The organism is Halococcoides cellulosivorans (assembly GCF_003058365.1).
Taxonomy (GTDB): Archaea; Halobacteriota; Halobacteria; order Halobacteriales; family Haloarculaceae; genus Halococcoides; species Halococcoides cellulosivorans.
Genome location: NZ_CP028858.1, coordinates 2,062,753 through 2,176,248 on the forward strand (window position 1 = coordinate 2,062,753; position 113,496 = coordinate 2,176,248).

At 67.0% G+C, this 113,496-nt stretch carries 108 protein-coding genes and 1 tRNA gene (2 of these 109 cut by a window edge); 54 read left to right on the forward strand and 55 right to left on the reverse strand.

The genetic code is table 11. The annotated features are described in order from the left end of the window. The 5 genes from HARCEL1_RS13400 to HARCEL1_RS10335 all read right to left on the reverse strand — a co-directional run. Positions 1-1,145: the start of a hypothetical protein gene (locus HARCEL1_RS13400; RefSeq protein WP_159077090.1), read on the reverse strand. Its footprint begins 1,573 nt before the window's first position; 1,145 of the gene's 2,718 nt are visible here — the first part of the coding sequence; the start codon lies at positions 1,143-1,145; its stop codon lies off the left edge, out of view. Between the two features lie 38 nt (positions 1,146-1,183). After that, positions 1,184-3,193, reverse strand: a complete 2,010-nt coding sequence (locus tag HARCEL1_RS10320) for a twin-arginine translocation signal domain-containing protein (protein ID WP_108383187.1) — start codon at positions 3,191-3,193, stop codon at positions 1,184-1,186. Positions 3,194-3,468: 275 nt separating this feature from the next. Beyond that, positions 3,469-4,758, reverse strand: coding sequence for a hypothetical protein (locus HARCEL1_RS10325; protein ID WP_108383190.1), 1,290 nt, complete (start codon positions 4,756-4,758; stop codon positions 3,469-3,471). Continuing rightward, positions 4,751-5,719 carry a DUF7345 domain-containing protein gene (locus HARCEL1_RS10330; protein WP_108383193.1) on the reverse strand — a complete coding sequence of 323 codons (969 nt, stop codon included), beginning with the start codon at positions 5,717-5,719 and terminating at the stop codon, positions 4,751-4,753. The genes HARCEL1_RS10325 and HARCEL1_RS10330 overlap by 8 nt, the downstream gene beginning before the upstream one ends. Before the next feature lie 260 nt (positions 5,720-5,979). Then, entirely contained in the window at positions 5,980-7,095 is a 1,116-nt protein-coding gene (locus tag HARCEL1_RS10335) for a putative sodium/potassium/calcium exchanger (RefSeq protein ID WP_108383195.1), read from the reverse strand. Between the two features lie 207 nt (positions 7,096-7,302). Here HARCEL1_RS10335 and HARCEL1_RS10340 point away from each other — a divergent pair, with 207 nt between their 5' ends. Continuing rightward, a complete protein-coding gene (locus HARCEL1_RS10340; RefSeq protein ID WP_108383197.1) occupies positions 7,303-7,908 on the forward strand; it encodes an MBL fold metallo-hydrolase in 606 nt (201 codons plus the stop codon). Positions 7,909-7,957: 49 nt separating this feature from the next. Here the strand turns inward: HARCEL1_RS10340 and HARCEL1_RS10345 are convergent, their stop codons facing one another. From HARCEL1_RS10345 to HARCEL1_RS10355, 3 genes are read right to left on the reverse strand one after another with little or no spacing between them, the layout of a single operon-like run. Continuing rightward, positions 7,958-8,107: a 50S ribosomal protein L40e gene (locus tag HARCEL1_RS10345; protein ID WP_108383199.1), complete on the reverse strand. Its 150-nt coding sequence runs from the start codon at positions 8,105-8,107 to the stop codon at positions 7,958-7,960. Between the two features lie 39 nt (positions 8,108-8,146). After that, positions 8,147-9,583 (reverse strand): MATE family efflux transporter, encoded by a 1,437-nt coding sequence (locus tag HARCEL1_RS10350; RefSeq protein ID WP_108383201.1) that lies wholly within the window; start codon positions 9,581-9,583, stop codon positions 8,147-8,149. Between the two features lie 40 nt (positions 9,584-9,623). Continuing rightward, a complete protein-coding gene (locus tag HARCEL1_RS10355; RefSeq protein ID WP_108383203.1) occupies positions 9,624-11,174 on the reverse strand; it encodes a tryptophan--tRNA ligase in 1,551 nt (516 codons plus the stop codon). Between the two features lie 51 nt (positions 11,175-11,225). Between HARCEL1_RS10355 and HARCEL1_RS10360 the strand changes: the two genes are divergently transcribed. Next, a complete protein-coding gene (locus HARCEL1_RS10360) occupies positions 11,226-11,684 on the forward strand; it encodes a cyclophilin-like family protein (RefSeq protein ID WP_233357329.1) in 459 nt (152 codons plus the stop codon). Here the strand turns inward: HARCEL1_RS10360 and endA are convergent. Continuing rightward, a complete protein-coding gene (gene endA / locus HARCEL1_RS10365) occupies positions 11,674-12,681 on the reverse strand; it encodes a tRNA-intron lyase (RefSeq protein ID WP_108383205.1) in 1,008 nt (335 codons plus the stop codon). The genes HARCEL1_RS10360 and endA overlap by 11 nt on opposite strands. A 122-nt stretch (positions 12,682-12,803) precedes the next feature. Here endA and HARCEL1_RS10370 point away from each other — a divergent pair, with 122 nt between their 5' ends. Then, positions 12,804-13,172 carry a hypothetical protein gene (locus HARCEL1_RS10370; RefSeq protein WP_108383206.1) on the forward strand — a complete coding sequence of 123 codons (369 nt, stop codon included), beginning with the start codon at positions 12,804-12,806 and terminating at the stop codon, positions 13,170-13,172. On the opposite strand, the gene HARCEL1_RS10375 is transcribed toward HARCEL1_RS10370, so the two are convergent. Next, the gene (locus HARCEL1_RS10375) at positions 13,157-13,648 is read right to left on the reverse strand and encodes a DUF367 family protein (RefSeq protein ID WP_108383208.1); all 492 of its coding nucleotides are present in this window, start codon (positions 13,646-13,648) and stop codon (positions 13,157-13,159) included. The genes HARCEL1_RS10370 and HARCEL1_RS10375 overlap by 16 nt on opposite strands. 80 nt (positions 13,649-13,728) lie before the next feature. Here HARCEL1_RS10375 and HARCEL1_RS10380 point away from each other — a divergent pair, with 80 nt between their 5' ends. The 3 genes from HARCEL1_RS10380 to HARCEL1_RS10390 all read left to right on the forward strand — a co-directional run bounded on the left by HARCEL1_RS10380 (position 13,729) and on the right by HARCEL1_RS10390 (position 15,541). Next, positions 13,729-14,058: a nuclear transport factor 2 family protein gene (locus tag HARCEL1_RS10380; protein ID WP_108383210.1), complete on the forward strand. Its 330-nt coding sequence runs from the start codon at positions 13,729-13,731 to the stop codon at positions 14,056-14,058. Positions 14,059-14,138: 80 nt separating this feature from the next. Next, positions 14,139-14,942, forward strand: coding sequence for a 3-hydroxyacyl-CoA dehydrogenase family protein (locus HARCEL1_RS10385; RefSeq protein WP_108383213.1), 804 nt, complete (start codon positions 14,139-14,141; stop codon positions 14,940-14,942). Continuing rightward, positions 14,939-15,541, forward strand: coding sequence for a DUF2391 domain-containing protein (locus HARCEL1_RS10390; protein ID WP_233357330.1), 603 nt, complete (start codon positions 14,939-14,941; stop codon positions 15,539-15,541). The genes HARCEL1_RS10385 and HARCEL1_RS10390 overlap by 4 nt, the downstream gene beginning before the upstream one ends. A 186-nt stretch (positions 15,542-15,727) precedes the next feature. Here the strand turns inward: HARCEL1_RS10390 and HARCEL1_RS10395 are convergent, their stop codons facing one another. From HARCEL1_RS10395 to prf1, 5 genes are all read right to left on the reverse strand, one after another. After that, a complete protein-coding gene (locus tag HARCEL1_RS10395; protein ID WP_159077091.1) occupies positions 15,728-19,693 on the reverse strand; it encodes a DUF7827 domain-containing protein in 3,966 nt (1,321 codons plus the stop codon). 188 nt (positions 19,694-19,881) lie between these two features. Next, the gene (locus tag HARCEL1_RS10400; RefSeq protein ID WP_108383218.1) at positions 19,882-22,554 is read right to left on the reverse strand and encodes a DUF7827 domain-containing protein; all 2,673 of its coding nucleotides are present in this window, start codon (positions 22,552-22,554) and stop codon (positions 19,882-19,884) included. Positions 22,555-22,743: 189 nt separating this feature from the next. Next, positions 22,744-25,485 (reverse strand): DUF7827 domain-containing protein, encoded by a 2,742-nt coding sequence (locus HARCEL1_RS10405; RefSeq protein ID WP_108383221.1) that lies wholly within the window; start codon positions 25,483-25,485, stop codon positions 22,744-22,746. Positions 25,486-25,617: 132 nt separating this feature from the next. Further along, on the reverse strand, positions 25,618-30,204 hold the full coding sequence (locus HARCEL1_RS10410) for a DUF7827 domain-containing protein (protein WP_108383224.1): 4,587 nt from the start codon (positions 30,202-30,204) through the stop codon (positions 25,618-25,620). Between the two features lie 161 nt (positions 30,205-30,365). Beyond that, positions 30,366-31,616 (reverse strand): peptide chain release factor aRF-1, encoded by a 1,251-nt coding sequence (prf1, locus tag HARCEL1_RS10415; RefSeq protein WP_108383226.1) that lies wholly within the window; start codon positions 31,614-31,616, stop codon positions 30,366-30,368. Positions 31,617-31,748: 132 nt separating this feature from the next. Between prf1 and HARCEL1_RS10420 the strand changes: the two genes are divergently transcribed. Beyond that, positions 31,749-32,564 (forward strand): MinD/ParA family ATP-binding protein, encoded by an 816-nt coding sequence (locus HARCEL1_RS10420; protein WP_108383229.1) that lies wholly within the window; start codon positions 31,749-31,751, stop codon positions 32,562-32,564. 21 nt (positions 32,565-32,585) lie between these two features. Here HARCEL1_RS10420 and argS read toward each other — a convergent pair whose 3' ends face one another. Both argS and HARCEL1_RS10430 read right to left on the reverse strand, forming a co-directional pair. Further along, positions 32,586-34,331 (reverse strand): arginine--tRNA ligase, encoded by a 1,746-nt coding sequence (gene argS, locus HARCEL1_RS10425; protein WP_108383231.1) that lies wholly within the window; start codon positions 34,329-34,331, stop codon positions 32,586-32,588. 111 nt (positions 34,332-34,442) lie between these two features. Further along, on the reverse strand, positions 34,443-34,934 hold the full coding sequence (locus tag HARCEL1_RS10430) for an HTH domain-containing protein (RefSeq protein WP_108383233.1): 492 nt from the start codon (positions 34,932-34,934) through the stop codon (positions 34,443-34,445). Positions 34,935-35,100: 166 nt separating this feature from the next. Here HARCEL1_RS10430 and twy1 point away from each other — a divergent pair, with 166 nt between their 5' ends. The 4 genes from twy1 (at position 35,101) to HARCEL1_RS10450 (ending at position 38,633) form a co-directional block, all read left to right on the forward strand. Then, on the forward strand, positions 35,101-36,015 hold the full coding sequence (gene twy1 / locus HARCEL1_RS10435) for a 4-demethylwyosine synthase TYW1 (RefSeq protein ID WP_108383236.1): 915 nt from the start codon (positions 35,101-35,103) through the stop codon (positions 36,013-36,015). A 125-nt stretch (positions 36,016-36,140) separates the two neighbouring features. Further along, a complete protein-coding gene (locus tag HARCEL1_RS10440) occupies positions 36,141-36,416 on the forward strand; it encodes a MarR family transcriptional regulator (protein WP_108383238.1) in 276 nt (91 codons plus the stop codon). Positions 36,417-36,483: 67 nt separating this feature from the next. After that, the gene (locus HARCEL1_RS10445) at positions 36,484-36,786 is read left to right on the forward strand and encodes an EMC6-like membrane protein (RefSeq protein WP_108383241.1); all 303 of its coding nucleotides are present in this window, start codon (positions 36,484-36,486) and stop codon (positions 36,784-36,786) included. 2 nt (positions 36,787-36,788) lie between these two features. After that, positions 36,789-38,633: a ribosome biogenesis/translation initiation ATPase RLI gene (locus HARCEL1_RS10450; protein WP_108383243.1), complete on the forward strand. Its 1,845-nt coding sequence runs from the start codon at positions 36,789-36,791 to the stop codon at positions 38,631-38,633. 26 nt (positions 38,634-38,659) lie between these two features. Here the strand turns inward: HARCEL1_RS10450 and HARCEL1_RS10455 are convergent, their stop codons facing one another. From HARCEL1_RS10455 to HARCEL1_RS10465, 4 genes are all read right to left on the reverse strand, one after another. After that, positions 38,660-39,031, reverse strand: a complete 372-nt coding sequence (locus tag HARCEL1_RS10455) for a hypothetical protein (RefSeq protein WP_108383246.1) — start codon at positions 39,029-39,031, stop codon at positions 38,660-38,662. A gap of 317 nt (positions 39,032-39,348) precedes the next feature. Then, positions 39,349-40,560 (reverse strand): RNA-guided endonuclease InsQ/TnpB family protein, encoded by a 1,212-nt coding sequence (locus tag HARCEL1_RS10460; protein WP_108383249.1) that lies wholly within the window; start codon positions 40,558-40,560, stop codon positions 39,349-39,351. A gap of 344 nt (positions 40,561-40,904) precedes the next feature. Beyond that, positions 40,905-41,156: a hypothetical protein gene (locus HARCEL1_RS13405; RefSeq protein ID WP_159077092.1), complete on the reverse strand. Its 252-nt coding sequence runs from the start codon at positions 41,154-41,156 to the stop codon at positions 40,905-40,907. A gap of 397 nt (positions 41,157-41,553) precedes the next feature. Then, positions 41,554-42,819, reverse strand: a complete 1,266-nt coding sequence (locus HARCEL1_RS10465; RefSeq protein WP_108384243.1) for an MFS transporter — start codon at positions 42,817-42,819, stop codon at positions 41,554-41,556. Here HARCEL1_RS10465 and HARCEL1_RS13410 point away from each other — a divergent pair. The 8 genes from HARCEL1_RS13410 (at position 42,818) to HARCEL1_RS10495 (ending at position 49,660) form a co-directional block, all read left to right on the forward strand. Then, positions 42,818-43,042 (forward strand): hypothetical protein, encoded by a 225-nt coding sequence (locus tag HARCEL1_RS13410; protein WP_159077093.1) that lies wholly within the window; start codon positions 42,818-42,820, stop codon positions 43,040-43,042. The genes HARCEL1_RS10465 and HARCEL1_RS13410 overlap by 2 nt on opposite strands. A 113-nt stretch (positions 43,043-43,155) precedes the next feature. Next, a complete protein-coding gene (locus HARCEL1_RS10470) occupies positions 43,156-44,934 on the forward strand; it encodes an L-lactate permease (protein WP_108383251.1) in 1,779 nt (592 codons plus the stop codon). Between the two features lie 79 nt (positions 44,935-45,013). Next, positions 45,014-45,595, forward strand: a complete 582-nt coding sequence (locus HARCEL1_RS10475) for a hypothetical protein (protein WP_108383254.1) — start codon at positions 45,014-45,016, stop codon at positions 45,593-45,595. A gap of 25 nt (positions 45,596-45,620) precedes the next feature. After that, positions 45,621-47,342 (forward strand): excinuclease ABC subunit C, encoded by a 1,722-nt coding sequence (locus HARCEL1_RS10480; protein ID WP_108383257.1) that lies wholly within the window; start codon positions 45,621-45,623, stop codon positions 47,340-47,342. Positions 47,343-47,385: 43 nt separating this feature from the next. Beyond that, positions 47,386-48,162, forward strand: a complete 777-nt coding sequence (locus HARCEL1_RS10485) for a hypothetical protein (RefSeq protein ID WP_108383259.1) — start codon at positions 47,386-47,388, stop codon at positions 48,160-48,162. Between the two features lie 224 nt (positions 48,163-48,386). Continuing rightward, on the forward strand, positions 48,387-48,557 hold the full coding sequence (locus tag HARCEL1_RS13635; protein WP_174182930.1) for a DUF7331 family protein: 171 nt from the start codon (positions 48,387-48,389) through the stop codon (positions 48,555-48,557). 30 nt (positions 48,558-48,587) lie between these two features. Further along, positions 48,588-49,085 carry a CinA family protein gene (locus tag HARCEL1_RS10490; protein ID WP_108383262.1) on the forward strand — a complete coding sequence of 166 codons (498 nt, stop codon included), beginning with the start codon at positions 48,588-48,590 and terminating at the stop codon, positions 49,083-49,085. An 86-nt stretch (positions 49,086-49,171) separates the two neighbouring features. Further along, complete coding sequence (locus HARCEL1_RS10495; RefSeq protein ID WP_108383265.1) at positions 49,172-49,660, forward strand: metal-dependent hydrolase; 489 nt, start codon at positions 49,172-49,174, stop codon at positions 49,658-49,660. Here the strand turns inward: HARCEL1_RS10495 and purL are convergent, their stop codons facing one another. The 4 genes from purL to HARCEL1_RS10515 all read right to left on the reverse strand — a co-directional run bounded on the left by purL (position 49,661) and on the right by HARCEL1_RS10515 (position 52,977). Then, positions 49,661-51,829: a phosphoribosylformylglycinamidine synthase subunit PurL gene (gene purL, locus HARCEL1_RS10500; RefSeq protein WP_108383268.1), complete on the reverse strand. Its 2,169-nt coding sequence runs from the start codon at positions 51,827-51,829 to the stop codon at positions 49,661-49,663. Positions 51,830-51,906: 77 nt separating this feature from the next. Then, positions 51,907-52,200: a DUF7521 family protein gene (locus HARCEL1_RS10505; protein ID WP_108383271.1), complete on the reverse strand. Its 294-nt coding sequence runs from the start codon at positions 52,198-52,200 to the stop codon at positions 51,907-51,909. A 124-nt stretch (positions 52,201-52,324) separates the two neighbouring features. Then, positions 52,325-52,603 (reverse strand): DUF7521 family protein, encoded by a 279-nt coding sequence (locus tag HARCEL1_RS10510; RefSeq protein WP_108383273.1) that lies wholly within the window; start codon positions 52,601-52,603, stop codon positions 52,325-52,327. After that, positions 52,600-52,977, reverse strand: coding sequence for a winged helix-turn-helix domain-containing protein (locus HARCEL1_RS10515; protein ID WP_108383276.1), 378 nt, complete (start codon positions 52,975-52,977; stop codon positions 52,600-52,602). Before HARCEL1_RS10515 ends, HARCEL1_RS10510 begins: the two co-directional genes overlap by 4 nt. Before the next feature lie 143 nt (positions 52,978-53,120). On the opposite strand from HARCEL1_RS10515, the gene HARCEL1_RS10520 reads away from it, so the two are divergent. Then, entirely contained in the window at positions 53,121-53,489 is a 369-nt protein-coding gene (locus tag HARCEL1_RS10520) for a NifU family protein (protein WP_108383279.1), read from the forward strand. Between the two features lie 23 nt (positions 53,490-53,512). Here HARCEL1_RS10520 and HARCEL1_RS10525 read toward each other — a convergent pair whose 3' ends face one another. The 5 genes from HARCEL1_RS10525 to sdhC form a co-directional block, all read right to left on the reverse strand. Beyond that, entirely contained in the window at positions 53,513-53,806 is a 294-nt protein-coding gene (locus tag HARCEL1_RS10525; protein ID WP_108383282.1) for a DUF7130 family rubredoxin-like protein, read from the reverse strand. 78 nt (positions 53,807-53,884) lie between these two features. Then, positions 53,885-55,105, reverse strand: a complete 1,221-nt coding sequence (locus tag HARCEL1_RS10530; protein WP_108383285.1) for a mandelate racemase/muconate lactonizing enzyme family protein — start codon at positions 55,103-55,105, stop codon at positions 53,885-53,887. Between the two features lie 163 nt (positions 55,106-55,268). After that, positions 55,269-56,132, reverse strand: a complete 864-nt coding sequence (locus HARCEL1_RS10535; RefSeq protein WP_108383288.1) for a succinate dehydrogenase/fumarate reductase iron-sulfur subunit — start codon at positions 56,130-56,132, stop codon at positions 55,269-55,271. Beyond that, on the reverse strand, positions 56,129-56,518 hold the full coding sequence (locus tag HARCEL1_RS10540) for a succinate dehydrogenase (protein ID WP_108383291.1): 390 nt from the start codon (positions 56,516-56,518) through the stop codon (positions 56,129-56,131). Before HARCEL1_RS10540 ends, HARCEL1_RS10535 begins: the two co-directional genes overlap by 4 nt. Continuing rightward, positions 56,515-56,910: a succinate dehydrogenase, cytochrome b556 subunit gene (sdhC, locus tag HARCEL1_RS10545; RefSeq protein ID WP_108383294.1), complete on the reverse strand. Its 396-nt coding sequence runs from the start codon at positions 56,908-56,910 to the stop codon at positions 56,515-56,517. The genes HARCEL1_RS10540 and sdhC overlap by 4 nt, the downstream gene beginning before the upstream one ends. 180 nt (positions 56,911-57,090) lie before the next feature. Between sdhC and HARCEL1_RS10550 the strand changes: the two genes are divergently transcribed. From HARCEL1_RS10550 to HARCEL1_RS10570, 5 genes are all read left to right on the forward strand, one after another. Next, positions 57,091-58,005, forward strand: coding sequence for a hypothetical protein (locus tag HARCEL1_RS10550; protein ID WP_108383297.1), 915 nt, complete (start codon positions 57,091-57,093; stop codon positions 58,003-58,005). Positions 58,006-58,281: 276 nt separating this feature from the next. After that, the gene (locus HARCEL1_RS10555) at positions 58,282-60,105 is read left to right on the forward strand and encodes an ABC transporter substrate-binding protein (protein ID WP_108383299.1); all 1,824 of its coding nucleotides are present in this window, start codon (positions 58,282-58,284) and stop codon (positions 60,103-60,105) included. Positions 60,106-60,165: 60 nt separating this feature from the next. After that, complete coding sequence (locus tag HARCEL1_RS10560; RefSeq protein ID WP_108383301.1) at positions 60,166-61,209, forward strand: ABC transporter permease; 1,044 nt, start codon at positions 60,166-60,168, stop codon at positions 61,207-61,209. Beyond that, positions 61,199-62,308 carry an ABC transporter permease gene (locus HARCEL1_RS10565; RefSeq protein ID WP_108383304.1) on the forward strand — a complete coding sequence of 370 codons (1,110 nt, stop codon included), beginning with the start codon at positions 61,199-61,201 and terminating at the stop codon, positions 62,306-62,308. The genes HARCEL1_RS10560 and HARCEL1_RS10565 overlap by 11 nt, the downstream gene beginning before the upstream one ends. Continuing rightward, positions 62,305-64,545 (forward strand): ABC transporter ATP-binding protein, encoded by a 2,241-nt coding sequence (locus tag HARCEL1_RS10570; protein ID WP_108383307.1) that lies wholly within the window; start codon positions 62,305-62,307, stop codon positions 64,543-64,545. Before HARCEL1_RS10565 ends, HARCEL1_RS10570 begins: the two co-directional genes overlap by 4 nt. On the opposite strand, the gene HARCEL1_RS10575 is transcribed toward HARCEL1_RS10570, so the two are convergent. Both HARCEL1_RS10575 and HARCEL1_RS10580 read right to left on the reverse strand, forming a co-directional pair. Beyond that, a complete protein-coding gene (locus HARCEL1_RS10575; protein WP_108383309.1) occupies positions 64,546-64,791 on the reverse strand; it encodes a hypothetical protein in 246 nt (81 codons plus the stop codon). It lies immediately after the preceding gene. A gap of 65 nt (positions 64,792-64,856) precedes the next feature. Further along, positions 64,857-65,807 (reverse strand): L-lactate dehydrogenase, encoded by a 951-nt coding sequence (locus HARCEL1_RS10580; RefSeq protein ID WP_108384245.1) that lies wholly within the window; start codon positions 65,805-65,807, stop codon positions 64,857-64,859. A 134-nt stretch (positions 65,808-65,941) separates the two neighbouring features. Here HARCEL1_RS10580 and HARCEL1_RS13415 point away from each other — a divergent pair, with 134 nt between their 5' ends. The 3 genes from HARCEL1_RS13415 to HARCEL1_RS10600 all read left to right on the forward strand — a co-directional run bounded on the left by HARCEL1_RS13415 (position 65,942) and on the right by HARCEL1_RS10600 (position 75,161). Further along, positions 65,942-69,766, forward strand: a complete 3,825-nt coding sequence (locus HARCEL1_RS13415) for a fibronectin type III domain-containing protein (RefSeq protein ID WP_159077094.1) — start codon at positions 65,942-65,944, stop codon at positions 69,764-69,766. Between the two features lie 195 nt (positions 69,767-69,961). Further along, complete coding sequence (locus HARCEL1_RS10595) at positions 69,962-72,475, forward strand: beta-mannosidase (protein ID WP_108383311.1); 2,514 nt, start codon at positions 69,962-69,964, stop codon at positions 72,473-72,475. Between the two features lie 103 nt (positions 72,476-72,578). Then, positions 72,579-75,161: a cellulase family glycosylhydrolase gene (locus tag HARCEL1_RS10600; protein WP_108383313.1), complete on the forward strand. Its 2,583-nt coding sequence runs from the start codon at positions 72,579-72,581 to the stop codon at positions 75,159-75,161. A gap of 13 nt (positions 75,162-75,174) precedes the next feature. Here HARCEL1_RS10600 and HARCEL1_RS10605 read toward each other — a convergent pair whose 3' ends face one another. From HARCEL1_RS10605 to HARCEL1_RS10620, 4 genes are all read right to left on the reverse strand, one after another. Then, positions 75,175-75,603 (reverse strand): hypothetical protein, encoded by a 429-nt coding sequence (locus HARCEL1_RS10605; protein ID WP_159077095.1) that lies wholly within the window; start codon positions 75,601-75,603, stop codon positions 75,175-75,177. A gap of 77 nt (positions 75,604-75,680) precedes the next feature. After that, entirely contained in the window at positions 75,681-76,436 is a 756-nt protein-coding gene (locus HARCEL1_RS10610; protein WP_108383317.1) for a DICT sensory domain-containing protein, read from the reverse strand. Between the two features lie 91 nt (positions 76,437-76,527). Continuing rightward, positions 76,528-76,779: a type II toxin-antitoxin system HicA family toxin gene (locus HARCEL1_RS10615; RefSeq protein ID WP_108383319.1), complete on the reverse strand. Its 252-nt coding sequence runs from the start codon at positions 76,777-76,779 to the stop codon at positions 76,528-76,530. Positions 76,780-76,782: 3 nt separating this feature from the next. Next, on the reverse strand, positions 76,783-77,052 hold the full coding sequence (locus HARCEL1_RS10620; protein ID WP_108384248.1) for a type II toxin-antitoxin system HicB family antitoxin: 270 nt from the start codon (positions 77,050-77,052) through the stop codon (positions 76,783-76,785). Positions 77,053-77,190: 138 nt separating this feature from the next. On the opposite strand from HARCEL1_RS10620, the gene HARCEL1_RS13420 reads away from it, so the two are divergent. Then, a complete protein-coding gene (locus HARCEL1_RS13420) occupies positions 77,191-77,361 on the forward strand; it encodes a hypothetical protein (RefSeq protein ID WP_159077096.1) in 171 nt (56 codons plus the stop codon). 90 nt (positions 77,362-77,451) lie between these two features. Here HARCEL1_RS13420 and HARCEL1_RS10625 read toward each other — a convergent pair. The 3 genes from HARCEL1_RS10625 to amrB all read right to left on the reverse strand — a co-directional run bounded on the left by HARCEL1_RS10625 (position 77,452) and on the right by amrB (position 79,005). After that, positions 77,452-77,631, reverse strand: a tRNA-Trp gene (locus HARCEL1_RS10625). A 49-nt stretch (positions 77,632-77,680) separates the two neighbouring features. Then, the gene (locus tag HARCEL1_RS10630; protein WP_108383321.1) at positions 77,681-78,127 is read right to left on the reverse strand and encodes a metal-dependent transcriptional regulator; all 447 of its coding nucleotides are present in this window, start codon (positions 78,125-78,127) and stop codon (positions 77,681-77,683) included. 59 nt (positions 78,128-78,186) lie between these two features. Further along, positions 78,187-79,005, reverse strand: a complete 819-nt coding sequence (gene amrB, locus HARCEL1_RS10635) for an AmmeMemoRadiSam system protein B (protein ID WP_108384250.1) — start codon at positions 79,003-79,005, stop codon at positions 78,187-78,189. A 147-nt stretch (positions 79,006-79,152) separates the two neighbouring features. Here amrB and HARCEL1_RS10640 point away from each other — a divergent pair, with 147 nt between their 5' ends. From HARCEL1_RS10640 to HARCEL1_RS10655, 4 genes are all read left to right on the forward strand, one after another. Next, on the forward strand, positions 79,153-79,332 hold the full coding sequence (locus HARCEL1_RS10640) for an HVO_2753 family zinc finger protein (protein WP_108383323.1): 180 nt from the start codon (positions 79,153-79,155) through the stop codon (positions 79,330-79,332). A gap of 1 nt (position 79,333) precedes the next feature. Beyond that, on the forward strand, positions 79,334-79,600 hold the full coding sequence (locus HARCEL1_RS10645; protein WP_108383325.1) for an elongation factor 1-beta: 267 nt from the start codon (positions 79,334-79,336) through the stop codon (positions 79,598-79,600). A gap of 166 nt (positions 79,601-79,766) precedes the next feature. Next, the gene (locus tag HARCEL1_RS10650; RefSeq protein ID WP_108383328.1) at positions 79,767-79,949 is read left to right on the forward strand and encodes an HEWD family protein; all 183 of its coding nucleotides are present in this window, start codon (positions 79,767-79,769) and stop codon (positions 79,947-79,949) included. Between the two features lie 293 nt (positions 79,950-80,242). Beyond that, positions 80,243-81,295 carry a glycosyltransferase family 4 protein gene (locus tag HARCEL1_RS10655; protein ID WP_108383330.1) on the forward strand — a complete coding sequence of 351 codons (1,053 nt, stop codon included), beginning with the start codon at positions 80,243-80,245 and terminating at the stop codon, positions 81,293-81,295. Here the strand turns inward: HARCEL1_RS10655 and HARCEL1_RS10660 are convergent. From HARCEL1_RS10660 to HARCEL1_RS10675, 4 genes are all read right to left on the reverse strand, one after another. Then, entirely contained in the window at positions 81,292-84,342 is a 3,051-nt protein-coding gene (locus tag HARCEL1_RS10660) for an oligosaccharyl transferase, archaeosortase A system-associated (protein WP_159077097.1), read from the reverse strand. The genes HARCEL1_RS10655 and HARCEL1_RS10660 overlap by 4 nt on opposite strands. 145 nt (positions 84,343-84,487) lie before the next feature. Then, a complete protein-coding gene (gene rpiA, locus HARCEL1_RS10665) occupies positions 84,488-85,165 on the reverse strand; it encodes a ribose-5-phosphate isomerase RpiA (protein ID WP_108383334.1) in 678 nt (225 codons plus the stop codon). Between the two features lie 24 nt (positions 85,166-85,189). After that, positions 85,190-87,589 carry a hypothetical protein gene (locus tag HARCEL1_RS10670; protein WP_108383336.1) on the reverse strand — a complete coding sequence of 800 codons (2,400 nt, stop codon included), beginning with the start codon at positions 87,587-87,589 and terminating at the stop codon, positions 85,190-85,192. A 42-nt stretch (positions 87,590-87,631) separates the two neighbouring features. Next, positions 87,632-89,410: an ATP-dependent DNA helicase gene (locus tag HARCEL1_RS10675; RefSeq protein WP_108383338.1), complete on the reverse strand. Its 1,779-nt coding sequence runs from the start codon at positions 89,408-89,410 to the stop codon at positions 87,632-87,634. 177 nt (positions 89,411-89,587) lie between these two features. On the opposite strand from HARCEL1_RS10675, the gene HARCEL1_RS10680 reads away from it, so the two are divergent. Then, complete coding sequence (locus HARCEL1_RS10680) at positions 89,588-90,547, forward strand: PD-(D/E)XK nuclease family protein (RefSeq protein WP_159077098.1); 960 nt, start codon at positions 89,588-89,590, stop codon at positions 90,545-90,547. A 43-nt stretch (positions 90,548-90,590) separates the two neighbouring features. On the opposite strand, the gene HARCEL1_RS13640 is transcribed toward HARCEL1_RS10680, so the two are convergent. The 6 genes from HARCEL1_RS13640 to HARCEL1_RS10705 all read right to left on the reverse strand — a co-directional run bounded on the left by HARCEL1_RS13640 (position 90,591) and on the right by HARCEL1_RS10705 (position 97,083). Continuing rightward, a complete protein-coding gene (locus tag HARCEL1_RS13640) occupies positions 90,591-90,761 on the reverse strand; it encodes a DUF5786 family protein (RefSeq protein ID WP_174182931.1) in 171 nt (56 codons plus the stop codon). Between the two features lie 84 nt (positions 90,762-90,845). Further along, on the reverse strand, positions 90,846-92,078 hold the full coding sequence (locus tag HARCEL1_RS10685) for an AAA family ATPase (RefSeq protein WP_108383343.1): 1,233 nt from the start codon (positions 92,076-92,078) through the stop codon (positions 90,846-90,848). Positions 92,079-92,115: 37 nt separating this feature from the next. Beyond that, entirely contained in the window at positions 92,116-93,624 is a 1,509-nt protein-coding gene (locus HARCEL1_RS10690) for a hypothetical protein (protein ID WP_108383346.1), read from the reverse strand. Continuing rightward, a complete protein-coding gene (locus HARCEL1_RS10695; RefSeq protein WP_108383349.1) occupies positions 93,624-94,898 on the reverse strand; it encodes a DUF58 domain-containing protein in 1,275 nt (424 codons plus the stop codon). Before HARCEL1_RS10695 ends, HARCEL1_RS10690 begins: the two co-directional genes overlap by 1 nt. Beyond that, complete coding sequence (locus tag HARCEL1_RS10700) at positions 94,895-95,602, reverse strand: DUF7269 family protein (RefSeq protein WP_108383351.1); 708 nt, start codon at positions 95,600-95,602, stop codon at positions 94,895-94,897. The genes HARCEL1_RS10695 and HARCEL1_RS10700 overlap by 4 nt, the downstream gene beginning before the upstream one ends. Then, positions 95,599-97,083 carry a DUF4129 domain-containing protein gene (locus tag HARCEL1_RS10705; RefSeq protein ID WP_108383354.1) on the reverse strand — a complete coding sequence of 495 codons (1,485 nt, stop codon included), beginning with the start codon at positions 97,081-97,083 and terminating at the stop codon, positions 95,599-95,601. Before HARCEL1_RS10705 ends, HARCEL1_RS10700 begins: the two co-directional genes overlap by 4 nt. Positions 97,084-97,183: 100 nt before the next feature. Here HARCEL1_RS10705 and hisC point away from each other — a divergent pair, with 100 nt between their 5' ends. From hisC to HARCEL1_RS10720, 3 genes are read left to right on the forward strand one after another with little or no spacing between them, the layout of a single operon-like run. Beyond that, on the forward strand, positions 97,184-98,272 hold the full coding sequence (hisC, locus tag HARCEL1_RS10710; RefSeq protein WP_108383356.1) for a histidinol-phosphate transaminase: 1,089 nt from the start codon (positions 97,184-97,186) through the stop codon (positions 98,270-98,272). Position 98,273: 1 nt separating this feature from the next. Then, complete coding sequence (locus HARCEL1_RS10715) at positions 98,274-98,780, forward strand: adenylate kinase family protein (protein ID WP_108383359.1); 507 nt, start codon at positions 98,274-98,276, stop codon at positions 98,778-98,780. Beyond that, entirely contained in the window at positions 98,777-99,388 is a 612-nt protein-coding gene (locus tag HARCEL1_RS10720) for a CDP-alcohol phosphatidyltransferase family protein (protein WP_108383362.1), read from the forward strand. The genes HARCEL1_RS10715 and HARCEL1_RS10720 overlap by 4 nt, the downstream gene beginning before the upstream one ends. On the opposite strand, the gene HARCEL1_RS10725 is transcribed toward HARCEL1_RS10720, so the two are convergent. Beyond that, positions 99,364-100,350: a DUF5787 family protein gene (locus tag HARCEL1_RS10725; protein ID WP_108383365.1), complete on the reverse strand. Its 987-nt coding sequence runs from the start codon at positions 100,348-100,350 to the stop codon at positions 99,364-99,366. The genes HARCEL1_RS10720 and HARCEL1_RS10725 overlap by 25 nt on opposite strands. Positions 100,351-100,428: 78 nt before the next feature. Between HARCEL1_RS10725 and HARCEL1_RS10730 the strand changes: the two genes are divergently transcribed. The 3 genes from HARCEL1_RS10730 to HARCEL1_RS10735 all read left to right on the forward strand — a co-directional run bounded on the left by HARCEL1_RS10730 (position 100,429) and on the right by HARCEL1_RS10735 (position 101,759). Then, a complete protein-coding gene (locus HARCEL1_RS10730; RefSeq protein WP_108383367.1) occupies positions 100,429-100,635 on the forward strand; it encodes a zinc ribbon domain-containing protein in 207 nt (68 codons plus the stop codon). Next, positions 100,632-100,796, forward strand: a complete 165-nt coding sequence (locus tag HARCEL1_RS13425) for a hypothetical protein (protein WP_159077099.1) — start codon at positions 100,632-100,634, stop codon at positions 100,794-100,796. Before HARCEL1_RS10730 ends, HARCEL1_RS13425 begins: the two co-directional genes overlap by 4 nt. An 81-nt stretch (positions 100,797-100,877) precedes the next feature. Then, positions 100,878-101,759: a DMT family transporter gene (locus tag HARCEL1_RS10735; RefSeq protein WP_108383370.1), complete on the forward strand. Its 882-nt coding sequence runs from the start codon at positions 100,878-100,880 to the stop codon at positions 101,757-101,759. A 30-nt stretch (positions 101,760-101,789) separates the two neighbouring features. On the opposite strand, the gene HARCEL1_RS10740 is transcribed toward HARCEL1_RS10735, so the two are convergent. Further along, the gene (locus tag HARCEL1_RS10740; protein WP_108383372.1) at positions 101,790-102,515 is read right to left on the reverse strand and encodes a dockerin type I domain-containing protein; all 726 of its coding nucleotides are present in this window, start codon (positions 102,513-102,515) and stop codon (positions 101,790-101,792) included. A gap of 262 nt (positions 102,516-102,777) precedes the next feature. Here HARCEL1_RS10740 and HARCEL1_RS10745 point away from each other — a divergent pair, with 262 nt between their 5' ends. Further along, the gene (locus HARCEL1_RS10745) at positions 102,778-104,007 is read left to right on the forward strand and encodes a translation initiation factor IF-2 subunit gamma (protein WP_108383374.1); all 1,230 of its coding nucleotides are present in this window, start codon (positions 102,778-102,780) and stop codon (positions 104,005-104,007) included. A 72-nt stretch (positions 104,008-104,079) separates the two neighbouring features. On the opposite strand, the gene HARCEL1_RS10750 is transcribed toward HARCEL1_RS10745, so the two are convergent. Next, entirely contained in the window at positions 104,080-104,382 is a 303-nt protein-coding gene (locus tag HARCEL1_RS10750) for a hypothetical protein (RefSeq protein ID WP_108383376.1), read from the reverse strand. Between the two features lie 134 nt (positions 104,383-104,516). Continuing rightward, a complete protein-coding gene (locus tag HARCEL1_RS10755) occupies positions 104,517-104,861 on the reverse strand; it encodes a winged helix-turn-helix domain-containing protein (RefSeq protein WP_108383379.1) in 345 nt (114 codons plus the stop codon). A 169-nt stretch (positions 104,862-105,030) separates the two neighbouring features. Between HARCEL1_RS10755 and HARCEL1_RS10760 the strand changes: the two genes are divergently transcribed. The 7 genes from HARCEL1_RS10760 to HARCEL1_RS10790 all read left to right on the forward strand — a co-directional run bounded on the left by HARCEL1_RS10760 (position 105,031) and on the right by HARCEL1_RS10790 (position 109,651). After that, positions 105,031-105,558, forward strand: a complete 528-nt coding sequence (locus HARCEL1_RS10760; protein WP_233357331.1) for a cupredoxin domain-containing protein — start codon at positions 105,031-105,033, stop codon at positions 105,556-105,558. Positions 105,559-105,615: 57 nt separating this feature from the next. Next, the gene (locus tag HARCEL1_RS10765; protein ID WP_108383382.1) at positions 105,616-105,999 is read left to right on the forward strand and encodes a PIN domain-containing protein; all 384 of its coding nucleotides are present in this window, start codon (positions 105,616-105,618) and stop codon (positions 105,997-105,999) included. Position 106,000: 1 nt separating this feature from the next. Continuing rightward, positions 106,001-106,579, forward strand: a complete 579-nt coding sequence (locus HARCEL1_RS10770; RefSeq protein ID WP_108383385.1) for a DNA-directed RNA polymerase — start codon at positions 106,001-106,003, stop codon at positions 106,577-106,579. Further along, positions 106,572-106,775: a transcription elongation factor subunit Spt4 gene (gene spt4 / locus HARCEL1_RS10775; protein WP_108383388.1), complete on the forward strand. Its 204-nt coding sequence runs from the start codon at positions 106,572-106,574 to the stop codon at positions 106,773-106,775. Before HARCEL1_RS10770 ends, spt4 begins: the two co-directional genes overlap by 8 nt. 2 nt (positions 106,776-106,777) lie before the next feature. Next, positions 106,778-107,371 carry a GTP-dependent dephospho-CoA kinase family protein gene (locus HARCEL1_RS10780; protein WP_108383391.1) on the forward strand — a complete coding sequence of 198 codons (594 nt, stop codon included), beginning with the start codon at positions 106,778-106,780 and terminating at the stop codon, positions 107,369-107,371. 81 nt (positions 107,372-107,452) lie between these two features. Continuing rightward, on the forward strand, positions 107,453-107,755 hold the full coding sequence (locus HARCEL1_RS10785) for a DUF7521 family protein (RefSeq protein ID WP_108383394.1): 303 nt from the start codon (positions 107,453-107,455) through the stop codon (positions 107,753-107,755). A gap of 60 nt (positions 107,756-107,815) precedes the next feature. Further along, positions 107,816-109,651 (forward strand): UvrD-helicase domain-containing protein, encoded by a 1,836-nt coding sequence (locus HARCEL1_RS10790; RefSeq protein ID WP_108383396.1) that lies wholly within the window; start codon positions 107,816-107,818, stop codon positions 109,649-109,651. A 107-nt stretch (positions 109,652-109,758) separates the two neighbouring features. Here the strand turns inward: HARCEL1_RS10790 and HARCEL1_RS10795 are convergent, their stop codons facing one another. Further along, positions 109,759-110,124 carry a DUF555 domain-containing protein gene (locus HARCEL1_RS10795; protein WP_108383399.1) on the reverse strand — a complete coding sequence of 122 codons (366 nt, stop codon included), beginning with the start codon at positions 110,122-110,124 and terminating at the stop codon, positions 109,759-109,761. A gap of 256 nt (positions 110,125-110,380) precedes the next feature. On the opposite strand from HARCEL1_RS10795, the gene HARCEL1_RS13645 reads away from it, so the two are divergent. The 6 genes from HARCEL1_RS13645 to HARCEL1_RS10820 are packed head-to-tail and all read left to right on the forward strand — an operon-like array spanning position 110,381 to position 113,176. Then, positions 110,381-110,551: a hypothetical protein gene (locus HARCEL1_RS13645; protein WP_174182906.1), complete on the forward strand. Its 171-nt coding sequence runs from the start codon at positions 110,381-110,383 to the stop codon at positions 110,549-110,551. A 53-nt stretch (positions 110,552-110,604) separates the two neighbouring features. Continuing rightward, positions 110,605-111,108, forward strand: a complete 504-nt coding sequence (locus tag HARCEL1_RS10800) for a hypothetical protein (protein ID WP_108383402.1) — start codon at positions 110,605-110,607, stop codon at positions 111,106-111,108. A 27-nt stretch (positions 111,109-111,135) separates the two neighbouring features. After that, positions 111,136-111,432, forward strand: a complete 297-nt coding sequence (locus HARCEL1_RS10805; protein ID WP_108383405.1) for a PqqD family peptide modification chaperone — start codon at positions 111,136-111,138, stop codon at positions 111,430-111,432. Then, complete coding sequence (locus HARCEL1_RS10810) at positions 111,429-111,818, forward strand: lasso peptide biosynthesis B2 protein (protein ID WP_159077100.1); 390 nt, start codon at positions 111,429-111,431, stop codon at positions 111,816-111,818. Before HARCEL1_RS10805 ends, HARCEL1_RS10810 begins: the two co-directional genes overlap by 4 nt. Beyond that, entirely contained in the window at positions 111,815-112,879 is a 1,065-nt protein-coding gene (locus HARCEL1_RS10815; RefSeq protein ID WP_159077101.1) for a nucleotidyltransferase domain-containing protein, read from the forward strand. Before HARCEL1_RS10810 ends, HARCEL1_RS10815 begins: the two co-directional genes overlap by 4 nt. Before the next feature lie 45 nt (positions 112,880-112,924). Next, positions 112,925-113,176, forward strand: coding sequence for a hypothetical protein (locus HARCEL1_RS10820; RefSeq protein WP_108383413.1), 252 nt, complete (start codon positions 112,925-112,927; stop codon positions 113,174-113,176). A 146-nt stretch (positions 113,177-113,322) separates the two neighbouring features. On the opposite strand, the gene HARCEL1_RS10825 is transcribed toward HARCEL1_RS10820, so the two are convergent. Continuing rightward, on the reverse strand, positions 113,323-113,496 hold the final stretch of the coding sequence (locus HARCEL1_RS10825; RefSeq protein WP_108383416.1) for a CPBP family intramembrane glutamic endopeptidase. It continues 609 nt past the right edge of the window; only the last 174 of its 783 coding nucleotides appear in the window; its start codon lies beyond the right edge, outside the window — the gene reads right to left on this strand; its stop codon occupies positions 113,323-113,325.

Below are 113,496 nucleotides of genomic sequence, written 5' to 3' on the forward strand. Positions count from 1 at the left end.
ACGCTCAGAGTCGCATTGCTGCCGTCGGAAGCGACCGATTTGCTGACGAACTGCGGATCGACCTCGCCCACCGCGTGATTCACGTCGGTGATCGTCGCGAGCGAGGTATCAGAGGTGTCGACGGTGAAGCCGAACCCGGAGACCCCCATGGGCGCGCTGTCCATGACGATCTGTGCCGTCGTGGTCTCACCCGCGGTGACGTTCCCAGCGACGACCCGAAGCGGAACCTGCTCGCCCGGTTCCGGCGTGGTCGTCGTCGATTCGGTGACCGCGACCGTCCCGGTGGCAGTCACCGTCTCGTCGTCCAAACTGCTCGCTTCTCCGGTGAGGTCCGTCTCACCGGGTGCCGCGTCGTCGGGGATCGACAGCGTGACCGAGACCGATCGGTCGTCGTCCTGATCCCACGTCCAGCCGATCTTCTGGGCGCCGTCGACCGTCCCGTCTTGCGGCGTCCCGCCCGCCGTGTCGTAGGAGTCGATCTCCCACGCGGTCGGGATACCCGACAGCGAGAGTACGCCAGCGTTCTCGGCGGTCACGTCGACCGTCACCGTCTCGCCCGGTGCGACCGATCCGTCCGTCACGCTCACGCTCGGCGCGTCGGGCGCAGCAGTCGTCGGTTCCGGTTCGATCGTCGACTCCGGCGGCGTCTCCGTCGGGTCCGGCGTCGGCGTCGTCTCCGGTTCAGTCGTCGGTTCCGTCCCCTCGACGCTGACCGACACCGTCGAAGAGATCATCCCACCCTTGTATCGTTCGAGTTCGAGTGGGAACTCGTACGTCCCGCCCGCGTCCGCGGGCACGTCGAAGACGACCCAGTCCGTCCCGGTGTTATTGGAGGCCCGGACCCAGCCGACGCTCTGATAGCTCTCGCCATCGGGCGATTTCGTCACGACACCGCCCGAGTCGTCCGCGACCGTCCAGGAGTTGGGCACCTCCCTGATGTTCACACCCGACGCGTTCTCGTAGGTGACCGATACGTTCACTTGTCCGCCCGGTTCGACCGATAGCTGGTCGGTGTGATCGACGAGTGTCGGTGTCTCTTCGGCAGCCACGAGGCCGACGCCCGCAGAGGCTCCGACCGCGACGAGGACGACCGCAAGTGCAACGAGTCCCGTCCGTAATCGCCTGTTCGGTGAATTAGAAATCATGTGTGGAGGGTGATTAATTGGCTTTCACAGCGGTGAGATCAGAAGAAGTACGCCCTCATCACAGTGACAGCGTCTTCGAGCGAGATGTCACCAATCAGGTAGTCACCCTTGGCCTCCATGACTTCGGAGGGCTGGAGCTCGTCTTTGGGCTCTTTGATCTGCATGTACTGCTCGACGATGCCAGGTTCCGGATCGGTCGGCGTCGGTTCCGGATCGGTCGGCGTCGGTTCCGGATCGGTCGGCGTCGGGTCGGTGCCCTCGACCGTGAGCTGACCGTCCTCGGTCCCGGAGATAGCCGACTCACCGGTCCGACGGTCGCTCGTGACCATCGCGTCGGACAGCGACAGCGTCACGGTACCGTCGGCGTCGGCGGCCTGCAGGTCGACGGTCGCGAGGACGACCTGCGATTCGGACTCACCGACCACTTTGTTGGTGTCTCCGACTTTCAGGAAGGCACTGCTGCCGTCGGAGGCGACCGTTTTGTCGACGAAGTCCGGATCGGTCTCGCTCAGAGCGGGACTCACGTCGGAGATCGTCGCGAGCGAGGTGTCGGAGACCTCGACGGTGAAGTCGAACCCGGAGACACCCATGGGCGCGCTGTCCATGACGACCTCCGCGGTCGTGGTCTCGCCAGCGGACACGCTGCCGGCGACGACCCGCAGCGGAACCTGATCGAGCGGGGTCTCCGTCGTGGTCTCTTCGGGCGTGGGCTCCTCGGTCGTCGTCTCTTCGGGCGTGCCGTCGGAGATCGTCGCCGTCCCGAAGCCGGGCGCGAGGTCGATCTCGTCACCGTCGCTGTTCTGCAGTGTGCCGATCTCGGTCGAGAGCGAGGCCGTCCCGCTGCCCGTGCTCACGAGGTTGACCGTCGCCAGTTCGACGTCGGTCGCACCCGCACCGAACTCGCCGGCCGAGTCGCTCGCCTTGATCGTGACCGCCGACGCGTCCGATGAGACACTCGTGGAGCTGACAGTGGAGAACGCCGACGGGTACGTCGCGGAGTCCGTTCCGCGCCCGGTGGCGACCTCGACGACGCTCGTGTCGCTGAGCGAGACAGTCATCTCGTACCCCGAGAGCCCGTTCGGCGCTTCGGTCAGCGTCAGGGTCGCGCCGTAGCCCGAGTCGGTCTCGGCCAGGTCGACGTCGATCGTCGGCATGTCGACGGACCCGTCTGTCGTCGTCTCCGTCTCCGTCGGCGTTTCAGTATCCGTCGGCGTTTCAGTATCCGTCGGCGTTTCAGTATCCGTCGGCGTTTCAGTATCCGTCGGCGTTTCAGTATCCGTCGGCGTTTCAGTATCCGTCGGCGTTTCAGTATCCGTCGGCGTCTGGTCAGGGCCGATGACCTCGGTGGACGTGGACCCGGACTCGTTCGTCAGCATCATCGACTCGACGGTGTACGTGCTCTCGTCGTACCCACCCTTGTAGGCGTCGTCGAGGTCGGCCGGATACTCCCAACTCGTCTTCGTGGACCCATCGGGCGCCGAGGAGAGGTTGTTGACCTCGACACCGATGTTGGCGGTCCCCGTTCCCGCGTGGTTGACCGTGAACTCCACCATCTCGATGCCCGTGTCGCCGGGCCAGATCTCGTAGCCGAAGTCGAGCGTTCGACCGGACACACTCCCCGGCCCGTCGATCGTCACGAACGGCGACGATGTGTCGTCAGTGTTGTATTCTCCCCAGAGCTTGCCGAGGTCGATCGGATCGGAGTCCTCGTTGATCGTGACCGACGAGAAGACGAACTCCTCGTCGATGGTCGCCACGTCGGTGTCGTCCGACGTGAAGGTGAGGTTGAAACCGGCGAGGCCAGCGGGCGCGTGCGAGAGTTCGACCTGCACCGTCGTCGAACCCCCGGTACCCTCCTGAACGACCGTCGGAGTCAGTTCGACGGTCGGTTTCTCGGCGCCGCTGACGGTCGAGACAGCTGCCGTGCCCCCAATGGTCAGCAGTGCCCCCGCACCGGCTGTCGTCTTCAAGAACTCGCGACGGTTCTGTCGCGAGCCGCGTTCGGGTGTCTGTTCCACAGAATCGATCGACTGAGTTTGTTCTGTCATGGTCCGTGTTTCACCGCGTGAGCCAGATGACGGCGTGTCACCAACCCACGTGATCGGTTTTCCCCTGTGACCCCCACGATTAGACCGACGGTGGGGTATACTTTCGATTAAGGGGCCGGAACAAAAAATTTTTTCGCATGATTCCTCCGACTATCACGTTGACCAACTTGATTCCTCCCACTGGGGAGATATATTCAGCCATTGTATCGGAAGAATTTTTCCGAAATGCAGTCGCCAGCAACTGAAACGAAGTCGGGGTCCTCACGCGAGTGCGATCAGGCCGTGTCGCTCGACACCGTTTCGTTCGACACGGGGTCCGCGAGCTCCGGGTGAAGCTCCTCGACACCGGGATCGCCGCTGAACCCGGTTTCGCCCTGCTCGGAAGCGGAGTCCTCGTCATCCGGATCGACGCCAGAGTCGCCCTCCTCGTCCGGATCGGCGGTTGAGTCGTCGTCCTCGGCGTCCGGATCGGCACGAGAGTCGCCCTCGTCGGCGTCGTCTCCGAACGCGGGGTCAGGACCGGCGCCCGGTGGGCCAGCGCCGTCCGCGGAGTCGTCGGCGTCCCAATCATCGTCGAAATCGTCTCGGGTGTCCTCACTCGACGGATCGGCAGGCGCGTCGGAGTCGTCGCCGTCCCGATCATCGTCGAAATCGTCTCGGGCGTCCTCACTCGACGGATCGGCGGGCGCGTCGGAGTCGGCGGGGTCGGCCGGAACCACGTTCGAGTCGGGCCCGTCCGGGTCGTCCCGATCGCCGGTCTCCCAGCCGTCTGCGGGCGGTGATCCACGGTGCTCGTGTCCGCGATCCGCCGACTCCGCGTCGTCCGATTCGTCGTCGCGGTCGTCGCTTCCCGCCGACCGGTTCGTTCCGGGCCGATCGTCGGACTCGTCGGCCCACGGGTCGGGCCACTCGTCACTCCAGGGCGCGTCCGAAACCGTCTCGACGCCGCGGTCGGGGCCGGTCGCTGTCGACTGACGCGCGGGCGTCGATCGTCCGGACTGATCGCTCCAGTCCCTGTCGGCGGCCGACCCGCTCCCGGGCAATTCGCGCACGATGCGATCGGACTCCGTTTCGTCGACCGCCGACCGCTCGACGAGATGGCGGAGTGCGTTCGCGCGGGCCGCACTGGCGGTCATCTTGACTCTGTAGACCGACGCAGGGACCGACCCCGAGGCGTACCCATCACGGGTTCGGTTCCAGTCTGCGGACAGATTTCTGGCGTCCCGTTCGAGCGCGGCCAGGTGGGCCCGGCGGACGCGCTCGCGAGCGGCCGGCGAGTCCGCCCGGTCGAGGTCCTCTTCGAGCAGCGCTTCCTGATAGGATTGGGACGTTCGAGCCTCCTGAACGGCGATCGCTGACGACACGAACGCACCGGGCGGAGCGGCCTCCGTGGCCGACGCGTTCGACGCTGCAGTCGCGTTCGGCGCGGGAGACGACGCCGACGGGTCGGCTGCCGACACCCCACCGATCGCGCCCACTGTCGCGACGATCACCACGGCGACGACGGCCCACGTGCTCAGCGCGGCGATCGACGGACGGCGTTCGATTGCGTCGGTCTCAATCATCGGTGTGCTCCTGGGCGGTGATAACGTTCTCGCGGCCGAGTCTGAACACCTCGATCGTCCCCGCCTCGGCCAGTCGGCGGACGACTTTGCTGGTCTTCGAATCGCCCCAGCCACACTCCTCCGCGAGCACCTGCTGTTTCACGCGGCCGTCGTGGCGCTCCAGGACCCACTGCACGTGTTCTTCGTTGCTCAGCGGCGTCGGCGGCTGATCGGCCGGATCCTCGGTGGTCGTCGCGGCGGACGACTCGCTATCCTCGGCCCCAGCCTCGCGATTCCGGCGGCGGCGCACGACCGTGATCGATCCCACGCCGACGCTGACGGCGACCAGGCCCGCGACGCTCGGAAGAGGGGGTGGGCCGCCTTCGCTCGCGGTGAAGACGATCTGCGGTTCGGAGGCATCGAACCGACCGCCGGTCCAGACCAGCGCACCGTCCTCGCGGTCATCGGGCGCTGGGTCGACACGCTCGATTTCGTAGCCCGCCGGCGCCTCGACGGTCAGTTGCGTCCGTGGGCCGATGTAGAATCCGCGCAGCGGTTCACCCGCGTGGACGGTCGAATCGTCGACGACCGCGAAGCCCGACCACTCGAAGCGGTGGACCACCAGCCCCGCCTCCCGGGGCACCGACTGGCGGCGTGCATCGACGGAGACGGACTCGACGGCCATCGATCGGCCAGTCGCGTTCTCGACCGCCCCGACAGTCCGTTCGACGTCCGACCGGACGGATCCGACGTAGTTCGACCGGTCCGCAACGAGGCGATCCTGCAGGCGATCGAACGCCGCCGATCGGTTCTCCGTCCCGAGGCGATAGTGATACTCGACCGTCCAGATCGCAGTGCCGTTGGGCTGGACCTCGACGGTGATCCGAACCTCGTCCGCCGAGAGGGCGTCCGAACCGCCGGCCTGGCCGGCCGCGATGCTCGCAGACCCACCAGCGACGACGATCAGCGTAACCAGAGCCATCACTCTGGCCCGGTGCCAGCCCCCCACGATACACCTATATTCGGTCTCTATCGATGAAAAATTCATTGGTACTCTGTAGAATATTGACGGCTTCGCGCCCGACCCGCGCCGGACAGATCGCGCAGATCGGCCTCGCCAGAACCGGGCCGCACCGTTCGTGTCTGAAATGGCGTCATTCTGTGTACGGAAAGGGGAATCCACCGGGACCGGCCGTGGTCCCGGAGAGGGTGACCGGTGGGTGCCGCTCAACCTGTGGATCCTTACGCGAGCGTCGCGTTCACGCCGTCCGGCAGGTCGGACTCGTTGCCACCGAGGTCCGTCTCGTTGCCGTCAGGCATCTCGATTTCTTCGTCGGACTCGTCGTCCTCGGGCGTCTCGACCTCAGGCGTCTCCTCGGACTCGTCGTCTTCGGGCGTCTCGACCTCAGGCGTCTCCTCGGACTCGTTGTCGTCGGGCGTCTCGACCTCAGGCGTCTCCTCGGACTCGTTGTCGTCGGGCGTCTCGACCTCAGGCGTCTCCTCGGACTCGTTGTCGTCGGGCGTCTCGACCTCAGGTGCGTCCTCGGAGGGGTTGTCCGCCCAGGGCTCCTCGTCGTCGGAGTCGTTGTCTTCCCAGGGGTTCTCGGGAGCCTCGTCGTTTTCGTCCTCGTCTTCAGCGTCCTCGGACTCGTTTTCGTCGTCCCAGGGCGCTTCGGGAGCCTCGTCGGACTCGTTCTCGTCGTCGTCGAACTCAGGCGCCTCGCCGTCGTCAGCCCACGGCGGTGCGCTGTCGTCTTCGGACTCGTTCGCGTCCTCGGAGTCGTTCTCCTCGCCCGCCCACGGCGGGGCGTGGCTGTCGTCGGTGTCGTCGTCCTCGACGTCGAATCGGTCGCTCCAGGTCCAGTCGGGGCCCGCGTCGTCAGACTCGTTCTCGTCGGACTCGTTCGCCTCGTCAGCCTTCTCCTGGGCCCAGGCGCGACGGTCCTCGGCGTCCTCGGACCAGTTCATCTCGTCGGGTTTCTCCGCGGACCAGTTGTGAGCGAACTCGGGCTTCTCGCTCTCCGAGTCCTCGTCGGCGGATTCGTTCTCCTCAGCGTCCGGCGCGTCGTCGTCCGGTGCCTCGACGTCTGGCGTCTCGACGTCCTCGGGGTCCGGTGTCTCCGCGTCTTCCTCGGACTCGTTGTCCTCGTCCGTCTCAGCCTCGTCAGGGACCTCGGTCTCGTCGTCCCAGAAGTCGAAGCCCGCGTCCGTCGCGTTCGCGTCGGCGTTCGTTGCGTTCTCGGCCCAGATGCCGTCGGGGTCGGCTGCCGTGACACCCGCCCCCGCAGCGGCCACGAGCAAGAGCGTGACCAGTGCGACCGCCCGTCCGAACCGTTTCGTCGTTTGTTTCGCAGACATTGCATCCGATTTTACACGGTCGTACCCCATATAAAATGGAGTCCGTCGCAGTGGGTCCACGCCAGTTTCGGACCGTTCAAAACCCAAAATTATGCCCGTTAGAGCGGATTTTACTCTGTCGCACCGTGAACTATCCCCAACTTTTAAGTGTAGTTCTCGCAGGGTCGGCGACCCAAACGCCAAGGACACACGGCATCGACACGACCTATGGCCGTCACGAACCTCACTGCCGACGCGGACGTGTTCACCTCGAACGCCTTTCTGGTGACCGGCGCGGAGACCACCCTCGTCGATCCGGGCGCCGACCCAGCGATCGTCGACGCGCTCCGCGCGCGAGTCGACACGCTCGATCGGATCGTCGTGACCCACCAGGACAGCGATCACGTCGACCAACTCGGTGCGGTCGTCGAGGCGTTCGATCCCGCGGTGTACACCGCCGCCGAGCACCCCCACCGGACGCACACACTCGCAAGCGGTGACGAACTCCTCGTCGGTGACGAGACGGTGCGCGTCGTCGAAACACCGGGCCACGCCGACGATCACGTCTCGCTGGTCGGTTCGGACGCGCTGTACAGCGGCGACGTGGTGGTGTACGCCGACGGCGCGTTCGACGACGGCAGTTTCGGCCGGACCGACCGCCCGTATCAGTCCCGCGAACGACTCATCGAGTCGATCGAGCGACTGATCGACGTGACGCCCGCGAGCGTCGCGGCGCTCTATCCGGGCCACGGGCCGAGTTACGAGGGGGACGTTCGAGCGGTCCTCGACCGAGCGCTCGAACGGGCCGAGCGACGCGAACCGAAATACGACTGACGACGCAAAGAACAGCGCAGGGACTCACAGCGGTGACGACCGGAGCCGATCAGGTCGAACGCGATTCCGTGGCTTTCGGGCGCAGACGACCGTAGCCACACTTGCGGCAGCGATCTGCCTTCTTGGGATTTCGCGCGTTGCATTTCATGCAGATCATCTTTTCGAGCGTCCGTTCGGTCGCGGGGCCGAATGCTGGCATGCGCCGGGATAGCGGACCCGTCGGAATAGGCGTTTCGAGTCAGTCGGGCCGATACTGCCGGCTGATCGCCCGCCACTTCCCGGTCGCGAACCGCGAATAGTTGATCGCCGCGGGGATGACGGTCTCCGCGAGGAAGGCCAGATACAGGCCGAGAACGCCCAGCGGCGTGATCGCACCGAGATACGCCAGCGGGAGCGCGACGACGATCGTCCCGATCGCCTTCGAGATGAACGGCCAGACGGTGTCGCCGGTCGCGTCGAGCGCACCAGCGATCGCGCTCGCGACCCCCTGGGGGACGATCGCGAGACAGGCCGCATAGACCAGTGCGACGGCGATCGGGATCGCTGGATCGCCCCGTTCGACGAACAGGCCGACGATCGGACGCGCGAACAGCGCGACCAGCCCCGCCGCGACGACGTACGTCCCGACCGAGAAGATCGTGATCTCACGGCCGTACGCCGCCGCCTGCTCTTCCTCGTCGGTGCCCAGATGCTGGCCGACCAGACTCGACGCCGCGAGGCCAAAGCCCCACCCCGGCGTATTGAGGAGGCCCCAGATCCGCCGCGCGACGACGTAGGCGGTCAGCGTCGCCGGGCCGAACAGCGTCACGATCGCGAGCATCGGAAAGCGCGCGACCGTCCAGGTGGCGTTCCGACCGACGGCGGGCGTCCCGATCGAGACGATGTCGTGAATCGTTCCGACGAGGAGATAGCGGCCGCGCGGAGAGACCTGGACCGGCAGCGCCCCGATCAGGGGAAGCCACCCGAGAGCGATCCCAACCGCGAAGGTCGTGGCGACGAGGGCGTTCGCGAGCACGGTCGCCCCCGCCGCACCGACGACACCCAGCGCCGGGGCGGGCCCCAGCCCGAAGATCAACACGGCGTTGAGCCCGACGTTCAGCGTCGCGCCCGCCGTCCGGATCAGCATCGGCGTCCGCGCGTCGTTGGCCCCGATGAGGACGCGACTCGCGATCAGGCTCAGGCCGGCGAAGGGGACGCCCAGCGCGACGACCCGGAGATAGCTCGCGCCGTAGGCGATCGTCGTCGGATCCGAGCCGAGGACGGCGATCAGCGGGCGGGCGAAGAGGCCAAAGACGAGCGCGAGTGGAATCGTCGCGACGAGGACCGTAACCGCACTCGCGCGCACGGCCTCACCCAGCGCCTCGGGATCGTCGGCCCCGAACCGCTGGCTGACGAGGGCGATCGTCCCGCTCGCGAGGCCGCCGCCGACCGCGAAGGTGAGCCCCCAGTACGGCCCGGCGTACCCGAGCCCGTTGATCGCGAGCGAGCCGACGCCGATGCCGACCATCGCCGCGTCCGCGGCGTTCTTCGACATCCGCGCGATGCCGGTGACGACGCGCGGCCAGGCCAGATCGGTCGTCCGCCGCGCGCGGTGGGCGTCGATCAGACCGAGTCGAGAGAGAGCACGGCCGACGAGGTGGATCGCGAGCCAGACGGGGTTGGCGTAGCGGTACACGCAGGTTGCGCTTGCCCCCAGAAAACGAAAGGCGTGGTGGTTACCGGCGACTCGAGGTTTGTTCGATGTCCAGTTCGTCGAGCCGATCGGCCCACTCGTCGCGCTTGTCCTGATGGTCGTCGAGGAACGCCTCCATCAGGTCGGCAGCCTGCTGTTTGCAGCCACCACACAGCCGATCCCCGCCGAGACACTCCTCGTAGACCTCGGTCGCCAACGCGTCGTCGTCACCCGCGAGCAGGTAGGCGTACAGTTCGTAGACCGGACAGTCGTCAGGTTCGCCACCGAGTTCGCGCTGTTCTTCGGCGGTCGTCCGTCCCCCCGTCGTCGCGGAGAGCACCTTGTCTTTGCCCGATTCGGGGGGTTCGAGCAGCGAGATGTGACTCGCGGGCTCCGAAGAGGACATCTTCCCACCGGTCAGCCCGGTCATGAACCGGTGATAGATCGAGGAGGGCAGTTGGAAGCCGTGCCCGCCGTGGTCGAGTTCGAGTTCGCGGGCGAGGGTTTCGGCAGCCCCGTGGTCCATCTCGAAGGCGTCGACGTGGGCGTCGTAAACGCGTTTCTCGCCGTCGATGGATTCGACGAGCGCCTCGAAGGCCTCGTCGGTCGCGTTGCGATCGAGAAAGCGCACGCGCGGGCGGAGCGGTTCCTTGCCCGCCTCGTTGAGCATCGTGATCACCCGATCGCGGACGGCGTCGTGGCCCTGACGGTCGGTTTCGAGCAGGCGGGCCGCGTCCTCACACCGCACGGTCGCGTCGGGATCGCGCGCGATAAGCGTCTCGTAAGCGTCGGCGAGGATCGCGCGCTCGTCGTCGTCGGTCGCGAAACTCGCGTACGCCTCGGTCACGCCGAAAAATCGAGTGCGCGCGGCCAGATCGCGCGCCAACCGGATGTGGGGGTCCTGGTCGGGCCCGACGGGGATCACCGTCGGCTTCGGTGCGTCGAGTTGCGGATAGAGGATGTCGGCCATCTGGGTGAGGACGCTCTGGACGTGGCTGACCTCGGTGTCGCCACCGAATCCGTAGATCGCGTCGAGTTCCGAGAGGTTGGCCTCCGCGCCCAACTCGAAGGCGAGATCCTGAAGTGCGCGGTTCTCGGACTGCCGATACAGCGTGCCGTCCTCGGGGTCGAACCCCAGCGCGAGCAGGCTGAGCAGGTAGTTTTTCGTGTGCTCGTCGATTGCGGCCCAGGAGAGCCCGCGGGCGGCGTTGGCCTCCAGGTCCGCGATCACGGCGTAGGCGTCCCCGCCCTGCTCCTGGTGCCAGATGATCTCGTCGAAGACGAGTTTGTGCCCGATGTGCGGGTCGCCGGTCGGCATGAATCCCGAGAGCACGGCGAAGGGATCGTCCTCGCGCATGGCACGCGCGACCGGGCGGTAGTCGCGCTGCCCGAAGATGACGCCCCGGCGCATCAGATAGTGTGGCTCCGGAACCGCGTCGAGGAGCGCGTCGAACGCCTCGATGCCGAACTCCTCGAACAGTTTGCGGTAGTCCGCGATCGTCGAGGAGCCCCAGGGGTCGAGCGTGACGTCGTCGGCCCCGGTCGTGCCCCCGTCAGTGCGTGCGTCGGTCGGAGTCCCAGTGTCCTCAGTCATGGCGACGGTGAGAGTGTCGGTACTCGGGTCCCGGCGAGTAAATAGACGACGATGGTCGTCGGCCCGGACTGGGCGGCCCCGGCGGTCGCACGCCTCGCGGACGACCGATCGATTGAGGGCGATCGCGTCCGGACCGCCGGTATGGCCGATCTCACCGTCCAGGTCGCAGACCACGACCTCGACGCCGACTGGGTCGATCAGAACGCCGCGCTGCGTGACGCACTCGCAGCGGCGAGTCCGGTCGGCGGGCGGGCGACACGCTGGGGCGCAGAACTGTACGTCGGCGTTCCCCTCGACGCCGAGGCGGCGGCGACGGCGACGATCGTCGACCCCGGAACGGTCGCGTACTGGCCGACCGGCGACGCGCTCTGTCTGTTCTGGGGGCCGACGCCCGCGAGCGACGACGACCGCCCGCAGGCCGCCGGACCGGTCGCGCCGCTGGCCCGTCTTCGCGATATCGACCCGCTGGCGGCGATCGACGGCGACGCGACGCTGACCGTCAGGGTGTGAGCCGCTCGATCGCGAGCCACTCGACGCTGTCCGGACGCGGCGTCTCCGGATCGACGAGCGCGTACACCATCGTCTTCCGGACGCCGTGGGCCATCCGGACGTCGAGCGCCAGATCCCGCGGCGCGACCGGGCGGTCGGCGGGCCGCACCCGCACCAGCCACTCCGAGTGGCCCAGATTATCGACGGACTCGATCGACGCATAGCTCCGGAAGTCCGCGCCGAATTTGTATCCTGTTTTGGGGGCGATCCCCGCCGATCGAAGCGCGCGATACGCCGCGAGACGGCGCTCGAAGCGGTCGCCCTCCAGGTCGCGCCCGACCGCGCGGAGACGAGCGTCGGGGTCCGCGTGCTCGGCCAGCGCCAGTCGATCGGTCGCCGCGAGATGCGTCGCTTCGAGGATCGAGAGGCCGATGCCGTCGAGCCCACCCGGCAGGGGCTGGCCGTAAAAGGATGGGTCGTAGACGCCCGCTGGCGGCTCAGCCACGAGGACGCGATCCTCGACGAGACGGCCCGCGAGCGACGTCTCGACGCGATCGACCGATCCCGCGGGGTCGCGCGTCGTGCACTCGATATAGGAGACCTCGCCGTCCTCGTCGACGACGGCGAGCACGCCCGGTGTGGGGGCGACGGTCTCGCGCTCCCCGACCACGTCGATCCGGTAGGCGACCGCGTCGTCCCAGGGGCCCGATCCACGGGGGTAGACCACGAACGCCGCGCGCTCGTCGAGGAGTCGGCCCGGCGTGAGATAGAAGCCCCGGTCGCGCAGGTCGGCGTACACCGCAAACTCCGCGAGTGAGACCCGCTCGGTGGCCAACAGGTCCCGCACCCCGAGCCCGTCGATCCGATCGACGTCACCGCGGGCGAGCAGGTGAGCGGCCTCGACCGGCGCGAGCACGAGACTCCCGTCGTCGGAGCGGCCGTACGCGCGCGTGTCGTGAAATCGCTCGCGAGCCTCGCGACCACCCCGGACGAGACCGTCCGCGAACCGCAGGTTCATACGCCGACTGACCCGCCCGCCCGGAAAACGGTTGCGAGCGCCGCTCGGCCTGGACCGTCACGGCCCGTGAACTGCCAGCACACTCCAAGCACTCTTGAGGGGGCAGATCCTGATATGAACCAATGGGCAGAGGGCGAGCAGTCTCGGAGTCTGCGGCGGACGCCCTCGGCGCAGTCGTCGGACTCGCGGCGTTCGGGACTGTCCTCGCGTTCGCCGCGGAACTGACCGGCGTGCCGACCGGTGGCCCCGATCCGGCGACCGCCGGCCTGACGGCGCTGATCGTCGCGACGCTCGCCGGGGCCGCCCGATCGCGCCTGCGCAGCGAACGAGACGCGACCGGGGTGTACCTCGTCGCGACCGGCGGGCTGATCACGTTCACACTCGCGCCGTCGGACTCGCTCGTCGAGTGGGCAGCGGTGGCCGTGCTGGCTGTCGCCGGACTCACACTGCTCACGGAGGGCATCCGCGACGCCAATCAGTCCACGAGGTAGTCGTCCTGGACGGCGACGACTGCACTCGAATCCGCACAGTCGGCGTACCGTTCGAGCGGTTCGGCGTTGAGTTCGAGAAACGTCTCGCCCCACCGGACCGCTTCGAGCACGCGCTCGGCCTGATCGCGCTGACCGAGGATGACGAGTGCGGCCGCGAGCGCCTCGACGGTCGTCAACTCGAAGGGGTGTCCGAAGTTGACCGGGTTCGCGGCGACGAGAAAGGGCAGCGCACGCCGTTCGCCCGGCAGGTCGTAGGCCTCGCGCTCGGCGGTCTCCCACGAGCAGTCGAGTGCGACGAGTCGGTCCCAGTCGGCATCGGTCGGTGAGAGGGCCTGCTCGGCGTGAGGATCGAGGACGATCCCCGGCGGGACCGATCCCGGGCGACGATGGAGGTCGACCCTATCGTCCCGGTCGAGCGCCCGCGCCGTGCACTTCTCGGGGTCGTCGTCGCCCTCGTACCGGACGTGAAGCTCCACGGGACGGTTAACGGCCGATCGATCAAAGGCCCGTCGGAGCGACATCGTGGGCTATTCCCCGCTCGCCGGGAACTCCCGGTATGACCGCCCACCGCGACCGCGCCCGGGCGTACTACCGGGCGCTCGACGACGGCGACTACGACCGCCTGGAGACGCTGCTCGCGCCCGGATTCACCCACGACCGACCCGATCAGCGGATCGAGGGGCGCGATCGGTTCGTCACGTTCATGCGCTCAGAGCGACCCCGCACCGACACCAGCCACCCGATCGACGCGGTCTTCGAGGGGCCCGACGGCGTCGTTGCGACTGGACGGCTGGAGACCGACGACGGCGATCGAATCGCCGCGTTCGCCGATCGATTCACCTTCGAGGACGGGCGAATCGCGTCGATTCGAACCTACACGCGGTAGCGCGGACTGGCGTCGAGTCGGCGTATCGGACCCCCGCCACCTGCACAATAGTTAACCGCGGTCGGGTCGCCTGTGGGCACATGTCGATAGCCGTTCTCGGGACTGGTCCGCTCGCCCGGCGGATCGCCGCGGCCGCCATCGAAGCCGGGCGATCGGTCGCGCTGTTCGGAGATCCAAACGCCGTCGTCGACGCGATCGAACACCTCGACGCTGGCGACAGCGCCGACGGGACGACGGATCTCGACGCCGCCGTCGACGGCGCGGACGTCGTCGTCGACACGCGCGAGCACGACGACGCCCAGCGCGCGCTCGCGACCGTCGAGGAATCCGCCGCGGACGACGCGACGCTCGTCGTCGTGAGCGAGGGGTCGATCACCGCCGCCGCGGCGGGCTGTCGTGACCCCGGTCGCGTGATGGGGCTGACGGAACTCGACGCCGCAGACGCGATCGAACTGGTCGCGACCGACCACACCGATCCCGACGTCCAGGAGACGACCCAGGCGCTGTTCGAGGAGTTCGGGGTCGTCGTCCCGGTCCAGGACGTCCCCGGCCGGGTCGGCCACCGCCTCGAACTCGCGCTCGAACACGAAGCCATGCTCGCACTCGAAGACGGCGTCGCGACGCCGGCGGACATCGACCGGGCGATGGAGACTGCCTACGGACACGGCGAGGGCCCGCTGGCGACCGCCGACCGCGTCGGCCTGGACGATCGCTTAGAGACGCTCGAATCGCTCGCGGACTACCTGGGCAGTCGGTTCGAGCCGCCCGCGATCTTGCGTGAACGGGTCGAATCGGGCGCCACAGGGCGATCGGCTGGCCAGGGATTTTACGCCTACGAGGACGGTGAGCGCGTCGAACTCGCTCCCGGAGACGAGTCACCGTGACCGCCGACCGCGAAGATCCGGGTGGCAACGAGGCCCATCGAGACGACGACGACGACGACGAGCGCCCCGATTTCGCGGATCTGTACGACGAACTCGCCGCCCTGGAGGGCGTCGTCGACGACCCCGAAGAGCGCGAACGGGTCCGCGAGGCGATGGCAACGGCCGTGGAGGCACAGCCCACTGGTCAGTTCGGTCGGGTCGTCTACGGCTTTACGACGCGTGACGCCGCCCAGTCGGTGATGGGCGCAGCGGTGTTCGGCTTCCCGATGCTCGTCGAGGACGGCACCCGCGACATCGGGCGATTCCTCGCGGGCCATCCCCCGCTGTTGGTCGGCACGGCGCTCGCGGGGCTGGCACTCGTGATCGGAATTCTGTACGTCGCAGACATTCAGGCGGTGCGAATCCATCGGCCGATCCTGGGCGTGATCCCGCGGAAACTGCTCGGCGTCGTCGCCGTCTCGCTGTTCGTCGCCGTCGTCGGCATGCTCGGGTGGGGCCGCGTCGATCCCGACACCCCCCGCGTCGCGATCGGCCAGATCCTCACCGCGTGGGTCCCGATGGGCGTCGGGGCCGCCCTCGGTGACATCGTGCCAGGGTAAGTAGACGACGGGACGAGGGTTCGACCGAGACCGGACGCCCGAGTGACGGACCGGGACGACGATCGAAATCACCGACGACTGCCACCACTGACGGCAGCGAGCGATCGTCGTCAGAGGGGTGTCGCTCCCGGGTCAGTGTGCCACACGAAAAACAGTCGGTCGAACCCACCGAGAGGGCCAGGCCGATCAGACCATCTCGAACAGCGCGAGCACGTCCTGTAGACCGACGACACCGTCACCGTCGAAATCGAAATACTGGACGTTGTTCTGGACGGCGTCCGACGTGGTGTTCTGGAACAGTGCGTTCACGTCGGGGAAGTTCAGGTCACCGTCGCCCGAGACGTCTTCGTACAGGCCGTCGCCGTCGGGGTCGGTCGGGGCCGGGTCGGTCGGCCAGTCGAGGCCGGACGAGACGGTCGCACGCTCCGAGACCGGCGATCCGTCGGCGTTCTCGTAGGCCCCGTCGCCGTCGTACTGTTCGTTCCCGTTCGCGTCGGTGTGGGCGACGGCGTAGACCGTCTCGCCCTCGCTGACCCCATCGACGGGGATTTCGACACCGGAGTGGTGACCGGGATCGAGATATCCGGAGACACCGGCGAATGAACCGGTGGCGCTGCCAGTCTTGACGACCACGAAGCCACCCTCGGACAGATTGACGCCCTCGACCGTGACGGTGTCCGCTGTCGTCGTCACACCATCGAAGGCAGCCACCGGACGGCCGATTTCGTCCTCGTACGCCGCGTAGACATCCGGTTCGATCACCGAGACGGTGTATTCCTGTCCGCGGGATCCATCAGAGAAGTCGACCTGACCCGACCAGGTCCCGTCGGCCTGGACGGTCGCGGTGAACTCAGTCTCTACCGAGGGCGAATACGGCGTCGACTGAGACTCCAGGGCAATCGTTAGCTCCGTTCCGGGGGCGAAATTTGTGGTCCCGGAGATGGTCTGACCCGGGGCCGCAGAGACGTCATTCTGGTCGAACTCGACGGTCGGGGACTCCATTTCGAAGGCCTGCTCGACGGTCACGTCGTTCTCGTCGGACGTCGCGAGAGTGTCGGTAGTGTCACCAGCGTTGACGGTGAACGTCGGGACGCGCTGGTCACCGTCTGCGACGCCGTCGAAGGCCGACGTGTCCATCAGGACGTACAGCGTGCCGTCGTCCTGGTTCGGAATGACCGTCAGAGCAGCCGTGTTGGCCGACAGGTTGACGGTGTTGTCTTCGTACATATTACTGACGCCTTCCTCGACCGTGAAGTTCAGACTGTCCACGTTCTCGTCGAGAGAGATCAACATCTCTGCGTACGTGTTTCCGGGCTGAGCTTCGAGCGCACCGAAGATACCCGTCGCTTCGAGTTCGGCGACCGCGTAGTCGCCCTCGGTGATGAGTCGACTCTCGGTGAGGTGATCCTCGGAAATAGCGGTTGCGACATCATCGGCAGTCTCGATGTCGGCATCGTTTGGGGCCGTCCAGACGTTCATCCCGGTCGTCGTTCGCGGCTCGACGTTCAGTCTGCCGACACCATACTCGCCTACGAAGCGGTCTCCACTGGCGTTGTACGCCTCGTGGACAGCCACTGTGTAAGCGTACGAGCGCTCGAGTCCAGTCCCGAGTGCACCACTGAAGGTCCCATACTGATCGTCGAACCTCCGAACCTCGTCGGCACCGATCGCCTCGATTCCACTGCTCTCGAGAGTATCGGCGGCAGCGGTGAACGTATTCACGCGTAGCGTAACCTGCCCGTCGCCATCAACGTCTTCGACACGGACGACGCGTTCCCAGCCCGCGTACTCACTCCCGAGACGGACCGAGACACGGTCGTTGTCGCCCACTTCGATCGGGATCGTCGCGACATCGCCCTTAGCGACCGTCGCATTCTCGACGGCGAGTGAGCCCGATCCGGGAGCCAGTCTCGTCCGGTCGGTCACCCTGAATGTATCCGTCTGGACCGCCGCGGCAGGTTCTTCGAGCCGAGGGACAAACACACTCTCCTCTGGAATCGCGAATTCGAAGAGCGAATCGCCCGAGAGCGACCTGGCCTCGGGGTCCATCACCACATAGACTGTCTCGTTGTCGTAATCCGTGGCAACGTGTGCCCCGTCGGATTCGAGATCGATCCGATCGTCGACCGGATTCGTGACGTCGGCCCGCTTCGGCCCGAATTCGACGACATCGTCAGCGACGAGTGACGCGAACCGATCGGCGGTAGTCTCACCGTCAGCAGCTCGAATCGCTCCCTCCAGCCCGGAGGCTTCGATCTTCACGACCGCCGTTCGATTCTCGAGAGTCGGCCATTCTTTGACCCGTCTCTCCGGACGGGAAGACTCGACTGCCGACACCGAATCGAGTGTCACGCTGGTCGGCGTCGTCCACATCGACAGGTCGTGAGTGCTGCGCTCGTAGACGCGCATGACCGTGCTGTCAGTGTCCCCGCCGAGTTCGTAGTTGCTTGTGTCGAAGGTGCTGCCCGCACGAACGTCGTGGCTCTTTGCGCCGCCACCGACGAGGACAGGCTCGTCGAAGTCCGAGCTGTTGTACCAGACGTTCTCGACGGAGTCGTCGTCGTCAGCCGTCCAGAACTTATCGTCCATGCTCGCGTCGTGGTCGAGCATGTTGTAGGTGTTGGCTTCGAGGATGACCTCACCGTCGTCACTCCCGTCGTTGACTTCGACGATGGTTCGGAAACCGGCACCGTCCATCCTCCCGATCGCGACGTACGCGGTGTCGGTCGAATCGAGTTCGACCGGGATCGACGCGACGTCACCACGGTCGACGTCGGACGTGTCCGGCAGTTCGACACTCGCAGTAGATTCGATCGTGACCGATGCGGTGTCTGTGGCAGCCGAATCGACCACGTCGAACGTGAACGTGTACTCGCCAGGGGCGACATCACTCGCCTCGACGTCGGCGTCCAGCGAACCCCCGGAGACGTTGACAGTCGTGCCGCCGAAAATGCGCTCGATTTCGGCGTCAGTCGCATCGGGTGAGGAGATCTCGACAGAGTAGATGGCTCGATTGGAGGTCAGCGTCATCGAAGCAGTCTCGCCGGTCGTGACGCTGTCCTCGTCGAACGACGTCGAGAGCCCCTGATCGACCACCGAGAACGACGCGTCCGAGACGCTCGCGTCCTCGGACGCGTCCCCATCCGCATCGAACGCGAAGAGGTCGGTCTTGGTCCGTCCGATCACGTACTCGCCCTGGCCGCCGATATCGGTCTCGGTGTCGAGAAGTCGAGTCCCGTCCGCGTCGATCAGGACCTCGGAGACCAGCGTGCCGACGGTATCGTCCTCGACGGTGTAGATCCGAACGACGTCGTCCGACCCGCTGGCGACCGACCCGCTGTCGAAAGAGACGGTCTGACCGGTCCAATACCGTTGGCCCGACGTCAGGAAGCGCGCCGCTGCGACCTCGTCGGTGGAGGGTTCGACCGTAATCGAGACGGTCGCGGACGCAGACGTGTCGGTCACGTCGAAGGTGAACGAGTAGTCGCCGGGGTCGAGCCCGGAGAGGTCGGCGTTCAGATCGTCAGTATTCGACAGCCCGGTCACCGTGATGGTGTCGTCGTTCCCGATGACGGCGTCACCATTGCCCGCGAAGATACTCGCGAGTTCAGCCGACGATACATCGTTCGCGGAGATATCGAGGTCGAAGCCCGCCCGGTTGGTGGAGATGTCTATGGTCGTGCTCTCGCCGTTCTCTAGAACACTGTCGCTTGCAGACGCCGTGAAGGCCTGAGAAAGCACGCTGAACTCGCTGTCAGTGACGCTCCCGCTGGCCGTCACCGCTCCGTCGGTGAACTGGACGGCCGTGCCCGTCTCGTTCGTGACGACGAACGAGTTCGAATCGTGGTCTGTCAGATCGGCCGTGTCGATCAAGGCCGCTCCAGATGCGTCGAGGGCAATCTCGGTCACGAAGTCGCCCCACTCGCCGTCCTCGCTCGTAAACACGGCCCAGGTGGCGTTCGCGTGCTCGGTGGGGTCCGCGTCGATCCGGACCGTCTGCCCCTCCCAGTACACCTGCCCACTCGTCAGATTCGCGTCCGCGTCAGTCTCGTCGACGGCCGTCGCATCGGCCGCCGCCGGTGTCGCGGCCACGCCCGCTCCGATCACCGCGAGTGCGACCAAAGCGATCATCGCCCACCGCCGGCCGCTCATGAGCGATCACCCAGTCTCTCGGTTTCCAGTCTTCGCGCCGATTCGTCTGTTGGGGAACACAACTCCATGTGGACTATTGGTCACGCCAAGAGACTCATAATTCTATCGGTACTCCTGGAAAACGATTCGGCCAGAGTGTGACAAACTACACGCGGGCGTCGGTATCGGGCCAGTGCGGCGGGCCACAGTCACCCGAAGAAGTACGCCTGCATCACTGCGACGACGGTCGCGAGATCGGTCTCATCAGCCAGGTAATCGCCTTTCGCAGTCATCACCGCCGACGGCGACAGTTCGTCGGTCGGGGTCGCGAGACTCCGGTAGTAGTCGACGTCCCGGACCGACGAGACCGTCATCGAGTCGGAGACGCGTGATCCGTCGGCGTTCGTGTAGGCCCCGTCGCCGTCGTACTGTTCGTTGCCGTTGTCGTCGGTGTGGGCGACGGCGTACACCGTCTCGCCCTCGCTGACGCCAGATACCGGGATCTCGACGTCGTAACTCAGACCGGGTTCGAGATAGCCCGAGACACCGGCGAACGACCCGGTGGCGCTACCGGACTTGACGACGACGAAGCCACCCTCGGACAGTTCGACGCTCTCGATCGTGATCCTGTCCGCGGTCGTCTCCGCGGCCGAAATCGACGCCGTCAGACGACCGATCTCCCCGTCGTATGAGGCAGCGAGGTCGGGGTCGAGGACCCACACCGAATAGCCCTGTCCGTCGTAGCCCTCGGAGAGGTCGGCCTGGCCGGACCAGGTCCCGTCGGCCTGGACGGTCGCGGTGAACTGCTCGATGAACGCCGACTCCGAATCCGGAGTGAGCTCAGACTCGACGACGAGCGTCAACTCCGTCCCGGGCGCGAGATTGGACACCCCAGAGATGGTCTGGCCCGCCGCCGGGGAGACCTCGTTGTGATCGAAGTCGACCTCGGGGGCGTCGATCTCGAAGGCCTCCTCGGAAGTCACGTCGTCGGTCTCCGAGGTCGCGAGGGTCTCGGTCGTGTCACCGGCGTTGACGGTGAACGTCGGGACGCGCTGGTCGCCGTCTTCGAGGCCGAGCACAGCGGTGTCGATCACGACGAACAGTCGTCCGTCCGCCTGGTTCGGGATCACCGTCAGCGCGTCCGCGTTCGCGGCGAGGTCCAGCGTGTTGTCACCGTATTCGGGGAGGACTGCCGGATTCACGATCGAGACGTTCAGGCTGCTGACGTTCTCGTCGAGCGAGGCGAGTTTCTCGACGTTCGAACTCCCGGGCTGGGCTTCGAGCGCTCCGAAAATGCCCGTTGCCCGGAGTTCAGCGACTGCGTAGTCACCCTCAGCGATGAACTGGCTCTTGGTGAGTCTGTCGGTCGCGATGGCGTCCGTGATGTCCCTGGAGGTTGCGATTTCGTCACCGTCGGGCGCGGTCCAGATGTCGACCCCCGTCGTGGTTCGCTGCTCGACGATCATCCTTCCAGTACCGTACGCGCCACTGAAGCTGTCCGTGGTCTCATCGTACTCTTCGTGTACCGCGACTGTGTAGGCGTACCCACCGTTAGACCCGATCCCGAGCGGGCTAGCGAAGGTGTTGGACTGGTCTTGAACCTCCAGGACATCGTCCCCATCAGTCGCCTGGATCGCTCCGCGATCGGGTGAGTCGGTAGCGGCGGTGAACGTGTTCACCCGCAGGTCGATCTGCCCGTCGCCGTCACCGTCCTCGACGCGTACGACGCGTTCCCAGCCCTCATACTCGCTCCCGAGCCGGACCGAGACACGGTCATTGTCCCCCACTTCGAGCGAGATCGTCGCGATGTCGCCCCGAGCGACGGTCGCGTTGTCCACTGCGAGCGAGCCCGAGCCGGGGGCCAGCCTGGACCGGTCGGTCACCGAAAACGATGACGTCTCGACGGCGGTTCGACCGGTAGTGGCGATCGGACTCCCCTCAGGGACGGCGAACTCGAACACCGAATCGCCCGAGAGCGATCGTGCGTCGGGGTCCAGCACGACGTAGAGTCTCCCCACATCGGGATCAGTGACGACGCGCGCCCCGTCGGATTCGAGATCGATCCGATCGTCGACCGGGTTGGTGACGTCAGCACGTTTTGGCCCGAACTCGACGACGCCGTCATCGACGAGCGACGCGAAGCGATCGGCGGTAGTCTCGCCCTCGGCGGCTCGAATCGCTCCCTCCAGTCCGGAAGCTTCGATTTCCACGACCGCCGTTTGATTCTCGATGGACTGGGGCTGTTCGGGCGTCCCGTCCGCACGAGCGTCCTGAATCGCCGACGGCGAATCGAGGGGCTCAGTAGTGGATGCAGTCCAGATGCTCACGCCGCCCGTGTGTCGCTCCTGAACGCGCATGACAGAACGATCAGTGTCGCCAGTGAGTTCCGCCCCAGTGGAGTTCCAGCCGCTCCCAGCACGGAGAGCATAGCTCCACGCGTCGTTGCTTCCCACCCGCAGGGGTTCGTCGTAGGTCGTCATCACGCCGTCATGATCGACGAACGTGACGGAGTCCGCGTCGTCTGCGGTCCAGTAGCGGTCGTCGTTGGAGGTGTTGAGGAGGGAGTACGTATTGGCCTCGATCGTGACGTCGCCGTCGCTATTTCCGTCCTCGACTTTCACGATCGCGCGGAAGCCCTCAACGTCCTCACTGCCGATCGTGACGTAGCCAGTATCTGTCCCGTCGAGTTCGACCAGGATGGAGGCGACGTCACCCCGGTCGACGGTGACAGCGGACAGCGCGACGACAGTCTCGTTCGACTCGATCGTGGTTGCCTCGGCGGTCGAATCGGCCGCTGCCGGCGTCGCAGCCACACCGGCACCGATCACCGCGCACGCGACCAGCGCGATCAGTGCCCAGCGCCGACCCGAACCGCCACTCACGAGCGATCACCGCGAACCACTGGATCCGGTCTCCGCATCGACTCCTCTGTTGGGGAACACAACTCCATACTACCTATTGATCACGTAAAGAGACCCATAATTCTGCCGGTACTCCGAGAAAACGATCGATCCAAACGGCGAAAACTACGTTGGGGCGCAGGGTCTAGGCCACAGCGGCGTGACCCATGTTCACCCGAAGAAGTACGCCCGCATCACCGTGACGGCGGATTCGAGCGAGATCGCGCCGGTGAGGTAATCACCCTTCGCATCCATCACGGCCGACGGCTGGATCGCGTCGGTGGGTGCACTCGCGCGGCGATAGTTCCGCACCGCGATCGGCTCGGGGTCCGGGGCCGAACCGATCCGGTACTCCGCGGACGCGGACGTCCCCTCGCTGCCCAGGCTCAGTTTGTACCACCCGGAATCGAGTCCCGAGAGGTTGACGTCGGCCGCCCAGTCGCCGTCCGGCCCGATCGTCGTCTCGACCTGTCGAACCGTCAGACCGCCGTAAATCGCTCGATCGGACAGGCTCGGTCTCAACGAGAGGAATACCTGCGTCCCCGGGTCGAACGTCGAGGTGCCCGACAGCGTCGTCGGTTCGGGTGACAGTGACGATCGATCGGGCGTCACCGACGTCTCCTGCGGAGCCTCACCGATGACCGCGTCGACCGACCCGACGGAGTCAGGCTCCACCACGTCGGCCGTGAATCGCTGGCCCTCGACGCCCTCCGAGAGATCGATCGTCGTCGACCACGACCCGTCGGGTGCGACGACGGCCGACGTTTCGGTCAGGAACGCGCTCTCGGACTCCGGAGTGAGGTCCGACTCCACGCCGACCGTCAGTTCGGTCCCCGGCGGAAGCGTCGTCGTCCCCGAGATGGGCTGTTCGGCCTCGGGAGCGTACGAGCGATCGTCGAACATCACGATCGCAGACTCGTTGATCCCCGACGAATCTCCGTACTCGAATGGTTCCTCGACGCTCCGATCGGCCCCCGTCGAGAGCGGGCTCTCCTCGGGGATCGACAGTTCGGGGATGTACTGATCGCCGTCGGTGAGACCACCGTCGAGCGTCGTCGCGTCGAGGACCACGATCAGGTGGCCAGTCTCCGAATCCCTGACGACGCTCGTGACGTTCGAGGTCGTCAACTCGACGGAGGGATCGTCAAAGAACGCAAACGGGTTTTCAACCCCGAACGAGACCGGATCACCGTCGGTCGCGTTCAGGAAACGCTCGGTGGGCGTCGACCCGTTCGCTGCGGCGAGCGCGCCACCCAAGCCCGTCGCGTCGAGTTCGACGAGGATCAGCTCCTGACCGACGATCTGGCTCTCGACGATCCGGCCGTCGTCGATCGCGTCGAGGGAGGCGTCGCCCGTCAATTCACCCGCCATGGATCGCGGTGCGCTGTGGATCGCGATCCCGTCGGTCGAGCGCTGGTCGACTCGCAGCGTGCCCGCACCGTGATCGCCAGTCGCCGTCGTGGCGTTGTACTCCTCGTGGGCGCTCACCGCGTAGGCGTAGTGACCGTCGGGGCCCGCGCCGAGCGCGCGATCGAAGTCGTTGGACTGCGCTTCGATCGCGACGACGCCGTCCTCGCCGGTCGCCTCGATCGCCGTTCGCGGGTCGGCGTCGCCCGCCAGCAGCGTGTTCACCCGCAGATCGATCTGCCCATCGTCGTCTCGGTCCGCGACGCGGACGATGCGTTCCCACCCCGCGCGCTCACTCCCGAGTCGAACGGTCACGCGATCGCCGTTACCGACCGAGACGGGGATCCTCGCGACGTCACCCCGGACGACGCTCGCGTTCTCGACGGCGATCGGCCCAGATGGGGCGGCCGTGAATCGGGGGCCGGGATCGACGGTCACGGGGTCGATCGACGTGGAAACTCGTTGATCGCTTCCGGCGTTCAACGCGCTCTCATCGGGAATCGCGAACTCGACGCTGACGTGCTCGGTGGTGGGCCACGACCCCGATTCGAGGACGACGAACAGCGTGTCGTTCTGGTGGTCAGCGACCACCCGGGTCGTCTCCGAGCGCAGATCGATCGCGCCCGCCGACGAGACGGGATTGCCCGCCCGCGAGGAGACCCGCGTCGAGAACCGGACGACGTCGCCGTCCGACAGCGTCGCGAGTCGATCGGCGGTCGTCGACCCGTTCGTCGCGCGCAGCGCCCCGGTCAGGCCCGAGGCCTGGATCGACAGGACGGCCGTCCGATCGCCCACGGCAGTCGTCTCGGCCATCAGCCCGTCGGCCTGTGCCGATCGAATCGACGACACGCTGTCGAGGTCGGCGTCGGTCGGTGCGGCCCACGTCGAGAAGTCGGTCGTCGACCGTTCGAAGACGCGCAGGACCGTCCTGTCGAGCGCGCCGCCGAGGCCACCCGACGTGTCGTTCCACGTCGTCCCGACACGCAGTTCGTAGCTCCGGGCGTCGTTGCTGCCGACCGGCAGTGGCTCGTCGTACTCGTGGGCCCCCTCATGTCGCAAGATCGTCACCGAATCCGCGTCGTCTGCGGCCCGGAACCGCGTCGCGTTGTCGGCCGTCGCATCGATCAGATTGTAGGTGTTGGCCTCCAGAATGACCGTCCCGTCGTCGTTGCCGTCCCGAACACGGACGATCAGGCGGACCCCGTCGTCGTCGACGTCACCGATCGAGACGAACGCCGTGTCGGTGCCGTCCATCCCGACCTGGATTCGGGCCACGTCACCGCGGTCGACGGAGACGGGGTCGATCGTGACCTGTTCGTCCGCGGTCGACCGGTCGGTCGGCGTCGCCGTCTCGGTGGTCTGGGTGGCGGTCGTATTCGCGTCGGTCGCGACCGCTCCCGCAGCGGGCCCGGCGATGGCCCCCGCCGCGACGAGCGATCCAGCCAGTGCGACGAGGACGATCAGCCCAGAGACCGACGACCCGGAGGGCCGACATCGGAGAGTCACACGCGACACTCCCGACAGAGGGGTGGCGATACCGTTCCATGGAGATTCACGAGATTGTCCATTGACCTCTCACTCAGCGATCCAGCGGTAAAATTATACCTGTTCGACTGCCGAAATCTGCCGGCCCGACGATCAGCCGAAGAAGTACGCCCGCATCACCGTGACGGCAGATTCGAGTGAGATCGCACCCGAGAGGTAATCACCCTTGGCGTCCATCAGCGCCGACGGCGACAGTTCGTCGGTCGGGGTGCTCGCCCGGCGGTAGTTCCGGACCACGATCGGATCAGCGCCCGGCGGATCCCCGACAGTCACGTCGGTCCACGCCGCCGACCCGTTCGCAGTCGCACGGAGGCGGTATCGGCCATCCGCGAGCGCGGACAGGTCGAACTCCGCTGTCCAGTCGCCGTCCGTCCCGACTGTCGTCCAGACGGCCCGAACCGGGGTGTCGCCGTACGCCGATCCGCGGTCGTCGAGGCTCGGGTAGAGGGCGATCTGTACCGAGTCGCCGGCCCCGAACGTCGAGGTGCCCGACAGCGTCGTTCGCTCGCGAGGCAGCGCCGTCCGATCGGTCGACACCGACGTCGATTCGATGGCCGTGTCGAACTCGTCGGGCGTCACGCTGGGCTCGTAGAACTCGATACTGAAGTCCTGGCCCTCGACGCCATCGGAGAGATCGACCGTCGTCGACCAGGTCCCATCGGGTGCGACGACCGCTCTGGCCTCGGTGAGGAACGCCGAACCGGTCTCCGAATCGAGATCGGACTCGAGATATACGACGAGTTCCGTGCCCGGCGGGAGCGTGGTCGTCCCCGAGACGGTCTGGTTCGGGGCCGGGTCGTACGAGCGGTCGTCCATGTCGACGAGCGCCGACTCGTTGACGTCCGGAACGGTCTCCTCGACCCACATCGACCAGTCCGTGCTCAGGAAGTCGTCGCCGTCGGGAATCAGATGATCGGCCGCACCAGTCGATGCGTTTCTCGTGCCGACGTGCATGTCGATCGACTCTGCGGACCCGGTCGGCTCCGAGACATCGAGGAACACGTAGTACTGCCCGGTATCGGGTCGGGAGACCACACGGTACGGGGACCCGGACCCACCTCCGATGCTGGCGACCGGCCATTCGACACTGGCAAAGATTGGAACGGGGTCTTGGAGGATAGAGATCGACCCCATCTGGCGACCGTCGGTCGAATAATACACTGGCACGATCACAGGCAGTGTATCCCCCCGGCGAGCACGCGCCTCGATCGCGCCCTCGATCCCGTCGGCCTGAAGTTCGAGGATCGCCGTCCCGTTCGTTGGCGCGCGAGAGCTCTCGAACACGCGGCCTGCCGCACCGGTCTGGATGTCGTCGACACTCACATCGTCGAGGGAGGGCGCGCCGGCGTACCCGCGGACGGTGGGTTCGCCCGGCGCTTCGAGGCGCAACGTCGCGCGATCGGCCTGCCCACGCAGTTGCCCGTCGACGACGGGCATCGCGGTCACGTCGTCGTCGGTCCGGCCCGTCGGTCCGACGGCGAGTGCGCCGACCCGCTCCATCGGACGCTGATCGACCGCCGTGACGCTGTCCTCGCCGCGCGCCCAGTAGCTGACGTTCGTCGGCGTCGAGGTGTTGCCCGCCGTGAACGTGTTCACTGCCAGCCGGACGGTCCCGTCGCCGTCGCGATCGGCCACCCGGACGCGGGCGTCGTAGACGTCCTGGGGACTCGCGATCCGGACCGAGGCCGCGTCGGCCCCGTCGAGCGTGACCGGGATCTCCGCGACGTCACCCTGGTGTTCTGTGAGCCGATCACTCTCGATCGTCGCGCTTGGCCCGTCGCTGGCCTCGACGATGATCGGCCGCGAACTGTTCCCGGCCGTGAGGTCGTACCGGCCCGGGGAAAGCCCGGAGAGGTCCATCGTGGTCGTCCAGACGCCGTCCCGGCCGGCGGTCGCGGTGGTCTCTCGATCCCCGACCGAGACGGCGACCGTCTCGTCGGGCGTCGCCGTCCCGGCCAGCGTTCGCTCGGTCGGGCGGTGGACCGGCGCGACGACCGCAATCGAATGCGTCCGCGAGTGCTCGGGCCCCGCGATCGTCAGGGTGTATCGGCCTGGATCGACACCGGCGAGATCGAGCGGGGCCGACACGCGCGGGCCTGTCCCGGCGGTCGTCTCCGCGCTCGCGACGGTCTGACCGTCGGCGTCGGTGACGGTGAGCGTCACGGGCCGATCCGGCGCGGCGGCAAACCACCACGTCGGTGCGACCCCGTCGCGGGCGTGGACCGTCCGTTCGCCTCCGAACGGTGCCGCCAGATCGACCGCCGTGCCTGTCACTCGCGGTGAGTCGTCCTCGAACAGAGCGTCCTCGGGCGCTCCCGGGAGCGGGCTACCGGAGTCGAGGGCGAGTCTCGCCTCGACGTTGCCTGGCAGGTCCAGCCGGTCGGTGTCGATCGCGAGATAGAGTCGATCGCGATCACGGTCGGGGATCGCGGTGATCGCGTGGGTGGCGTTCGACAGCGAGCGGCGCGTTTCCCCCGCATTGGGGTCTCGGGGCACACCGAGGAGTGTCAGTTCGAGGCCGGTCTCCCAGTCGTCGGACGCGCGCACGAGATTCGCCGTCGCGTTCGGGCCGCCCTGCTGGTCGAGCAGCGGGACGATCCCAACGGCGTCGATCGAGACGATCGCCGTGCCCGACCCGACGGTCGCGCCGCGGGTCGCGTTCGTCTCGATCGCGTGCCGAAGGTCCGCGCGCGAGTCGATGTTGGCGTCTGCAGGCGCGGTCCAACTGTCCAGCAACGGCCCGTCGCGGGCCCCCAGCGCGAACCCGCGAGTCGCGTTCTGGCTCGATCCGTCCACAGGGGCCAGCGGCCCGGACTCCGGGATGCCAAGCGTGGCCCAGTAGTCCGACGCTCCGGACAGGCCGAGATCGACACGATCGAAGAGGACGTAGACGTGCCCGGTCGCGGGGTCGATCTCGACGCGAACCGGATCGTCGGGGGAGAGTCCGAGGGTGTCGGCGGGCCCGAGCGGAGTCCCCGACGATGTCTCGATCGCGAACGTCGCCGGGTCGCCGTCGGTCACCGCGAAGAAGCGCTCGGTCGTCGTTGACCCGTTCGCCGCACGGAGCGCCCCCGCCAGACCCGTCGCCTGGAGTTCGGCCACGACCGTCGCACCGGTGACGCGTTGCTCGCGGTCGAGACTGCCGTTCTCGATCGCCGTCCGCACCGCCGTGCCGGTCTGGGCCGTCTCGTAAATCGATTCGGAGCCGTGGTAGATCGCGATCCCCTCCGTCGAACGCCGTTCGACGCGCAACGCTCCAACCCCGTGATCGCCCTCGAAGGTATCATTCGTCGCGTCGTACCGCTCGTGGGCGGTCACTCGGTACACGAACGAGCCGTCGGTGCCCGCGCCGAGCGCGCGGTCGAAGCTGTTGAACTGGGACCGAACGTCGACGACGCTGTCCTCACCGACCGCCTCGATCGCCGTTCGCGGGTCGGCGTCGCCCGCCGTGTAGGTGTTCAGGCGCAGGCGGACGGCCCCGTCGTCGTCACGGTCCGCGACGCGGACGATGCGTTCCCACCCCGCACGGTCGCTGCCCACCCGGACCGTGACCCGGTCGCGATCACCGACCGAGATGGGGATCGTCGCCACGTCACCGCGGACGACGCTCGAATTCTCGACGGCGATCGAACTGTCCGGATCGGGGTCGGGGCGGACTTCTCCGGCTCCCCCCACGTCGATCGACGTCTCGACGGTCCGGTCACCGCTCGCGTCGTCTCTGGCGAGCGAACTCACCTCGGGAACGGTGAACGCGACGCCAGTCACCCCCGAGGGAATCGTACCGGGAGGCAGAACCAGGGAGACACGATCGGTCTCGGCGTCCGAGATCACACGGAGAGCGTCGCGGTCGATGCCGTTCGGCCCGATCGGATTGCCGGACCCGAGACTGACAGTGAATTCGACCTCGCCGGTATCCACGAGGCTAAGAAAGCGCTCGGTCGTCGACGCGTTCGCGGCCCGGAGCGCGCCAGAGAGTCCCGTCGCGTCGATCGTCGCGACTGCCGTGCGGTTCTCGACGGTCGAATTTTCGGTGAGGGTGCCGTCCGCGCGGGCCGACCGGATCGCACTGGCACTGTCGAGTGCCGTCTCGGCGGGCGCCGTCCACATCGTCAGCCCGTTCGTCGTGCGTTCGTACACGCGGAGAACCGATCGATCGGTCGCACCGCCGAGGGCGTCCGCACTCCGATCGTACTGCGTCGCAACCTCGAGTCGATACCCCCGAGCGCCGTCGGGGGCCGGAAGCGGAGCGTCGTAGTCCGGTGCAGGCCGAACCAGTTCGACCGAGTCGTTCGTCGCCGCCCGATACCGAACCGCGGGGGAGACGCCCTGGTCGAGCAGGTTGTACGTGTTGGCCTCCAGGATAACCTCTCCGTCACCGTTCTTGTCTTCGACCTTCACGATGGCCCGGAAGCCGTCGGTGTCTTCGTCTCCAATCGCGACGAACGCCGTGTCGGTCCCGTTCATCTCCACTGGAATCCTCGCGACATCGCCACGGTCGACGGTGACCTGATCCGGAATCGAGACGGTCCCGTTCGGCGTGTCGGCGCTGGGCGACGGGGTCGTGGTCTCCGCCGCGGCCGGGGTGGCCACCGCGAGCAGCGCACACCCGACGAGCACGACGACGCCGAAAAGTAAGAGGGCGCCTCGTCGACCACCGAATCGACGCGACCGATCGATCACACCCGATCACCACCAGGCGACCCACGCAGTGGGCCCGACCCCATCGTCCAGTCAGTCACGGTCGCCGCCGGAGGGCACGGATAAAACGGCATGATTGCTAGCGATCAGGTTCGCCATCACAAAAATGTACTGAACGAGATGTTGAAACAACAGACCGACGATCAGATCCCGGTGTCGTATCGCAAAATCCCCGCGACACCACCGAACGCCGAGAGCAACTGGTCGCCTTTCTCGAAGTCCGTCGAGACGAACACGGTCTCGGTGCCGCGCTCTTCGGCCAGTTCCATCAGGTGGTCGATGGCGTCGGTGCGCTCGTCTGGCTCGTCGATCGCCGCGCCACAGGAGTTACAGACCGCATCGCTCGCGTCGGCGTTCGGATCGAGCATGGCGTAGGTGTCGTGGCCGTTCGGACACGTATAGCTCGCGACCTCCTGGCGGAGGTCCTCGCTGATGAGCAACTGCTCGACCGCGCCCATGTTGAGGTTCTGGCGGGTCGGGCCGAACCCGTAGGTCGCCAACTCGCCGTCGTGCAGTTCCTTGAAGAACTGCTCCATGACCTGCTTGTCCTGGAGCACCTCGTACTCGTCGAGGACGTCTTCGGCGGCGTCGACGAGTTCCGACAGGCCGGATTCGTCGGTATAGGAGACGTCGAATTTCCCGAGGACCAGATCCTGGAGTTCGTGGTGCAGATAATCGCCGGAGAGGAAGTCGTCTTTGGTCGGGGAGGGCCCGCCCACGAGGATGCCGTCGATCTCACCGCGCTTGGGAACGAACAACTCGTCGGCCATCCCCGCGACCTCCTGATAGAAGTTGTCGATCGCTTCGAGGCGGAGGCGGGCGAATCGCTGGGCGGACTGACCCCCCTTTCGCTGTTTGCCCGGGACGAGCGAGGTGGCCGACTTGACGGGGTCGATGCGCTTGCCACGGAGCCACCCGACGTTGGCCTCGCGCCGGTCGAGGACGATCAGGCCGAACAGGCCCTTGTCTTCGAGCATGCTCTCCAGTGGCTCGGTCAGAAACTCCGAGTCACAGTGATAGCGAAAGGACTGGATCGGGTCGGGCGGACTCTCCAGGACGCGCGTGATCATATCGGAGCGGCCGCCGCCGGCGTCGACCGCGCCCGAGAAGAGGACGAGACCGTTCTCGGGTGGGTAGGTGTCGTAGTAGCGCAGGCGGTCCTTGATCGACTTGAGTGCGTCCTGGACGTTCGTGCGCGTCTGTTTGGATTTGATGTTCGCGGCCTCGCTGTGCTCCTGGGTGACGTGGGCGACGACCTCGCTCACCTGCGTGTCATCGGGAATGTAGATCGTCACGAGTTGGGTGCCCGACCCACGGTAGTCTTCGAGTTCCTCGATCACCTTCTGGAACTCGTAGTCCTGCCGATCGGACTGCCCGGACGACGAATCGCTCATGGGCCGAATACGCCCCAGACCGGGTAAGTACCCTTTGGGGTGGAGCCACCACGCCTCGTTCGACGGAGACGTTCCCGCGCGCGAGTGCCGGACGCACGGCTTTATGTGCCTGCCCACGTGAGAGTACGATCAATGACGGGCCACGTGTTCACGATCGCCGGCGGGAAAGGCGGCGTCGGGAAGACGACGACCGCCATCAACCTCGGCGTCGCCCTCGAAGAGGACGGCTACGACGTGGTCGTGGTCGACGCCGATCTCGGCATGGCGAACCTCGCCGCGATGCTCGCCGTCGACCACGAGACGAGCATCCACGAGGTGCTAGCCGAGGACGCCGCGATCAGCGACACGCTCACCGACGCGCCGGGCGGGACGACGATCGTTCCCGGCGAGCAGAGTCTCGACGCGTTCGCTGACGCCGATCCGGCGAAACTCCGGAAGGTCGTCAAGACGCTCGCGAACGCCTACGACGTCGTGCTCGTCGATACGGGTGCGGGACTCTCTCACGAGGCGACCGTACCGCTCGGACTCGCGGACTCGATCATCCTGGTGACGACGCCGGACAGCGTGGCCATCGCGAACGCCGACAAGACCGCTCAACTCGCCCAGCGGGTCGACGGGCGCGTCGTCGGGACCGTCCTCACGCGCTCGACCGATCGATCGGATCTCGACGCCGTCGAGGACGAACTCAACTACGACGTCGCGGGCGTGATCCCCGAGGATTCGGAGGCGGCAGGGACCGAACCGCTGGTGATTCACGCCCCCGACAGTCCCGCCGCGCGAGCCTACCGGACGCTCGCCGGGCGGATCGAGCAGATCGTCGAGGGCGACCCCGTCCCGGACGTGGTCGGCCGGCCGATCGAGTGGTTCGACGGCGACGACGAACGGGCCGACGACGAAGACGACGAGGACGGCGACGGCGGCGGGCTCCGAAGTCTCCTGCCCTGGTGAGAAATTTTCGAGGGGAGACGCTCACATCGACTCGGGAGCGGGCACGCCGAGGAGAGCGAGTGCGTTCGCGATCGTCTGTCGGGCCGCCGCGACGAGCGCGATTCTGGCCGCGCGCTGGTCGCCCTCGGCGTCGAGGACCGGACACTCCCGGTAGAAGGCGTTGAACGTCTCCGCGAACGTGCGGGTGTAGGCGGCGATCACGTGCGGGCGACGGCGCTCGGCGGCGGTCTCGACGCGTTCGGGGAAGCGTGCGATCGTGCGAACGAGATCGATGGCCGCGGGATCGTCGAGTGCGCTCGCCGAGATTGCGTCCGGGTCGGGCACCGCCTCGACCGCGTCGAGAATACCACAGCAACGCGCGTGGACGTACTGGACGTAGGGGGCGGACTGGGCCTCGAAGTCGAGTGCGCGCTCCCACTCGAAGGTGATCCCCTTCGTGGGTTGGGTGGCGACGACGTCGAACCGGACCGCGCCGATGCCGACCTGGTGGGCGATCCGATCGAGGTCCGCTTCGTCCAGATCGTCGTCACGAAGCCGGTCGGCCAGGCGATCCTCGACTTCCGCGCGGGCGCGCTCGATCGACTCGTCGAGCAGGTCGTCCAGATCGACGCCCGTCCCCTCGCGCGTGCTCATCCCGCCCTCGGGCAGGTTCACCCACGAGTAGAAGACCTGATCCAGGCGATCGGTGTCCTGGCCGAGCAGGTCGAGCGCCGCGGTGATCTGCTCGGCCTGGAGTTTGTGGTCCTCACCGAGCACCGTCACCGCGCGGTCGAAGTTCGCGAGTTTCCACTCGTGGTGAGCCAGATCGCGCGTCGAATAGAGTGAGGTGCCGTCCGAGCGGACGAAGACCAGGTTCTTCTCGATGTCGGGGAAATCGAGTTGCCAGGCGCCCTCCTCGTGGACCGAATACTCACTGTCGCGCAACCGGTCGATCACGTCGTCGGTCGAGCCGTCGCGCATGAACTGGGTCTCTTTGACGAACCGATCGAACGTGACGGGGAGACGCTCCAGCGTGTCGGTCATGCCCTCCAAAACGGTGTCGACGACGCGTTCGACGCGCTCGTAGGTGGCGTCGTCGCCGGATTCCAGCCCCTGGAGGATCGCCTCGATCTCGTCTTCGGCGGCCGCCTGGGCCTCGGGATCGGCCGATTCGAGAAAGTCGTTCCCGGCCCGGTAGTACCGGACCATGTCGTACTCGGGACTCTCCCGCTCGGGATCGGGCAGGTCTGACTCGTCGAAGCGATCGAACGCCCAGGTGAACAGCGCGATCTGGCGGCCCGCATCGTTGACGTAGTAGTTGGTCTCGACGTCGTGGCCCGCCGCCGAGAGGACCCTCGCGAGCGCGTCGCCCAAAATCGGGTTCCGGGCGCGGCCGACGTGGACCGGGCCCGTCGGGTTCGCACTCGTGTGTTCGACGACGACGGACTCGTCGGTCGCCGGAAGCGTCCCGTAGTCGTCGTCGCGGGCGGCCGCGACGGTCGCCGCGTCGTAGGCCGGCGCGGGGACGGCGTTGACGTACGGGCCCTGGCTGGTGACCCGGCCGAGATACTCGTACTCGTCGGGAGCGGTCGCGTCGGCGATCTCGCTCGCGACCTGTGGCGGTGGCGCACCCGCCGATTCGGCCAGCCGATAGGCCACGCTCGACGCGACCTCGGCCGCGACGCCCTCCGGGGGGTGTTCGATGCCCGGATCGTCGACGTCGTAGCCCAGTCCGTCGAGCGCCGTCGATATCGCCTCGGTGAACTCCGCACGCAACGACCTGTACATGGCCGCGCGTTCAGGACGCGCGGGCATAGGGGTGACGAACCGGGGCCCCGCGAGAGGTCAACTCGACACTACCGGCGCTCTCCGGCAATGATACTCACGAAAGAAATAGCATCAGGCCAGCGGTGGCGGCATCTCGACGCTCGACTCCCGCTCGACGTTAGCCGGGTCCGCGCCGTCCTCGATGGCCGAGAGCGCGTCGTCGACGGTGAACCGCTCGTCGCCTTCACTCACCGGATAGACCCCGACGATCCGATCGCCCTCGCGAACCAGTAGTCCGACGACCGGGAGATAGAGCAGCGGTCGCCCACCGGTATCTTCGGACCGACGGAACGCCGGCGACAACGACAGGTCAGTACCCTCGACGGCATCGACGATGTCCTCGACCACTTCGGCGCGGTCGTCGACCGCGCCCGGGGGGACGTCTCCCGGATGGAGCACACACTTCCCCCAGCGTCGGACCCGCATACCGTCGATCCGATCGCGGTGTTTCAGACGCCGCACGCGATCGAGAACGGCACTTTGGCGGGCCGCGACGACGCCCTGAACGTCTGTCCGGAGGCAAACCTCGACCGTTCGACCAGGGGACTGGTGGGAATCTGTCACGGTTGTTCCCCTATCTACTCGGATTGGGGTCAAAAGCCTTGTCGCGTCACTGTTAGCACGTCACACGGCACGGCGGATCGCGATATCGGCCCGAGAGGCGATCGGAACATCCCTCAATAGCGGGGGCCAGCGCGGTGCTTTTCACCCTCGGTTCGCAACGGCAGGTATGACGCCACAGGGAGCCACCGACACGATCGAACACCTCGCGGTCCAGACCTGTGGCTGGACCGATTCCTCGCTGCAGTGTGAGGGCGCCTGTTACAAAAATGGCTTCTACGGCATCGCGAGTCACCGCTGTGTCCAGATGACGCCCGTCCAGACCTGCAACGAGCGGTGCGTGTTCTGCTGGCGGGACCACGCCGATCACAGCGTGCCCGAGGATCGAATCTGGGCCGGCCCCGAAGATGTTGCCGAGGAATCGATCGAGCGCCATCGTCGGCTGGTCTCGGGGTACGGCGGGAACGAAGACGTGCCCCGCGAGCGGTTCGATCAGTCACGCGACCCTCGTCACGTCGCGATCAGCCTCGACGGTGAGCCGACGCTGTACCCGCACCTGCCGGGGCTGATCGAGGCCTACCGGGATCGGGGGCTCTCGACGTTTCTGGTGACCAACGGGACGCGGCCACAGCGTCTGGCCGACTGTTCGCCCACACAGCTGTACTGTTCGGTCGACGCGCCCGATCGGGAGACGTTCCAGGCGGTCGTCCAGCCGATGGTGAGCGACGCGTGGGACCGCCTGGGCGAGAGTCTCGACGTGATGGCGTCGAAAGACCGACCGCGCACGGCGATTCGGATCACGCTGGTCGCGGGGCACAACGACCACGACCCCGCGGGCTACGCGCGCCTGATCGAGCGGGCGGCCGCGGACGTCGTCGAGGTGAAAGCCTACATGCACGTCGGCCACTCCAGAGACCGCCTGGCCCGCGAGCGCATGCCCGATCACGAGGCAGTGTGTGCGTTTGCCGACCGAATCGCGGCCCACCTCGACCACGACCGCCGCGCGGACGTGGCGGCCTCCCGGGTCGCCTTGCTCGCCCGATCGGACCCACCGCTGGAGACGCCGGTCCCCACGGCGGACTGAGCCTCGATCCCAGGAGGGCGGGCCGCCGGAACCGACCCCTCATTCGAGACCAACACGAACGTTCGTCGGAGACGGACGAGCCCACACATCAATGCTTATACGCGCGCAGTCCCAGATTTTTGACGATGAGTGACTCCGAGGGGGATGAGGAGGAAGGAATCGAGGACCTTCCGCCGAGTGCGAAACTCGTGTACAAGGTTCTCGAATACAACGGGCCACTCACCCAGAAGGGGATCGTCCAGGAGTCGATGCTGTCGGCCCGAACCGTTCGGTACGCGCTCGAACGTCTGGAAGACGCCGACGTCGTCGAAGAGGACATCTACTTCGCTGACGCCCGTCAGAACATCTACGAACTCACCGTCGAAGACACCGAGGAGACCGACACCGCCGTCTCGGGCTGAGGGGCCATCACGCCGTGACCGCCGGTCTTTCGAACGCCTTTTGGGACCTCCTCGCAGATGGTGAGCCATGTCGAGTGAGGACGCCGACGCTGACGACGCCGAGGCCCACGTGCGTGGCGTCTCGGTCACCACCGTCGCGACGTTGAGTGGGCTCGCGGGCGGTATCGTCGCCGATCTCGTCGCCACCGGGGCCAAAGATCCGACGGGCGTCGCGACGCTGTTCGCCGCCATTCTCGTGCAGGTCCCGATCCTGCGGGTGATGGGCTATCAGATCGAGACGTTCGACACGAAAGACTACCTCTACATCGGATTTATGACGTTCGCGCTCTGGTTTCTCTCCTGGAGCATCCTGCTCACCGCGAGTCTGTAACCATGGCCGACGACAGCATCGCCGTCGTGGATCTGGATCGCTGCCAGCCCGATCGGTGTAACTACGAGTGTGTCAAAGACTGCCCGCCGAATCGCACGGGCAAAGAGTGTATCGTCCGTCGCGAAGAGGCCTACGCCGACCGGTCGGATCGCGAAGAGGGCGATTACGCGGGCGATCCCGACCAGGTGTGGATCTCCGAGGAGATCTGTCTGGGCGAGACCTGTGGGATCTGCGTCGATCGCTGTCCGTTCGACGCGATTCAGATCGTCAACCTCCCCCAGGAACTCGACGAAGCGCCGATTCACCGCTACGGCGAGAACTCCTTTGCGCTGTATGGCCTGCCCGCCCCGCGCGATGGCCAGGTGACGGGCATCCTCGGCCCGAACGGCATCGGGAAAACGACCGCGGTGCGGATCCTCGCCGACGAACTCCAGCCGAACCTCGGCCAGATCGGTGATCCGCCCGCGTGGGACGCCATCCTCGACGAGCACCGCGGGACGGCGCTTCAGCCGTACCTCGAAGCGATCGACGACGAGGATGTCTCGGTCGCGCGCAAGCCACAGTACGTCGACAAACTGCCCGATCGCTACGGCGGGCGCACACGTGACCTCCTCGAACGCGCGGACGAGCGCGGCGTCGTCGACGAACTCGCGAGGCGTGTCGGGATCGCACCCGTGCTCGATCAGGACCTCGACACCCTCTCGGGCGGGGAACTCCAGCGTGTCGCACTGATCGCCACGCTCGCCCGCGACGCCGACTTCTACTTTCTGGACGAGATCACGCCGTATCTCGACATCGGCCAGCGGATGACCGCCGCGCGACTCGTCCGGGAACTCGCGGAGTCGGGCGATCGGTCGATGCTCGTCGTCGAGCACGACCTCGCCATCCTGGATCTGCTCGCCGACGGGATCCATCTGGCCTACGGGCAGCCGGGCGTGTTCGGTGTGATCACGCCGCCGAAATCGACCAAACAGGGGATCAACGAGTACCTCGCGGGCTATCTCGAATCGGAGAACGTCCGCGTGCGGGACTCCGAGATCACCTTCGAGACCCACGCGCCCCGGACGCTCACGGGCGGCAAGCCCGTCGTCGAGTACCCCGCCCTGGAGAAATCCTACGGCGAAGGCGAGTTCGGCCTCTCGGTGGAAGCCGGAACGATCCACGAGGGCGAAGTGCTGGGCGTCGTCGGGCCGAACGGCATCGGGAAATCCACGTTCGCGCAGTTGCTCGCGGGCCGACTCGCGCCCGATGCGGGGAGCCTCGACGCCAGCCTCGACATTAGCTACAAGCCCCAGTACGTCGAGATCGACCGCCAGATGCGCGTCGAGACGTTCCTCCGGACGATCACCGACGACGTCGGGAGTTCCTACTGGACGACCGAAATCGCCCAGCCGCTCCAGCTCGATCCCATCATGGATCAGCAGCTCCCCGATCTGTCGGGGGGCGAGCGCCAGCGCGTCGCGATCGCGGCGTGTCTCTCCGACGACGCCGATCTGTACCTGCTCGACGAACCCTCCGCGCACCTCGACGTCGAACAGCGGGTGCGGACGACGACGGCGATCCGCCGGTACGCCGAGAACCACGACGCGACCGCGCTCGTCATCGACCACGACATCTACATGGTCGATCTGTTGAGCGATCGCCTGCTCGTCTTCGACGGCGAACCCGCCGAGCACGGCCACGCCAGCCAGCCCCAGCCGATGCGCGAGGGGATGAACGACTTTTTGGCGAACCTCGACGTGACCTTCCGGCGGGACGAACGCGTCGGTCGCCCACGGATCAACAAGCCCGGTAGTCAACTCGACCGCGAGCAAAAACAGTCCGGCGAGTATTATTACAGCGAGTAAGACATCGCCTCGCGCTATTTACCGGTTCACTTCTCGACGACGTCCCAGATCAGCACCGTCAAGAAGATACAAACGACGCCTCCGAAAACCAGCCAGAAGATCCAATTGCTCGGATCAACAGCTATGTGAACTATAGCCACACCGATTCCGGGGAATAAATAAGCCAGCAGCGTTCGGCGGTGGGTTTGGGATCGATTTCCGGAGGAAACCCAGTGGAGTCGTTGGGCCAAGACAGCGCTAATCGCTGCGATAGAAAACCCAATCGCAACGCTCAACGGGAGGATGAGTTCCCGAAGTGGTTGTCCGGCGAAGAGTCCACTGGCAACGCCGACCGCGCTCGGGAACGCTACCAGTAGTGCGAACACCACGGACAATATCGTAGCACCATCACGATTCATTATACAGGTGTTTTCTCCATATTGGATTCAATCTATTGAAGATGTATATCGGTGCCGTTCAGATTTCCCGCTGGTGTAGTCGAGAATAATCGCACCTGTTGTATCCTATTACGGTTCCTGAGGGTGGACAATCCCAGAGTACGTTGGTGCCTTCATGTCACAACTAGCACACACCGGGAGCGGTGGTCCATCAACGATCTGGATCTTCACCCCACAACCATCATTTGTATACCATATCCACGTCCAATATGCCGCTACTGTCACCTTCTCCGCCCTGAAGGGCGGAGCTTGTCGGTGGACTCCCGTTCTGGCCGATTCTACTCGGCAGGCGAATACTCGCCGTTCACGTTCAATGTCCCCGACTTCAGGGCGAGGTGACGTGTCGCCCCTCCGTGCGGAGACTTTTGCCCCGCACGGAGCATCTTGAACCCGATATTCTTCGCCGCGTTGTAGTCTGCGTTGACCTCGTAGCCACACTTCTGACAGCAAAATTTCGCCTGTGACGGACGATTCTCCCGCAGCGTCGTCCCGCACTTCGAACAGCGCTGGCTGGTGTACGCTGGGTCGACCTGTGTCGTGTCGATGCCCTCCGCTTCAGCCTTGTACGCCGTGTAGTCGTAGAGCCGGCGGAACGCCCACGCGTGGAACTCCTTCACACCGGGCATCCGGTCGCGAATGTCCGTTAACTCCTCGAACGCTATCCGGTCGCACCCGTGCGCGACGGCTTCTTGGACGAGGGCTTTTGAGAGACGGTGTAGGTAATCTTCGACCCACCGCGTCTCTCGGTCGCCCATCCGTTCGATGGTTCGATGGGCTGATTCCGTGCCCGTCCGTTGTAGGTCGCCACGGACCCGTTCGTACTCCCGTCGACGATGGTTCAAGAAGTCGCCACTCCAGAACAGTCCCGTCGACGTGACGGCGATCTGTTCGATACCGAGGTCGACGCCGAGGACTGTGCTGTGCTCGGCGTCGCCGTCGTCCGGTATCTCGAACTCGACATCGGTCTTTGTCCCGATGTGGAGATAAAACGTGTCCGTCGCGTCGCGGTACTGCAACGTGGCCCCGGTGATCTCGGAGTCGTCGGTGCGGAGGTATTTCGTCTGCGGATTGTCGCCCTCCGGTGGGAGGACGTATTCGGCTTCGATTCGTCCGTCCACCGTCGAGAGTGACACACGGTCGTCGTGGAACGTCGCGCTGCGCCTGTCGTAGCGAACCGATGGCGTCGTGAACTCGGGTCGGGACGCCATCTTGCCGTCCTTCCATCGGGCGACGACGCTTTTGATGGCTTCGGCGGCCCGGTTCCGTGCGGATTGGACGAGATTGGCTTGGAGCCGTGTCTGGTCGCGCACGTCGGCGTACGTCCGGTCGTGGAGTTCCGTCTTGGACGTGGGCTTGTACTCGTCCTGCCAGGCATCGCCGACGACGTAGTTGCACGCCCACAGATACTCGTCGACGGTCTCGTGGAGGAGATCGGCGTCGCTGTCGTCGATATCGAGTTTGACGACGACCGTGCGACGCATCTCCGCCATGAGTCATATGTAGTGCAGGACATTTATAATAGTAACGGTTCCGTTGGGGAGTCGGTCGGGTGTCGTCGGCGGTTGTGGAGTAGGGATGACGCGATTCCTCCCCGCCCTAAAGGGCGGGGTTTCCTCGCTGATTTAAGATGAAAGCGGCCCCACTCAGTGTAGCAGCAGCTTCTGAACTTATATAATTCTCGCTGCTGCGAGCGTTTTTCCGATAGTTGCTACGCCAATACTTCCGAGCCATGCGCCAGCATTTACGTCAGAAATAGTATCGTCACTTATATACAAATACCCTACTGTATTGTCATCCTCATTTTCATCAGCCACAAAGTCATCCCTATTGCAACTCATTGTCCATTCCCCCCACGGTTGGAGTTGTTGCCCTGTCTAGCTTTTTCCAATATATCGTTATTTATTTCCAAAGAAGGGGGAGAATCGGTTGAAACGCTGGTAGTCGAAACCCTACCCCTTGGAACTAATCGTCCTTCTTCAACCTCATCCGCGATATTTCCACATAATTTTTCCATCGTATTGAAGGGGATCTTCTGTCCCGGCCCATCATAGTCATCCCAGTGTCGATTATATTCCTCTTTTGTCATTGGTATAGATTTGGGATTTGACCTTAGCATCCAATGTGCCACTACATTAGCCTGAGATCCAGCGTGATCAGGCGCATTCGAATGTTCGGGCGGCCCGGCGTGTTCTGGCGGACCCTTCCGACGCCGTGCCGCCGCCACGGCCGGCGAGGTAATCGTTGCCGCTGCCACACCGATACCGGACAGGAGTTGTCTCCGGTCCATGACCGGGCCGACATACCGCTGATTAAAAAATACCGATTTAATTTATGACTAACTATAATTATTCAACTGGTTTTTTCCGTTACTGCTTAAGTTCGTTCAAACTTCAGTGGTTGAAAATTATCCCCCCCCCTCCCCTTCGAAATACCCAAAACTCTGTATCAGATACTCTACATTCCCACACCGCACCAGCGCCCCCTCACACCGCCCGCCAGCGATCGATCCCCAACACGCCTGCGCCGAGCACCGCGAGTCCCGCGGCCCCGGCGAACACCGCGCGAAGCCCGAACGGACCGACCAGCAGGCCGAACGCGACCGGCGAGAGGAACTGGCCCGCGTAGCCCGCCGAGGCGAGATACGAACTCAACTGGCCCTGCCGATCGGCGGGCGCGAGCGCCTCGATCCAACCGAACGCGGCGGGAAAGACCAGGCCCTGGCCAGCCCCGAATCCGACGACCGGCGCGATCGCCGCGATCGGCCCGCTCACCTGCGTCGCGACGCCGAAGGCCACGATCCAGGTCGCGAGTGCGACACCGACGAGCGTCCGTCGACTCGTTCGGACGAGCAGGCGATCGTAACTCGCGGCGGCGATCCCACCCGCCAGCCCCATCGCCGCGAGATAGAGGCTCACCCGAAACGACGACCGGATCCCGAGGCCATCGAGCAGTTGCGGATAGAACACGACGATCGCGTACAGGAGCGCGTTCGTCCCAAAATAGAGGGCGTAGACGCCGAGCAGCGCCGGCCGGTCGACGATCGGGGCCAGGGCGGCCCGAACGGTCGCGAGGACGCCCCGAAGCCCGGCGGACAGCGTGCCGATCGGACGGGCGAATCGGGCGCGCATCGCCCCCGCGACCCGGGCCGATCGAGCGCGACCGTGCCACCGGCGTGGGTCGAGCGGTCCCGTCGATCCCCCGCGGGTCTCGGGAATCGTCAGCGCGGCCAGCGCCCCGAGCGGGAGCGCGATCAGGTAGACGCCGAACGGGGCCTGCCAGGAGACCGTCCCGAGCGCACCGCCGACGAGCGGCCACGCGACCGCGCCGACGCTGTTCGCACTCGATCGCAGGCCGAGCGCGCGCTCCATGCCCTGGCCGTCGTACAGCTCGTAGATCGTGACCGTCAGGCCCGTATAGACCAGCGCGACGCCGACGCCGAGTACCGCCCGGGTGGCGAGCAGTGGGCCGAAAGCATCGATCACCAGGCCCGCGCCCCCGCCGAGGCCGTACAGCACGAGCCCCGCGATCAGCGGGCGTCGCGGCCCGATCCGATCGACGAGCGCGCCCGCGAGCGGGCTGACGAGGACGATCAACGCGCCGTGAGTCGTGACGATGAGCCCTGCGCGAGACTCACCGACGCCCAGTCCCGACTGAATCGCGGGCACGACCGGGCCCAAAATCGCGCCGGCCATCACCGTCAGCGTCGCCGTGCCGAGGATGACGACGAGGGGGCCGCGACGAGTCGCCATGCCGGTCGATCCGATCGCGAGTTTCGAGACGGTTGCGATCGCGAGCCGAAAGCGACGAACGGCCCGGGGTCGATCGCCCAGTATGCTCACGCTCGGCCAGAAGATGATCCTCGTCGTCGTGATCGGTATTCTCGATCTGATCGCCCTGCTGCTCGGCGGCGTTCTCGGGCTTCTCGTCGTCGTTCCGTCGATCGCGGCCCTGATCGCAGCGTTTCGACTCTGACCGGTGTCGCGATCACCGCCCGTCGTGGCGACGCGAGCCACGGTGAGTGATCCCACGCGGCCAACGTCGCCCGAACGGTCAGGTTCAAACGCACCCGCTGGCAACGGCGACGCATGAACGTCGGGCTGTTGGCGCTGGCGGCGGCGGTGCCGATCGCGCTGGCCTTTGGCCTGCTGGTCGGGGCGCGTAAATCGGCGGCGCTGTCGATGTCGGTGGGGTGGATCGCGGCGGTCATCCTGGGTATCGCCGTCTGGCAGATGGACCTCTCGTGGCTCGCGGCGTCGGCCGCCGTCGGCGCGCTCGAAGGACTCAACATCGTGTTGATCGTCTTCGGGGCGGTCCTGTTGATGAACTATCTCGATCTGGGGGGCGCGATCGGGACGATCCGGTGGTTCTTCCACGGGATCGAGCGCGACCGCCGAGTCCAACTCCTCCTGATCGGCCTGGGCTTCGAGACGATCATCGAGGGCGCGGCGGGGTTCGGAACGCCCGGCGCGCTCGCCGCGCCGTTGTTCGTCGGCCTCGGGTTCCCGCCGCTCGCGGCCGCCGTGTTCGGACTCTTCTTCAACGCGCCGAACCCGCAGTTCGGGGCCGCCGGCACGCCCATCCTGGGTGGGATCTCGACCGGAACGATGGGCGATCTGGTCCCCGAGAGCGCGATCGGTGCGCTCCAGATGACCGTCTCGGCGTGGTCGGGCGTCATGACCGGACTGACCTTCGTGTTCTGGGGCCTGCTCGGGGTCTTCCTGTTGATCTACTGGTTCGGTGACGACGCAGAGCGCTCGATCCGTGGGGCCGCCCGGTCGACGCTCCCGATCGCACCGTTCGCTCTCGTGGCCGGGACGACCGCGGGCCTGATCCAGTGGGCGGTCGCGTGGACGATCGGCCCCGAGTTGCCCGACATCGCCGCCGGGTTCGTCGTGCTCGGCCTCGGCATCGTGATGGCCAACTACGGCGTGTTGGTCCCGGACGACGCCTGGACGTTCCCCGACCGCGAGCAGTGGTCGGACGTCTGGCTCGGTGGCCTCAGCCTCGACGGCCTGGGCAGTGGCGCCCCCGAACGCGAGATGCCCGTCTGGCTGGCGTGGGCCCCCTATCTCGCGGTCGGACTGTTCTTGCTCGTGACGCGCTGGCCGACGTTCGATCTCGTCAGTCGGCTCAAGGAGTTCACCGTCGGCTTCGGCTTCGACCTCCCGATGGGAACCCAGACCTGGACGCTGGAGTATCTCTACCTGCCGGGGACGATGCCGTTCGTGCCCGTCGCGGTCGGGACGGGCCTGCTCTTTGCGTTCACCCAGCGGGATCGGTTGGCCGAAAACCTCGACGGCGAGGCGTCGCTCCCGGACGGACTCGATCGACGGCTCGCCGGCGTCCACACTGGCCTCGCGCAGTGGACGCGCTACAACGTCGCCGCGTGGCGCGAGTCGCTCCGCCAGGTCGGCCCCGCGGCCGTCACCCTGATCGTCGCCGTCTCGCTCACCCAGGTGATGATCGCCTCCGCGACGAACGCGTCGGGCGCACTCGGGATGATGGAGTCGCTGTCGACCGTGCTCGCGAGCGCCGCGGGCGGGGCACTCCCCGCGGTCACGCCCTGGATCGGCGCGCTTGGCACGTTCGTCACGGGGTCGAACACCACCAGCGACATCCTGTTCAACGCTCTGCAGTATCAGGCCGCCGTCGACGTGGGCCTCGAACCGTCGATCATCCTCGCGATCCAGAACGTCGGCGGTGGTGTCGGCAACATGATCTCGGTGCTCAACGTCGCCGCGATCTGTGGCGTCGTCGGCCTCTCGGGCCGGGAGGGCGACATCCTCCGGAAGGTCGTCGTGCCGACGGTGATCTTCGCGCTGTTCGCGGGCGGGGTCGGGACGGCGATCGTCTATTTGATCTGAGTCGGGGCCGCCCCGTTCTCCGCCACCACCCCCGCCGCATGGCCGGCAATCCCATGTGACTCGATGCCGTAGTTCGGCTATGGACTGGGCCGACCGCGTCGACGACCTCCTGGAGGACGGCGAGTCGGTCCACGAGCGGATCTCGTACGGCGAGACGACCGTCGCGGTCACGAATCGGCGCGTGTTGGCATTCACGCCGACGACCCAGGGCGCGAACTACCACGCGATCGCCCGCCCGAACGTCGAGGGCGTCGCACTCGACACGCAGGGCCCGACCGCGAACCTCCTGCGGGCGCTCCGGGTCGGCATCGCGGGCGTGATCGCGCTCGGGTCGGGACTCCTCTTCGATTTCGGGGGGATGGTCGGTGGGATCGACCAGCCCTCGCTGGAGGGGACCGGCGTCGGCGGCGCGCTCGCGATGGTCGACACGATGCTCGCACTGCTCGACGCGCTCGACGACGCGCTCGTGATCGGCGGCGCGCTCGCACTCCTGCTTGCGGTCGGGTTCGCGGGGGCGTACTGGGTCGCCCGCGAGCGCTCGCTCACGATCCGGGTCGCCGGCGACGCGGACGTCCGCCTGCCCGTCCCGGACGACCGGACTCGCGAGTGCATCGAGCGCGCGCTCCGCGGGCCCGCCGCTGCCGGCGACGCCACGTCTTAGGCCGTCGACGGCGTAGGCTGGCTCGATGGACGCCGACACGGTGCGCGAGCGGGCGGCGACGCTGCCCGACGAGCCAGGCGTCTACGAGTTCCGGTCGGATCGGACGCTCTACGTCGGCAAGGCCGTCTCGCTTCGCGATCGCGTCCGATCGTACGCCGACCCGCGCAGCGATCGCATCGCCGCGATGGTCGCCCGCGCGAGTGAGATCGACGTCGTCCTCACCGACACCGAGACGCAGGCGCTCCTGCTCGAAGCGAACCTGATCAAGCGCCACCAGCCCCGCTACAACGTCCGGCTGACCGACGACAAGTCCTACCCGCTGGTCGAACTGACCGATCACGACTGCCCACGGATCGGAACGACCCGCGACCCCGAGGAAGGCGCGACGGTCTATGGGCCCTACACCTCCAAGAGCGATCTCGAAACGGTGCTGAAGGCCGTCCGAGAGGTGTGTGGGCTGCGGACCTGTTCGGACCACGAGTTCGCCCGCCGCAATCGGCCCTGTCTCGACTACGAGATGGGGCTGTGTTCGGGGCCCTGTACCGGCGAGATCGACCCCACGGACTACCGGGCCGACGTGACGCGTGCCGAGCGGTTCTTCGAGGGCGCGACCAGCGCGATCGCCACCCCGCTGCGCGAGCGCATGGACGACGCCGCCGACCGGGCGGCCTTCGAGCGGGCGGCGGGGCTGCGGGATCGTCTGGAGGCCGTCGAACGGTTCCACGGGGGCCAGGGCGGGACCGTCACGAGCGGGCCCGGCCGGGCGACCGACGTGATCGGCGTCGACACCAGCGGGTCGGAGGCGAGCGTCGCCGTGCTCCACAGCGACGGCGGCCGGGTCGTCGACCGCGAGCGCGTGACCGTCGAGACGCCCGACGCGGTCGGGCCGGGCGCCGTCGTCAGCGCCGTGCTCACCCAGTACTACGCCGATCGAGAGGTGCCCGACCGCCTGCTCGTAAGCCACCCGCCCGATCGCGACCTCGCGGACTTCTTCGAGCGGACCGGAACCGACCTCGCCGCACCGACGGAGGGGCGTGGTGGCCGGCTGGTCGATCTGGCGGTGCGGAACGCTCGTCAGCCCCACGCCGACGGCCGCGCGGGCGCGGCGCTCGCGAGCACGCTCGGTCTGGAGGACTGTACGCGTATCGAGGGGATGGACGTGAGCCACGCCGGCGGCGACAGTGTCGTCGGCAGCGACGTCCTGTTCGTCGACGGAGCGAGCGAAAAGCAGGGCTATCGGCGCAAGCGCCTCTCCGAGGGGAACGACGATCCGGCACACATCGCGGAACTCGCGACCTGGCGGGCCGAGCGCGCACTCGCGGGCCGAGACGACCGCCCGATGCCCGATCTGCTGGTGATCGACGGCGGGCGCGCCCAGCTCGACGCCGCCCGGGCGGCCCTCGACCGAGCGGGGTGGACACCCCCGACGATCGCGCTCGCGAAAGGCGAGGAACGCGTGATCACGCACGATCGAAGCTACGACTGGCCGACCGACGACGAGCGGTGGCGACTCCTCGCGCGCGTGCGCGACGAGGCTCATCGGTTCGCGGTGAGCTACCACCGGACGCTGCGCGACGAGGTCTCGACCAGTCTGGAGGCCGTCGAGGGCGTCGGGCCAGTGACTCGTCAGCGTCTCCTCGGTCGGTTTGGCTCGGTCGCGGCGATCAGCGCCGCCGATCGCGAGGAACTGCTCACCGTCGAGGGGGTCGGCCCGGCGACGGCGGACCGACTCGCGAGCGACCTGTGAGCCCATCCAAAAGGCCTATGCGAACCGCCGGGAAGGTCAATGCATGCGTCGGCAGGGACTCGCGGGCCTCGCGCTCGTGGCCGTGATCGTTCTCGCAGGGTGTACGAGCGGACCGATCTCGGTGTCCACGAACGAGACGGCGACGCCGACCGCGACGCCGGTCGTGCCCGCAGAGATTCAAAACGCCACCGCCGACAGCTACCGGTTCAGCTACGACGCGACCCTGACCAACCGGAACGGACCGCTGAACGTCACCGCAGACGGCGTCGTCGATCGGTCCGCCCGACGGCTCAACGTCACCTACACGTACGGCGATCCGATCGACCGTCGGCTGGCCGTCGTCGCCATCGAGAACGCGACCTACCACCGCGAGAACGGCACCTGGAGCGAGCGCGACGAGTCGGTGGACTGGGATCAGGACCCCCTGGCCCACCAGCGAGCGATCTGGGCGGCCTCGAACACCTCGACGGTGAACGGCTCGACGACGAACGGATCGACGGCGAACGCGACGAACGCCTCCGCGTTTGCTGACAGCGAACCGACGATCGACGCCGACGACGAGGTCGTGACACTGTCGGTCTCGAACCGCTCGGCCGTCGAGGGACTGCTCCGCTCGGCTCCGTTCGGCCTCCCGGAGACGGTCTACGTCGACAACGCCACCTATCTCGTCACGCGCGACCGCGACGGGCCGATCCGAGAGGTTCGGCTCCGGGCGACGATCATCCAGTCCAACAACGAAGGTGAGATCGACGCCAGACTCACCTTCAGCGACCACGGCGCTCCCGTCTCGGTCGAGACCCCGCCGATCGCCGAGGAATAGCGAGTATTCTCAGATTTGATTTCGTCTAGGCGGACATTACCGTGGTAAGCTTTGTGGCCCCTATCGGCTATTTTCACCATATTTTGGCCAGTTAGAGTCCAGAATACAACGGCGAGTCGTCAGCCACCCGTCTGACGATTTTCAATCGAGATACTCGGGTACGCACCTATTTACGGGGTCAGTCCCCATCTGTAATCGGAGACTACCCAACGGAGGATCTGCAAATGACCACTCACGCCACCGACGGACATACGGACGCCCAGGCCGATCACATACAGCGCGAGCGCTACGCCGACCTCACGATCGGTGACGGGGAGTACGTGATCTACGACCGGCAGAACCACCAGGCGTGGGTGCAGTCCTCGGAAGCGCTCAGTCTCGACGGCCATCGCTAAGGTTTTTTCCGCGCCGGCCGGACCGTCGCTATGACAGCACCCATCGAGCGTCGCGTCGGTGCGTGGCTGGACGACCGCTCGGAGACCGTCGCCGTCGCCGAGTCCTGTACCGGCGGGCTGATCGGATCACTCCTCACCGACGTGCCGGGGTCGAGTGCGTATTTCGATCGCTCGCTGGTGACGTATTCGTATGCGGCCAAACGGGAGAGCCTCGGCGTCGCTCGCGAGACGCTCGCCGCTCACGGCGCGGTGAGCGAACCGGTCGCCCGCCAGATGGCCCAGGGCGTGCGGGATCGGGCCGGAACGGACTGGGGCGTCTCGACGACCGGGATCGCCGGGCCCACGGGCGGGTCTCCAGAGAAGCCCGTCGGAACGGTGTTCATCGGCGTCGCCGCCACGGACAGCCCGGGCGGTGGACCCGCGACGCGAGTCGACCGCTTCGAGTTCGACGGATCGCGGACGGAGATCAAGCGCTCGATTGCCGAGCAGGCCCTGCGAGAGTTGCGAGCGGGGATCGACCCCGATTGAATCGGCCGATCGAATCGCAAGACGTCAGGCCGTCGGCCCGCCGTCCGGCGGTACTTACTTGTATCCGGCCGCCGTCTCTCGATTCGATGAACAAGCGCGGCCACGTCTGGAACGCGATCTTGCTGTCGATCGGCGTTGGCGTGGTGCTCGAGCCGTCGCTCAGCCGCGAGACGGTCCACTCGATCGGCGAGGTGTCCGTCCCGATCTTGCTCGGCGCACTCTTTCCGGACGTCGACACCGCGATCGGGCGGCATCGTGAGACGTTCCACAACCTCGCCACCCTCGGGATCGTCGCGGCCTACCCGATCGTCTTCGGCAACCTCCACTTTGTCTGGATCGGCGTGCTCAGCCACTACCTGCTCGACCTGCTCGGCACGAAACGCGGGATCACGCCGCTGTATCCGGTCTTCGTCTGGGAGTTCGAGTTCCCGACGGGCGTGACGGTCGACTCGAAGTTCGCCGGCCCGGTCACGCTCGCCGTGACGGGGTTCGAACTCGTGATCGTCGCGGCCATCTTCCCGAACCACGTCTCGGAACTGTTCGTCCAGGCGAGTGCACTCCTCGGCATCGCCTGATCAGCCGTCGAGTTCGCGCTCGATGACCGCCCGGCGCTCGGCGATGCGGTCGGCGGTCGCCGTGAGGACGCCCCGATCGGTCGTGATCGAGAGGCGCCCGTCGGTGGTCGTCCGACCGAGGCCGGTGACGGGCGCGACACCCGCGAGGCGGTCCGCGACGGCCTCGGGGGCGGTCGTCTCGACGATCGCTCGACCCGCCTGTTCGTGAAACAGTGCGCCGTGAGCGTCGATCCCCGTGAGATCGACGCTCGCACCCGTCTCGGCGGTGACCATCTCCGCGAGAGCGATCGCGAGGCCACCGTGAGAGGCGTCGTGGGCGGCGAGCGTCGAATCCATCCGTGCGACGTCACGGACGGCGTCGACCAGCCCCGCCGGATCGCCCGGAAGGTCGGGGACCCGATCGGTGCCGTCGAGGCCCGCGAGATACTCCGACCCGCCGAGGGCGGGGTCGGTCTCGCCCGCAAGGACGCGATCGCCGATCACGAGGAGCGAGCCCTCGCCCGACAGATCGATCCCCGGGGCGGTGGCCTCCTCGCGCACCCCGACCATCGCGAGCGTCGGCGTCGGCGGGATCGGGCCCTCGTCAGAGTCGTTGTACAGCGAGACGTTCCCGCCGACGACCGGGACCGAGAGGTCGGCACAGATCTCCGCGAGGCCCTCGACGATCGCCTCGAACCGGCCGTACTCGCGAGGCGTCTCGGGGTTCGCACCGTTGAGACAGTCCACGGCCGCGTGCGGTCGTGCGCCCGCGACCGCGAGATTCGTCGCGTTCTCCAGGCCGACCGCGCGGGCCCCCTCGTAGGGGGCAGCGTCGGTCCAGTTCGGGTCGGCGCCCGCCGAGAGCGCGATCGCGGCGTCGGCTTCGGGCACGTCGAGCACGGCGGCGTCCCCACCAGGGCGCTCGGCCGTCCGAACGCCGACCTCGTGGTCGTACTGACGGTAGACCCAGCGCTTCGAGGCGGTGTTCGGACTCGCGAGCAGGCGATCGAACGCATCAGCGACGGCGGGCGGGTCGGACGGGAGATTGCGTTCGGGCGCAGTCGGGCGCTCACTGTCGAGGTCGTTGAGCGGCGCGCCCTCGCCGAGGAATTCGGCGGGCACGTCGACGGCCGTCTCGCCCTCGAACGTACAGGTGAAATTGCCGTCCGCGGTGACCGACCCGATTGCCGCCGCGACGAGGTCGTAGCGCTCGGCAATCGCGGCGACGCGATCGACGTTCTCCGGGGTGATTTCGTAACACATCCGCTCCTGGGACTCCGAGAGGAGGATCTCCAGGGCGGACATGTTCGGTTCGCGCTGGGGCACCCGGTCGAGGGCGATATCGGCCCCGAACCCGCCTTTCGCGACGAGTTCCGAAGAGGCCCCGCCGAGGCCCGCCGCACCCAAATCGCGGGCACTCTCGATCAGGCCTTCGTCGAGCAGCGCTTCGTTGCACTCGATCAGGAGTTTCTCGCTGTAGGGGTCACCGACCTGGACGGCCGGGCGGTCCTCTGTCTCGGCGTCCTCGTCGAGGTCCTCGCTCGCAAACGAGGCACCGCCGAGGCCGTCGCGACCGGTCTCGCCGCCGACCAGGACGAGCGCGTTGCCCGCCCGCTGGGCTTCGGCGGTGACCATCCGATCGGCGTCGACCAGACCGACACAGGCGACGTTCACCAGCGGGTTGCCCGCGTAGTCGTCGTGGAACGCGACGCTGCCCGCGACGGTGGGCACGCCGATGCAGTTGCCGTAGTGGCTGATCCCCTCGACGACGCCCTCGAACAGATATCGTGGGTACTCCGCGTCGAAGTCACCGAAATAGAGGCTGTCGGTCAGCGCGATGGGGTACGCGCCCATCGAGAGGATGTCCCGGACGATCCCGCCGACGCCGGTCGCCGCGCCGTCGAACGGATCGACGTAGGAGGGGTGGTTGTGGCTCTCGATCCCCATCGCGAGGTAGGTGTCGTCGGCCGCGTCGTCGTCAGACGACGGAATGGCGACGACGCCGGCGTCGTCACCCGGCGGGACGACGACGTCCGGCCCGTCGCTCTCGAACGCGCCGAGCAGGGGGCGAGAGGATCGGTACGCGCAGTGCTCACTCCAGAGGTTCTCGAACAGCGCGGCCTCCTCACGTGTGAGGTCGCGACCGAGTTCCGCCCGAACGATGTCGCGATCGCCGTCGTCGAGGGTCATTGCGGTGGCGTCGCGTCCGCCCGGGCAAAGCGCTTTCTATCCGCTCATCGCCATCGTCCCGAGTCGGCCGCCACACCTCAGCCGACGGTCAGCGGTCGATCCTCGAACAGCGAATAGGTGACCACGAGCGCACCGATCGCCGTCCCGACCGACTGGATCGCGATCGAGGCCTCGAAATCGAGCACGGAAACCTGAAAGCCGACGCCGGCGAGCAGACCAGCGACAGTGATGACGGCGAATCCGAGCGCGAGCGTGCGCATCGCGGGGGCCCGCCTCCGGCGATACGCCCGAAATCCGAGGATCGCGAGGACCGCTGCACAGGCGACGATGGTCGTCTTGGCCATAACGACCGCTGCGATGATCGGATCCATACCCGTATCGACAGTCCGTACGCCCGGGCGAAAGAAGGAGTCCCAGATTACCACGGCTTGAGAACGGTCGGGCCGTCTCGGGCGCTCGGGGCCCGCTGGACCGGGCCGCACTGCTCTCACCGCGCTACTCGGCGTAGACCGAATAGAGGATGATCGCGAACCCGACGACGGTCAGGACGCTCTCGACCAGGAGACTCGTCGCGATGTCGAAGTTCCAGAGCATGTTCGAGAGCCCCGCCAAAAAGGCCCCCAGCGTGACGAGGCCGAACCCGGCGGCGAGCAGGCCCACGGCTCGTGACCCGCCGCGGCGGTACGCCCGCCCCGAGAGGAGCGTGATCGTCGCGCCGAGCAGCAGGATGATCGTTTTCAGTGCTACGACCGCGGTTTCGACAATGGGACTCACGTTTCTTTGCGCACCTCCGACCACAGTGATTCGAGTCGCTCGTCGGCCGTCCGGGCCCGCCGAGAGATCGCCACCTCGACCTCGCGGTCGTCGTTCAGATCGACGGTGACCTCCTCGAAGGCGACCTCGTAGGTGCTGGCGTGTTGCCCGTCGGGGCGAATCTCGACGCCTTCGGTCAACAGCGTCGATTCGGTCAGCAGTTCGAGTTTCCGGTAGGTCGTCGACAGCGGGATGTCGCTCGCTTCCGAGATTTCGTTCGCGGTCATTGGCTCCTCCAGGACGCCGACGATGGTCCGGCATTCGGGGTCGTCCAGAGCGTCGAGGACGTCTTGCACCGCGGGGTCGTCCTCGTCCGCGAACGGGTCACGGACCATTACGGAAAGACGTACCCGACGAAGCGATTTAACGGCACCGACCTCGATAAACCGGTCGTTATTGCCGGTATTGGCCCGTCTCCGGGGTCCGGGGATCTGCCGAGGACCAAAGGTTGAAAGCTCTCAGGAGCGAACGTTCGGTGATGAGCACCGACACCGAGAGCGACCAGCAGACCCTCGAAGACCGGGTGGGGAACTTCCTCCGCCGGAACTTCCCGCAGATCCAGATGCACGGCGGGAACGCCGCCGTGCAAGAACTCGACCCCGAGACCGGCGAGGTCACCATCGCGCTCGGCGGGGCCTGCAGCGGGTGTGGCATCTCACCGATGACGATCCAGGCGATCAAGTCCCGCATGACCGAGGAGATTCCCGAAATCGAGACCGTCCACGCCTCGACCGGCATGGACGGCGGCATGGGCGGGATGGGCGGCCCGGCCGCCTCCCGTGGTGGCGACATCGACACCGGCGAGGCCGAAGAGTCCGCGGACGAGACGCCCGACGCGCCGTTCTGATTTTTCCCCGTTCGATCTCTCGATCAGTCGTCGGTGTAGTAATAGATCGATTCCCGTGGCGCGCCACACGACGGACACGCCTCCGGGACGTCGTCGATCTGACCCATCTCCCCGCACTCGTAACACCGCCACATCAACTGGGCTTCGCCCGCGACGCCCGAGGCGATGTGTTCGCTCGACATGGCCTGGATGCCGTCGTCCGTGGAGACGTGAAAGCCGTGGTCGTCGAACCCACGGACCGTCCCGAGTTTGTTGCCGTCGCGATCGAACACTGGCTGACCGAACCCGACGTCGGGGTCGCTCATTTCGGACTCCATGGGAACGAGTACCGAGGGACACATAATAAAGTTCAGGCCGAGTGGTCGTCGAACAGAGAGAAGCGAGTTCGACTGCACTCAGACCGGATCGATCAGCGTCTCGCCCGACAGTGCGTGCTCGGCGAGCACGTCCCGGTCGACCGTGACACCCAGTCCGGGATCGTCGGGCACGGGAATCTGTCCGTCGACGATGACGCGTTCCTCGACCAACTCGTCCCACCAGTCCAGATCCTCGCTGTGGAACTCCACCGCGAGCGTGTTCGAGACCGCCGCCGCGACGTGGGCGGTCGCCATCGTCCCCACCGGCGAGGCGACGTTGTGGAAGGCCACGGGGATGTAATAGGTGTCCGCGAGGTCCGCAATCTGTCGGGTCTCGCGCATCCCGCCGACCTTCGGCACGTCGGGAGCGATCACGTCGACTGCGCCCTCCTCGATCAGGCGGCGGTGGCCGTGGACGCGATAGACGTTCTCGCCCGCGGCGATCGGCGTGCTCGTCTCGCGGGTGACCCGGCGCTGGACGTCGTGATTTTCGGGCGGCACGGGGTCTTCGAGCCACCAGACGTCGCTCTGTTCACAGGCCGCGGCCAGTCGCTGCGCGCTCTCGGCGGTGTACGACCAGTGACAGTCGAACGCGACCTGCGCGCGGTCGCCCACCCGCTCGGTGACGCGCTCGACGATCGCAGCCTGGCGGTCGATCGCTGCGGGGCGAAGATGGCGATTCGCCCGGTCGCCGTCGCTGCCCGTCGGCACGTCGAGATCGAACTTCAGCGCGTCGTAGCGGTCGGCCAGCCGATCGGCGGTCGCCGCCGTCGAGTCGGGATCGCCCTCCTCGCCCGCGTGGGCGTCACAGTAGACCCGGACGGTGTCCCGATACTTCCCGCCCAATAGCTGGTAGGCCGGGACGTCGATCAGGCGGCCCGCCAGATCGTGGAGTGCGATCTCGATGCCCGCGATGGCGGTGACGGTCGGGCCGGCGATCGACCCCTCGCCGGACATCTTCTGGATCAGGTGCTCGACGAGACGGTCGATGTCGAGTGGGCACTCACCCACGACGAACGGGCGCATGCGGTCGATCAGCGCGGGCACGCCCGCACCCCAGTAGGCCTCGCCGGTCCCTGCGGCGTCGTCGGTGTACACCCGAACGATCGTCCAGGGGAACGTGCCGTCGACCACGGTCGTCTGGATGTCCGTGATCGTCGGGCGGTCGTCGCGGGAGTCGAGCCCCATCGATCCCGCCGAGAGGTCGCGCATCGTGTACTCGGCGTTCGGATCCGGCAGGTCGGCAGCGTCGCGGTCCATGCCAACGCGGGGGGCGCGACCGGGAAAAACGAGTGGGTCGAGTGGTGGGAGTGACGCGGGCCGATGGCCCCGGTGACCCAGACCGCAGACAGCCTGTGACGCGGGCCGATGGCCCCGGTGACCCAGACCGCAGACAGCCTGTGACGCGGGCCGATGGCCCGCGTCACTCCCAGAACTTCAGATCGTCCTTGACACCCTCGCGTTTGAGTGCCTGAATGTGTTCGGTCAGCGGGATGTCTTTCGGACAGACATCGGTACAGGAGAACTGGGTCTGACACCGCCAGACGCCGTGTTCGTCTTCGACGATTTCGAGGCGGGTCTTACGGCGCTCGGCGCCCTCGCGTTCGTCCATGACGAACCGATAGGCCTTGTTGATCGCCGCCGGGCCGAGGTACTCGTTGTCGCCCGCGGCGACGTTACACGAGGACTGGCAGGCGCCACACTGGATGCACCGCGTCGAGAGCTTGATTTTCTCGCGGTTTTCGGGGCTCTGGCGTTGTTCTTCGAGGTCGTCCGCGGGCGTCTCGTCGGGATCGAAGTACGGTTCGATGGCCTCCATCTGGTCGTAGAAGTCGCTCATGTCGACGACCAGGTCCTTCTCGACGGGTTTGTGCGGCAGTGGATCGATCTGAATCGGATCGCCCAGTGCAGAGAGTTGGGTGCGACAGGCCAACCGCTGAGCGCCCTGGACGAACAGGGCGTCCGAGCCACAGACGGCCTGCTGACAGGAGTGTCGGAAGGTGAGCGAGGAGTCGTAGGTGTCCCGCGCGTAGATCAGCGCGTCGAGCACCGTCATGCCTTCGTGGGTCGGAATGACGAACTCGTCGTAGTGTGGCTCGGCGCGCTCGGGGACGTCCGGGTCGTACCGGAACACGCGCATCGTCGCGGTCTCCTCGTCGTCGAGGTCCGGGGTGACGCGTTCGGCCTCGCTCGGGTCGGCCATGCCGGCCTCCGGGCGGACGCTGGCGACCGCCGGGTCGTCGTCGCTGTGCACGGTCTCGGTGTCGTCGGAGGGTGTGGAACTCATAGGTTGATCAGCGGGCTCATTGCCGCAGCGACGCGCAGTCCCTGGACGAGGAGGGCGATGCTCGCGACGATCAGGCCCCACTTGACGACGCGGGCGCGAGTGCCCGAGAGCCCGGCGTTGACGAGCGCGTTGTACACGCCGTTGACACCGTGGACCGTCGCGGCGAACAGGAACGCGACCATCGTCAGAAGGTACCCTAGTTCGCCCATGCGCGCGGTCGTCCCGGCGAGCGTGATGTCGGCGGCGTGGTTGACGAAGTGCAGCAAGTAAAAATGGAAGGCGAGCGTCCCGATCAGGAACACGGCCGTCGCGCGCTGGAGCACCCAGCGAAGGCTGCCGCGCTCGAACGCCGACCGCGCCACCGCGTCACTCCCGCGAGTGCTCATAGCGTCACCCCCGCGAGAAAGGTCGGCACGCTCGCGATGGCGATCAGCCCCGTCACGACGAGCGCAACGTAGAACGCTGCGGCCTGCCTGTCGAGGCCGACCCCGAGGTCGACCAGCAGGAGGCGAACGCCGTTGAGAATGTGGAAGACGGCGACCGCGAGCAGGCCGACCTCCAGGAAGCGGACGAGCAACAGGCCTTCCAGACCACCCAACGTCTCGTTGTACACCGACTCGCCGCTCATCGCCGTCGAGAGCACCGCGATGTGTGTGAACAGATAGCCGATCAGGATCCAGCCGGTGACCTTGTGGAACAGCCAGGCCCACATGCCGGCCGAGAACTCCCGCCAGCGACCGAGATCCTCGATCGTCCCTCGATCGTACGACGCGCTCATGACCGCGCTATCGTAGCGATCCGCTTTAGTCGTTGTCCCCACAGCGGCATCATCCGGATCTCGCGCTCCAGTCCCGCCAGAGCGAACGAGGAGGCCCTCGAAGGTCCGACTGGCTCCGTGAGGAACGCGCTGGCGTCGGGGATCCCAAGGGTTAGGACCGTCCCGTCGCGATATCGTCCTATGACGTCGGACGCCAAAGCGGCCGTCGAAGACCTCATCGATCGGATCGAATCCAGCACCGGTCGGGTCACCGCCGAAGACATCGAGCCGTATCTCGATCACGACGAGCAGGTCGTCCGCAAGCGCGCCGCCGACGCCGCGTTCGCGGTGGCGTCGAACGAGCCAAGCGAGATCGTTCCGCTGGTCGATAGGCTGATCGAGATGGCCGACGACGGCTTCATCGCGAACCGACAGTCGGCGTTCGGCGCGCTCGGAGCGATCGCCGCCGAGGATCCTGCGGCCGTCGAAGACGGCTTCGACACGTACGTCGAGGGCCTCCAGGCCAGTACACCGCGAACCCGCATCCGCGCCGCCCGCTCGTTCGCGCTCGTGGTCGGTGAGAACCCCGAACTCGCCGTCGGCTCGCTCGACGACATCGTCGCGGCCGTCGACGTCGAGGAGCCCGACGAACCGGTCACCGAGCAGGCGGGCTTCGCTGGACAGCCCGATCCGGCCGCCGAGATGGTGGCCGAGGACGTCTCGAACCACGAGTTTGCCCGCGAATTGGCTTCGAACGCACTCGTCGACGCCGTCGAGGTCGCCCCCGAGGCCGTCGCAGAGTACGCCGACGCGATCAGACCGTGGCTGGACGACGGAAACACCATGATCGTGAGTGCTGCGATCGACGTCTACAGCGCACTGGCGGCCGAAGGCTACGACCTTCCGGACGACCTGAGCGACCACATCGAAGCCGGCCTCGTCGACGCACCGGTCGAAGTGCAGGCACGGGCCATCCGGGCGCTCGGGTATCTCGAAGCGACCGACGCCGTCGACACGCTCCGAGACCTCGCCCAGACCACCGACGAGGACGAACTCGCGAGCCTCGCGACCGACACCGCGGACTATCTCGACCGAGAAGACGATCCTGCAGAGTGATAGGTCCGACGAACACACGTGGGAAAGAGTAACAGGGGACGGCGGCCAGTCGAGAGACCGACACGGTGCGTTCGAATCCCGGGACGGCGCCGGGACGGCCGGGGGTAGGCCGTCCATTCGACACGCATCGACCGCCGAGTCCCTGCACCCCTTTTTATATGATGGGAACGAGTTACCGGGCGTGAGCGGCGTCATTCCGGCGGTCTCGGTGAGTCTACCGTCACTGGTGAGATAACAATATTTATGACGGTGGAGAGCGCACCTTCGGCCTGTACAATGGTTAACGACCAGTCATCAGACGGATTCAGTGACGTGATCGACCGTCGTAACTTCGCAAAGATCGCCGGTGCGTCCGGCGTGGCCATGCTGGCGGGGTGTGACGGTGACGGACAGGAAGAGACGCCCACCGAGAGTGGCGAGGAGACGTCCGACGATGGGGGCGACGAACAGGACGTCTACGACGTGACCGTCGACGGGGCGGCCGCACTGGATATGGGCACGCTCCACTGGAACCCCGCGTTCATCGCGTGGCCGAACATCTGGGGCCGCTGGATGACCCACGAGCGTCTCGCCCAGTATAACCTCCAGACCCAGGAGTGGATCCCGCGGCTGATCGAAGAGTGGAGCACCGACGGCGACACCTTCACAGTGCAGATCCGCGACGACGCCAACTGGGCCAGCGGTGACCCGATCACCTCCGAGGACGTCAAAACTCACATCCTCTGTTCGATGGCCGCCGGCGGCCCGCTCGGCAACATCGTCGACTCGTTCGACACATCCGACGAGAAGACGCTCGTGATCACGGGGACGGGCGACGTCAACCCGAAGATCTTCGAGTTCAACGTCCTCTCGAACCTGCTCCAGTCGAAGAACGCCGAGCCGTACGCGGACTGGGCGACCCGATACTGGGAAGACGGCGACGAGGACGTCGGGTCGGAGATCACGAGTTACAAGCCGGACGAACCGGACTACATCTCGGGGGCGATGAGCTTCGTCGAGATGACCGACCAGTACTACCTGCTGGAGCGCAACACCGAGCACTTCAACGCCGACAACATCAACTTCAAGGAGTATCAGTTCACGGCGTCGCCCGGCAACCAGTCCAAGTGGCGCGCGATGCAGAACAACGAGTTCGACACGGTGATGAGCGTCTTCACGCCGTCTCGGATCGTTGCCGACCTCGACAAGAGCTGGAACGAGTACCAGTTCCCCGGTTACTGGGGCTTCGGTCTCCTGTTCAACCACGACGCCGAGAACGCACCGCACGTCAGCAAAAACACGGTCCGAAAGGCCATCGCCAACGCCGTCAGCCGGCAGGCCTGTGCCGACAACGCCGGTCCGCGCGTGAAGAATCCGGCGCCGACCCCCGCCGCCATCGCGTCGAACGTCCAGGACCAGTGGATCGACGTCGGTGGGACGTTCAGCGAGATGCAGGACGCAGAGCAGGTCGCCCCCCTGATGGAAGAGGCGGGCTACTCGAAGAACAACAACGACGTCTGGGAGCACCCCGACGATGGTGAGGCCACCATCGAGGTCATCTCCCCGCAGGGCTGGAGTGACTGGGAGGTCATGGCCAACACCGTCGGCCAGCAGCTCCGCTCGGCCGGTTTCGACGCCAACGTGAACCTCATCGGCAACGGCACGATCGTTGGCGAGCGGATCCCGAACGGGGACTTCCAGATCGCCGGCCGCGCGTGGCTGCCTGGCAACGCACGGTCGTCGTACCCGTTCTTCCCGCTCCGCCACGTTCTGGGCGACTCCTTCGACAACGCCCAGGCGTACCCCGGCTGGGAAGAAGAGAACCAGCCCGTCGAAGTGCCCGCCATGGATGGCTCGGGCACGATGGAAGTCGACGTCCGCGCGACCCTGGACGAGATCGCGTCCTCTGCGGACGAAGACGCCAACGCGGAGAAGATCACGGAGCTCGCGTGGGTCACCCACCAGGAACTGCCGTGGCTGCCGATCGTGACCAAGAAAGAGCAGTCGATGATCAACACGCAGAACCTGAGCGCGCCCGCCGGGGACGCCGAGCAGGCGCAGCTCAAGTGGCCCTGCATGTACCTGCCGAAGATCGGCGACATGCAGTGGAAAGGCGAATAGACGTCACGACCGAACCGTAGTTTTCAAAAGCGTACGTTCGTAACTTCGGAGGAATACCCGATGGTAAACTACTACATCAAACGGACGGGGAAAGCCGCCCTCACGGCGTATATCGTGATGACAATATCGTTCGGGTTGTCACGAATGTTGCCGGGGAATCCGCTCGCCTCTATCGAGGGGAGGTTGCGGGGGGCCGGGCTCACCGAACAACAGGTACAGACAGCATTAGCACCCTACAAAGAGACCATCCCGACGGGGACACTACTCGAACAGTACGTCCAGTACATGTCGACGCTCCTGACGGGTAACCTGGGGAAGACCGTCGCGTACAAGGTCTCGACCGACCCGTCGACGGGGGAGATCGGCGGTGTCTCGGTCGCCGGGCTGATCGGGAAGTACATGCCGTGGACGATCTTCATCGGCGTGACGGCGATCATCATCTTCTACGCGCTCTCACTCACGCTGGGATCGATCATGGCCTACTACGAAGGCTCGAACTTCGACACGGCGAACTCACTGGTCGCGATGCTCGCGAGTGGGCTCCCCTTCTTCGTGACGGGGATCGTGCTGATCTGGCTGTTCGCCGGTATCTTCAACGTGTTGCCGGCCGGGGGGAAGTTTGCAGCCTCACAGGAGATCAGACCGGGGTTCAATCTCCCCTTCATCCAGAGTGCGCTCTATCACTCGATCTTGCCGATCGCGGCGACCGTCATCGGCCGATACGGGGTGCGAGCTCTGGCGATGCGTGGTAACAGCATCTCGATTCTGGGCAAAGGCTACGTGCAGGTCGCCCAACTGCGTGGCCTCCCCGACCGGATCATCGCACTCAGATACGTCGGCCGGAACGCGGTCCTGCCGATGTACACCGGCATGCTGCTCTCCTTTGGCTGGATTATCGGCGGGACCGTCGTTCTGGAGACCGTGTTCAACTACCAGGGGCTCGGGTGGCTACTCTTGGTGGCGCTGGACGCCAAGGACTATCCACTCCTGATGGCGATCTTCCTGGTGCTCACGCTGGCACTGGTCGTCGGAATCTACCTCGCAGACCTGTCGTACGGACTCGTCGACCCACGAATCACCACGGGTGAGAAAGATGCCTACTGACGACGAATCGAGCGGCCTCGACTGGGGCTACGAAGAGGGATCGGTGGAAATGACCCTGGGGGACCGCCTCAGAGAACGGTATCGCGATCACATCTACGAGCCTGGCGTGGTGGCCCTCGACGACTGGCGATTCGTCGTCGGAGGCCTCATCGTCCTGGTGTACTTCGTGGTCGGAATCGTCGGGCCGTTCTTGGTCTCGGATCCGGTGGGCAGTCAGTACGCCAATCCCACCTTTTTCAGCCCGATCAAGTGGGTATCGGTGCTCACGATCGGTGGGCTCGACATCGCCTACCCGACGTTTCGTGACCTCGCGATGCCGCTGGGGACGAACACGTACGGCCAGTCGATCTTCGGGCTGATCATCCACGCGACGCCGAAGATGCTGGTCATGCTGCTCACCGGTGGTGTCTTCGCGACGATCATGGCGACCCTTCTCGGGACGGTCTCGGGGTACAAGGGTGGGGCCTGGGACTCCGCGATCACGATGTTCAACGACGTCGCGATGACGATCCCCGGCCTGCCGCTGGTGATCGTCATCGGGCTGGCCGCCAGACCCTACCTCGAAACCCTTCGTGACCTGCCCGAACCGCTCAATCTGCTCTCGCCGGCCGTGATCGGCATGATCATCATGATCAACTACTGGGGCGGGCTCTCGCGTGCGATCCGCTCACAGGTCCTGACGCTCCGTGACGCCGAGTACGCCGAGGCCTCCCGGACGATGGGCGTCGGCGCACCGAGCATCATCCTGAAGGACGTGCTGCCGAATCTGATGCCGTACATTCTGGTGAACTTCGTCAACGCGGCGCGGTTCGTGATCTTCTCGGCAGTCGGGCTCTACTACCTGGGTGTCCTCCCCGCCAACCAGGCGAACTGGGGGATGATGATCAACAACGCCCAGAACCAGGGAGCACTCATCGGCGGACTCGGTCAGTGGTACCGGGTCTTGCCGCCGGTGATGGCCGTCCTGGGCATCGCACTGGGGCTCATCCTGTTCTCCCAGGGCATGGACCGACTGTTCAACCCCCGCGTGCGCACGAAACTGGCGTCGTTCGACGAGAGCGATGACGACGACAGCGTCGAGGATGTGATGAACGAATGAGTGTCGACGACTGGGAAACCAAGACTCCGGCGGAGGTACAGGAAGTCGAAAAAGTCGAGAAGCCCGACCCGATCATGCGGCTCGACGACGTTCGGGTCACCTTCGAGATGGACCGCGGGATCTCGCGGGTCATCGACGACGTGAGCTTCGACGTCGGTCGCAGCGAGATCGTCGGCATCGTCGGAGAGAGCGGTGCGGGCAAGTCCACGCTGGTCTCGGCGATGATGGACTCGGTCGAAGAGCCCGGCGTCCTCGAAGGCACCATCGAGTACCGACCAAAACAGGGCGACCCGGTGGACATCCTGGAGTTCAACAAAGAACAGCTCCGACAGTGGCGCTGGGAGGAAGTCGCGATGGTCTTCCAGGGGGCGATGAGTTCGTTCAACCCCGTCAAGCGGATCGAAGACCACTTCGTCGAGACGCTGAAGGCCCACGGCCACACCGTCAGCGAAGGGATGGAGCGCGCTCGCGACCTGATCGCGGACCTGTACATGGACCCCGATCGGGTGATGGGTGCCTATCCCCACGAACTCAGCGGCGGCATGCGCCAGCGCACGCTCTTGGCGCTCGCGATGGTGCTCGAACCCGAGATGCTCCTGATGGACGAGCCGACCGCAGCGCTCGACCTCCTGATGCAGCAGTCGATTCTGATGTTGCTCCAGGATCTCCAGGAGGAGTACGACGTCTCGATGGTGTTCATCACCCACGACCTCGCGCTGGTGGCCTCACTGGCCGACCGGCTCGCGGTGATGTACGCCTTCCGGATGGCCGAGGTCGGCCCGAAAAAGAAGATGCTGTCGAATCCGGGGCATCCGTACACCAGGATGTTGCTGAACTCGACACCGGACATCGACGCCCCGATCGACCAGAACCGGTCGATCGAGGGGTCGGCGCCGGACCCACTGGACATGCCGTCGGGCTGTCCGTACCATCCGCGGTGTCCGCTGGCCGAACAGCAGTGTGTCGAGGCCAAGCCCGACCAGTTCCTGCTGGCCGACGACCACGGCGCGGCGTGTTTCCGCTGGGAAGAGGCCCAGGAGTCGATGCCGCTCAACTACGAGAAAAGCGACGCCGACACCACCAGAGTGGAGGACTACGACTACAGCGATATCACCGCCGCGAGCGGTGAGCCGCTGATCTCGACGAACGACCTGGAAGTCCACTTCGAGCAAAACCAGGGCCTGATCCAGACGCTGTTCGGTCCCGATCCGGAGCTCGTCCGGGCCGTCGACGGGATCAACCTCGACATTCACGAGCGCGACGTCGTCGCACTCGTCGGGGAATCGGGCTGTGGGAAGACCACCTTCGGGAAGACCGTGCTGGGCCTCCAGAAGCCGACCGGCGGAACGATCGAGTTCCGCGGGACGGACATCTGGGAAGCCCGACGCGGTAACGCCGACATCCCCTGGGAGGAGATCCGGAAATCCCTCCAGATCATCCACCAGGACCCCGGGAGTTCGCTCAATCCGAATCGGCGGCTGAAGAAGATCCTCTCCGTCCCGCTCAAACAGACCTACCCGTCGATGCCGTCGAGCGAGCGGCTGAGCCGAATCTACTCACTGCTCGAACACGTCGGGCTGACGCCGCCCGAGGAGTACGGCGAACGGTATCCCCACCAGCTCAGCGGCGGCGAGAAACAGCGCGTCGCGCTCTGTCGGGCACTGCTGATGAATCCCGACCTGATCCTGGCAGACGAAGCGATCAGCGCGCTCGACGTCTCCTTGCGCGTCGAGATGATGGAGCTGATGCTCGAACTGCAAGAGGAGTTCGACACGTCCTATCTGTTCATCTCCCACGACCTCTCGAACGCCCGATACCTCTCACAGGAAGCGGGCGGGCGGATCGCGGCGATGTATCTGGGTGAGATCATCGAGATCGGGCCGGCCGAGGCGATGACCCAGAACCCCGCCCATCCGTACACCGAGGTGCTCCGATGGGGGACGCCGAACATCGACCCCGAAAAGGCGGGCGTCGGAGACATGCCGATGCGGAAGATCGACATTCCGGACCCGGTGAACCCCCCGAGTGGCTGTCGGTTCCACACCCGGTGTCCGGAGGCCCGTGAGTACTGCAAGCAAGAGAAACCCGAACCGCAGGCGATCGATCCGGAGGGGATCCACCGGTCGAGTTGCTTCCGGGACTACGGCGACGATCACCCGTACTGGGACAGTGCCGTGCTCGAAGACGAGGAAGCGGCCAGCGACTTCGATTCGGGTGCCGGCGTCGACGCCGACTGATCAGAACCGCCAGTCGCGCTGTTTTTCTTTGAACCGTCGGCACTGAACGTAGAGGGCGAGCGTCATGCCGGTCGCGACGGCCAGGAGCCCGAAGTCGATCAACAGAATCGTCATCGACGCCTCTGACCCGCCGGCGTCGTACAGGAAGGCGATCACCGACAGGAAAAAGAGTGCCCCCAGCACGGCCAGCATCGGTCGAAGGAGCGCGAACTGCGCACAGACGTGTTTCCAGAGCTTCTCGTTCATGGCAGGCGTTGGGTGGCGCGTGTGTAAGGACTGTCGGATCAGCGCCCCCACCCGAAATCGGGAGCCTAGATGTCGAGTTGGGCGATCTGGTCTTTGAGGATCTTCGCGGAGTCGCGGAACGCCTCGCGCTCGTCGTCGTCCATGTCGAGTTCGATCGTCTGGCGGATCCCGCCGCGGTTGACGATCGCGGGCAGGCTCAGATAGACGTCATCGACACCGTAGTGGCCGTTCATCAGCGTCGAGACCGTCATGATCGAGTTCTCGTTGCGGATGATCGACTCGACGATCTGCTGAGTCGCGAGACTCACCGCGTAGTAGGTCGCGCCCTTCTTGTCGATGATCTCGTAGGCCGCCCCCCGCACGCGCTCGTCGATCGCGTCTTTCTGGCCGAGATCACACTCTTTGGAACACCGCACACAGAAATCGTCGAACTGGGTCCCCGCGAGGTGGACCGCACTCCAGACCGGTACCTCGCTGTCGCCGTGCTCACCGACGACGTACGCGTGGATGTTCTTCTCGGCAACCCCACAGTTCTCCGCGAGGACGTGCCGGAAGCGTGCGGTGTCGAGGACGGTCCCCGACCCGATGACGCGCTCGCTGGGCAACCCAGAGACCTTCCAGGTGACGTAACTGAGCACGTCGACGGGGTTCGTGACGACGAGCAAGATCGCGTCGTCGTCGAGCCCATCGGTGATCCGTGGGACCATGTCTTTGAACACCGCGGTGTTCCGTTCGAGGAGTTCGAGACGGGTCTCACCGGGTTTCTGGCTCACGCCCGCGGTGATGATCACCACGTCGGCGTCGTTGACGTCGTCGTAGGTCCCGGCCCGGACGGTGGTGGGCTTGACGAACGTCGCACCGTGGCGCAGGTCCATCGCCTCGCCCTCGGCCTTTTCGTGATCGATATCGACGAGGACGATCTCGTTGACGACGCCGCTGTTCATCAGCGCGAACGCGGTCGTCGATCCGACCGCGCCCGCCCCGATGATCGCGACTTTGCCTTTGACTTCGGTCATACCCGACGTTTCGACCCCGACGGTAAAAGGGACCCAGTTCGCGACACCAGACGTGTGTGGTTCCCACCCGTGGCCGAGTCGTCGCATTATATCGAGTGATAAATAATCATAAATTAATTATGGCTCCACGGTGTATGGTAGTGCGATCCATGCGCGAGGGGACCAACGGATCGACGGACCGTGTTCGTAGACGAACATTCATGAAGGCGCTCGGGAGCGGTGCGGTGCTGGGCGCTGCCGGACTGGTCGGGACGGCAAGCGCCGTCACGACCGCGACGATTCGGCCGAGCGACGGGTTCGCGACGGTGGCCCCGTGGCTGGAATCGTCGGATCCGGACGTGTATCGGATTCAGAACGCCACGCGATCGGAGGTCGAGGCGGCGTTTACGGCGTCGGGCCCGCGGGTCGTCGTCTTCGAGACGTCGGGGGTTATCGATCTCGGCGGCCAGGAACTCGAAATTACCGAAGACAACTGTTGGGTCGCCGGGCAGACCGCCCCGTCACCGGGGATTACGTTCATCAAAGGACAGATCCAGGTGGCGGCGAACGACTGTGTCGTCCAGCACATCCGGACGCGTCACGGCCCAGGCGCGGACGGGTCGATCCAGAGCAACGACTCGATCAACACCGCCGACGGAACGCAAAACAACGTCCTCGACCACGTGACGGCCTCGTGGGGGACCGACGAGTGTCTCTCCGTGGGTTACGACACTCAGGACACGACCGTCACCAACTGCCTGGTGTACGAGGGGCTGTGGGACCCCTACGGCGACGGGTCGGACCACAACTACGCGACGCTGGTCGGCAACGGGGCCTCCAACGTCACGCTGGCCGGCAACATCTGGGCGAAAGCCCGGTCTCGCCTCCCGCGACTGAAAGACGACACGTCCTCGGCGCTGTCGAACAACCTGATGTACTTCTTCAACGAATCGGTGAAAATGGACGGCGGGACTACCTCTTCTATCGTCGGCAACGTGCTCATCCCGCAAGACATCGACGACACCGCGATCGAGGGTGGCAACGCCTACCTCGAAGACAACGTCACCGACCCGACCTCGACGCCGCTGACGGGCGGCGTCACCGAGTTGAGTTCGCGGCCGCTGTGGCCGTCGGGGCTCGAATCGATGCCCTCGGGATCGGTCGAGGAGCACAACCTCAACAACGCGGGCGCCCGGCCGGCCGACCGGACCTCGAACGACGCCCGGATCGTTCAGGAGATTCGCGAGCGCCAGGGTGACGACTACCTCGATTCGCCGCGAGACTACTGGATTCCACACCCGGACGCCGTCGGCGGCTATCCCGACCTGCCCGAGAACAGCCACTCACTCGACGTCCCGAACACGGGCCTGCGCGAGTGGTTGGCGCAGTGGTCCGCCGAGGTCGAGACTGGCGGATCGACCGGCGGGGACTACATCGCGCCGACGACACCCGGGAGCCTCACGGCCGAGGCCACCCAGACGAGTGTCGATCTGTCATGGGGCGCGTCATCGGACTCCGATACCGGCCTCGCGGAGTACCGCGTGACCGTCGACGGCACAGAACAGGTCCTCGACCCGGGGACCACGTCGCTGACGGTCGACGAACTCGACTCCGGAACCTACTACCAGGCATCGGTGATCGCCGTCGACGGCGCGGGCAACCAGTCCGCCGCGGCGACGACGAGTTTCCAGACCGAGTATCCCGAGGGTGAAGCGCCCGACGACACGCGTGGCTCACACTTCCTCGCTGAGGACGGGTTTGCCGACACCGCGTGGTTCGACGACTCCGTCGAGGTCATCAAAATCTCCGAACTGGCGTACGAACCGATCCAGGCGGCGTTCGAGGCCAGCGGGCCACGCCTGATCGTCTTCGAGGAGAGTGGCGTCCTCGACCTGCAGAATCAGACCCTGGAGATCACCAGTCCGAACTGCTATGTCGCCGGGCAGAGCGCGCCCTCGCCGGGCGTGACCTTCATCAACGGCTTCCTCCAGGTCGCGGCCAGCGACGTCGTCGTCGAACACATCCGCGTGTTCCGTGGCGACGAGTCGGGCGGCGAGGGGACCGACCCGATGAACAGTGCGGACGGCACGCAGAACGTCATCTTCAACCACTGTACGGCGTTCTGGGGCCGCGACGAGAACCTCTCGGTCGGCTACGACTCCGATCGGACGACGCTGGCGAACTGCATGATCGCAGAAGGGCTCGAAGACCCCGAGGAGAACTCCAACGGGACGCTCGTGGGCAACGGCGCCTCGGACGTCGCGATCATGGGGACGATCTACGCGAAGAACAACGATCGCAACCCCCGGCTGAAGGAGAACAGCGAGACGGCGATCGTCAACAACCTCAACTTCTATCACGACAAGGCGACCTGGATCGATCCGGGCGCGAGTGCGGCCATCGTAGGGACGGCGTACATCCACCGCTTTAGCTTCCGCGACCCGCTCGTCTTCGGGGAGGGGAGCGTCTACTTCGACGACAACTACGTGGCCGATCCGCCGCTCGATGGCCGGCCGTTCCAGGACGTCGGCACCGAACTCGACACGCCGCCGCTCTGGCCGAACGGACTCGACGCGATGGCGTCCGCCCAGACCGAGGCGCACAACCTGGCGAACGCGGGCGCGCGCCCGGCCGACCGCATCGGCCAGGAGGCAAAGATCGTCCAGCAGATCGAGGATCGGTGGGGCAGTCTGGACGTCGATCCGAACCGGGACAACGCCGGCTTCTCCGATATCCCGGACAGCGTCGAAGAAGCCGGCGGGTATCCCGACCACGACGGGACGACGCGCGAACTGACCGTCCCCGAGGCCGGCCTCCGGCAGTGGATCGATCAGTTGGCCAGCGAGGTCGAACCCGACGACTGGGGCGACGGGGCCGGCGGTGACGACAAAGCGCCGACCGAACCCGGCGACATGACGGTCGTGGACAGCGGTCTCGCCTCGATCACCGTGAGTTGGTCCGCATCGACCGACTCCGGTGGTGCGGGCCTCTGGCGGTACAACCTCTCGGTCGACGGCCAACAGCGGACATCCGTCGAACCCGGGACGACCGAGGCGACGATCAGCGGGCTCGACGAGGACACCAGCTACGAGATCGGCGTCAGCGCCGTCGACGGCGCGGGCAACGAGTCGAGCGCGGCGACGGTCACGGCCACGACCGAGAGTGCGGACGCCGACAAGACCGGTGGGCGTGGCCCGATCACCGTCAGCGGCGCGGGCGAAGACATCTGGAACAGTAGCGACGAGGGCCACCTCTACTACGGGGCGGCGAGCGGTGACTTCGACATCGCGGTGCGTGTCGACAGCATCGAAAACACCGACGAGTTCGCCAAAGCCGGGCTGATGGTCCGCGAGTCGACCGCGGCCGACGCCGCGAACGTGATGGTGCGACGGATGCCCGACGCCACCTCGGTACAGTGGCGCTCGTCGGCGGGCGCGTCCACCGCGAGCACGACGAGTTCCGAAGGCGAGGGCGAGAGCGAGATATCGGGCGGGACGACTCAGATGGCCTGGCAACGCCTGGTCCGCTCGGGCGACACCATTCGGGCGTACGTCTCCGAGAACGGCCAGGAGTGGACGCTGTTTGCCGACCTCTCGGTCGGCCTGGGCGATGAGGTCGTCGCGGGCCTCGCGGTGACCAGCCACAGCACGGGCACGCTCTGTGCCGCCGAATTCTCCTCGTTCTCGGGCGTGACACTGTCGAGCAACGACGACCTCGGCAGTGTCGACACGAGCGGGTCGGTCGACGCCCCGGAGGACTCAGGGCCCGGACCGATCGACGGGCGGACGCCGACCGATCCGGACGGCGACGGCCTCTACGAGGACGTCAACGGCGACGGAGAGTTCAACTTCCCCGACATCAACACGCTCTTCCAGAACACGGACTCGGCGGCGGTCCAGAGCGACGCCCCGTTCTACGACTTCAGCGACGACGGGGCGGTCGACCTCCAGGACGTCCTGGCGCTGTTCGAGACGATCTGATCGCCCCCCGCCGTGTTCGGGCCCTCGCGTCCGGCATCGCCGGATCGTGGTCGGGAGTGCGACACGGCACTCGAGTCCACAGGCTGCTGGTACGCGCCCGCCGATCTAAGGATCGGTGTCTGTGGCGCCTCTACCACCGATACACCCGTATTTTCGCCGGAACGCTTTTTGATCGCGGGGCCGTCGGCCCTCTGCATGCGAACGACGACGCTGAGCGGCCAGTGGGAACTCCGAGCGGTCGGGACCGACGAGTGGCTGCCAGCCACCGTGCCAGGGGGCGTGTACAGCGACCTCCGCGCCGCCGGCGAGATTCCCGACCCGTTCGTCGAGGACGCCGAATGCGACGTCCAGTGGGTCGCCCAGACCGACTGGGAGTACCGCCGGACGGTCACCGTCGACGACGCGTTCCTCGACCACGAGCACGTCCTCGTGGCGTGTGAGGGCCTCGATACCGTCGCGACCCTGTGGGTCAACGGGATCGAGGTGGGGGCCACCGAGAACATGCACGTCGGCCAGGCGTTCCCGGTCGGCGATGCGCTGGACCCCGGCGAGAACGTGATCCGTGTGGTCTTCGAGTCGCCGGTCGAATACGCCGCCGAACGGGCCGCGGCCCACCCCTACGAGATTCCTCACACTCACTATCCGGTCGAACAGCCGGGCCGGCCGTTCGTTCGGAAAGCGCAGTGTCAGTTCGGCTGGGACTGGGGGCCCTGCCTCCCGACGATGGGCATCTATCGGGAGATCTCCCTGATCGCGCACTCGGCCCCGCGCATCGAGTACACGACGACCGACCAGGACCACGGAGACGACGGCGTCGAGCTGTCGGTCACGGTCGGCCTCGACGTCCCCGTCGCGGGCGAGTACACCGTCGGCGCGGCGGTCGCCGACGCGAGCACCCGCGAACGCGTCACACTCGATTCGGGCCGACAGCGCGTCGCGGTGGCGCTCACCGTCGAGGATCCCGACCTGTGGTGGCCTCGTGGCTACGGCGATCAGCCACTGTCCGAGCTCTGGGTCGGCGTCGGCGAGGCCGACGGCGACACGACCCTCGACGAGGCCACGTCGACGATCGGGTTCCGCGAGGTCGACCTCCGCACAGACTCCGACGAGGTGGGTCGCTCCTTTCAGATCGTCGTCAACGGCACACCGATCTACGCGAAAGGCGCGAACACGGTTCCGATCGCGCCGCTGTACGCGGACGTGAGCGAATCGCGGTACGACCACCTCCTGGAGAGTGCGGCGGCGGCGAACATGAACACCCTCCGGGTCTGGGGCGGCGGCTACTACGAGGCCGACTATTTTTACGAGCGGTGTGACGAACTCGGCATCCTCGTCTGGCAGGACTTCATGTTCGCCTGTGCACTGTATCCCGCCGACGACGCGTTTCTCGACAGCGTCGAACGCGAGGTACGGTATCAGGTCCGACGGCTGGCCGATCACCCCTCGATCGCGCTGTGGTGTGCGAACAACGAGAACGAACAGGCGCTGTACGACTGGGCGGCCGACCACGACGCCCACGAGGCCCACCTCGAAGACTACCGCCGACTGTACACCGAGACGGTCGAAGCCACCTGTCGCGAGGAAGACCCCTCGCGGCCCTACTGGCCGGGATCGCCGTCGAGCGGGCCCGACACATCGGACCCGTCGCTCGAAACCCACGGCGACGTCCACGCGTGGGACGTCTGGCACGAAAGCGCGCCGTTCGAGGCGTATCTCCAGACCGAGCCCAGATTCGTCTCGGAGTTCGGCTACCAGTCGTTTCCGTCGGTCGAGACGCTCCTGACGGTGCTCGACGAGGGAGATTGCAACCCGACCGCACCGTTGATGGAACACCACCAGCGCAACCCCGGCGGGAACGAGCGGATCCTCACGCGACTGGCGAGCCAGTTCCGGATGCCCACCGCCTTCGAGGCGTTCGTCTACCTGTCGCAACTCCAGCAGGGCCTGGCGATGAAAACCGCGATCGAGCACTGGCGGCGGTGCAAGCCGACGACCTGGGGGGCGCTGTACTGGCAGTTGAACGACCTCTGGCCGGTCGCCTCCTGGGCCTCGATCGAGTACGACGGCCAGTGGAAAGCCCAGCAGTACATGGCCCGCCGGCAGTTCGCGCCCGTCCTCGTCAGTTTCGCGCCAACGCACGCCGACGAGGATGAGAACGACGAGGCCGGAGGCGCGGGCGCTGGCGCGATCACCGCCCAGACGCTCTGGATCACGAGCGACCGGCCAGACCCCATCGCGGGAACGGTCACCCTCGAAATTCTCGACATCCAGACCGGGACGGTCGCCCGCGAGGAGACCGTCGACGTCGACCTCGCGGCTCAGGAGAGCACCGCGCTGGTGACGATCGATCGCGACGACCTGAGCGTCGACCCCACGCGAGTCATGCTCCGGGCGACCTACGACGGGCCCGGCGACTCGTTCGCGAACGTCGCCGTTTTCGAACCGTACAAGCGCCTGGACCTGCCCGCCGCCGACGTGGAAACCGCCGTCGAGGGGCGGACGGTCACCGTCTCCACCGACGAGACCGCGCTGTTCGTCGCCGTCGATCCGGGACCGCTACGGGGATATTTCTCGGAGAACTACGTCCACCTCGCCGCGGGCGAATCCCGAACGCTCACCTTCGAGTCGGCCGACGATCGGCGGACCGGACTGGTCGAACACCGCCTCGAATCGGACCTGTCGGTCACCCACCTCCGCGAGACGTACTGACCGTCACCGGTCCGCGAGCACAAACAATTACTTTCTTTCGGGACGAAGCTAGTGGAAGCGCCACGCGTTCGGCCGGGGTGGGGCCGGAGCAGACGACACAATCATGACAGAGCAACCATCGTCCGACACGGGGGAATCGACGGCACGATCGTACGCCTCGCGGCGTGACGTGCTGAAACTCACGGGGGCCGGGCTAGCGAGTGCGACCGCGCTCGGCACCATCGGCACGGCGAACGCCGCCGACAGCGGGATTCCGACGCCCTGGCTCGACCGAAAGGACAACACGATGGTCGATCCCACGGGCAGCGAGGTGATCCTCCGCGGGGTGAACATCCCCGATCCGAAACGACTGGATCACACCGTCCCGGCCCGCGGGAAAAACTGGGACCACATGATCACGCACGCGACCGATCCCGAGCGGGACTGGTACGCCAACGTGATCCGGATCCCGGTGCATCCGGGCGACATCGCGGAACTCCCGCCGGTGCCGATCGCTGACGCCGATTTCCATCCACCGGTCGCGTTCGACGAAAGCGAGTTGCTCGACTACTGTGAGACGTACCTCGATCCGGTCGTCGAGTACTGCCGCGAGCGGTCGGTGTACTGTATCGTCGATTACCATCGCCACTGGGGCGAGGGCGATCTGCCCTGGCACGACGACACTCTGAGCGAGGAGGTCCAGTTGTTCTGGTCGACCGTCGCGAAGCGGTACGCCGAGGACGCACACGTCCTGTTCGAGCTGTACAACGAACCGACGCTGCCCGCGATGTACATCGACGACTGGTACAACGCCAAATACGCCGGCGTCTGGCGACGCTGGAAGAAGACCGCCCAGCCCTGGGTGAACACGATCCGCGAGCACGCGCCCCGGAATCCGATCATCGTCGGGTCGCCCGGGTGGTCTGCGATGCCCGAGGGCGCACAGATCGAGGAGTTCGACGGCGACAATCTGATGTACGCCTACCACATCTACGGTGGCCACGGACTGTCGACCGACGAGGGCTTCGACAGCCGCGAGACCGAGGAGGGGACGAACTCGGTCTGGAAGGACGTGCCCCTCTTCATGACCGAGTTCGGGTGGGAACCCGGTCAGGACCGCTGGATCAGCGGCGAGACCGACGGGTTCGGCCGTGGCGTCTCCGAGTGGGCCGACGAGCGCCCGATCCACTGGACGGCGTGGTGTTTCGACATCACGTGGCTCCCATCGATGTTCTCGCGGGCGTTCGTCGACGGCGACCCCGACGACTCGGTGGGCGACCCGTACTCTGGCGACATTCCACAGCTCTGTGAGGATCCACCCTGCGAGTGGAACCTGCTCGGCCGCGACGAGGGATCGTTCGAGGAGTACGCCGGGGAGTACATCCGCCAGTTCCTCGAAGACCGCAAGGACGACGACGTGCCGACGATCGATCACGACGACCAGCCCCCCGCCGCGCCCGAGACCGTGACCGTCGAGTCGGTCGGGAGTGATTCTGCCGAGATTTCCTGGCCTGCGGTGACCGACACCGGGAGCTCCGGTCTCGACCACTACGATATTACCCTCGACGGCGAGGCGTGGCCGTACGTCCGCAGTGGGAGCGAGACGACCGCGACCGTCGACAATCTCATCGCCGGGACGACCCACGAGATCGGCGTCCGCGCGGTCGACACCTACGGCAACGTCGGCGAGACCGCGACCGTCACCGTCGAGACCCAGGCCGGGGACACCGACCCCGTCGGCCCGCCGCGCGACCTTCAGTTGTCCGATCGGACCCACCGGTCGGTGGAACTGACCTGGAGTTCCGCCGAGGGCGACGCCGCGCGCTATGTCATCACCGTCGACGGCGAGGAGTACGATCGCATCCCCGCGCCGATGTCGCCCATCCTGCCGAGTTACCGGCTCGACGATCTCGCGCTCGACAGCGAACACACCGTCGATATCGCGACGATCGGGCGCGGAGGCGACCGCTCGGAGCCCGTCACCGCGACGGTCCGACCGCAACCCGCCCACGCGACGGATCGCGACGTGCTGATCAACGACTACGAGGGCAGCGAGCCGCTGACGAACAACGCGCTCGGCGGGTGGGTCGGTGGCGGCATCGTCACCGGCGTCGACAACGGGATCGCCCAGGTCGACTGGGACTCGATCAGCTACCACGGGACGACTGCCGACCTCGACGCGAGTGAGACACCACTCCTGAAAGTCAAGGCGCGCGGCGAGATGGGGTACGAGCTGAGTTCGCTCGCTCTCTCCGTCGAAGGCAGCCTCGACAAAGAGCCCGTCGGGGACATTACGGACGACCGAATCGACACCGACTGGTCGGTCGTGACGATCGATCTGGAGGCTGCGGGCGCGGGCCTCGACCCCCTCGGACAGCTCCAGTTCGACACCGTCTGGGGGACCGCCGGCGCCTTCGAGATGGACGAACTCTGGCTCGCCGCACCGGACGACCCCAGCGGCGGGATCGACACCGATGCGACCGCGCCGAGTCTCGACCCGATCGACGGGACCGTCCCCCGGGACATCGACGGCGACGGCGTCCACGAGGACCTCTCTGGGGACGGGACGCTGAACTTCCCCGACGTGAACCGATTGTTCCAGCACACCGACGACCCCGCCGTCCAGGATCACGTGTCGGCCTACGACTTCACCGGCGACGGCCTCGTCGACCAGCAGGACGTGCTCGCGCTGTTCGAGATGGTCTGATCGACCGGCGGGCTCAGGCGTTTTCGGGGAGGATATCGGCGTTGGCGACGACGAGACTGTACTCGCCAGCGTCGAGTGTGATCGTCCGCTCGACGCCCTCTGTCTCGGTCTGGATCGATCCCTCGACGGCATCGAATCCGGATTCCTCGTCCTCGAACACCTCGCGTTCCGCGACGGTGAGGACGTACACGTTGACCGTCTCGCCCGCAGTGACGCGAACGTCGTAGGTCGCCTCCAGGCGACTGTTGGTCGTGAATTCCCACCAGACGTACTGGCCAGCATCGAGGTCGTCACGCTCGCCGTCGACCATCGTCTGGCGACGGTCGCCATCGGAGAGGTGGATCGAGGTTTCGACGGTGACGGGGTCGCGCGACTCCGAACAGCCGGCCAGAGTGCCGGCGAGGAGCGTTCCGAGCCCAGCGAGGACCGGTCGACGTCGCATCGGACCGAGGAGATCGGACATCGATAATCACACGAATAGATGATAGATTTGGCAATAAAGCTGCTGGCAGGCCGGCCTCAGTCACCGGTCCCGAACGGCGCGTTCGCGGGGAACCGATCGCGGAGGCGATCGAGCGTGCGCTCGACGATCGAATCCTTGCTCATCCAGAACCCGGAGAACGTATCCGGCCCATCCTGGGTCGCGAGCAGGAGTGTCGTCCCCGCCGTCGCGCGGTCGTCGTCGAGGACGACGAACCAACTCCGTTCGAGTTCGGGGTCGCGATGGCCGTGGGGCTCGACGGCGAGCGGTGGCTCCCAGTCGGGGACGCCGTAGAGGTGGACCTCGACGTGCTCGGTCAGGCGACGATACAGATCGACCTGCGTTCGGAGGTTGCTGAACTGCTGGAACCCGACGTGCAGCGTCGTCGGGCGAGCGCGCCAGGCCGCGCGCTCGACCTGCCGACTCGCGAGCACCAACTGGCGTTTCCCGTAATCGGTGAACACCGACTGGTCGATCGCCCCGAGCAGGTCGGTCGCATCCGATTCGATCGCGTCGGCGTCGAGCAACGGCCCGGCGGGATCGATCGCGTCGATGAGATCGTCGATCGCACAGGCCGCCACGAAGCCGTCCTCTCCGTGTAACACTGCAAACGACCGTGGCTGGCCGGTGTCGGTCCGGCCGAACTCGACGGCGACGGTCGTCACGTCGAAGTGCGCCGCGATCAGTTCCTCCTCGTCCTGGCTCAGGTCGGCGTTGAACAGCGTCAGCGTCTGGCCGTGCCCTTCGACGACCTCGACGATGCGATCGAGCGGGACCGACTCATCGGGATCCATTGGTGGGGTGACACGCGGAGGGGCCTTCAGCGTTGTCGCAGGAGTCGTCGATTGGACAGCGTGAGAGCCTGGACCGGACCCAGCGAGTCACTCAGGCGTTCCGGTCGATCCAGGCACAGAAGTTCTCGAACTCCAGCGCGCCAGCGTCGTCGGCGATGTCGTGAAGTGTCCCGGTCGAAACCTCGTCGTGCAACGGGACGGTTACGTGCCGGCGATCGGTCTCGTTGGTCGGATGTTCGTAGTAGCACTGGGCGTGATCGCCACGCGTTCGACGCCACTCGAACCCGCCCTCGTTGACGAGGACCTTGATGATCTCGTAGCCAGAGAATGTCGTCCGGACCATCGATCACTGCATGAACTCGGGCGGTTCCTCGTCGCCGGTCGTGTTGTCCGCGGGGTCGATCCCGACCTCACGAAGTTGCTCGTCGGTGGGCGGGTCGCCCGCGCCACGGTGAAGGGCCACGGCCTCGTCGAGATTGTCGAGGGCCGCTTCGCGGGTCTCGCCCTGGGTCGTCACGCCCGTCTCGACGTCCGTGATCACCCACCAGTCGTCCTCGCGCCACATCCGGATCTCGTCGTCGTGGTCGAGATTCGAGTCGCGCGTGGAACTCGCCATATCCCGAGTAAGGTGAGCGAAGGGGAAAGCGTTCGGGGTCGGGTGGAAATTGAGGAATCGCAGGCCGCTCTCGACGCTCGCGAGCATCGACCCGGTGCTGAAAAGCGGTTTATTGACAGCATCCGTTGACGACGAACAATGACGATGCTTCAGCTGTACTGGCTCGACCCGCTTGTGGAATTGGGCATGATTTTCATGGTGTCGGTGCTGGGGATTGCCATCGGAACCTACGTCGGAACGCTCCTCGCATTGCGGAAGTTCTTCGGAGAACTGTACTGGGAAGACGTTTTCAATCCCGACCAAGACTGAATCGCCCAGAAGAAACCAAGACGTCCGACCTGGAGCTCGGTACGACGCTCACGATCGGAGAGACTGACCAATCCGTCTCGAACTGAAAAGTGGGGTCGGAGGGATTTGAACCCCCGATCGACTGATATCTCCGGTGCGCGCCTCGGTCCTCCAGAGGGTCGTCGTCGCAGGGCGGTGATCAGCCGTCCCGCTCGGTATATCAGCTGGAGTGTCGTCACCGGGCGCGGTGCCTCTGGAGTCAGTCGCCATCCCGGACTTGGCCACGACCCCGCGTCACGCAATAGCGCGAACCACCCGAAAAGGATTTCGATCGGCCCGGTCAGTCCGCGACCGAGAGGCGCGAACAGTGCTGGGCCTCGGGGTCGTAACAGTCCGGACAGTCGGCGGGCATGTCGACGAACCGTTCGAGGCGCTCGGCGGTGTCGTCGCTCAACACGTGTTCGAGTTCGCACGCCTCGTCGTGAAAGCCCGCCTCGACGTCGAGCGCGTCGACGAGAAACCGCTCGATCAGGCAGTGTTTGCGCAGCAGGCGACGTGCGCGGTCTGTGCCGTCGTCGGTGAGATGCGCGCCACGGCGTTTCTCGTACTCCAGGAGGCCGTCCTCTTCGAGGCGCCCGAACATCTCGGTCACGCTCGGCGGCGAGACGCCCAGTCGCTCCGCGAGTTCGCCGGTCCGGGCCGCCTCGCCGTCACGCGAGAGCAGGTAGATCTCCTTGAGGTACATCTGGGCGCTCTCGCTGACGTCGTTCTCGGAGCCGTGAATCATATCCGGTCTACCGGGGCCACCGCTTTGTGCGTTGCGACGGGGCGGACGGCGAGGATCACTCACTCCCCGATCCGGAGCGCCGCGTAGCCGACGACCTCGCGCATCTCGCCCATCGTCTCGCCCGAGGACCTGTGTGCGAGCGTCTCGGCGGTGGTTCCGCTGGCGATCAGCGCGACCGCGACCGGGCCGGGCCCGCACATCGAGAGGCCCTCGCTGTCGACGGTCCGGAGCAAGCCCTCGGGATCGCCGGCCTCGATCCGCTCGATCGCCAGGCGGTCGGCGGCCATGGCGTCGTCGTGGGGTTCGTAGTGGGTGAAATCCGTCGAGGCGACGACGCACGCGTCGGTCTCCGCGATCACTTCGCCCAGGCGTCGACAGACCGCCAGCGACTGATCGCCCATCGCGATGGGGACGATCGCCGGCGGATCGTCGTACAGCGCCTGCAGAAAGGGGACCTGGACTTCGGCGGCGTGCTCGCGACGATGCGCGGTCGCGTCGATCGTGACGCCCTCGACGGCGGCCAGTCGATTCCGGACGCTCTCCTCGATCGGGACGGTCCCCAGCGGCGTCTCCCAGGCGTCGGCGCCCGCGATGGCGACCGGATCGCCCAGACCGGTGTGGTTCGGACACGGGATCACGACCGTCTCGGGCCGACCCGAACGGGCGAGCGCCGCGAACGCGTGGGCGGCGATCGGCCCCGAATACGGGTAGCCAGCGTGCGGCGCGACGACACCGTCGAGTGTGGGTGGCCCCGTCGCAGCCTCGGGCTCTGCCCCCGGGCCGATCGCGTGGGCGTACGCCCACGTGATGCGCTCGCACAGGGCGTCGGGATCGGCGGGGTAGAACTGGCCGGCGACCGCCGGCGAGCGCGTGGTCACAGCCACCACCGCGCGTGTCTCGCGTGCATGACCGACAGCGTCGACCGCCACCCGATTCAACCTGCCGGTCGATCCGACCCGGGGGCCCACGCCCCGCGCTCCGAGCGGAAGGCAACCGTTAAACCCGACGGCGGGATACCACCGGGCATGAGTGAACGCCAGCAAAAACGCACCCAGAAGTGCGTCTCCTGTGGCGTCAACGTCGCGGGAACGAACGCCGCGGCTTTCGACTGCCCGGACTGCGGGACGCGCATCCACCGGTGTGCGACCTGCCGGAAACAGAGTACGCTCTACGAGTGCCCGGACTGTGGGTTTAGGGGGCCCTGAGATGGGCGACGTCGCCGCCGTCATCAAGGTGATGCCCGGCAGTCCCGACGACGACCTGGACGCACTCCAGGAAGACCTGGAGGGCGCACTCCCCGAGGGCGCGAAGATTCGAGGGTTCGAGCGCGACGAGGTCGCGTTCGGCCTGACCGCACTGCTCCCGACCGTGGTCGTCCCCGACGGCGAGGGCGGAACCGAGGCCGTCGAGGAAGCCTTCGAGACCGTCGAGACCGTCGAAAGCGTCTCGGTCGAGCAGGTCGGTCGCCTGTAGAGCGATCCCACCGCAACGCCCGGTGCGCGACGCGTTTTCCGTCGCCCGGTGCGCGACGCGTTTTCCGTCGCCCGGTGCGCGACGCGTTTTCCGTCGCCCGGTGCGCGACGCGTTTTCCGTCGCCCGGTGCGCGACGCTTTTCAACGGCCGTCGACTACGCTCGTCTATGGTCACAATCGACCCGCCCACCGAGCGTACGTGCGAACGCTGTGGTCGCGAGGACGTCTGGAACGCCGACCGCCAGACCTGGGTCATCCGAACGTCCGACGGCGAGAAACGCGTCGGGAACCCCCAGTGTCTCCACGAGTGGGACATCAACGGGGCGTACAGCCCAGTCGTCGAATCCTGACCGCCCGCGTCGAGCGGCTGTGATCGATGACGTGTCGGTCGATCATCCATACAGTTTATTGTGTCCTGTTCTGTACCCCCACCAGATGGCACGGATGTGTAAACTCTGCCGCGATCGGTTCAGCCGGAACGGGAGGGGAACGGTGTGTGAGTGTGGCTGGCGATTGGACGAACCCTGTGCAGACGACCACACGGAGTTTTGCCCGTCGGACGGACGAGACGACTGGATCGGCGTCACGGAGTTCTGACCCGCCGATCGGTACTGTTTTCTTCCGAATCGGCCGATATCCCGGCATGCGCGTGCTGAACTATCTGGAACTCGAGGACCACCTCGGTCCGAGCGGGATCCGGACCGCGGTCCGCCAGCAGCGCAGTGCGCTCCAGGATGCGGGGGTAACGGTCGTCGACACACTCACGCAGGGCGGCCCGACCAGCGCCACTCAATCGGCGTTGTCCGGCCAGTCACCGACCGTCGACTACGATCTCGCCCACGTGAACACCGTCGGCCCCGGATCGGTCGCCGTCGCGACCCACGCGCTCCGGACGGGCCGGCCACTCGTGGTCCACGCCCACGTCACCCGCGAGGACTTCCGGGACAGCTTTCGGGGATCGAACGCGTTGTCGGTCCCGCTGGGCCGATATCTCCGGTGGTTTTACTCGCGGGCCGACCTGGTGCTCTGCCCCAGCGAGTACACCCGATCGCTGCTGGAGCAGTATCCGGTCACCACCGAGATCCGGCCGATGACCAACGGCGTGGACATCGCGGACCTCGCGGGCCACGCGACACTCCGCGAGCCCACCCGCGAGACCTACGACCTCTCGGGGACGGTCGTGTTCACCGTCGGGCACGTCTACGAGCGCAAGGGCCTCTCGACGTTCTGTGAACTCGCCCAAGCGACCGACTACACCTACGCCTGGTTCGGCCCCTACCGAACCGATCCGCTCGCCTCCTCGACGGTCAAACGCCACGTCCGATCGCCACCCGAGAACGTCACCTTCACGGGGTGGGTCGAGGACCGCCGCAGCGCGTTCGCGGCGGGCGACATCTATTTCTTTCCGTCGAAGGCCGAAAATCAGGGTATCGCCGTCCTGGAGGCGATGGCGACGGGCAACCCGGTCGTCGCGCGTGACATCCCCGTGTTCAGAGAGTACTTCACGGACGGCGAGGACATCGTCCTGTGTGAGTCGGGCGAGGAGTTCCGTGCAGCGATCGACCGACTCGCTGACGATCCGGCCTTACGCGAGCGACTCGCAAAAAACGCCCGCGAGACCGCCGTCGAGCACAGTCTCGACCGGGTTGGCGACCTACTGGTCTCGACCTATCGAGACCTCCTCGACCGCGTTTAGGCGGTCGCGTTCTCGACGCCAGTCGCGTTCCCGGACGGGTCGGTGGCGTTCTCGGGCGTCTCGACCGGGATGTCGTGGGGCTCCAACGTGACCGTGACCGGATCGTCGTCGCGTCCGATCACCTTCGCGTTCGAGACGTCGGCGGTCGCGTTGTACACCGTCGTCCCGGGTTGGCCGCCGAATCCAGGCCGGGTGGTGCTGATCTCGTAGGGCCCGGTCGCGCGGACCGAGACGTTCGTCGCGCCGTCGTCGGGGCCCCACTCGTCGGTGCCCGTCGAGGCGTACGGAACGGTCATCTCGAAGTCGCCCTGCGCGTCGGTCTCGGCACGCTGTGTGTATCGGAACGACGAGGCGTTCTCGCGGGGCACGTCCATCTCGACGGTGGCGTACACCGCACTGTTCGCGGGGCCCTCGCCCTGGATCGTCGCGCCGGGGACGCGCTCGAAGATCTTCGTCCAGGCGGGGTTCCGCTCGAAGAGCGTGCGGAACGTGAACTGATTCAGTCCGATGTCGACCCCCCCTTGATACAGCTGGTAGATCCCGGGCTGGCTCGCGCCGATCTGACCCGCCGATCGAGTGCTCACGTTGACCAGCCGGTAGTGTTCGAGCGCGGGCACGCGGTCCGCGGGGTACGCTCCGATCCCGCCGATCTGTGCGGTCGAGTCGTTTCGAACGGCGTTCTGGGCGGCTTCCATCGATGGGTACCACTGGATCAGTGACTCGTTCTCGCTCCGATAGGGGTTAACGTTGAGCGGCGACCCGTCACCCGCCCCGATCTGCTGCCAGTTCACCACCACGGGAGCCGGTTCGCGCATGCTGCCGTGGTACCGGTAGAGCCGGACCGGCATGGTGTGATAGTATTCGGGCTTCTGGATACTCCCCGAGATGATTCGGTTGTTTCTGTCCCGGACCAGTCGAAGGCCCTGATCGGTCTGCCTGACGCCCTGGACGAACCGACGGTAGTCACTCTGGGATTTGTTGTCGACGAAGTTCGGCGGTGCGAAGAACTTTCCGCCATACTGAGAGTTCGCGAGCGCCATCTTGTAGTCGACGGCGACGTACCGGGTCTCGGCGTTCTCGCCGTCGGACAACTCTTCCATCACAGATTCGGCCTCGGCCTCCTCACTGGAGAGCAAGAATCGGGCCGCCGAGTTCGCGCCCTCCTGGAAGGGATTGGCCGTCGGAATCCGCTCGCCCAGCACCGTGATCCAGTGGCCGTAGTCCCACCAGGAGAGCACGCCGAAACTCCCCTCGGGGTAGTCGTAGTCGCTGTCGGCCTCAGCGGCGTACGTGCCGTAGTAGTCGAGTTCGTCGGCGTTCTCGGCCGTCCCGAACGCGCCCTCGATCGGCGTCTCGTCGTTGAGATAGTCGAGACTGCTCTGCCAGCCCTGGACGCCGCCACCGGGCCCCAGATTCGAGCCCTGGGTCATCGAATGGACGTTCGGCGGCACGGCCAGCGGGCCGATCAGGAGAACGACGACCGCAGCGATCGAGACGACTTCGTACCCCGAAAGGCTCGCCTCCTCGCCAACGTCACGCACCGTGTCGATGATCTCCGCGCCCGCCACGCCCGCGAGCGTGACCGTCGGCACCGCCAGGTAGTACATGAACCGACCCTGGGTGAACGTCATCGACAGCGAGAAGACGAACCAGACCGCCACGAACAGGCGCTCGGGCCGGTTCTGACCCGATGGGGCCCGCCAGACCAGCGTCCAGCCGACGAGTCCGGCGGCGGCGATGATCGCCATCCCGTAGGCGACAAAGAGGACGTCCGCACTCGGCAGGGGCTGGACCTCACCGATCGTGCTCGATCCCTGCCCGGCCGCGAACCCGACCACACGTATGAACTGAGAGACACTGTAAGAGAACACGCCGGGCACCACGAGTTTCGCCACGAGCGCCCCGCCGGCGAGCGTGCCGAGTACCGCGAGCGGATAGCCGATCCGACTGGCGCGGGCATCGGTCACGCGAACGCCCATCGTCTCCTCGATCGCCGTCGCAGCGTCGGTCGCGGCGAGGTCGCGCGTGTCGACGACCCGCGCCAGCCACAGCAGGCCGGCGGACCAGACCGCGCCCGCGACCGGGAGGCCGACGTGGATCAGCGAGATCTTCGTCGAGGTGACGTCGACGACGTCGAACGTCCCCAGGGTGAGCAGTCCCGTGACGGCGAACGTGACGGCCATCACGATCAAGACCGGTTCGGGGTGGTCGCCGCGCGCGACCGAGACGATCGCCTGGAGCGTGACGTAGATCCCCAGCAGGCCGACGAAGTAGATCGCCGGCGGCCACATCGACATGTAGATCGCGATCGCTGCGCCCGCGAGCGCGCCGTACCCCAGCGGACGGCGCAGCCCCGCGACGTCGCGATCGTCGAGCAACTCGATCACGGGCTTCTCGCGGTGGGCGACCTGCAACGCGACGATCACGGCGAGCGCGGCGAGCGCGGCGAGCAGCGCTTCAGCGATGTGGTGGTCGCTCGTCCCGACGACGCCTTTGATCAGGATCGATCCGCCCTGTGTGACCGTGCCCGCGAACGCGAACGTAACGACCGCGAGGACGCCCGCCGTCCGCCCGGCGAGTCGACGCGCAACGAGGAAGACCGGGACGACCAACAGTGTCCCGAACACCGCGGGCGCGAACAGGAGGACCATCCGGACGGTCTCGGGGTCGGGCGATCCGAGGCCGACGATCAGCGCGCCCAGCGCGACCACCTGGTCCATCAGCGTCCCGAACTGACCGACCGACGTCCCCGTCGGGAACTTGGTCCAGACCTCGTAGGGCATCGTATTGGGGAAGTTCTCGACGGTGTACTGGGCCATCCGGTAGTGATACCAGGGGTCGTTCCCGCTGTAGAGGACCTCGCCGTCGACGACGTACTCCCCCCAGTTGCGCGCGCGAATCCAGAACACGAAGACCATCGCCACACCCACCACGACGAGGTGATAGATGTCGAGGAACTCGTCCACAGCGGTCCCGACGCGGGGATCGCCGGTCACACGCTCGCGGGCGTCAGCGAGTTCACTGCCGAGCCCCTCGTCGGCACTCATCGTTCGACCCTCCGGCTGTGCATAGCCGGGAGAACCAGGAAAACGCACTTGAGTGTTGTGCATCGGCCCGCGCGTGGGCGACACTCTCGTTGCTGTCGTGACTCTCGACTGACCGGTCGGTGGCCACACACCGCGATCGAGCCGATTATCGGTCGCAGACCGCGACCGAGCCGTCCGCGGAGCCGACGTACACCGCATCAGCCGCATCGACGAACAGGCCGTGACCGACGACGCCCGGGATGGCCGATAGCTCGGTCGCCAGCGCCGCCGGGTCGTCGATCACGCCGAACGCGGCGTCGACGACGATCGCGCCGTCGTCGGTGAGCACCGGTCCGTCCCGTCGGGTCGCCATCCGTGTCTCGGCCGCTCCACCGAGCGCCGCGATCGCGTCGGCAACCGGGCGGCGCGCCTCGGGCAGGACGGCAAGGGGGACGGGCTGATCGATCGCGTCGACGACTTTCGAGTCGTCGACGACGACCAGGAAGCGCTCGGCGTCGCTGTCGACGATCTTTTCGCGGACGTGGGCCCCACCGCCACCTTTGAGCAGCGCGGTCGGCGCGACCTGGTCGGCCCCGTCGATCGCGATGTCGACCCGATCGGCGTCGAGATCGGTCAACGGAATACCGGCCTCGCGGGCGCGCTGGCGGGCCTGCCAGGAGGTCGGCACGCCCCGGACCGCCAGTCCCGCGGCGACACGCTCACCGAGTGCGGTGATCGCCGTCGCCGCGGTCGATCCGGAGCCCAGGCCGACGACCGACTCGTCGTCGATCGCCTCGACCGCCGCCTCCCCGGCCACACGCTTCGCTGTCGTCCGGTCGGTCATACGGAGACCTGCGAACGCTGGCCCTTACGTGTCCCGATCGGGCTGGACCTGCTCGTCGGAGTACGCCTCCGCGGAGCCGACGAAACTCGCCGCCCCACGGATCGCATTCGCCGCGAGCGTCACGACGTTGACCGTCGTCGAGGACGCCCCCGAGGTGACGACCAACCCGAAGGGGCGATCGTCGGCCCACCGGGCGTCGCCCGCCCGGACGAGCACCGCCCCGAAATAGCCGCCGGCCATCAACGACCGATCGGTGAGATCGATCGGGATCGCCGTCCCGTCGGCCTCCGCGACGGTCGGGTCGAACTCGGTGTTCGCGAGGTCGTCCAACCGGGTGAGCGATCCGATCGAGAAGTCCAGATCGTACTCCGGCCACGCCGTCGCGAGCGTCTCGGCTTCCGCCGCCAGCGACACGGCGACCTCGTCGGGACGGCCCTCGACGACGTGGTAGGCCGCCTCGAAGGTCCGATCGCCGTCGAGACAGCAGTCCGTGACCTCGAATGGATTCACGAACGCGGTCGTCCCCTCCAGATCGACGGCGACGCCCCAGACCCCGTCGTCGATCACCCAGCGTCCGCCGTGGCCCTCACACAACACCTCGCCAAAGTACGCCCCCAGGGCTCGTAGATCGCCCGCGTCGTGGTCCTCCAGCAGCGCATCGAGGCGGAGCAGCGAGGACGGCGAGCCGTCGAGATCGTAGGCATCGAACTCCGCGGCAAAGTCGGCTGCCGCCGCGGCGAACGCGTCCGGGTCGCCGTCTTCGATCGCGACACCCTCGGCACCCGGCGTGCCGGCGGCGACCGACAGGAGATCGACTCCCTCGGTCCCGTCCTCGCTCGTGGCGTCGGTGGCCTCACTCTCCGCAGGGTCGGCGTCGGAACCGGTGTCCGCGCGCGTCGATGCGGGCGGTTTCGGCGTCCACTCGTCGGCGGTCGTGGTCGGCCCAGCGTCGGTCGGGTCGACCGCGTCCTCCGATCGGTCACCCGCGGTCGCGTCACCGGCCTCGTCGGTGGCCGGAGTCGTCGACGCGGGCCCCTCGTCGAGACCGCCCTCGACCGGGTCGAACGGCACCGCCTCGGACTCGCTCGGCTCGGCGGTGTCGAACCGATCGGGGTCGAGCGCGGGTTCGATCAACTCCTCGGGCACGTCGCCCGGGTCGGGCGAGCGGTGGGTCTCGACGGGGTCGGCGGCGAGTTCGCGATAGGTCGCGAAAAAGCGCGCGTAGTCTCTGACCGAGAGTTTCGCGATCTCGAAGACGTCGACGACGACCGTCTCGTCGCCACGGTCGAGGGCGACCGCCCAGCCAGTCTCGCCGGCCTCGACCCAGGTGCCAGATTCGTGGCGCACGAGCACCTCACCCGCGTAACTGCCCACCTGGGCGACGATCCCGGTGAACGCCTCCGCGTCGTAGCCGCTCCCCCCGAAGGTGGCGTCCGCGAACCGTTCGCTGTCCCACTGCTCGTCGACGAAGCCGTCGAGGCGGGCGAGTGAGGCCGGCGAGTAATCCAGGTCGTGTTCGGCCCAGAACGTCGCGAGGTCCTCGGCCTCCTCACGGAACCGGCCGGGGAACTCCGTCGTGCCGAGCGCCTCGGCAATCGACACCGACGGAGCGGACTCCGTGTCCACCGCGTCGGCAGTGTCGGACGCGCCAGTCGCCTCTTCGATGAGGTCGGCCGTCGTGGCGTCCGCCGGGGGCGTCTCGCGGTCACTGGCCGGCGTCGCGTTCACCCCCTCGGGCATCTCGTCCTCGGTCGACACCGTTTCTGCGGGCGATTCGGCGTCCAGCGGGACCGAGTCCTGGGTGGGCGTCGAATCCGGGGCGGGCGTCGAGTTCGTCGTCGACGTCGAGTCCGCCGCGGGCGTCGAATCCGGCGTCGACGTCGAGTCCGCAGTGGGCGTCGACTCCGCCGTGGGCGTCACCGGCGACGGGTCGGCGGGTTCGGTCCACTCCGCGGTGTCGGTCTCGCGGGCGTCGCTCGTCGCTCGGTCGGTCCCCGGGGTCTCGTCCCCAGCGTCCGTGGTGGCCGCCGTCCCCGTGAGGCCGAGACCACCGAGGAGCCGAACGACGACCCAGACGTAGAGGGGCCGGACGAGGTAGTTCCCGATCCCCAGGAGGCCGACGATGCCACCGACGGCCTGGAGTTCACCCGTCGACAGCGCCGGTCGGGCGGCGACCACCGCCCCGGCGACGACGGGGCCGACCCAGAGCGTCGCCGCATGAATCTTGGCCACTCGCGTCGGGACGCGCTGGCCCAGAAGTTCGTGGACGAGCAGGAGAACACCGCCGAACCCGACCAGCGGGCCGACGAGCAGGATCGACGGGCTCACCCCCGCCACCCCGAGCGCGACCAGCACGAGACCGGCCAGAAAGAGGACACTCGTCAGCTGTCGGGAGAGCCGCTCGAATCGCGCCCCAAAGTCCATCACCGCATCGGTACGCCCCGAGGGGTTTTCGTTCTGGTGGTCTCAGTCGGTGTCCCACACGTCCGCGACGGGGCTGGCGTCGACGGTGCGCCGATCGGTTCCGCCCCCCGAGAGGCCCGCGAGCGCCGCCGACGCGTCACCGGGCGGCAGGTCGGGGCGCTCACACCGGTCGACCTGGGCGGCGAACCACTCGGGCATGGCCGATCGCGCCCGGTCGAACAGATCCAGCAGGCTCCGATCGGCCAGATACGTCGCGCCGTAGTCGGTCGGAGACCGCACGATCCGGCCACACGCCTGGATCACCGTCCGGAGCGCCGTCCGGTAGTACCAGTCCCAGCGGTCGTTCTCCAGACGGCGCTCGACCCGGGGATCGCCCACGTTCGGATACGGCGCCTTACAGAGCACCTGCCAGCGCGCCAGATCGCCCTCCAGATCGAGTGCTTCCTCCATTTTCACCGAGAGGAACACCTCGGGACGCGTCTCGCGCTTCCAGGTCGCGAGTTGGGCGTCCCGATCCGATCGGCCGTGCGCGCGGATCCGGTCGGCCACGCCCCGCTCGCGCAGTCGATCGGCCAGCCCCGACTGGATGTCGTAGGAGTGACAGTGGATCAGCCCGGGTTCGTCGGGTCGATCGGCCATGATCCGGACGACCGTGTCGGCGATCGTATCGAGGGTGTCCGCGCGGTGTTCGCGAGTCATCTTGCCCGCGCTGACGTCGAACAGCGGGCGCGATTCGACGGGAAACGTATGCCCGACCGAGACGAGCGCGACCCGGTCGGGATCGAGGCCGACGCCCCGACAGAACGCGTCCTTGTCGAGGATCGTCGCCGAGAGGAGTGCGAACTGCTGCCCGCGATCCCAGACGGTGTGGCCGAGATACCGCTCGGGGTTCATCGGCGCGATCCGGACGGGTTCGCCCGCGCCGTCTGGCTGGTGGACGACCCATTCGGTCCCGCCGCTGTCGTCGTCGGCGTCGCTCTCGCCGTCCGTGTCGCCGTCGTCTCCAGCCGCCCCCTCGCCCGGGCCGACCGGACCGCTGGTCTCCAGAAACCACCCGAGATCCGAGCGCAGCGTCTCCAGGCGGTCGCGTTCGACGACCGCGTCGGGATCGAGTTCGGCCTGATTCCGCAGTTCGGTCAGGCGGCGCTCACAGACCGTCCGGAGGCCGTCGGCGTACGATCGGGCGCTCCCGAGGTCGTCGATGGCGGGCGGCGGCCGGGCCTCCCAGACCGGGACCGTCGAGGGGTCGAGTTCGATGGTCGCGTACAGTTCGGCCCACTCACGGAGGCCGTGAGCCTCGTCGACGACGATCACGTCGCGCTGGCCGAACACGTCACTGCCCGCGGTCTGCATGAAGTAGGCGAGTGTCATCGCCGCGATCGACCGCTGGGAAGCGATCGACCGGTCGGAGTAGTACGGACAGCGCTGCTTGCGGTCGCACTCGAACTCGCGTTCGCGGACACACGGCGCGCGATCGACCGGCGTCGTCGACTCACCGGGGAGGATGCAGTCGTAGTTGTTCTTCCCGCGGACGATCGCGAGATCGTCGAGCAGCGGATCGTTCGAGACGTCGTCGAGTTGCGAGACCTGCGGAGTCGTGTAGTACGCCCCGACCGGCTCCTCGGGGTCGGCCGCGCCGGGCCGGCGCGCACACCCCGCGATCGCTCTCGCGAGCAGGGACTTGCCGCTCCCGGTTGGCGCGCGCACGAGGACGACCTCGTTGCCCGCGGCGAACGCCTCGTCGATCGCGTCGAGCGCAGCGGCCTGGTTCCCGCGGTACTCGGGGGCGGGGAACTCGTCGGTGAGCCGATCGAGGTCCACGCCGATTCCATACTTCCCGCCGGGTTATCTGTTTCGGGCGACCGAGATCGCAGGCTAACCGATAGATGAAAGGATCCAGTTACCTGGAACGACTTACGATCGCTCACCAGCATCTGATCGGGTAGTAGTGTCCATCGCAACCGTTGTCCCTGGACAACACCTCCGTCGAAGTCAGCCGTGTCCATAGACGAATCCGAACTACTATCGTCCGTTCGTGAGCGCGATGTCGACCTCGTGGTCGTCCAACTGCTGAAGACTGATCCGACATTCCGGGACTGGTTCGTGGATCAACTCGCGACCGATCGACAGGTGGTCGATTTCCTCGGTGTTCGACACTCCGTCGAGCGAGACACGGGTGAGTCCGACATCGAGATGGGGTTCGAAACACGGGCAGGCGACCACTGGATCGTTCTCGTCGAGAACAAAATCAACGCCGGAAAGCAGCAGCGACAGGTCGAACGGTATTTCGAGCGTGGGGAGAACTACGTCGATCGGAACGGCTGGGACGGTTTCCGTGTCGCACTCATCGCTCCGGAAGGATACGTAAGCGACAGCGACAGGGCCGCCTTCGAGGACGTTATTACCTACGAAGACGTGAGAAATCGAGTCGAACGAGGAGACCACGACGGAAGCGAGTTCTTCTGTACCGTCCTCGACGAAGCGGTTAAGAAGCGAACCCCGACGGATCTGTCACGATGGACCGAGCGGACAGTCGAGCAGTTTCGGGACCGGATGGCGTCGTTGCCGCCTGTCGAGGTGTACGACGATGGGACCACGAACAAACAACTCCGGGTGAAATCGCGAGCCCCCGATCACCCCGACGCGGCCCTCTACAATGTGTACTTCCCAGGAGAAATGGACGGAGCGAAAGCACAAGTTCGTCTCAACCTCACCGGCCACAAAACAGCGACCGTCTCTGAAGAGGAGTTTGAAGCACTCAAACCGGCCCTGGAGCGGGAGATGGTCGGCCTCGACGGATTCCGTTCGCACGACCGGGCGATGGAACCGGTGAAAACCGAACACTACCGATCGAACTACCGATCAGACAGAGAGTACATCGACGGCGTGGTCGATACGCTCTGTGAATTGATCGAAGCGTACCACCCGCTATTCGTCGCCAACGAAACGTTCGAGTGAACGCTGCCGGAGCTCGCTTCGACTGAAACAAGCTCTCCCAGGGTCACCCGTTGATCTGTTCGAACTGATCGAGCAGTTCCTCGGTGGACTCCTCGCCGTCGTACTCCACGGTGCCGTGGTAGACGGTTCGCTCGTCGTCGAACGATGCGTCGACCTCCGACGCTTTTCGTTCGCGCCGTTCGTGTTCGTGCTCGTCGTAGGCACCAAGAGACATTGTCGTCTCGCTTAGGTACGTGATCGACCAACATGAATGTAACGCCGTCACATGGGGAGTGTCCGCACGCCCACAGAGCAGCCGTCAGGGTCGCCCGTCGCTGTGATCGGTGTCGCGCTCCTCGGCGTCGCCGTCGGGCGATCCCGCGTCGTCGAGGTCGTTCGCGTCGACCCACAGATCGTCGTCGGGGTCCGCACCGTCGGTCGCGTCCGGCGTCGACGCGTCTGACCCCGGCGTGTCGGGTGATCGCTCGGCCCCAGACGGGTCGCTCGTGTCGCCGTCGTCGGAGGCCCCGATCGGGTCGCCCTCCTCGGAGACCTCGCTTTTGTCGCCTGTGTCGGCGGCCGCGTCACTCGGCGCGACGGCGGGCACCGCGACCCGATCGATCGCGTCCGCGACGATCGCCGATTGCTCGACGCCCTCGACGGTGGCTTCCGTCGTGCGAACCACGCGGTGGGCCATCGTCGGCTGGGCGATCGCCTGGACGTCTTCGGGGGTGACGTAGTCGCGATCCTGGAGGACCGCGCGAGCGCGGGCGACCTCGAAGATGCGCTGGATCCCGCGGGGCGAGACGCCGACGTCGACGCGGTCGTCCGCGCGGGTCGTCCGCGCCAGATCGACGATGTACCGTCGGACGCGATCGGTGACCTGGACCCCTTCACAGATCTCCTGAAGCGTCCGGACGGTCGCGGCGTCGGTGACGGCCTCGACCGACGGCGAGAGCGTGTGTCGTGACGCCCGCCGGTCGAGTAGTTCCATCTCACCCTCGGCGTCGGCATAGCCCAGGGCGGTCTTCACCGCGAAGCGGTCGCGCTGGGCCTCCGGCAGGCGGAAGGTGCCCTCCTGTTCGATCGGGTTCTGGGTCGCGATCACGAGAAACGGGTCGGGCAACGGGTGGGTCGTGCCGTCGACGCTCACCTGGCGGTCCTCCATGGCTTCGAGCAGTGCGGCCTGGGTCTTCGGCGGCGCGCGATTGATCTCGTCGGCCAGCACGACGTTCGCGAAGATCGGCCCCTCCGAGAACTCGAAGGTGCCCGCGGTCTCGTCGTAGACGGTCGACCCCGTCACGTCAGAGGGGAGGAGATCGGGCGTGAACTGGACGCGATTGAATTCGAGGCCGAGCGCCTCCGCGAGCACGCGTGCGGTGACGGTCTTGCCCGTGCCGGGGACGTCCTCCAGGAGGACGTGGCCGCGCGCGAGCAGCGCGGTCACCATCGTCGCCAGCGTGTCGTCGTCGATGACGACCGCACTCGCGATCCGGTCGCGCACCCGGCGCGTGGTCTCGCTCGCCGCCGTGATCGACTCGGGGCTGTCCATGCCGTCGGGTCGACCGCCACGGTGACAAATCCCCCGGTCACCGCCGGAGCGGAACTGTCGCGAGCAACGCGGCGAGCACCGCGCCCGCGGCGGCCCCGGCCGTCCCCACTGGCGCCCACCCGGCGAGCAGCGTGACGCCGATCGCGAGGACGGCCGCGACGACGGCGACTGCGAGCGTCGTGCGCGCGTGATCGAGTTCGATCCCCCGGGTGTGGGGCCGGTGGCCCACCTCGACGGTGAGGCCGAGCGCGAACTCGCCGTGGTCCCAGACGACGAGCGCGGCGACGACGACGGGGATCGGGGCCCAGACCGGCCCCGAGGGCGCGACGCCGATCGCGACGATGAACAGGCCCGCGGTCGCGACGGCGATCGGGCCCGCCCGCGGCGGGAACACGCCCAGATAGGTCGCGCCGACGACGAGCGCGAGCGGCGTGAGTACCAGGAAGATCGCGATCAACGCCAGCAGCACGGTCACCACTGCGATCCCGAGCACCTGAAGCGCAACGACGGTGACGTCGACCGCGCCGGTCTGGGCCGCCGACCCGACCCCGACGATCATGACGCCGATAAGCACCATCCCCCCGGCCCCGACCAGCGGGGCGATCCGCCGGGCGCGCGGACCGCTGACGCCACGATTCAGCCACCGGATCGCGATCCGGACCGTCGCCACGAGCGCGCCCGCGACGGCGAGTGCGATCGCGACAGCGAGCGGCGGGGCGCGAAGCACCGGCGAGGTGAGCACGCGGTCGATCGAGGGCGGCACCGACGGCCACGCGTCGAGCAGGCCAGCGATCGCAGGCGGAATCCAGGGCGTCACGGCGAGGAGGATCCGGAGTGTAAAGAACGTCATCCACGCCGACAGGGCGACGACGACGAGTCCGGCGAGCACGATACGAGCGAGTCTCACCCTGGACGTGACGCGATCGGTCCATCGGGCGGGCGCGAGCGCGGCGATCGGCAACCAGACGAGTGCGAGTGTGACCAGCGTGGCACTCAGCCCGACGATCAGTGCCAGCCCGGCGAGATCGGGGCCGCTCGGCGGCGCGATCGCCGTGGGGACGAGCAAGCCGACGACCAAGACGAGCACCGCCAGGCCGCTGACAACGATTGGCGAGGCGACGAGCCCGACCAGCGCAGCGATCCAGCCCTGGCGATTGACTGCAGCGAGATGCTCACGATCGACGTTCGCCCAGGCACAGCCCAGCCCGAGGATCGCCAGCGCATACCCACCGAGGACGAGAAATACGCCGATCGTCCCGTCATTCAGGCCATCGAGGACGTTTCGCACTAGCACGATCGACATCGGGATGAAGATGAGTTGGCCAAAGGCCAGCGATCGGAACCGATCGCGACCCAGCAGCGCGATCCCCGCAACGACGAACCCCGCCGTCGTGGCGACCTTTCCGATGGCCGCCTGCGCGCCGATCGCGAGGCCGAGTCCGACCGCGCCGACCGCCAGCGAGGCGATCCAGAGCCCGATCGCGCGCGGGCGGCCCTCGTCACCGATCGCCGTCGGCGCGTCGAGGCGGGGGCCAAAGAGGGGCATCAGTTCCCACCCCCGGGCTCGCTGGCAAAGGCCTGCTGGAGGACGACCGCCAGGGGCGTCCCCCGTTTCCAGTCGACGGTGCGCACGCCCGCGGCCTGACACCGCGCGAGTCGGGACTGCCGGCGCACCCGCGCGAGTGTCCCCGTGACGGTGTTGTGTGTGAGTACGTCCGGCGAGCACAGCGTCCGCGAGAAGTCGTGAGCGCCCCAGGTGGCGAGCGCGTCGACCAGTCGATCGTCGAGCAACGGCGAGAAGACCAGCAGTTGGGCCCGCGGCGGCGCGAGCGACGCGATCCGGGCGATCTGATCGTCGACGGGGCCCGCGCTCTCGGCGTCGGCGGCGGCCTGGAACCGATCGATCGCACGGGCGCGGTGGTCGGCCCCCCGTCCGGGGTCGAGCCAGTGGAGGCCGTCGGCGTCGGGCCCGTCGACGCCGATCACCGCGACCGAAATCTCGTTGCCGCCCGCGAGCAGGTCACTCGTCGCGCGCGTCGCGGCGTAGGCCGACAACTCGACGGCGGTCGGGCGTCCGGGCCCCGCCGCGACGCGGGTGGACTCGCGGGCGTCGACGACGATCACGACCGTCGCGCCCGTCCGACGGCGGTAGTTGACCGTCGCGAGGTCGTCGCGTTTCGCGTAGTGTCGCCAGTCGATCCGGTCGGCGGGATCCTCGGGGTGGTACTCTCGAACGGAGTGAAATTCGAGGCCGCCGCCGGGGTCGTCCGTGCTGCGCTGGCCGCCCGCGAGCGCGCCCTCGTCGTCGATCGGCGGTGCGCCCGCGTCGATTCGACAGTCCAGGCGGTCGTCGCCCGCGACCGCGGGTGTGAGCGTCGCCCGCCGGCCCGCACCGACCGATCGGCAGTGGATCGTCGGCGGATCGAACGTGTGGGTGCCCCGGCGGGCCGCGAGATCGTAGGAGACGAGTGCGGTCTCGCCGGGATCGAGCGTGGTCGCGGCGCGCGGCGACCCCGACAGCGCCGCGAGGTCGGCGGGCACGCCGTCGATCACGCGGACATCGCGCAGGCGTCGATCGCCCCGATTCTCGACGACCAGTCGGACCGCAACGGGTCGGCCGGGGGGAGCGGGCGTCGGATCGATCTCGCGGCGGACACCCAGTGCGGGATCGGGGCCGGTCCCGAGACGGCTGCCCGCGAGCGCACCCAGCGGGAGCAGCGCGGCGACGAGCAGGCCAGCGTGGCCGGCCACCGCGCCCGCCGTCGCGAGTAGCGCCGTCGCGGCGACCGCCGCGCGCCAGCGATCGGTCGGCGCGCTCACTCCGATCGCCCCCCGAACTGCGCGCCGGCCGGTTCCAGACGCCCGTCGACGGTCCGCCGGAGTTCCGCGAGCGGTGGATCAGTGATCGGCACCGGACGGGGCGCGGTCTGGCCCGCGACGGTCGGCAGGCGGTCCTCGGCGGTGTGAACGATGGCGTCGACCGCGCGATTCACGCGGCGTCGAAAGACGCGCTCGGGGAACAGCCACCGCTCGATGCGGACCGATAGCGGGCGGGCAGGTGGCTCGACCGCGGGATCGAGCAGCGCTGCGGCGGTCGAATCGTCGGTCCACGCGCCAGCCGCCAGATCCCGCTCGGCGGTCGCGCGGTCGGCCCCCGAGGCCTCGTACACCTCGATCAGCGTCGCGCGCAACACCGGCCGGACCCGTTCGGCGGCCCGTTCGAGGTCGTCGGCCCCGCGGATCGCGCCCGTCGCGGCCTCCAGCGGGTCGAGCAGGTCACGCCCGGAGACGGTCGCGGCCCGGCGACTCCGCTCGGGTGACCGTTCGGGGGGCTGGATCGAGGGGACCCCACCACCCGATCGGCGGAGCACGCGATAGCTACTCCAGCAGACCCCGACGATCCCGACGAGCGCCGCGAGTGCCGTGCCGAGGATGCCGGCCCCGACACCCGCGACGAGCGCGAGCACGGCGGCCGCGAGGACGACGAGCGCGGTGCCGACCGCCGCCCAGTCACGATATCTCATGGCTCCTCCAGGCGGTCGAGGGCCTCGGCGGCCCGATCGGCCCGGTCGGCGTCGAGCGGGCGGTCACCGTACTCGATCTCGCGGAACACTGCAGTGAGCGTCGCGACCGCGTCGGCGGGTTCGCCCGCTTCGATCGCACGCCGGGCGATGGCTCCCGGTGGCGTCGTCGCCCACTCACGAGGCGCGATCCGCCGAGCGAACGCCCGATACCGCTCGCGAAGGCGTTCGCGAGTCAGGTCGGGGTGTTCGACGGGCGCGAGGTCGGGCGTCGGGGGCGGCGTCTCCACCGTCGAGATCGCGTCGGGCGCCCCCGACCGCCCCCACGCGACCGCCAGGCCCACCAGCGCGAGCACGCCGATCCCGGCCACGACGGGGATCACCCCGAGGATCGCCGTCAGAAGGTAGGTGGGCCAGACCGCGACCCGCGTCGTCTGGTCGGCCCCGCTGACCCGGTAGGTCGCGAACGGATCGCCCGGGAGTGTCACCGCAGCGGTCCCGTCGGCGTCCGACCTGGCGACGTCCGCACCGCGCAACTCGACCGTCGCGTCGGGGACGGGATCGTCGCCCGCGGTCACCCGGATCGTCGCCGGATCACCCGGCGTCGCGAGCAGGCGGTCCGCCGACAGCGACGCCCGGAGGTGGGCGATGTCGATCTCGCGGGTCCCCGCGAAGTCGCCCCGCTCGACTGTGATCTGGACGGTCTCGCCGGACTCTGGCAGTCGGACGCGTGCACGACCCGAACTGTCGGTCCGGCCCGTCCGGTCGCCGTCGAGTGTGACGGTCGCGTTCGGCACGGGGCGAGATCCGATCGCGGCCCTGACGGTCACGACCGATCCCGGATAGAGGTCGCCAGTGACGGAGACGACCAGAGTCCCGCGGACGGTCACCGTCCGCTCGATCCGATCGGTGCCGTTCTCGGGAGTCGCCGTCGTGGCCGTCTGTGCGGCGACCACGCCGATCCCGGCGCGCTCGACGGTCACCGTCTCGGGGGGCTGGCAGGCGGCGTCGCTCGGCAGATCGGCGGCGACGGTCAGGCGGCGCTCGTAGGGGACGCGCGTCGCGACCGTCCCGCTGTCGTCGGTGACGCCGATCGACCGATCGTTGACGAAGACCTCCGCGCCCGCGACCGGGCCGCGCGGCGACCGCACGACGACGGCCATTCGATCGCCGGGCACGACCCGCGCGGGCACGACGATCGAACACGTCGGCGCCAGCAGTTCGCCGCCCGGATCGCCGTCCTCGACCGGACGGGTTTCGCCCCCGTCGGTGCCCTCGCTCGGATCGGCGGTCTCGCCAGTCTCCTCGGGCGACGGTGCGGTCTGAGTGGCGTTCTCGCCGGGACCGGTCGGCTCGCGAGCGTCGCTCGGGTTCGGGTGTGGCGCGGCGACCGCCGCGAACAGGAGTGCGACGACACAGAGCGCGATGACGAACAACTGATCGGCCGGCCAGTCGGCCGCGAGACGACGCAGGTCACTCAGCATCGGCAGGTGACCCACCGTTCGCCCCACGGGGGCGTCATTCTGTCGGACACCGCGATCCGAGGTAGGGAGACTTATCTGGGGGCGTCCCCCGGTTTCGTACATGGAGCCGCGCGACCTCTCGGCGCATTCGGTCTATCGGCCGGGTCGCGGTATCGAGGAGACGGCCCGCGAGTTGGGCCTGGATCCCGACGACCTGGTCAAGCTCTCCTCGAACGAGAACCCCCTCGGCCCGAGTCCGGCGGCCGTCGACGCCGTCCGGGCGGCGGCCGATCAGATGCACGTCTACCCGACCACGAGTCATACGGACCTCACCGCCGCGCTGGCCGAGGAGTGGGACGTTTCCGACGCCCAGATCTGGCTGGCCAACGGCGGCGACGGCGCGCTTGATTACCTCGCACGCGCGATGATCGAGCCCGGCGACCGCGTGCTCGTCCCCGAGCCCGATTTCACGTATCACGCGATGAGCGCGCGATACCACCACGCGACCGTCGACAGCGTCCCGCTGGTCGCCGAGGAGGAGTTTCGCCAGACGCCCGACCGGATCGCCGGGGCCGTCGACGACCACCGGATCGTCTATCTCACCCGCCCGCACAACCCGACGGGGTCGACGATCGACCTCGAATCGCTCCGGGCGATCGCCGATCGAACCGGCCCTGAAACGCTCGTGGTCGTCGACGAGGCCTACCAGCGCTTCGCGGACGTGACGAGCGCCGTCGAGTTGCTCTCGGAGCGCGACGACGTCGCCGTCCTGCGGAGTTTCTCGAAGACCTACGGGATGGCGGGCATCCGCCTGGGGTATGCGGTCGTCCCCGAGGCCTGGGCCGACGCCTACGCCGCGATCAACACCCCGTTCGCGGCGAGCGAACTCGCCTGTCGGGCCGGCCTCGCCGCGATCGAGGACGACGAGCACCTCGACCGGACGCTCGATCTGGTGGAGTGGGCCCGCTCGTACATCCGCGAGCACCTCGACGCGCCGACGCTGCCCAGCGGCGGGAACTTCGTGCTCGCCGAGGTCGGTGACGCGACGAGCGTCACCGAGCGCGCCCGCGAGCGAGGCGTCCTCATCCGGGACTGTACCTCCTTCGGCCTCGAGGAATACGCCCGGATCTCCGTGGGCCGACGCGAACAGCTCCCCGACGCGATCGAGACGCTCAACGACGTGCTCGCGACCGTCGAGACCACACCATAGCATGCGCGTCGCACTCACTGGCACCCCCGGGACGGGCAAGACCACCGCGAGCGAGTTGCTCGACAGCGACCTCTCGATCGTCCACCTCAACCAGCTCGTCACCGAGGAGGGACTCGCACTGGGCCACGACGAATCGCGAGACAGCGCGATCGCAGACCTCGACGCGATCACCGATCGGCTCGACGGCCGCGACGACGTGCTGATCGAGTCGCATCTCGCCCATCACCTCCCGGTCGATCGAGTCGTCGTGTTGCGCTGTCAGCCCGAGGCCCTGATCGATCGGCTCACGGATCGCGGCGAGTCGGCCGCATCGGCCCGCGAGAACGCCGAGAGCGAGGCGCTCGACGTCGTCCTCGGCGAGGCCGTCGCGGCCCACGGAGAAAGCGCCGTGATCGAAATCGACACGACCGACCGCTCGCCCGCCGAGGTGGCCGCCGCGATCGATCGCGCGATCGACGGCGACGGGCCCGCGCCAGGGTCGGTCTCGTTTATCGAGTATCTCACATGACACTCGATCGCTTCCGCTCGGTGGCCGACCGCGTGATCGACCCGTTCGTGAGCGGTGCCGATCGCATCGGCCTCACGCCGAACGCGATCAGTTGGCTCGCGCTCGTGCTCGCGGTCGGCGCGGCGCTATCCTTCGCGCTCGCTGGCGAGCGCACGCTCCTGTACGCGCCCGCCGCTGTGGTCGTGCTCGCGAGCGGTGCGTGTGACGTTCTCGACGGCGCGCTCGCGCGCCACCAGGGGTCGAGTTCGCGCGCGGGTGACTTCCTCGATCACGTCCTCGACCGGTACGCCGACCTGGCGATCGTCGCGGGCCTCGCGGTCGGGATCGGCCGGCTCGACCTGGGCTTCGCGGCGATCACGGGCGTCGTGTTCACCTCGTATCTCGGGACACAGGCCCAGGCCGTCGGCCTGAATCGCGCCTACGGCGGGGCGCTCGGGCGGGCCGACCGCCTGGCGCTCGCGGCGGTCGTCGGCCTGATCGCCGCGACGGACGTCTCGCTGGCGGGCCACTCCCCGATCGCGTGGCTGCTCGTGATCTTCGCGCTCGCGGGCCACGCCACCGCCATCCAGCGGTTTATCGTCGCCTATCGCGACTTGCGCGAGAACTGATCCAGGCCGACCTGCCGATACGGCCCCGGCGGATCCCGAACCCACGCCGACGAGTTGTCGCGCTCGCGGTCGGGGTCCGGGGTCGATGGGGCCACGTCGGGGTCCGCGGCGGCCTCGAAGCCCGGACAGTCCGGGCCACACTCCGCGCGCGGGTCGACGATCCGGTCGGCCCACGCACAGTCGGGCAGCGTCGCCGTGCCGACCGAGACGGCCGAACACCGCGCACAGGCCGGCCAGTCCGATCGCGAGGGTCGCCAGCCCGCGCCGTAGGCGCGCTCGGCGATCGCGATCCGCCGGCGGCGTTTCGCGCTCTGATCGACCGTCTCGATCGTCCACGCGCCCGGATCGCGATCGAGCACTTCGAGGCCCCAGTCGTCCGGATCGAGTGAAAGCGCCTCGCGGACGACACGGCGCTCGCCGCTCGCGGGGTCGAACTGCCAGATGCCCACCGGATCGGGCACGCGGTGTTCGTGCGCCCCGGTGACGTGGGAGGCGGTCACGAGCACGACGCGGTCGACGACCCCGAGGCTCACGTCGTGGCGCACCTGGGCGCGGAGGTCGCCGGGTCGATCGAGGTCGGGTTTGTTCTCGATCGCGACGATCGAATCGACCCAGTCGTCGGGATACGGCCGGGCAAGTCGGTAGGTCGTCCGCCGCCCGTCGCGCTCAGCGACGAGCGCGCCCGCGTCGAGAGCGTGCTCGATCGCGCGCTGGGCGTGCTCGGGGTGGGCATCGACCGCGGCGGCCGGGCGCGGGTCGCTCGCCGCGAACGCCTCGATCACGACCGGCGGAATCGCCCGATCGGTGATCGACGCCCGAGTCTCGAAATCGGGCCCCGGGTCGAGAACGATCACGTCCGCGATCCGGCGCGTGTCGACACCCGTCCCGATCTGGCGAGCGAGGACCCGGTCGCGCTCCTCGACGTGGGCACACACCGCGAGTTCGAACGCCGCTTCGCGCACGACCAGTGATCGGACCGGTGGCTCAAAACGCCCCCGACCCGGGAAAGATTGACATCGGCCCGGCCGCGACCGCCGTTCATGGACGACGATCGGGGCTGTCCGAAGTGCGGTCACGAAGAGACCGACGTGGGCGAGATCGCGACCACTGGCACCGGCCTCTCGAAGCTGTTCGACATCCAGACGAACAGCTTCAACGTGGTCTCGTGTACGAACTGCGGGTATTCGGAGCTGTACCGGGACCGGACCAGCGGGTCGAGCGACATCGTCGACGTCTTCCTCGGGTGAGCAGCGTGACTGGTGGCACGGGCCTCGCGATCGTCCTGTTCGCGATGACCGTCGGCCTCGGCGGGGGGCTCGCCCTGTACGCACTGGTGCGGGCCGAACACGACCGAAGGGTCACCGATCGCGAGACCGCCGAGCGACTGGCCCGGCGCGATCGGGACTGACCCGCGGGTCGTCACCGACTGCCAGGTCAATCACGACCGGCGAGCCGCGACGCTCTTGGGGCCGGGCCGCGAAGGGCGTGCGTGCTCTTCGGGTATCTGTTCGCCGGCGTCGCTGCGTTGCTCTTCGGCGTCTACCTCGTCGCGATCAAGGAGTATTTCACCGACTATCCGTTCCCGATCTTTCTCGCGACGATCAACTCGATCGCCCTGTTGACCTACCTGCCGTTCGCGGTGCTCACGCTCGACGGGCCCGCACTCCCCGGTGGTGCGGACCCCCGGACGGTGGGGACGATCGTCGCCGTCGCCGTGCTCACCGGCGTCGCCGTCCTCTTCTTTTTCCACGCGCTCGTGCGTGGCGAGGCCTCCTACGTCGCGCCGATCAGCAAGATCGTCCCCGTGTTCGTCCTCCCGATCGAGGTGATCGCGCTCGGTGAGATCCTCTCGGGACTCCAGATCGCGGGCGTCCTCGTCGCCACGGTCGCGATCTACGTCGCGAACTACCGCCCGGGCGAACTGTTCGAGCCGATCCGCCGTGCGGCGACCTCGCGGGCGGCCCAGTTGGCGCTCGCGAGCGCGCTCACCTTCGGGTTCGTCGACGTGGGCAAGCGCTTCATCGTCGATGCCGACCACCTGGGCGTCCCCCCACAGACGTACATTCCGATCATGTTCGCGATCACGACGCTGATGGTGCTGCCCTTCGCCGTCCGGCGGGAGATGCCCACGGGCTTTCGGGACGACCTCCCACTCTTTCTCGCGGCGGGGCTCCTCGTCGCCGTCGGGAATCACCTGGTCTTGCTCGCCTTCCAGGTGATCCCCGCGAGTGTGGGGTCACCGATCGTCAACGCCCAGGCCGTCGTCGCCGTCCTGATCGGCGGCTTCGTGCTCCACGAGAAGTACCTCCGCGTGCGACTCGTCGCCGCGCTGCTCGCGGTGCTCGGCATCGCGATGATCACGCTCGGATAGCGACAGGCCATCGAGACCGAACCGAGTCGGTCAGACGTCTTCGAACAGCGCGAGGACGTCCTGGAGGTCGACGCTCCCGTCCGAATCGACGTCGTAATACTGGCTGTTGGCGGCCACAGCCTCCGTGCCGGTGTGCTGGAACAGCGCGTTCACGTCGGGGAAGTCGATCCGGCCGTTTCCATTCAGGTCTTCGTAGAGGCCATCGCCGTCGGGATCGGTGGCCCCCGGATCGGCCGGCCACGTCGGGCCCGACTCCGGCGTCGGCGTCGTCGTCGGATCGGTCGGCGTCGGCGTCGGGTCGCCCTCGACGAACACGTCGAATCGGACGCTCCCGGAAAAATATGGGGGTGCACTGTACTCGGCCACATAGCCCGTGGTTTCGGTCGGACGCACCGTCCGTTCGCGGCCGGTCGATCCGTCGTCCCAGAACCAGTCGTAGACACTCCCACTGGTCACGTGCAGTGCGAGTGTCACCGGCGTCCCCGGGGCCACGGTGACACTGGTTGTCTCCTGAATCGGCCCGTCGTCGACCTGGATAGTGGGTTCGATTTCGGGGGGCGTATGCCCCGTGATCACTCGCGTCGAGGTGGTCCGGGACGTCGGCGTCTCGTCGTCCGTGGCCGCTGTCGACTCCGCCCCACTCGCGACGTGGCTCCCGACGACGACCCCGCCCAGTGTCGTCGCCAGCCCCGCCTTGAGCGCGCTCCGTCGGGTGCAAACCTGGTCCTCCTCCGGTGATTGTGATCGGTCGGGCATAGATTGACGCTCTCGTTCGAACTAATTTGTTTTCTGACGCCGTTAATCTATTGGAAAATAACTGAGAGTCACAACCATCGGACGAAGAAACCGCCCCGATGGGGCTTCAGACAACCATTCAGTCCAGATCGGCGGAAGCGAATCGGCTCCACAGTCGCCAGCGCTGGCGTCGCATCGGTCCGCTCGGGACTCCCGACAGCCCACCGAGAACAACGCCTTTATCACCGCCACCGGCCGAAACTCCGGTACGATTACTCCCGAGATGACAGAACATCGTCAACCGGAGGTGAACATTGGTCTCGTCGGGCACGTCGACCACGGCAAGACGACGCTCGTCGAGGCCTTCAGCGGGGAGTGGACCGACCAACACTCCGAGGAAATGAAGCGGGGCATCTCGATCAGACTCGGCTACGCCGACGCGACCTTTCGTCGGTGTCCGGAGTGTGAGGACGCGGCGGGGTACACCGTCGCAGAGACCTGTCCCGAACACGACTGTGAGACCGAGTTCTTGCGGACGGTCTCCTTTGTGGACGCGCCGGGCCACGAGACGCTCATGGCGACGATGCTCTCGGGCGCGGCGATCATGGACGGCGCCGTGCTCGTCATCGCTGCGACCGAGGACGTCCCCCAGGCCCAGACCGAAGAGCACCTGATGGCGCTGGACTCGATCGGCATCGAGAACGTCGTCGTCGCACAGAACAAGATCGACCTCGTCGACCGCGAGCGCGCCGCAGAGCACTACGAGCAGATCCAGGAGTTCATCGCGGGGACCGTCGCGGAGGACGCTCCGATCGTCCCGATCAGCGCCCAACAGGAGGTCAACACCGACCTGCTGATCGAGGCGATCGAAGAAGAGATCCCCACGCCCGAGCGCGATTCCGACGCCGACGCCGAGTTGCTCGTCGCCCGGAGTTTCGACATCAATCGTCCGGGTGCGACGCCCGATCAGTTGACGGGCGGCGTCGTCGGCGGCACCCTGCTCAGCGGCGAACTCACCGTCGACGACGAGATCGAACTCGTGCCCGGCCGCGAGGTCGAGTCCGGCGGGCAGACGACCTACGAGTCGATCACGACGACGCTCCGGTCGCTCCAGGCCGGTGGCGACCCCGTCGACTCGGTCCGTCCGGGTGGGCTGCTCGGCGCGGGCACCGGCCTCGACCCGTCGCTCACCAAAGGCGACGCACTCGCGGGCCAGGTCGCCGGCCCGCCGGGGACGCTCCCGCCCGTGCGGGACAAATTCACGATGAAGATCGACCTGCTCGATCGCGTCGTCGGCGCAGACGGTGACGTCGACGAGGTCTCGACGGGCGAACCGCTGATGTTGACGGTGCGCACGGCGACGACGGTCGGATCGGTCACGAGCGCGCGCGGCGGCGAGGCCGAGGTCGCGCTCAAGCGCCCGGTCGCCGCCCGAGAGGGCGCGAAGATCGCGATCAACCGCCGCGTCGGGTCGCGCTGGCGGTTGATCGGCATCGGCACGCTCGACGGCTGAAAGACCACCTTCCTTCGGGCGCACGCCCGGTCGTCCCACCCAGGCAGTCACGTCGCTCGACCCGGCCCGGTTTCACAGGACGACGGCGTACACGACTGCGAGGAGAGCGATCGCGACGAGCGCACCCTCCTCGTGCTGGACGCCCAGAACGCGCGGATTGATGAGCCCGTAGACGCCCACCGCGAAGACGGGCACTGCGAGACTCCCGAGCACCGTAACCGTCGTCGACCCCCCTGCGATCGAGCGGGCACCCGCCACGACGAACGGTACTGTTAGCACGACGAAACACGCCGCGTAGAGGCGACCGCGAATGCGATGGCCTCCCTCCGGCCGATCCGTGAGCCGACGCATGGCCGAGACGACGACCCACGCCACCTTGGTCCTTCTCGTCACGTCGACGGGGCTGCTCGTCGATCTGCGTCGAGCGCCGCGTCGGTGCCGTCCGCCCGGTCGCCGTGGGCGAGCGCGCGAGGATCGCGATCGAGTGCCGCGTCGGCACCGGCGGCTGATCAGTCCTCACCGACGTCGTCCCAGAGTTCGTCGACCCGGTCGCTGGGGTCGCCACGGTCGATATTCCGGAGGTCGAGCCCGTCCGCTTCGACGTCGAGTTCCAGTCGGTCGATCACGGTTTCGTACACCTGGTGGTGGTTCCCGTCCGGGTCGATATGCGTGTGCTCGACGAGCATCTCCGCCTCGACCATCTCCGAGACGCGGCGGTAGATCGTCGATTTCGCGACGCCACACTCGGTTTCGAGGGTCCGCACCGAGGCTGGCGATCGCCCCGCGACGACCAGAATCTCTCGAACGACCGGATCGCCAAGCAGGTCCAGGACGGTGTCGGCCTCGAAGGTCACAGGACCGACTGTATCGGCGTCGAGCGGTTAAGCGTTCGCCAGCCCCCGGCCGAGAGTTGCCGGTTGCGTGTGCCTCACTTGTCGTGACTGCGTGCCCTGCTCCTGTGAGCGTGACACACGACACGGTCCACCACGCCTCGGTCGTGCGTGGGCCGCATGGAGGTGACCGATGGACGCGACAGCAGTGACGCGACGGCAGTATCTCGCGAGCACCGGCGGCCTCGCCGTCCTCGGACTCGCCGGCTGTTCGTCCGGCGACGGCGGAGCGGGCCCGGACGGCAGCACCGTCGAGATGGTCAGCAACGGCGACGGCCACCACTTTCACCCGCACGTCCTCCGGATCGAACCCGGCGAGACGGTCACCTGGACGCTGGAGAGCGGCGTCCACACCGCGACGGCGTACGCGTCGGCCAACGATCGCCCGGACCGAATTCCCGAGGCTGCGGCGGCCTGGGACAGCACCACCATCGCGGAGGAGGGCGCGGAGTTCACGAAGACCTTCGAAATCACGGGCGTCTACGACTACTTCTGTCGACCCCACGAGGCCGGCGGGATGCTCGGGTCGATCGTCGTCGGGGAATCGAGCGACGGCCCGGGGCTGGCTGCCCCGCAGTCCGCCCTCCCAGAGGGTGCGCGGACGAAGATCGAATCTTTGAATCACGAGGCCACGGAGGGCGAGAGCGATCACGATCACTGACGCGACAGCCCGGTCGATCCGAAACGGTCAACTGGCTCGACGGCGACCGTCCGTCGGATGCCCCCCACAGTCGTCCTCGACGCGAACGCCCTCATGGCGCCCGTCGAGGTCGGCGTCCGCGTCTTCGACGAGTGCGACCGCCTGCTCGGGAATCCCGACTACGTCGTCCCCGCGGCCGTCCACGCGGAACTGGAACGACTCGCCGCGGGCAGTGGCGAGGCCGCGACGGCCGCCGGCGTCGGCCTCGACCTGGCCGAGCGGTGTACGATCCGCGAGACGCCCGCCGAATCGGGCGATCAGGCCGTCGTCGACCTCGCTCACGAGCCCGGCGTCACCCACGTCGTCACCAACGACGCCGCGTTGCGGCGGGTGTTGCTCGACGCGGGCGTTCCGGTAGTTAGTTCAAGGGGCCAGCACAAACTCACGCTCACTCGACCATAACATGTACAAACGCGTCAGACTCCGGGATACCGTCGAGGTGCCCCCCGAACACCTCGACGACGTGACTCCGGAGCTCATCACGAAGCTGCTGCGGGACAAACTCGAAGGACGCCTCGACGAAGAGGTCGGATCGGTCGTCTCGGTGATCGACGTCCACGACATCGGCACGGGCGCGGTCGTGCCCAACCAGCCCGGCGTCTATTATACCGCCGAGTTCGACGCGATCACGTTCGACCCCCACATGCAGGAAGTCGTCGACGGCGAGGTCGTCGAAGTCGTCGAATTCGGCGCGTTCGTCGGCCTCGGCCCGGTCGACGGCCTCCTGCACGTCTCACAGATCGCCGACGAATACCTCGCCTACGACGGCGAGAATCAGCGGTTGGCCTCACGCGAGGACGACAAGGCCCTCGGCGTCGGCGATTCGGTGCGCACACGGATCGTCACCAAATCGATCGACGAGCGCAACCCGCGGGACTCGAAGATCGGCCTGACGGCCAAACAGGTCGGCCTGGGCAAACTCGGCTGGCTCGACAGCGAGTACGAGGCCCGCCAGGCACAGACGGGTGAGGCCGATGGCTAAGCGACTCGTCTGCCGGGAGTGTCACCGCGTCCAGGACGCCGAAATCACCGAGGGCGACGCCTGCATGGCGTGTGGGTCGAACTCGCTGACCGAAGACTGGGCGGGCTACGTCGTGATCGGCCACCCCGAGGACAGCGAGATCGCCACCGAGATGGAGGTCACCGAGCCCGGAAAGTACGCGCTGAAGGTCCGCTAACCGTGTCCGCGCCCGACGATCGCTCCGACGTGCTCGTGAGTGTCCCGGATCAGCTTCGGGACGACCTGCGCGAGGCGCTCGGCCCGGTCTACGAGGACGCGGCGGCACTGCTGGCCGACGTCGACGGCCCGATCGCCGCGGTGGGCGACATCGTCACCTACCACCTCCTGGAGGCGGGTCACTCACCCGCGCTCGCGCTCGTCGACGAACGCACCGAGCGGTCGGCCGTCGAGGAGACGGTCCTGGAGTCGGTCCGTCCGGACCAGGGTGGGCCCGACGCGTGGTTCGATCAGCGCATCGAGACCGCGAACCCCGCGGGCACGATCACGACGGCGCTGCTCGAAGCGATCGAGGTGGGCCTGACCGTCCCCGAGCAACGCGTGCTCGTCCGTGTCGACGGCGAAGAGGACCTCGCGACCCTGCCCGTCGTCGCGCTCGCGCCGTCGGACTGGACGGTCGTGTACGGCCAGCCAGACGTCGGCATGGTCGCTGCCCCCGTCTCGACGGCGACGCGATCGACCGTCCGCGAGTTGATCGGTCGGATGGACGGCGAGTCCGAGCGCCTGCTCGACCGACTCGACACGAACGCGGCCTGAGATCGGTGTCACGGGCGGCGCCACGCCGTGAGAGCAATACTCAAGGATTAATACCCGGGGGGTCGAACGGATCCGGACAGAATGGACTTCGCCGTGCTCGTCGCCCGTGGCGTCTTGATCGTCATGCAGTTCGTCGTGTTCGGACTCTCGCTGGGCATCACGGTCATCAGCTTCCAGGCCTACCGCGATTCGGGCAGTGAGCGTCTCCAGTACGCCTTCATCGGCTTTGCCTTCCTCAGTATGGGCGTCGCGCTGGGGAACGTCGTCACCCAGATCGGGACGTCGGCCGGCGGATCCGAACTCCTCCAGGTGTTTTTCCACACGACGCGGATGGTTCCGTTCGCGGTCGGGTTCGCGGCGCTCTACGTCTCGCTGTACCGCTAGTCGGCCGTCTGGAGCCAGAAGTCACGTCGTTTATAGGACTGGAGCGCGTCTAGATGTGCAATGACCGACGGAACGCACGTGACGCGACTGTTCGGGGGGCCGGGGAGCGGGAAGACGACGGCACTGCTCGACCGGGTCGAAGAGATCCTCGACGGTGACGTCGACGTTCGAGACATACTGGTCGTCTCGTATACCCGGGCGGCCGCGGCGGAGATTCGCGAACGCCTGGCCGAGCGGTTGGACACGACGCCTCGGCACCTCCAGGGCAACGTCTGTACGATGCACGCGAAAGCGTACGAACTGCTCGATCTGTCGAGTGCCGACGTCGTCGACGAGTCCGCCAAGGAGGCCTTCTGTGACGAGTTCGGGATCGACTACGAAGACGAAAACGACAGTTCCCGACATCGCACCGCCCGGTCGACGACGATGGGCAACAAGATCATCGCCACCAGCCAGTGGCTCCAGCGGACCGGTCGCGACGTCGCGGACTGGTACGACGTCCCCTTCCAGTGGAACGACGACGAAGTGCGTCTCCCGCCGGAGATCGACGACAACGCCCAGACCGGCAACAAGTACACCCCGACCTGGCCCAGCGACGACGACCGCGTGGACGTCCCCGAGGCGATCCGGGCCTGGCGCACCTACAAGGGTGACAACGGCATCGTGGGCTTCGCAGACATGCTCGAACGGGTCGCCCAGCGCTCGCTGGTCCCCTCGGTCGATTACCTGGTGATCGACGAGTTCCAGGACATCACGACGCTGCAACATCAGGTCTACCAGGAGTGGAAACCGTACGTCGACACCGTCCTGATCGCCGGTGACGACGACCAGGTGGTCTACGCCTGGCAAGGCGCCGACCCCGATCTCTTGCTCGACGAACCGGTCGACGAGGACGTCGTCCTCCCCAACTCCTATCGGTTGCCCTCGAAGATCCTCGACGTCGTCAACCGCGAGGTCGAACACATCGACAAACGCCAGGACAAGGACCTCGACCCGCGCAAAGAGGGCGGCACCGTCGAGGCCGTGCGCCGGCCCTCGATGCTCGAAGTCGTCCGGAACGTCCGGGGGACCGTCGAGGAGACCGACGGGTCGATCATGCTCCTCTTTCGGGCGCGCTATCAGATGTTTCAGTTCATGGACGAGTTCATCGACGAGGGGATCCCCTTTAGCGTGTTGACCGATCAGCGGATGTGGACCGATCGGCTCACTCAGTACGTCCGCGGGATCGAAAACCTCGATTCGGGCGAGGAACTCACCGCGCTGCAGGCCCGCCGCCTGGCCGATATGTTCGCAGACTCGGCGTTTGGGACGGGCGAGCGTGACGACCTGTTCGACGCCATCGACGAACTGACCGATGCCGCCGAGACGGACGATCTGACCGAGATTCCGATCGATCCGGATCTGATCGACGAGCACGTCCCGTTCGCACCCGATCCGAGCGCCGCGGCGGACATGCTCCGGAAGGTCACGAGTTTCCAGGAGTCCTCGATCGAGGCGTACTTCGCTGGCGACTATCAGGGGATGGATCCGAACCGCGTCCGCGTCGGGACGATCCACTCCGCAAAGGGTCGTGAGGCCGATCACGTCCTGCTCGCGACCGACCTCACCGAGAAGGTCGTCGAGCAGATGGCCGCGACCGTCCGCCAGGAGAACATCGACGTCGAGGGCGTCGAGGAGTTCACCAAGACCACCTCGCCCGTCCCGACGCTCACCGACAACGAGCGACGCGTGTTCTACGTCGGGATGTCACGCGCCCGCGAGCGCCTGGTCATCCTCGAAAATCTCGTCGACGGCGCGCCGACGCTGCCGATCGACGTGTTGTTGACGAACGGGCCGACCGAGGAAGACCCCCAGACGCTGATCGACGAGAGCGAGCGCGTCGCGCCGACGCACTGAGACGGGAGTCGCCCTCGACCGGCGAGAATTACGGCCGGCGAAACGGCTCCCGACTGGCCCGGATCGGTCGTCACGAAAAATTACCGCGGGCGGCCCCCGGACGCCGCTCAGGCCTCGGCTTCGGTCTCGTCGCTTTCCTCTTCGATCGTCTCGATGATCTTCAGCGGGACGTCCCGCAGGGCCCCACCGACCTCGCTTTTCGCGATGCGGCGTGCGTGCTCGACGCTCTCGGCGTTGAAGATGTCGATTTCGAGGACGAGGCCGACGAGCGCGGTGTCGGCGGCGATGAAGGCCGAATCGAACGGCTCCGCGCAGGCCGGGCAGGTCGTCGCGCCCACTTCGACCTCGACGTAGTCCATGTCGCTGTCGTTGAGTCGCTTCCCGGACTCGCTGACGGCGACTCCGATCGCGTCGTCGATGTCCGCGACGTCTCTGACCAGCCACGCCGCCTCCATCACGACCAAGTAATTCATGTCTCCACCTTTCGTCGGGCCGTATACCTGTGTTTTGATTCGTCCCGGGCGTGCGGACGTGACCCGAAACCTCGCTAAATAATATGCGATGCTCACGGCTGGCCCAGTCGCGTTATATCGATTGAGCGGCCGCGACGGGCGGCCGGCGCGGCCGGACGGGCTTCGAGGGGAAACCGCCAGACAGCGGCGTTTTCTGGGCCTGCCGTCCCCCGATATCTTTATACCTCTGGATGGCCCGAGATTTCACTCACACCCAATGGCCCCACGACCCACCGCACTCGCGATGGTTGCCCTCCACAGACTCGTCGTCCTGATCGGCATCCTGCTGATGCCGATCGCGGTCCTGGCCCGAAAGGCCGGCATCACCCTCCCGGTCCACCGCGTGATCGAGCGTGTCGACGACGAGGCCGACCAGTCGGCGGACTGAGCGACTGCGATCGGCCCGGGAGACCTTTCAGGTAGCGGATCTATGCGTCGGTCATGGACCCAGGGGTCGACGATTCGCGACGACTGGCGCTGGTCGTCGCAGTCGTCGTGATCGCCATACTCGTGAGTACAGTCGGACTGCGCACGCTCACCGGCAATCCAGCCGTCCCCGACCTCGAAACGACCGTCACCGGGACGGATTCGTTCGGCGTCGATCGGCCTGGCGAGGTCCGGATCGCGACGATCGAACACACCAGCGGCGACCCCGTCGCGTTCGTCGACCTCTCGGTCGTGATCGGAACGCGTGCCGACGGGTTGGTGTTCTCGACGGACACGAACTGGACCTCGACAGCTGGACCGTTGACCTATCGGCTCGACCGGTCGACCGGCCCCGATCAGTTCGGGCCGGGCGATCGTGTCGTCCTTCGGAAAGTCGACGGCACCTTCCAGCCGGCGCCGACGGTCAACGTGACCGTCCGCCTGATCCACCGGCCCTCTCAGCGAACCATCGACAGCCACGACGTGACGTTTCGATCGAGTGAGTCGAACGGCTTATAGTCGAGAGCCGACACGTTTCAATCGACAATGGACGACGCGACCGGCGGGCTAGACGGGGACGCCACCGTCGTCGCGATTGCGGAGGCCATCACCTCGACCGTCGGCGGCGAGACCGTTCTGCTCAACCTCGACGACGGGACGTACTACGGGCTGAACGACGTGGGAGCGCACCTGTGGGACCACCTCGACGAGCCCACAACCGTGACCACACTCGAACGCGAGACGGCGACGGCGTTCGGCGTCGACCGTGAGACGTGCCGGGCCGACGTGCAGGCGTTTCTCACAGAGCTACACGACCGAGGGCTCATCGAGGTGCAGTCGTGACCGGGCCGCGCCGCGCGGCGATCCTCGGGCCCGCCCTCGTCGCGATCGTCGTCGCGGGTCTGGCGGTGCGCCTGTGGGGACCCGCGCGGACGGCCCGCCTGCTCGCGTGTCGGCCGCGGCGGGCCGACGCGGCGGTCCACCCCGAGACCGTCGGCTGGGCGGTCCGGACCGCCGACCGGGTCGTCCCGCGGACGGCCTGCCTGGAGCGGGCGCTGGCGGCGCGAGCGCTGTGCCGGCGCTACGGCTACGCCGCCAGCGTCGACGTGGGGTGTGTCCGCGAGGGCGAGCACCTCCGCGCACACAGTTGGGCCGTCTGTGGCGAGTACACCGTCGTCGGCGGCGACGTGACGGCGTTCGACCGGTTGGGGAGGATCGCGGACCCGTGACCGTCGAGGCACTGTGTGACCTCCTTCGCGACGGCGACCCGGACGATCCGGACTGGGCCCGCCTGCTCGATCTGGCCGCGGCCCACCACGTCACCGGACGGATCGACGCCGACGCCGTGCCGGCGGCCCACACCGAGCGAGTGCGGGCGGCCCACCGCGAGAGCGCCGGCCACGGATTGGGCCTGGTGGCCGCGCTCCAGGCCGTCGACAGTCGCCTGGCCGAAGCCTCGATCCCCGCGCTCGCGTTCAAGGGCCCGATTCTCAGCGACGTCGTCGCCGGCGACCTCGGCGTCCGCCGATCGGTCGACGTGGATCTGGCCGTGCCGGACGACCAGTTCGCGGCCGCCGAACGGGCGCTCGTGGCCGACGGCTACGACGTCGTCGAGCGCTTTCGCGGCCTGGGAGAGGTCACGCTCCGCGACACCGACGGGGTCTCGGTCGACCTCCATCGCTCGGTGCTGGGGCGCGCGCTTCCACGGCGACCCGGAGTGGAGACGCTGCTCGATCGCGGTTCGCGGCGGTCGGTCGGCGGGCGGACGGTCGCGACGCTGTCACCGGTCGATCGCGCGGTCGTGCTCGCGGTCCACGGCACCAAACACCGCTGGTATCGCCTCGACTGGATCTGTGACTGGGCCGCGCTCACCGAGGAAGCGATCGACTGGCACGCGGTCGATCGGCGGGCCCGGTCGTGGTCGGTACGGGGGGCCGTCCTCACGGCGGCGTGGATCGCCCGCGCGGTGCTCGGTGCCGACCTGCCGGGGCCGCTGTCGGCGGCCGTCGACGCGGACCCGCGCGGACGGTCGATCGGGCAGGAGTGTCTGGACGCGCTCCGGGCGGGCCCGCCCACACCGCCGGCCGATCGCGCGCAGTTCCGGACCCTCTGGCGGGCGCTTGATCGTCGCCGGGACCGTCTGCAGTACGGCGTTCGCGTGGCGACGATCCCGAGCGAGGCCGATCGGGCGGCCGTTCCGCTACCCGACGCACTGGACGGCCTCTACCGGGTGGTCCGGCCGATCAGACTGGGCGTCCGGGCCGCCCGCGATATTCCTTCGGGTGACTGACCTCCGGAACCATTAAGTTGGCGGGACGAAAAGAGTCGTTCAACTATGGGAGTCGCGGCTATCACGTCGAGTGCGGCAGGGAGTGCGACGGTGACGTCGTTGCTCTCACCGGTCGGCTTCGGCGTCGGCGGCGTCGTCGTCGCCGCGCTGTTGATCGGGCTGTTGGCGTATCTCGACGTTCTCACAGCACGGCCGGAGACCGATTCGACCGTGCGGGTCGGCGTCATCGCGGCGGTCATCCCGCTCGGTCTGACCTTCGGTGCGGTCGTGCTCTTTCAGACGCTCCAGTTGGTCTGAGGGTCGTTTCGTTCCGTGTCGGTCGGAGAGTGAGAACGTATAGCGGGAATTCTCTGTCGAGAGGTCGCTGTGTCGAGGGGTCGCTGAACGGGAGTTCTGTATCGACCGTGCCGTGAGTGGGTCGGTCTGGACGGTCCGATCGGCGCTCAGATCGGCGTCCCGAAGATCGGAATGACGGCGAACAGGACGACGTTGAGCGCGCCGTGCATCACCACGATGAGAGCGAGACTGTCCGTCCACTCGTAGAGCGCCCCGAAGACGAACCCGATCGTCCCCGCGAACACGAGTTCTCCGGGCTGGTGATAGCCGGAGTGCATGAT

Bases quoted from the DNA above. Each gene is read 5' to 3' on its own strand.
- HARCEL1_RS10320 (WP_108383187.1), bottom strand. From the start codon at position 3,193: ATGACAGAACAAACTCAGTCGATCGATTCTGTGGAACAGACACCCGAA.
- HARCEL1_RS10325 (WP_108383190.1), bottom strand. From the start codon at position 4,758: ATGATTGAGACCGACGCAATCGAACGCCGTCCGTCGATCGCCGCGCTG.
- HARCEL1_RS10330 (WP_108383193.1), bottom strand. From the start codon at position 5,719: ATGGCTCTGGTTACGCTGATCGTCGTCGCTGGTGGGTCTGCGAGCATC.
- HARCEL1_RS10335 (WP_108383195.1), bottom strand. From the start codon at position 7,095: ATGTCTGCGAAACAAACGACGAAACGGTTCGGACGGGCGGTCGCACTG.
- HARCEL1_RS10340 (WP_108383197.1), top strand. From the start codon at position 7,303: ATGGCCGTCACGAACCTCACTGCCGACGCGGACGTGTTCACCTCGAAC.
- HARCEL1_RS10345 (WP_108383199.1), bottom strand. From the start codon at position 8,107: ATGCCAGCATTCGGCCCCGCGACCGAACGGACGCTCGAAAAGATGATC.
- HARCEL1_RS10355 (WP_108383203.1), bottom strand. From the start codon at position 11,174: ATGACTGAGGACACTGGGACTCCGACCGACGCACGCACTGACGGGGGC.
- HARCEL1_RS10360 (WP_233357329.1), top strand. From the start codon at position 11,226: ATGGTCGTCGGCCCGGACTGGGCGGCCCCGGCGGTCGCACGCCTCGCG.
- endA (WP_108383205.1), bottom strand. From the start codon at position 12,681: ATGAACCTGCGGTTCGCGGACGGTCTCGTCCGGGGTGGTCGCGAGGCT.
- HARCEL1_RS10370 (WP_108383206.1), top strand. From the start codon at position 12,804: ATGGGCAGAGGGCGAGCAGTCTCGGAGTCTGCGGCGGACGCCCTCGGC.
- HARCEL1_RS10380 (WP_108383210.1), top strand. From the start codon at position 13,729: ATGACCGCCCACCGCGACCGCGCCCGGGCGTACTACCGGGCGCTCGAC.
- HARCEL1_RS10385 (WP_108383213.1), top strand. From the start codon at position 14,139: ATGTCGATAGCCGTTCTCGGGACTGGTCCGCTCGCCCGGCGGATCGCC.
- HARCEL1_RS10395 (WP_159077091.1), bottom strand. From the start codon at position 19,693: ATGAGCGGCCGGCGGTGGGCGATGATCGCTTTGGTCGCACTCGCGGTG.
- prf1 (WP_108383226.1), bottom strand. From the start codon at position 31,616: ATGAGCGATTCGTCGTCCGGGCAGTCCGATCGGCAGGACTACGAGTTC.
- HARCEL1_RS10420 (WP_108383229.1), top strand. From the start codon at position 31,749: ATGACGGGCCACGTGTTCACGATCGCCGGCGGGAAAGGCGGCGTCGGG.
- argS (WP_108383231.1), bottom strand. From the start codon at position 34,331: ATGTACAGGTCGTTGCGTGCGGAGTTCACCGAGGCGATATCGACGGCG.
- twy1 (WP_108383236.1), top strand. From the start codon at position 35,101: ATGACGCCACAGGGAGCCACCGACACGATCGAACACCTCGCGGTCCAG.
- HARCEL1_RS10440 (WP_108383238.1), top strand. From the start codon at position 36,141: ATGAGTGACTCCGAGGGGGATGAGGAGGAAGGAATCGAGGACCTTCCG.
- HARCEL1_RS10445 (WP_108383241.1), top strand. From the start codon at position 36,484: ATGTCGAGTGAGGACGCCGACGCTGACGACGCCGAGGCCCACGTGCGT.
- HARCEL1_RS10450 (WP_108383243.1), top strand. From the start codon at position 36,789: ATGGCCGACGACAGCATCGCCGTCGTGGATCTGGATCGCTGCCAGCCC.
- HARCEL1_RS10455 (WP_108383246.1), bottom strand. From the start codon at position 39,031: ATGAATCGTGATGGTGCTACGATATTGTCCGTGGTGTTCGCACTACTG.
- HARCEL1_RS10460 (WP_108383249.1), bottom strand. From the start codon at position 40,560: ATGGCGGAGATGCGTCGCACGGTCGTCGTCAAACTCGATATCGACGAC.
- HARCEL1_RS13405 (WP_159077092.1), bottom strand. From the start codon at position 41,156: ATGACAAAAGAGGAATATAATCGACACTGGGATGACTATGATGGGCCG.
- HARCEL1_RS13410 (WP_159077093.1), top strand. From the start codon at position 42,818: ATGCCGGTCGATCCGATCGCGAGTTTCGAGACGGTTGCGATCGCGAGC.
- HARCEL1_RS10465 (WP_108384243.1), bottom strand. From the start codon at position 42,819: ATGGCGACTCGTCGCGGCCCCCTCGTCGTCATCCTCGGCACGGCGACG.
- HARCEL1_RS10470 (WP_108383251.1), top strand. From the start codon at position 43,156: ATGAACGTCGGGCTGTTGGCGCTGGCGGCGGCGGTGCCGATCGCGCTG.
- HARCEL1_RS10475 (WP_108383254.1), top strand. From the start codon at position 45,014: ATGGACTGGGCCGACCGCGTCGACGACCTCCTGGAGGACGGCGAGTCG.
- HARCEL1_RS10480 (WP_108383257.1), top strand. From the start codon at position 45,621: ATGGACGCCGACACGGTGCGCGAGCGGGCGGCGACGCTGCCCGACGAG.
- HARCEL1_RS10485 (WP_108383259.1), top strand. From the start codon at position 47,386: ATGCGTCGGCAGGGACTCGCGGGCCTCGCGCTCGTGGCCGTGATCGTT.
- HARCEL1_RS13635 (WP_174182930.1), top strand. From the start codon at position 48,387: ATGACCACTCACGCCACCGACGGACATACGGACGCCCAGGCCGATCAC.
- HARCEL1_RS10490 (WP_108383262.1), top strand. From the start codon at position 48,588: ATGACAGCACCCATCGAGCGTCGCGTCGGTGCGTGGCTGGACGACCGC.
- HARCEL1_RS10495 (WP_108383265.1), top strand. From the start codon at position 49,172: ATGAACAAGCGCGGCCACGTCTGGAACGCGATCTTGCTGTCGATCGGC.
- purL (WP_108383268.1), bottom strand. From the start codon at position 51,829: ATGACCCTCGACGACGGCGATCGCGACATCGTTCGGGCGGAACTCGGT.
- HARCEL1_RS10505 (WP_108383271.1), bottom strand. From the start codon at position 52,200: ATGGATCCGATCATCGCAGCGGTCGTTATGGCCAAGACGACCATCGTC.
- HARCEL1_RS10515 (WP_108383276.1), bottom strand. From the start codon at position 52,977: ATGGTCCGTGACCCGTTCGCGGACGAGGACGACCCCGCGGTGCAAGAC.
- HARCEL1_RS10520 (WP_108383279.1), top strand. From the start codon at position 53,121: ATGAGCACCGACACCGAGAGCGACCAGCAGACCCTCGAAGACCGGGTG.
- HARCEL1_RS10525 (WP_108383282.1), bottom strand. From the start codon at position 53,806: ATGGAGTCCGAAATGAGCGACCCCGACGTCGGGTTCGGTCAGCCAGTG.
- HARCEL1_RS10530 (WP_108383285.1), bottom strand. From the start codon at position 55,105: ATGGACCGCGACGCTGCCGACCTGCCGGATCCGAACGCCGAGTACACG.
- HARCEL1_RS10535 (WP_108383288.1), bottom strand. From the start codon at position 56,132: ATGAGTTCCACACCCTCCGACGACACCGAGACCGTGCACAGCGACGAC.
- HARCEL1_RS10540 (WP_108383291.1), bottom strand. From the start codon at position 56,518: ATGAGCACTCGCGGGAGTGACGCGGTGGCGCGGTCGGCGTTCGAGCGC.
- sdhC (WP_108383294.1), bottom strand. From the start codon at position 56,910: ATGAGCGCGTCGTACGATCGAGGGACGATCGAGGATCTCGGTCGCTGG.
- HARCEL1_RS10550 (WP_108383297.1), top strand. From the start codon at position 57,091: ATGACGTCGGACGCCAAAGCGGCCGTCGAAGACCTCATCGATCGGATC.
- HARCEL1_RS10555 (WP_108383299.1), top strand. From the start codon at position 58,282: ATGGTTAACGACCAGTCATCAGACGGATTCAGTGACGTGATCGACCGT.
- HARCEL1_RS10560 (WP_108383301.1), top strand. From the start codon at position 60,166: ATGGTAAACTACTACATCAAACGGACGGGGAAAGCCGCCCTCACGGCG.
- HARCEL1_RS10565 (WP_108383304.1), top strand. From the start codon at position 61,199: ATGCCTACTGACGACGAATCGAGCGGCCTCGACTGGGGCTACGAAGAG.
- HARCEL1_RS10570 (WP_108383307.1), top strand. From the start codon at position 62,305: ATGAGTGTCGACGACTGGGAAACCAAGACTCCGGCGGAGGTACAGGAA.
- HARCEL1_RS10575 (WP_108383309.1), bottom strand. From the start codon at position 64,791: ATGAACGAGAAGCTCTGGAAACACGTCTGTGCGCAGTTCGCGCTCCTT.
- HARCEL1_RS10580 (WP_108384245.1), bottom strand. From the start codon at position 65,807: ATGACCGAAGTCAAAGGCAAAGTCGCGATCATCGGGGCGGGCGCGGTC.
- HARCEL1_RS13415 (WP_159077094.1), top strand. From the start codon at position 65,942: ATGGTAGTGCGATCCATGCGCGAGGGGACCAACGGATCGACGGACCGT.
- HARCEL1_RS10595 (WP_108383311.1), top strand. From the start codon at position 69,962: ATGCGAACGACGACGCTGAGCGGCCAGTGGGAACTCCGAGCGGTCGGG.
- HARCEL1_RS10600 (WP_108383313.1), top strand. From the start codon at position 72,579: ATGACAGAGCAACCATCGTCCGACACGGGGGAATCGACGGCACGATCG.
- HARCEL1_RS10605 (WP_159077095.1), bottom strand. From the start codon at position 75,603: ATGCGACGTCGACCGGTCCTCGCTGGGCTCGGAACGCTCCTCGCCGGC.
- HARCEL1_RS10610 (WP_108383317.1), bottom strand. From the start codon at position 76,436: ATGGATCCCGATGAGTCGGTCCCGCTCGATCGCATCGTCGAGGTCGTC.
- HARCEL1_RS10615 (WP_108383319.1), bottom strand. From the start codon at position 76,779: ATGGTCCGGACGACATTCTCTGGCTACGAGATCATCAAGGTCCTCGTC.
- HARCEL1_RS10620 (WP_108384248.1), bottom strand. From the start codon at position 77,052: ATGGCGAGTTCCACGCGCGACTCGAATCTCGACCACGACGACGAGATC.
- HARCEL1_RS13420 (WP_159077096.1), top strand. From the start codon at position 77,191: ATGACGATGCTTCAGCTGTACTGGCTCGACCCGCTTGTGGAATTGGGC.
- HARCEL1_RS10630 (WP_108383321.1), bottom strand. From the start codon at position 78,127: ATGATTCACGGCTCCGAGAACGACGTCAGCGAGAGCGCCCAGATGTAC.
- HARCEL1_RS10640 (WP_108383323.1), top strand. From the start codon at position 79,153: ATGAGTGAACGCCAGCAAAAACGCACCCAGAAGTGCGTCTCCTGTGGC.
- HARCEL1_RS10645 (WP_108383325.1), top strand. From the start codon at position 79,334: ATGGGCGACGTCGCCGCCGTCATCAAGGTGATGCCCGGCAGTCCCGAC.
- HARCEL1_RS10650 (WP_108383328.1), top strand. From the start codon at position 79,767: ATGGTCACAATCGACCCGCCCACCGAGCGTACGTGCGAACGCTGTGGT.
- HARCEL1_RS10655 (WP_108383330.1), top strand. From the start codon at position 80,243: ATGCGCGTGCTGAACTATCTGGAACTCGAGGACCACCTCGGTCCGAGC.
- HARCEL1_RS10660 (WP_159077097.1), bottom strand. From the start codon at position 84,342: ATGAGTGCCGACGAGGGGCTCGGCAGTGAACTCGCTGACGCCCGCGAG.
- rpiA (WP_108383334.1), bottom strand. From the start codon at position 85,165: ATGACCGACCGGACGACAGCGAAGCGTGTGGCCGGGGAGGCGGCGGTC.
- HARCEL1_RS10670 (WP_108383336.1), bottom strand. From the start codon at position 87,589: ATGGACTTTGGGGCGCGATTCGAGCGGCTCTCCCGACAGCTGACGAGT.
- HARCEL1_RS13640 (WP_174182931.1), bottom strand. From the start codon at position 90,761: ATGTCTCTTGGTGCCTACGACGAGCACGAACACGAACGGCGCGAACGA.
- HARCEL1_RS10685 (WP_108383343.1), bottom strand. From the start codon at position 92,078: ATGGACAGCCCCGAGTCGATCACGGCGGCGAGCGAGACCACGCGCCGG.
- HARCEL1_RS10690 (WP_108383346.1), bottom strand. From the start codon at position 93,624: ATGCCCCTCTTTGGCCCCCGCCTCGACGCGCCGACGGCGATCGGTGAC.
- HARCEL1_RS10700 (WP_108383351.1), bottom strand. From the start codon at position 95,602: ATGAGATATCGTGACTGGGCGGCGGTCGGCACCGCGCTCGTCGTCCTC.
- HARCEL1_RS10705 (WP_108383354.1), bottom strand. From the start codon at position 97,083: ATGCTGAGTGACCTGCGTCGTCTCGCGGCCGACTGGCCGGCCGATCAG.
- hisC (WP_108383356.1), top strand. From the start codon at position 97,184: ATGGAGCCGCGCGACCTCTCGGCGCATTCGGTCTATCGGCCGGGTCGC.
- HARCEL1_RS10715 (WP_108383359.1), top strand. From the start codon at position 98,274: ATGCGCGTCGCACTCACTGGCACCCCCGGGACGGGCAAGACCACCGCG.
- HARCEL1_RS10720 (WP_108383362.1), top strand. From the start codon at position 98,777: ATGACACTCGATCGCTTCCGCTCGGTGGCCGACCGCGTGATCGACCCG.
- HARCEL1_RS10730 (WP_108383367.1), top strand. From the start codon at position 100,429: ATGGACGACGATCGGGGCTGTCCGAAGTGCGGTCACGAAGAGACCGAC.
- HARCEL1_RS10740 (WP_108383372.1), bottom strand. From the start codon at position 102,515: ATGCCCGACCGATCACAATCACCGGAGGAGGACCAGGTTTGCACCCGA.
- HARCEL1_RS10745 (WP_108383374.1), top strand. From the start codon at position 102,778: ATGACAGAACATCGTCAACCGGAGGTGAACATTGGTCTCGTCGGGCAC.
- HARCEL1_RS10760 (WP_233357331.1), top strand. From the start codon at position 105,031: ATGGACGCGACAGCAGTGACGCGACGGCAGTATCTCGCGAGCACCGGC.
- HARCEL1_RS10765 (WP_108383382.1), top strand. From the start codon at position 105,616: ATGCCCCCCACAGTCGTCCTCGACGCGAACGCCCTCATGGCGCCCGTC.
- HARCEL1_RS10770 (WP_108383385.1), top strand. From the start codon at position 106,001: ATGTACAAACGCGTCAGACTCCGGGATACCGTCGAGGTGCCCCCCGAA.
- spt4 (WP_108383388.1), top strand. From the start codon at position 106,572: ATGGCTAAGCGACTCGTCTGCCGGGAGTGTCACCGCGTCCAGGACGCC.
- HARCEL1_RS10785 (WP_108383394.1), top strand. From the start codon at position 107,453: ATGGACTTCGCCGTGCTCGTCGCCCGTGGCGTCTTGATCGTCATGCAG.
- HARCEL1_RS10790 (WP_108383396.1), top strand. From the start codon at position 107,816: ATGACCGACGGAACGCACGTGACGCGACTGTTCGGGGGGCCGGGGAGC.
- HARCEL1_RS10795 (WP_108383399.1), bottom strand. From the start codon at position 110,124: ATGAATTACTTGGTCGTGATGGAGGCGGCGTGGCTGGTCAGAGACGTC.
- HARCEL1_RS13645 (WP_174182906.1), top strand. From the start codon at position 110,381: ATGGCCCCACGACCCACCGCACTCGCGATGGTTGCCCTCCACAGACTC.
- HARCEL1_RS10800 (WP_108383402.1), top strand. From the start codon at position 110,605: ATGGACCCAGGGGTCGACGATTCGCGACGACTGGCGCTGGTCGTCGCA.
- HARCEL1_RS10805 (WP_108383405.1), top strand. From the start codon at position 111,136: ATGGACGACGCGACCGGCGGGCTAGACGGGGACGCCACCGTCGTCGCG.
- HARCEL1_RS10820 (WP_108383413.1), top strand. From the start codon at position 112,925: ATGGGAGTCGCGGCTATCACGTCGAGTGCGGCAGGGAGTGCGACGGTG.